This is a genomic window from Arthrobacter sp. 9MFCol3.1 (assembly GCF_000620385.1).
GTDB lineage: Bacteria > Actinomycetota > Actinomycetes > Actinomycetales > Micrococcaceae > Arthrobacter.
The window spans coordinates 228,770-344,112 of record NZ_JIBJ01000003.1 but is presented as its reverse complement, the minus strand read 5'-3'; the positions used below and the strand labels follow the sequence as shown (position 1 = coordinate 344,112).

General features: G+C 64.7%; 91 protein-coding genes and 6 pseudogenes (2 of these 97 running past the window's edge). 42 read left to right on the top strand and 55 right to left on the bottom strand.

What is annotated here, in order from left to right:
• The 3 genes in view from C560_RS0101615 to C560_RS0101605 are tightly spaced (at most 12 nt apart) and all read right to left on the bottom strand, a layout consistent with a single transcriptional unit that may run on beyond the window.
• A protein-coding gene (locus C560_RS0101615) for an amidohydrolase family protein (RefSeq protein ID WP_043422252.1) crosses the window boundary here: on the bottom strand, positions 1 to 676 show its 5' portion. The gene continues 260 nt to the left of window position 1, outside the view; 676 of the gene's 936 nt are visible here — the first part of the coding sequence; the start codon lies at positions 674 to 676; its stop codon lies beyond the left edge, outside the window.
• A gap of 2 nt (positions 677 to 678) precedes the next feature.
• Positions 679 to 1,371: a 4-carboxy-4-hydroxy-2-oxoadipate aldolase/oxaloacetate decarboxylase gene (ligK, locus tag C560_RS0101610; protein ID WP_197026086.1), complete on the bottom strand. Its 693-nt coding sequence runs from the start codon at positions 1,369 to 1,371 to the stop codon at positions 679 to 681.
• A 12-nt stretch (positions 1,372 to 1,383) separates the two neighbouring features.
• Positions 1,384 to 2,412 carry an amidohydrolase family protein gene (locus C560_RS0101605; RefSeq protein ID WP_026536877.1) on the bottom strand — a complete coding sequence of 343 codons (1,029 nt, stop codon included), beginning with the start codon at positions 2,410 to 2,412 and terminating at the stop codon, positions 1,384 to 1,386.
• A 146-nt stretch (positions 2,413 to 2,558) separates the two neighbouring features.
• Here C560_RS0101605 and C560_RS0101600 point away from each other — a divergent pair, with 146 nt between their 5' ends.
• On the top strand, positions 2,559 to 3,470 hold the full coding sequence (locus tag C560_RS0101600) for a LysR family transcriptional regulator (protein WP_026536876.1): 912 nt from the start codon (positions 2,559 to 2,561) through the stop codon (positions 3,468 to 3,470).
• Positions 3,471 to 3,726: 256 nt separating this feature from the next.
• Here C560_RS0101600 and C560_RS0101595 read toward each other — a convergent pair whose 3' ends face one another.
• Together C560_RS0101595 and C560_RS0101590 are read right to left on the bottom strand one after the other, a co-directional pair.
• A complete protein-coding gene (locus C560_RS0101595; RefSeq protein ID WP_026536875.1) occupies positions 3,727 to 4,377 on the bottom strand; it encodes a nucleotidyltransferase domain-containing protein in 651 nt (216 codons plus the stop codon).
• Positions 4,378 to 5,029: 652 nt separating this feature from the next.
• Positions 5,030 to 6,793 (bottom strand): FAD-dependent oxidoreductase, encoded by a 1,764-nt coding sequence (locus C560_RS0101590; protein ID WP_026536874.1) that lies wholly within the window; start codon positions 6,791 to 6,793, stop codon positions 5,030 to 5,032.
• 538 nt (positions 6,794 to 7,331) lie between these two features.
• Here C560_RS0101590 and C560_RS0101585 point away from each other — a divergent pair.
• The 9 genes from C560_RS0101585 to C560_RS0101545 all read left to right on the top strand — a co-directional run bounded on the left by C560_RS0101585 (position 7,332) and on the right by C560_RS0101545 (position 16,330).
• Positions 7,332 to 8,234 carry a LysR substrate-binding domain-containing protein gene (locus tag C560_RS0101585; protein ID WP_026536873.1) on the top strand — a complete coding sequence of 301 codons (903 nt, stop codon included), beginning with the start codon at positions 7,332 to 7,334 and terminating at the stop codon, positions 8,232 to 8,234.
• A gap of 171 nt (positions 8,235 to 8,405) precedes the next feature.
• A complete protein-coding gene (locus C560_RS20990) occupies positions 8,406 to 9,791 on the top strand; it encodes an MFS transporter (RefSeq protein WP_051532942.1) in 1,386 nt (461 codons plus the stop codon).
• On the top strand, positions 9,788 to 10,696 hold the full coding sequence (locus C560_RS0101575) for a shikimate dehydrogenase (protein WP_081801584.1): 909 nt from the start codon (positions 9,788 to 9,790) through the stop codon (positions 10,694 to 10,696). The genes C560_RS20990 and C560_RS0101575 overlap by 4 nt, the downstream gene beginning before the upstream one ends.
• A 2-nt stretch (positions 10,697 to 10,698) precedes the next feature.
• Complete coding sequence (locus tag C560_RS0101570) at positions 10,699 to 11,439, top strand: SDR family NAD(P)-dependent oxidoreductase (protein WP_081801583.1); 741 nt, start codon at positions 10,699 to 10,701, stop codon at positions 11,437 to 11,439.
• A gap of 67 nt (positions 11,440 to 11,506) precedes the next feature.
• On the top strand, positions 11,507 to 12,631 hold the full coding sequence (locus tag C560_RS0101565; protein ID WP_026536870.1) for a Gfo/Idh/MocA family protein: 1,125 nt from the start codon (positions 11,507 to 11,509) through the stop codon (positions 12,629 to 12,631).
• A 9-nt stretch (positions 12,632 to 12,640) separates the two neighbouring features.
• Positions 12,641 to 12,784, top strand: coding sequence for a hypothetical protein (locus tag C560_RS23220; RefSeq protein WP_155855703.1), 144 nt, complete (start codon positions 12,641 to 12,643; stop codon positions 12,782 to 12,784).
• 13 nt (positions 12,785 to 12,797) lie between these two features.
• The gene (locus tag C560_RS0101555) at positions 12,798 to 13,667 is read left to right on the top strand and encodes a sugar phosphate isomerase/epimerase family protein (protein WP_026536869.1); all 870 of its coding nucleotides are present in this window, start codon (positions 12,798 to 12,800) and stop codon (positions 13,665 to 13,667) included.
• Positions 13,664 to 14,506, top strand: coding sequence for an aldo/keto reductase (locus C560_RS0101550; RefSeq protein ID WP_026536868.1), 843 nt, complete (start codon positions 13,664 to 13,666; stop codon positions 14,504 to 14,506). Before C560_RS0101555 ends, C560_RS0101550 begins: the two co-directional genes overlap by 4 nt.
• Before the next feature lie 12 nt (positions 14,507 to 14,518).
• The gene (locus C560_RS0101545; RefSeq protein ID WP_026536867.1) at positions 14,519 to 16,330 is read left to right on the top strand and encodes an FAD-dependent oxidoreductase; all 1,812 of its coding nucleotides are present in this window, start codon (positions 14,519 to 14,521) and stop codon (positions 16,328 to 16,330) included.
• 729 nt (positions 16,331 to 17,059) lie between these two features.
• Here C560_RS0101545 and C560_RS23215 read toward each other — a convergent pair.
• Positions 17,060 to 17,236, bottom strand: coding sequence for a hypothetical protein (locus tag C560_RS23215; RefSeq protein ID WP_155855702.1), 177 nt, complete (start codon positions 17,234 to 17,236; stop codon positions 17,060 to 17,062).
• 246 nt (positions 17,237 to 17,482) lie between these two features.
• On the opposite strand from C560_RS23215, the gene C560_RS0101530 reads away from it, so the two are divergent.
• The gene (locus tag C560_RS0101530; protein WP_026536865.1) at positions 17,483 to 18,349 is read left to right on the top strand and encodes an AraC family transcriptional regulator; all 867 of its coding nucleotides are present in this window, start codon (positions 17,483 to 17,485) and stop codon (positions 18,347 to 18,349) included.
• 173 nt (positions 18,350 to 18,522) lie between these two features.
• On the opposite strand, the gene C560_RS20985 is transcribed toward C560_RS0101530, so the two are convergent.
• From C560_RS20985 to zwf, 6 genes are all read right to left on the bottom strand, one after another.
• Complete coding sequence (locus C560_RS20985; protein ID WP_231494224.1) at positions 18,523 to 18,924, bottom strand: DUF2306 domain-containing protein; 402 nt, start codon at positions 18,922 to 18,924, stop codon at positions 18,523 to 18,525.
• Between the two features lie 386 nt (positions 18,925 to 19,310).
• The gene (locus C560_RS20980) at positions 19,311 to 20,174 is read right to left on the bottom strand and encodes a TIGR02391 family protein (RefSeq protein ID WP_043422251.1); all 864 of its coding nucleotides are present in this window, start codon (positions 20,172 to 20,174) and stop codon (positions 19,311 to 19,313) included.
• 724 nt (positions 20,175 to 20,898) lie between these two features.
• Positions 20,899 to 21,456, bottom strand: a complete 558-nt coding sequence (locus C560_RS23735) for a DUF6036 family nucleotidyltransferase (RefSeq protein ID WP_026536862.1) — start codon at positions 21,454 to 21,456, stop codon at positions 20,899 to 20,901.
• The gene (locus C560_RS23210; protein ID WP_197026085.1) at positions 21,453 to 22,073 is read right to left on the bottom strand and encodes a helix-turn-helix transcriptional regulator; all 621 of its coding nucleotides are present in this window, start codon (positions 22,071 to 22,073) and stop codon (positions 21,453 to 21,455) included. The genes C560_RS23735 and C560_RS23210 overlap by 4 nt, the downstream gene beginning before the upstream one ends.
• A gap of 1,444 nt (positions 22,074 to 23,517) precedes the next feature.
• Positions 23,518 to 25,413: a glycoside hydrolase family 15 protein gene (locus C560_RS0101490; RefSeq protein ID WP_026536860.1), complete on the bottom strand. Its 1,896-nt coding sequence runs from the start codon at positions 25,411 to 25,413 to the stop codon at positions 23,518 to 23,520.
• Complete coding sequence (zwf, locus tag C560_RS0101485; RefSeq protein ID WP_081801581.1) at positions 25,410 to 26,855, bottom strand: glucose-6-phosphate dehydrogenase; 1,446 nt, start codon at positions 26,853 to 26,855, stop codon at positions 25,410 to 25,412. Before zwf ends, C560_RS0101490 begins: the two co-directional genes overlap by 4 nt.
• Positions 26,856 to 27,076: 221 nt before the next feature.
• Between zwf and C560_RS0101480 the strand changes: the two genes are divergently transcribed.
• The 3 genes from C560_RS0101480 to C560_RS0101470 are packed head-to-tail and all read left to right on the top strand — an operon-like array spanning position 27,077 to position 31,168.
• A complete protein-coding gene (locus C560_RS0101480) occupies positions 27,077 to 28,657 on the top strand; it encodes a GMC oxidoreductase (RefSeq protein WP_026536858.1) in 1,581 nt (526 codons plus the stop codon).
• Positions 28,658 to 28,705: 48 nt separating this feature from the next.
• A complete protein-coding gene (locus C560_RS0101475) occupies positions 28,706 to 30,115 on the top strand; it encodes a cytochrome ubiquinol oxidase subunit I (RefSeq protein ID WP_026536857.1) in 1,410 nt (469 codons plus the stop codon).
• Between the two features lie 9 nt (positions 30,116 to 30,124).
• The gene (locus tag C560_RS0101470) at positions 30,125 to 31,168 is read left to right on the top strand and encodes a cytochrome d ubiquinol oxidase subunit II (protein ID WP_026536856.1); all 1,044 of its coding nucleotides are present in this window, start codon (positions 30,125 to 30,127) and stop codon (positions 31,166 to 31,168) included.
• 202 nt (positions 31,169 to 31,370) lie between these two features.
• Here C560_RS0101470 and C560_RS20975 read toward each other — a convergent pair.
• A pseudogene (locus C560_RS20975) lies at positions 31,371 to 31,628 on the bottom strand (IS3 family transposase); the annotation flags it as partial.
• Between the two features lie 246 nt (positions 31,629 to 31,874).
• On the opposite strand from C560_RS20975, the gene C560_RS0101455 reads away from it, so the two are divergent.
• Positions 31,875 to 32,264 (top strand): hypothetical protein, encoded by a 390-nt coding sequence (locus tag C560_RS0101455; protein WP_026536855.1) that lies wholly within the window; start codon positions 31,875 to 31,877, stop codon positions 32,262 to 32,264.
• Positions 32,265 to 32,714: 450 nt separating this feature from the next.
• On the opposite strand, the gene C560_RS0101450 is transcribed toward C560_RS0101455, so the two are convergent.
• From C560_RS0101450 to C560_RS0101440, 3 genes are read right to left on the bottom strand one after another with little or no spacing between them, the layout of a single operon-like run.
• Complete coding sequence (locus C560_RS0101450; protein WP_197026084.1) at positions 32,715 to 33,062, bottom strand: DUF6510 family protein; 348 nt, start codon at positions 33,060 to 33,062, stop codon at positions 32,715 to 32,717.
• Positions 33,059 to 33,796, bottom strand: coding sequence for an FAD-binding oxidoreductase (locus tag C560_RS0101445; protein ID WP_026536853.1), 738 nt, complete (start codon positions 33,794 to 33,796; stop codon positions 33,059 to 33,061). Before C560_RS0101445 ends, C560_RS0101450 begins: the two co-directional genes overlap by 4 nt.
• A gap of 10 nt (positions 33,797 to 33,806) precedes the next feature.
• Complete coding sequence (locus tag C560_RS0101440) at positions 33,807 to 34,400, bottom strand: sulfite oxidase-like oxidoreductase (RefSeq protein ID WP_026536852.1); 594 nt, start codon at positions 34,398 to 34,400, stop codon at positions 33,807 to 33,809.
• 136 nt (positions 34,401 to 34,536) lie between these two features.
• Here C560_RS0101440 and C560_RS20970 point away from each other — a divergent pair, with 136 nt between their 5' ends.
• On the top strand, positions 34,537 to 35,637 hold the full coding sequence (locus C560_RS20970; protein WP_197026083.1) for an ABC transporter permease subunit: 1,101 nt from the start codon (positions 34,537 to 34,539) through the stop codon (positions 35,635 to 35,637).
• Positions 35,638 to 35,655: 18 nt separating this feature from the next.
• Here C560_RS20970 and C560_RS23730 read toward each other — a convergent pair.
• Positions 35,656 to 35,754: pseudogene (locus C560_RS23730) on the bottom strand (MerR family transcriptional regulator); the annotation flags it as partial.
• Between the two features lie 257 nt (positions 35,755 to 36,011).
• On the opposite strand from C560_RS23730, the gene C560_RS0101430 reads away from it, so the two are divergent.
• On the top strand, positions 36,012 to 37,412 hold the full coding sequence (locus C560_RS0101430) for a SulP family inorganic anion transporter (protein WP_231494223.1): 1,401 nt from the start codon (positions 36,012 to 36,014) through the stop codon (positions 37,410 to 37,412).
• 127 nt (positions 37,413 to 37,539) lie between these two features.
• Here C560_RS0101430 and C560_RS20965 read toward each other — a convergent pair whose 3' ends face one another.
• The 7 genes from C560_RS20965 to C560_RS0101395 all read right to left on the bottom strand — a co-directional run bounded on the left by C560_RS20965 (position 37,540) and on the right by C560_RS0101395 (position 45,695).
• Positions 37,540 to 38,625, bottom strand: coding sequence for a PEP/pyruvate-binding domain-containing protein (locus tag C560_RS20965; RefSeq protein WP_043422248.1), 1,086 nt, complete (start codon positions 38,623 to 38,625; stop codon positions 37,540 to 37,542).
• Positions 38,626 to 38,635: 10 nt separating this feature from the next.
• Positions 38,636 to 40,525, bottom strand: a complete 1,890-nt coding sequence (locus C560_RS0101420; RefSeq protein WP_026536850.1) for a PEP-utilizing enzyme — start codon at positions 40,523 to 40,525, stop codon at positions 38,636 to 38,638.
• Positions 40,522 to 41,379, bottom strand: coding sequence for an HAD-IIA family hydrolase (locus tag C560_RS20960; RefSeq protein WP_051532938.1), 858 nt, complete (start codon positions 41,377 to 41,379; stop codon positions 40,522 to 40,524). The genes C560_RS0101420 and C560_RS20960 overlap by 4 nt, the downstream gene beginning before the upstream one ends.
• Positions 41,376 to 42,893 carry an acetyl-CoA carboxylase gene (locus tag C560_RS20955; RefSeq protein ID WP_043422242.1) on the bottom strand — a complete coding sequence of 506 codons (1,518 nt, stop codon included), beginning with the start codon at positions 42,891 to 42,893 and terminating at the stop codon, positions 41,376 to 41,378. Before C560_RS20955 ends, C560_RS20960 begins: the two co-directional genes overlap by 4 nt.
• On the bottom strand, positions 42,890 to 44,242 hold the full coding sequence (locus tag C560_RS0101405; RefSeq protein ID WP_026536849.1) for an acetyl-CoA carboxylase biotin carboxylase subunit: 1,353 nt from the start codon (positions 44,240 to 44,242) through the stop codon (positions 42,890 to 42,892). The genes C560_RS20955 and C560_RS0101405 overlap by 4 nt, the downstream gene beginning before the upstream one ends.
• The gene (accB, locus tag C560_RS0101400) at positions 44,239 to 44,784 is read right to left on the bottom strand and encodes an acetyl-CoA carboxylase biotin carboxyl carrier protein (protein WP_026536848.1); all 546 of its coding nucleotides are present in this window, start codon (positions 44,782 to 44,784) and stop codon (positions 44,239 to 44,241) included. The genes C560_RS0101405 and accB overlap by 4 nt, the downstream gene beginning before the upstream one ends.
• A 131-nt stretch (positions 44,785 to 44,915) precedes the next feature.
• Positions 44,916 to 45,695, bottom strand: coding sequence for an IclR family transcriptional regulator (locus tag C560_RS0101395; RefSeq protein ID WP_026536847.1), 780 nt, complete (start codon positions 45,693 to 45,695; stop codon positions 44,916 to 44,918).
• Positions 45,696 to 45,903: 208 nt separating this feature from the next.
• Here C560_RS0101395 and C560_RS0101390 point away from each other — a divergent pair, with 208 nt between their 5' ends.
• Genes C560_RS0101390 through C560_RS0101375 form a run of 4 tightly spaced genes read left to right on the top strand, consistent with a single transcriptional unit; the run spans position 45,904 to position 50,974 of the window.
• Entirely contained in the window at positions 45,904 to 47,256 is a 1,353-nt protein-coding gene (locus tag C560_RS0101390) for an MFS transporter (RefSeq protein WP_026536846.1), read from the top strand.
• Positions 47,257 to 47,299: 43 nt separating this feature from the next.
• Positions 47,300 to 49,288, top strand: a complete 1,989-nt coding sequence (locus C560_RS0101385; RefSeq protein ID WP_026536845.1) for an acetoacetate--CoA ligase — start codon at positions 47,300 to 47,302, stop codon at positions 49,286 to 49,288.
• Positions 49,285 to 50,181 (top strand): amidohydrolase family protein, encoded by an 897-nt coding sequence (locus C560_RS0101380; RefSeq protein WP_269320004.1) that lies wholly within the window; start codon positions 49,285 to 49,287, stop codon positions 50,179 to 50,181. Before C560_RS0101385 ends, C560_RS0101380 begins: the two co-directional genes overlap by 4 nt.
• A 31-nt stretch (positions 50,182 to 50,212) precedes the next feature.
• A complete protein-coding gene (locus C560_RS0101375) occupies positions 50,213 to 50,974 on the top strand; it encodes an SDR family oxidoreductase (RefSeq protein ID WP_026536844.1) in 762 nt (253 codons plus the stop codon).
• A gap of 995 nt (positions 50,975 to 51,969) precedes the next feature.
• Here the strand turns inward: C560_RS0101375 and C560_RS22545 are convergent.
• The 15 genes from C560_RS22545 to C560_RS0101300 form a co-directional block, all read right to left on the bottom strand.
• Positions 51,970 to 52,689 carry a ZIP family metal transporter gene (locus C560_RS22545; protein WP_026536843.1) on the bottom strand — a complete coding sequence of 240 codons (720 nt, stop codon included), beginning with the start codon at positions 52,687 to 52,689 and terminating at the stop codon, positions 51,970 to 51,972.
• Positions 52,690 to 52,726: 37 nt separating this feature from the next.
• Positions 52,727 to 54,223 (bottom strand): MFS transporter, encoded by a 1,497-nt coding sequence (locus C560_RS20945; protein WP_081801579.1) that lies wholly within the window; start codon positions 54,221 to 54,223, stop codon positions 52,727 to 52,729.
• A gap of 111 nt (positions 54,224 to 54,334) precedes the next feature.
• Positions 54,335 to 55,864, bottom strand: coding sequence for an alpha-amylase family glycosyl hydrolase (locus tag C560_RS20940; RefSeq protein WP_197026082.1), 1,530 nt, complete (start codon positions 55,862 to 55,864; stop codon positions 54,335 to 54,337).
• A 45-nt stretch (positions 55,865 to 55,909) separates the two neighbouring features.
• On the bottom strand, positions 55,910 to 58,681 hold the full coding sequence (locus tag C560_RS20935) for an MGH1-like glycoside hydrolase domain-containing protein (protein WP_081801578.1): 2,772 nt from the start codon (positions 58,679 to 58,681) through the stop codon (positions 55,910 to 55,912).
• A gap of 1,008 nt (positions 58,682 to 59,689) precedes the next feature.
• Complete coding sequence (locus tag C560_RS0101350; protein ID WP_026536842.1) at positions 59,690 to 60,232, bottom strand: heme-degrading domain-containing protein; 543 nt, start codon at positions 60,230 to 60,232, stop codon at positions 59,690 to 59,692.
• Positions 60,233 to 60,300: 68 nt separating this feature from the next.
• Entirely contained in the window at positions 60,301 to 61,323 is a 1,023-nt protein-coding gene (locus C560_RS0101345) for a LacI family DNA-binding transcriptional regulator (protein WP_043422240.1), read from the bottom strand.
• Positions 61,324 to 61,463: 140 nt separating this feature from the next.
• Entirely contained in the window at positions 61,464 to 63,092 is a 1,629-nt protein-coding gene (locus tag C560_RS20930; protein WP_051532965.1) for a GMC oxidoreductase, read from the bottom strand.
• Positions 63,093 to 63,252: 160 nt separating this feature from the next.
• A complete protein-coding gene (aroE, locus tag C560_RS0101335; RefSeq protein WP_026536840.1) occupies positions 63,253 to 64,068 on the bottom strand; it encodes a shikimate dehydrogenase in 816 nt (271 codons plus the stop codon).
• 269 nt (positions 64,069 to 64,337) lie between these two features.
• The gene (locus C560_RS0101330; protein WP_026536839.1) at positions 64,338 to 65,552 is read right to left on the bottom strand and encodes a glycoside hydrolase family 88 protein; all 1,215 of its coding nucleotides are present in this window, start codon (positions 65,550 to 65,552) and stop codon (positions 64,338 to 64,340) included.
• Between the two features lie 69 nt (positions 65,553 to 65,621).
• Entirely contained in the window at positions 65,622 to 67,139 is a 1,518-nt protein-coding gene (locus tag C560_RS0101325) for an aldehyde dehydrogenase family protein (protein WP_026536838.1), read from the bottom strand.
• Positions 67,140 to 67,180: 41 nt separating this feature from the next.
• Positions 67,181 to 67,981: an enoyl-CoA hydratase/isomerase family protein gene (locus C560_RS0101320; protein WP_026536837.1), complete on the bottom strand. Its 801-nt coding sequence runs from the start codon at positions 67,979 to 67,981 to the stop codon at positions 67,181 to 67,183.
• Positions 67,978 to 70,245, bottom strand: coding sequence for a GMC family oxidoreductase (locus C560_RS0101315; protein WP_026536836.1), 2,268 nt, complete (start codon positions 70,243 to 70,245; stop codon positions 67,978 to 67,980). The genes C560_RS0101320 and C560_RS0101315 overlap by 4 nt, the downstream gene beginning before the upstream one ends.
• Before the next feature lie 32 nt (positions 70,246 to 70,277).
• On the bottom strand, positions 70,278 to 71,912 hold the full coding sequence (locus C560_RS0101310) for an acyl CoA:acetate/3-ketoacid CoA transferase (RefSeq protein WP_026536835.1): 1,635 nt from the start codon (positions 71,910 to 71,912) through the stop codon (positions 70,278 to 70,280).
• Positions 71,913 to 71,929: 17 nt separating this feature from the next.
• The gene (locus tag C560_RS0101305; RefSeq protein WP_043422239.1) at positions 71,930 to 72,940 is read right to left on the bottom strand and encodes a Gfo/Idh/MocA family protein; all 1,011 of its coding nucleotides are present in this window, start codon (positions 72,938 to 72,940) and stop codon (positions 71,930 to 71,932) included.
• Positions 72,941 to 72,950: 10 nt separating this feature from the next.
• Positions 72,951 to 73,973, bottom strand: coding sequence for a LacI family DNA-binding transcriptional regulator (locus tag C560_RS0101300; protein ID WP_026536833.1), 1,023 nt, complete (start codon positions 73,971 to 73,973; stop codon positions 72,951 to 72,953).
• 271 nt (positions 73,974 to 74,244) lie between these two features.
• Between C560_RS0101300 and C560_RS0101295 the strand changes: the two genes are divergently transcribed.
• The 9 genes from C560_RS0101295 (at position 74,245) to C560_RS0101250 (ending at position 85,819) form a co-directional block, all read left to right on the top strand.
• Complete coding sequence (locus C560_RS0101295) at positions 74,245 to 75,537, top strand: ABC transporter substrate-binding protein (RefSeq protein ID WP_026536832.1); 1,293 nt, start codon at positions 74,245 to 74,247, stop codon at positions 75,535 to 75,537.
• Positions 75,538 to 75,617: 80 nt separating this feature from the next.
• Positions 75,618 to 76,622 carry a carbohydrate ABC transporter permease gene (locus tag C560_RS0101290; protein ID WP_026536831.1) on the top strand — a complete coding sequence of 335 codons (1,005 nt, stop codon included), beginning with the start codon at positions 75,618 to 75,620 and terminating at the stop codon, positions 76,620 to 76,622.
• A 2-nt stretch (positions 76,623 to 76,624) separates the two neighbouring features.
• The gene (locus C560_RS0101285; protein WP_081801576.1) at positions 76,625 to 77,533 is read left to right on the top strand and encodes a carbohydrate ABC transporter permease; all 909 of its coding nucleotides are present in this window, start codon (positions 76,625 to 76,627) and stop codon (positions 77,531 to 77,533) included.
• Complete coding sequence (locus C560_RS20925) at positions 77,530 to 78,489, top strand: sugar kinase (RefSeq protein ID WP_155855700.1); 960 nt, start codon at positions 77,530 to 77,532, stop codon at positions 78,487 to 78,489. The genes C560_RS0101285 and C560_RS20925 overlap by 4 nt, the downstream gene beginning before the upstream one ends.
• Before the next feature lie 68 nt (positions 78,490 to 78,557).
• A complete protein-coding gene (locus tag C560_RS0101275) occupies positions 78,558 to 79,196 on the top strand; it encodes a bifunctional 4-hydroxy-2-oxoglutarate aldolase/2-dehydro-3-deoxy-phosphogluconate aldolase (protein WP_051532934.1) in 639 nt (212 codons plus the stop codon).
• A 121-nt stretch (positions 79,197 to 79,317) separates the two neighbouring features.
• Positions 79,318 to 80,010 carry an HAD family hydrolase gene (locus C560_RS0101270; protein WP_026536828.1) on the top strand — a complete coding sequence of 231 codons (693 nt, stop codon included), beginning with the start codon at positions 79,318 to 79,320 and terminating at the stop codon, positions 80,008 to 80,010.
• Between the two features lie 343 nt (positions 80,011 to 80,353).
• Positions 80,354 to 81,823, top strand: coding sequence for an MFS transporter (locus tag C560_RS0101265; RefSeq protein ID WP_026536827.1), 1,470 nt, complete (start codon positions 80,354 to 80,356; stop codon positions 81,821 to 81,823).
• A 141-nt stretch (positions 81,824 to 81,964) separates the two neighbouring features.
• Complete coding sequence (locus tag C560_RS0101260) at positions 81,965 to 82,243, top strand: hypothetical protein (RefSeq protein WP_026536826.1); 279 nt, start codon at positions 81,965 to 81,967, stop codon at positions 82,241 to 82,243.
• Positions 82,244 to 83,389: 1,146 nt separating this feature from the next.
• Complete coding sequence (locus C560_RS0101250; RefSeq protein ID WP_043422237.1) at positions 83,390 to 85,819, top strand: HAD-IC family P-type ATPase; 2,430 nt, start codon at positions 83,390 to 83,392, stop codon at positions 85,817 to 85,819.
• A 214-nt stretch (positions 85,820 to 86,033) separates the two neighbouring features.
• On the opposite strand, the gene C560_RS0101240 is transcribed toward C560_RS0101250, so the two are convergent.
• On the bottom strand, positions 86,034 to 86,213 hold the full coding sequence (locus tag C560_RS0101240) for a hypothetical protein (protein ID WP_197026079.1): 180 nt from the start codon (positions 86,211 to 86,213) through the stop codon (positions 86,034 to 86,036).
• 274 nt (positions 86,214 to 86,487) lie between these two features.
• Here C560_RS0101240 and mmuM point away from each other — a divergent pair.
• A pseudogene (mmuM, locus tag C560_RS20920) lies at positions 86,488 to 87,214 on the top strand (homocysteine S-methyltransferase); the annotation flags it as partial.
• A 147-nt stretch (positions 87,215 to 87,361) separates the two neighbouring features.
• On the opposite strand, the gene C560_RS0101230 reads toward mmuM, so the two are convergent.
• The 4 genes and pseudogenes from C560_RS0101230 to C560_RS0101215 form a co-directional block, all read right to left on the bottom strand.
• Positions 87,362 to 87,949: a hypothetical protein gene (locus tag C560_RS0101230; protein WP_026536823.1), complete on the bottom strand. Its 588-nt coding sequence runs from the start codon at positions 87,947 to 87,949 to the stop codon at positions 87,362 to 87,364.
• A gap of 532 nt (positions 87,950 to 88,481) precedes the next feature.
• The gene (locus C560_RS24035; protein WP_442853138.1) at positions 88,482 to 88,715 is read right to left on the bottom strand and encodes an FAD-dependent monooxygenase; all 234 of its coding nucleotides are present in this window, start codon (positions 88,713 to 88,715) and stop codon (positions 88,482 to 88,484) included.
• 193 nt (positions 88,716 to 88,908) lie between these two features.
• Positions 88,909 to 89,184, bottom strand: a pseudogene (locus tag C560_RS24030) (FAD binding domain-containing protein); the annotation flags it as partial.
• A 320-nt stretch (positions 89,185 to 89,504) separates the two neighbouring features.
• A complete protein-coding gene (locus tag C560_RS0101215) occupies positions 89,505 to 90,644 on the bottom strand; it encodes an aminopeptidase P family protein (protein WP_026536820.1) in 1,140 nt (379 codons plus the stop codon).
• Positions 90,645 to 91,100: 456 nt separating this feature from the next.
• Between C560_RS0101215 and C560_RS0101210 the strand changes: the two genes are divergently transcribed.
• Positions 91,101 to 91,487 carry an SHOCT domain-containing protein gene (locus tag C560_RS0101210; protein WP_026536819.1) on the top strand — a complete coding sequence of 129 codons (387 nt, stop codon included), beginning with the start codon at positions 91,101 to 91,103 and terminating at the stop codon, positions 91,485 to 91,487.
• A gap of 383 nt (positions 91,488 to 91,870) precedes the next feature.
• Positions 91,871 to 92,425, top strand: coding sequence for an SRPBCC domain-containing protein (locus C560_RS0101200; protein WP_197026077.1), 555 nt, complete (start codon positions 91,871 to 91,873; stop codon positions 92,423 to 92,425).
• Positions 92,426 to 92,793: 368 nt separating this feature from the next.
• On the opposite strand, the gene C560_RS0101195 is transcribed toward C560_RS0101200, so the two are convergent.
• On the bottom strand, positions 92,794 to 93,969 hold the full coding sequence (locus tag C560_RS0101195) for a glutamate--cysteine ligase (RefSeq protein WP_026536817.1): 1,176 nt from the start codon (positions 93,967 to 93,969) through the stop codon (positions 92,794 to 92,796).
• A 229-nt stretch (positions 93,970 to 94,198) separates the two neighbouring features.
• Between C560_RS0101195 and C560_RS23200 the strand changes: the two genes are divergently transcribed.
• The 5 genes from C560_RS23200 to cls all read left to right on the top strand — a co-directional run bounded on the left by C560_RS23200 (position 94,199) and on the right by cls (position 99,550).
• Positions 94,199 to 94,360, top strand: coding sequence for a hypothetical protein (locus tag C560_RS23200; protein ID WP_155855699.1), 162 nt, complete (start codon positions 94,199 to 94,201; stop codon positions 94,358 to 94,360).
• 174 nt (positions 94,361 to 94,534) lie between these two features.
• On the top strand, positions 94,535 to 95,971 hold the full coding sequence (locus tag C560_RS0101185; RefSeq protein WP_026536816.1) for an APC family permease: 1,437 nt from the start codon (positions 94,535 to 94,537) through the stop codon (positions 95,969 to 95,971).
• Positions 95,968 to 96,414, top strand: coding sequence for a hypothetical protein (locus C560_RS0101180; protein ID WP_026536815.1), 447 nt, complete (start codon positions 95,968 to 95,970; stop codon positions 96,412 to 96,414). Before C560_RS0101185 ends, C560_RS0101180 begins: the two co-directional genes overlap by 4 nt.
• 3 nt (positions 96,415 to 96,417) lie before the next feature.
• Positions 96,418 to 97,764, top strand: a complete 1,347-nt coding sequence (locus C560_RS0101175; RefSeq protein WP_026536814.1) for a dipeptidase — start codon at positions 96,418 to 96,420, stop codon at positions 97,762 to 97,764.
• Positions 97,765 to 98,083: 319 nt separating this feature from the next.
• Entirely contained in the window at positions 98,084 to 99,550 is a 1,467-nt protein-coding gene (gene cls / locus C560_RS0101170; protein WP_026536813.1) for a cardiolipin synthase, read from the top strand.
• A gap of 302 nt (positions 99,551 to 99,852) precedes the next feature.
• Here the strand turns inward: cls and C560_RS20915 are convergent, their stop codons facing one another.
• From C560_RS20915 to C560_RS0101145, 5 genes are read right to left on the bottom strand one after another with little or no spacing between them, the layout of a single operon-like run.
• On the bottom strand, positions 99,853 to 100,749 hold the full coding sequence (locus tag C560_RS20915) for an alpha/beta hydrolase (protein ID WP_081801575.1): 897 nt from the start codon (positions 100,747 to 100,749) through the stop codon (positions 99,853 to 99,855).
• 45 nt (positions 100,750 to 100,794) lie between these two features.
• Entirely contained in the window at positions 100,795 to 102,240 is a 1,446-nt protein-coding gene (locus C560_RS0101160) for an NAD-dependent epimerase/dehydratase family protein (protein ID WP_026536811.1), read from the bottom strand.
• A 5-nt stretch (positions 102,241 to 102,245) separates the two neighbouring features.
• On the bottom strand, positions 102,246 to 104,528 hold the full coding sequence (locus C560_RS0101155) for a glycoside hydrolase family 3 C-terminal domain-containing protein (protein WP_051532933.1): 2,283 nt from the start codon (positions 104,526 to 104,528) through the stop codon (positions 102,246 to 102,248).
• Positions 104,525 to 107,041 carry a glycoside hydrolase family 78 protein gene (locus C560_RS0101150; protein WP_026536809.1) on the bottom strand — a complete coding sequence of 839 codons (2,517 nt, stop codon included), beginning with the start codon at positions 107,039 to 107,041 and terminating at the stop codon, positions 104,525 to 104,527. The genes C560_RS0101155 and C560_RS0101150 overlap by 4 nt, the downstream gene beginning before the upstream one ends.
• 20 nt (positions 107,042 to 107,061) lie before the next feature.
• Positions 107,062 to 108,405, bottom strand: a complete 1,344-nt coding sequence (locus tag C560_RS0101145) for an MFS transporter (RefSeq protein ID WP_026536808.1) — start codon at positions 108,403 to 108,405, stop codon at positions 107,062 to 107,064.
• Positions 108,406 to 108,530: 125 nt separating this feature from the next.
• Here C560_RS0101145 and C560_RS0101140 point away from each other — a divergent pair, with 125 nt between their 5' ends.
• The gene (locus C560_RS0101140; protein ID WP_051532932.1) at positions 108,531 to 109,526 is read left to right on the top strand and encodes a LacI family DNA-binding transcriptional regulator; all 996 of its coding nucleotides are present in this window, start codon (positions 108,531 to 108,533) and stop codon (positions 109,524 to 109,526) included.
• Positions 109,527 to 109,814: 288 nt separating this feature from the next.
• Here C560_RS0101140 and C560_RS23715 read toward each other — a convergent pair whose 3' ends face one another.
• Together C560_RS23715 and C560_RS23710 are read right to left on the bottom strand one after the other, a co-directional pair.
• Complete coding sequence (locus C560_RS23715; protein ID WP_051532931.1) at positions 109,815 to 110,048, bottom strand: helix-turn-helix domain-containing protein; 234 nt, start codon at positions 110,046 to 110,048, stop codon at positions 109,815 to 109,817.
• A 93-nt stretch (positions 110,049 to 110,141) separates the two neighbouring features.
• Positions 110,142 to 110,399 (bottom strand): annotated as a pseudogene (locus C560_RS23710) (hypothetical protein); the annotation flags it as partial.
• Between C560_RS23710 and C560_RS23705 the strand changes: the two are divergent.
• From C560_RS23705 to C560_RS20905, 3 genes are all read left to right on the top strand, one after another.
• Complete coding sequence (locus C560_RS23705) at positions 110,388 to 110,582, top strand: hypothetical protein (RefSeq protein ID WP_231494242.1); 195 nt, start codon at positions 110,388 to 110,390, stop codon at positions 110,580 to 110,582. The pseudogene C560_RS23710 and the gene C560_RS23705 overlap by 12 nt on opposite strands.
• Positions 110,583 to 110,979: 397 nt before the next feature.
• A complete protein-coding gene (locus tag C560_RS0101120; protein ID WP_051532930.1) occupies positions 110,980 to 111,381 on the top strand; it encodes a DUF1003 domain-containing protein in 402 nt (133 codons plus the stop codon).
• A 224-nt stretch (positions 111,382 to 111,605) separates the two neighbouring features.
• Entirely contained in the window at positions 111,606 to 112,613 is a 1,008-nt protein-coding gene (locus C560_RS20905; protein ID WP_051532929.1) for a diacylglycerol/lipid kinase family protein, read from the top strand.
• 657 nt (positions 112,614 to 113,270) lie between these two features.
• Here the strand turns inward: C560_RS20905 and C560_RS20900 are convergent.
• From C560_RS20900 to C560_RS0101095, 3 genes and pseudogenes are all read right to left on the bottom strand, one after another.
• Positions 113,271 to 114,107 (bottom strand): alpha/beta fold hydrolase, encoded by an 837-nt coding sequence (locus C560_RS20900; protein ID WP_081801573.1) that lies wholly within the window; start codon positions 114,105 to 114,107, stop codon positions 113,271 to 113,273.
• A gap of 47 nt (positions 114,108 to 114,154) precedes the next feature.
• Positions 114,155 to 114,529 (bottom strand): annotated as a pseudogene (locus tag C560_RS0101105) (zinc-binding dehydrogenase); the annotation flags it as partial.
• Between the two features lie 151 nt (positions 114,530 to 114,680).
• Positions 114,681 to 115,343, bottom strand: the 3' portion of a protein-coding gene (locus C560_RS0101095) for an SCO1664 family protein (protein WP_026536803.1). It continues 105 nt past the right edge of the window; only the last 663 of its 768 coding nucleotides appear in the window; its start codon lies off the right edge, out of view; the stop codon is at positions 114,681 to 114,683.

Below are 115,343 nucleotides of genomic sequence, written 5' to 3'. Positions count from 1 at the left end.
GGCGCTCTGGGCAGGAGACCTTGGTCCACACATTGGTGTTCTCGCGCATGAAGCGCAGGAACAGTGCGAACTCAGGGCCGTCCGGGTCCTTGGACACGTCGGGTCGGCCCATATGGTCGACGACGACGTCGGTCGGGATCGCAGAGAAGAAGTCGTAGAGCTCCGGCAGGTCCTCGGCCTCGAAGTAGATGACCACGTGCCAGCCGAGCGGCGCGATCTTCGCGACGATCTCCTCGAGCGAGTCGGTGGGCACCCGGTCGACGAGGCGCTTGACGAAGTTGAACCGGACCCCGCGGACGCCGGCCGCGTGCAGCTCGGCCAGCTGCTCCTCGGTCACGTCGCGGCGGACCGTGGCGACGCCGCGGGCGCGGCCGCCGCTGCGCTGCAGCGCATCGACCAGTGCCCGGTTGTCGGCGCCGTGGCAGGTCGCCTGGACGATCACGTTGCGGTCGAAGCCGAGGTGGTCGCGCAGCGCGAAGAGCTGCTCCGCCGAGGCATCGCACGGGGTGTACTTCCGCTCGGGGGCGTAAGGGAACTGCTTCCCGGGCCCGAACACGTGGCAGTGCGCGTCGACCGCGCCGGCCGGCAGGCGGAACGTGGGCTTGGTGGGGCCGTCGTACCAGTCGAGCCAGCCTGCAGACTTCTCGAAGCCACCCGTGGTGTCTCCGTGCGCCATGGTCACTTCTCCACGTACTCGAGGCCGGCGGCGGCGAGCGGCTCTCGCATGCCGTAGATATCCAGGCCCAAGACGCCCTCACGGAACTTCACGCGTTTGGCTTCCTCGTTATCCTCGCGCTTCTGGCTGGCGTCTGCCACCGCTCCGACAAGCTCGCGCGGGACAACCACGACGCCGTCGACGTCGGCCACGACCACGTCGCCAGGGTTCACCACAGCGTTCGCGACCACTACGGGGATGTTCACCGATCCGAGGGTGGCCTTGACCGTGCCTTTGGCGTTGACAGCGCGGGAGAACACCGGGAAATCCATCTTCTCCAGATCGGCGACGTCGCGGACGCCACCGTCGATCACCAAGCCCTTGCAGCCGCGGGCGGTCAGCGAGGTGGCGAGCAGCTCACCGAAGAAGCCGTCCTCGCTTTCGGTGGTGCAGCCAGCGACGATCACATCGCCTTCCTGCACCTGCTCGGCGGCGACGTGGAACATCCAGTTGTCACCAGGCTGTAGCAGCACGGTCACTGCCGGACCACAGAGCTTAGCGCCGGTGTAGGCCGGCCTGATGTAGGGGCGCAGGAGCCCGACTCGCCCCATCGCCTCGTGGATAGTGGCGACGCCGAACTGCGAAAGCCGTTTGACGTCCGTGGGATCCGGACGTTCGATGTTGGTGCGGACGATGCCGAGGTTGTTCAGTCGCAATTGATGGTCCTCTCAGAGTCCGCGCGCAGTAAGGGCGCGGTCAAGCCTTGGGTAGACACGACGGGCGTTGGCTTCGAACACCTGCGCGCGCTGCACGTCGTTCAGGTTCGTGGTGGCGTCGACGTACCGCTTGGTGTCGTCGAAGTAGTGTCCGCTGCGCGGGTCGACGTCGCGCACGGCGCCGATCATCTCGCTCGCGAAGAGAATGTTCTCGGTCGGGACGACCTTGGTAAGAAGGTCGATGCCCGGCTGGTGGTACACGCAGGTGTCGAAGAACACGTTGTTCAGCAGGTGCTCCTCGATTACGGGCTTGCCCAGCGCCATTGCGAGCCCACGGAAGCGCCCCCAGTGGTAGGGAACGGCGCCGCCGCCGTGAGGGATTACGAGCTTCAACTCGGGGAAGTCGCGGAACAGATCGCCCTGGAGTAATTGCATGAACGCGGTGGTGTCGGCGTTGAGGTAGTGCGCTCCGGTCGTGTGGAAGGCCGGGTTGCACGACGTGCTGACGTGCACCATCGCCGGGATCTCGTACTCGACGAGTTTCTCGTATATCGGGTACCACGAGCGATCGGTCAGCGGCGGGGACGTCCAGTTGCCGCCGGACGGGTCGGGGTTGAGGTTCACGGTGACGGCGCCGAGTTCCTCGACGGCACGAGTAAGCTCGGCAACGCTCGTCGCGGGATCCGTGCCGGGGGACTGGGGGAGCATCGCCCCCATTAGGAAGCGTTCGGGGTAGAGCTCGCTGACGCGGGCGCACAGGTCGTTGCAGATCCGTGCCCAGGTCTCGCTCACAGCGAGGTCTCCGATGTGGTGCGCCATGAACGAGGCGCGAGGGCTGAATACGGTGACGTCGCTGCCGCGCTCGTTCATGAGCTTGAGCTGGTTGGCCTCGATGGTCTCACGGATGTCGTCATCGCTGATGCGCAGGGTCGCAGGGTCAGGAGCGTCCGCGCGTCCTTCAGTGAATGCGATCTGCAGATCACGCCAGGCTCCAAGCTGTTTTGGAGCTGTGGTGTAGTGGCCGTGGATGTCGATAATCACGCGTGTCGTCCTTGTCACTGAGTGTATGCGGTGCGAGAGCAGCTGCACTTCGTTGGATCAGTGCTGCCCCAAAACTGACTTTAGGGGTGTTTGCCACTGCGGTCCAATAGATATGCAAAGGCAGAGCCATAGATAGGATCTATGGCATGACGTTCACCGACCTCAACCAGATCCGGACATTCGTCACGCTCTACGAGCTGCGCAGCGTTACGGGCGCCGCCAGGCGACTGCACGTGACACAGCCCACGGTCAGCTATTCCCTGAAGCGGCTCAGGGAGCGGTTCGGCGACGAGCTGTTCCGTCGCGAAGGAAACGACATGGTGCCGACCGCGAAGGCGACGCAACTGTTTGGGCCCCTACACAACGCCTTGGCACAAATAGACGCGACCGTCATGGGATCGGACGTGTTCGAACCGACCGGATTCAGCGGCGAACTCGTCCTCGGACTCACCTCGATCGGCGAGCAGACGTTCCTCCCACCGATCATGACCGCCCTCGGGCGGGCCGGCGCCGATCCGCGAATACAGGTAGAACGGCTCGATTCGGACGAGGTCGAGAGCGGGCTAATCCGCGGCACCATCGATCTGGCATTGACCGTGTCGCGGATCGCCACACCGCGGCTGTGGAGGACGCACGTGCGTTCGGTCGAATACGTGGCTCTGTCGTCCGGGTCGCATCCACTGCCCGCGACCGGACCTGACATGTTCGAGGGGAGGCGCTTTGTGCGGGTCTCCGCCCGTGGCGGGCACGTCTATCCTTTGCAGGCGCTGACCGAACACGACTTGATGTCCCAGGTCGTGCTGACCATGGAGGAATACGGCACCGTGCCCGCCGTGCTCGAGGCGACGGATCTGGTCGTCTTGCTGCCTCGACATGTAGCGGGGGTGTTTTGTGGCTGGTTCCCCCGCCTTCGCATCGCCGAGCTGCCCTGGCCCGGGCAGAGCACACCAGTGGAGTTGTACACGCGGCGCGAGGCCAGCCTCTCGCAGGCGCAGCGATGGTTCCGCTCGCTGGTGCTTGATGCGGTTGCGGCGGATGAATACAAGTCGAAGTCATAGGCGTCTGAGGGCGTCTCAAAATCGGACAGGCCGCTCACGCTGCATCGGCGTGACTGAAGAGGTCGGTGGGGACGGTGAGACCCGGTGTCGCCAGTCGACCTCGAGATTGTCTGGCAGCATGACGAGGTTCTTGGAGAAGGCCCGACCACGTCCTGCAGGGTGCTGCCACTAGCTCTTGAGAATCGGCTGGATCGTAGGCCACCTCACCGACGCGACACAGGCAGGCTGCCCATCGCCGGCAGGCCCAAGCGGAGCGCTAGCGTTTCGTCCTGTTCCAGCTGGCCTTACCCGGAGCGAACGGGCTACGCACATGGATCGACCATGACGAGTGCGGGTGGATCGTCAGAATCGCGTGCTCCCACCAGGCGCGGGCTTCGTTAGAGAGCTCCGGTAGAACCGCATCCTTGTCGGCGTCGTCCTCCGGACGGGGACGCAGCGCCTTCCAGACCAGCTGCACCTCGGGCGCCCCGGTCGGAATGCCGTCGACGTCGATCACTGCACGATCCCACGGCAGTTGCAGCCGGGGATCTCGTCGATAGACCCACACGCTATCCGTACCGTCCTCGACGTTGACCTGCAGTACCCATGCGCCCGTTGCGTCGTCATGGATACGGATCGGCTGCAGATCGGCGTCCATATCAGCCTCTGCCCAGGGGAGAACGCCGTCGCCTGACGGAGCCCACGCGCTAAACGGCGCCGGCAAGTCCTGCACCACTTGGGGCAGGTCGGTGATCGTCGTGCTGACATCGATATTGTCGTGCTCGCGAGTGTTAGTGCCGAGCCAGTGGTCGAGCGCCACCCCTCCGGACAACCACCAACGCGCCGATGACGGCCCGAGCAGCTCCGCCACGACTCGCAGGGGCAGGGGTTCCCAGCGCGTCGCGAGGTTGGGTGTGGATGAGGCCATGGCTCAAGGTTACCCGTGGGCGGCGGTGGTTTGTCGAAATGGCAAGGGGATCGAATAGGAAACCTGCGGGAGCAAACGATCCAACAAGGAATTCAGGCTCCAGCGCCTGAACGCCGTCACCGCCGCAAAGGCCCACCTGTCCTGCCAAAATGCGGAATTGGTTCATGGGACGGGAGTCGTCAGCTACTTACACTCCCGTACTTTCAACGCCGATGATGGACCTTCCGTCAAGCTATCGCGGTTTAAGCAAACAGATAGCGGCGAATCCGGCCGGGAGGGATACGCTCTTTAGCGCCGCCACATCAGGAACGCCCGACGGCGGTAGTGCCCGCCGTCGGGCGTTCCTGGGGCTAATTAGGGAAACCAAGCGCTTGGTATCAGAGCGCGGGGAGGCTGCCGGCGCTCCTGGCTACCCTTAAGTAGATTCCTCCAGCGACCGGGAGCAGGGCATCTCCGGCGGCCGTCAGTTCCTCCGGGCGGGCGCTGCCTGGAATAGCCCGACACCCGTAGCGCGTTCCAGAGCTGGCGGGTTGTTAGGCTGAGCGGCTGCTCTGCCGTGCACAACCGGGTCACGGATTCGGCGGAGGGCACTTCCTGACGCCGCAACAACGGCCTCCAGCAACCGGATTCCCGTTACTCCCGCTCTCGAGCACTAGAGTGCCTTATATTCCTCCAGACTAGCCGCGGCCTGGGCTGTGGCGGCCGCGTGGCGGGCCGCCTGCCAGCCGAAGGTCATGCCGGAGCCGACCTGCACGCCTGCGCCGGGGTATTCCGAGCCCATGACCGACGCGGCGTCGTTTCCAGCGGCATAGAGTCCGGCCACCGGGTTGCCCTGGGTATCAAGTGCCTGCCCGTTTCCGTCGGTGAGCACCCCGTAGGCGGTGGCCAGCGGTGTGGGCACGACGGCCATCGCATAAAAGGGCGCCTTCAGCAGCGGCCCGATGTTCGGGTTCGGCCCATGCTCCGGGTCCCCGGCCACCTGACCGAAGAGCAGCTCGCCCTTGTGGAAGTCCTCATCCACGCCGGTGGCGGCAAATCCGTTGTAGCGCTGCACGGTCGACTCCAAGCCAGCGGCATCCACGCCGATCTGCGCCGCTAAGCCGGTGAGGGTCTCTGCCTCGTAGAGATAACCGTCCTTGATGTAGCGCCGCAGTGCCGCACGCGGCAGGTGGGGCATCGTGATCATGCCCAGCCCGTACTTTGCCAAGGTCCGCGAGTCCACGACCAGCCAGGCCGGCACCGCGGCGGCGTCCGGGGAGGCGAACATGGCCCGCACGAAACGGTGGTAGGAACAGGATTCGTCCACGAATCGCAAGCCGTTAGAGTCCACGGCGATCACGCCGGGACGGGCACGGTCCCAGATGTGCGGGAAGACCACGCGAGAACCGTCCCTTCGTCGTCCGATGGAACTGGGGAACCACAGTGCGTTTTCCCCGTTATCCCTGGCCAGCGTGGCACCGGCCTCCCTGGCCAGGGACAGCGTGTCTCCGGTGGACCCTTCCCCGGCCCGCGAGTAGAGCGGCGTGGGGGAAGGCAGCAACTTCTTGCGCATTTCAGCGTTTTGGGCGAAGCCGCCGGCGGCGAGCACCACGCCTTGGCGGGAACGGATGCGCAGACGCCTGCCGTTCTGCACAGCCACCGCACCGACAACACGGTCCCCGTCCTTAAGTAGTTGGGTGGTTTGCGCACCGTAAAGGAATTCCACCCCGCGCTTGCGCGATTCGTGGAACATGCGGGCCACAAGCCCGTTGCCCATCACCAGACGCGTGCCTCGCGGACGGGTGAGCCGGTCAAGTGCCCACCGCAGGCCGAGTTGTGCAGCCAGAGCCACGGCCTTGCCACGCTCAGCCAGCGAGCCGTTGTAGAGCTTGAGCAAGGCGGACACGTCCGCGCGGCGCAACATGAGGGTCCCGCCCAGAAGAGCGAACTCAGGTACCGGCGGACGGACACGGCCGAAGTCGGCCTTGTCCAGCAGGCGCCCGTCGAAGGGGTCCGGTTCCAATGCGCGTCCGGTCTTACCAGTCTCGGGCAGTTCGGAGTGGTAGTCGACCACGGCAGGGGAGCGACGGAAGGTGACGCCGAGGTCATGCATCGCGTCCAGCATCTTCGGCGCGGCGTCCAGATAGGCGAGCCAGCCTTCACGCGGGGCCTTGCCGCTCACCACGGCATCCAGATAGCGTGCGGCGCGGTCGTGATCGTCCAGGATTCCGTCTTCACGCTGGAATCGGTTGTTGGGCACCCAACAAGTCCCGGCCGAGTACGCGGTGGTTCCCCCGAGGAATTCGGTTTTTTCCAAGACCAGGACTTCCGAGCCCTGGGCCGCGGCGGTCAACGCCGCTGAAAGCCCCGCCGCTCCAGTACCGAGCACCAGAAGGTCCACTTCCCGATCCCAATTGTCCGACAGGGGCGTTTTCATGTTTCTCCTTCGCGCACATCTGTGTGCGTCACGTGCTGTATGTCCTCCTCATTATGGGCGCCATACAATGTAGCGTCTATGACTAATTAGGTTACTGATTATGTGCAAAACAAGAATAGTCTGGGTCTGACGCGCTGGACCGACATGCCGCGGTCGTACCGGAACGAGCAACCTGGCACCAACAGATCGTTTCGGAGCCGCTGGTTTCTGAAGAGGTAAATCCCGAGTGACTCATCGGTGTGGTTGGACCGCCGACGCCCGCGTCCGAGGACGGTGCTATGTGGCCATTTCTAAACCGGGGGCTTTGGACGAGACGACCCGCGGAGGAGATCCGACCCAGTCACTTTTGAGGCGCTCCCGTGCACATTTTCGGACGCCGATAATGGACTTTCGTTAATTTGAGGCGGGGGAGTGCCTAGCATCACCGGATTCGTTCGGCGCTGGAAGCCACGCTGGGCTCAATCCCAATACGACTCGATGCCAGGGAGGGCAGCACGCTGTCAGTTCGATGTTCAGGTAGAGGGTACATTCTGAAGACATGACAGAGATCCGTTGGCTGGAAGCGTTCGTTGCGGTGGCCGAAGAACTGCACTTCGGGCGTGCTGCTCAGCGCCTGCACACTTCACAGTCCCCGCTGAGCCAGACGATCCGGAAGCTTGAGGCTGATTTGGGGACGCGCCTTTTTGAGCGCAACACCCGAAGCGTGGCCTTAACGCCGGCGGGGTATGCCCTCCTGCCGCGCGCGTACCGTGTGTTGCGTGAGATGCGGCTGGCAAGGGAGGCGGCCCAGGCCGAGGTTGAGGGCATCCGGGGCAACATCAGAATCGGATTCTCCGGAGCTGTGAACCACCTGACCCTCCCGCCGCTGACCCGTGCCGTGCGCCGGCGTCACCCCGACATCAAAATGGACCTCACGAGCCGTGTGCGCACGGCCGACGGGTTAGCCAGCGTCGCGAACGGCACCCTGGACGTTGCCTTCGTGGGCCTTCCCGATACTCCGGTTCCCTCGGTGATGACGCGGTTGGTCGCAAGGGAGGAAATCGGGGCGGTGCTCCCGCTGGATCATCCGCTGGCGCAGGAAAAGTCCATACCGTTGCAGGCTCTGGCGGCCGATGACTTCATCTCTCCGCCGCTGGATGGCTCGTCCTCCATGGCCGAAGTGATGCTCGCCTCGTGTATGGCGGCCGGCTTCCGCCCCCGCATAGTCCAGGAACTATCGGACCCCTACATGGTGCTGACCTTCGTGGCCGCCGGCGTGGGGGTCACCCTCATGAGCAGCGGGATAGCCGGGATCATCCCGTCCGGCGCAACCTACGTGGCGTTGGATCCCCCGAAGCACTTCATGAATCACGCCATTGCATGGTCCGAGGAGAATGATTCCGCCGTGCTGGCGGCTGTGCTCGCCGTCGTCGAAGAGATCTTTCCTGAGATCCCCAACTGACCGCCGCCTAATATAGTCGAATTGCAGCATAGTGATAGATCATTTTAGTCGTGGACTAACTAAGTGATGGCAGCCACACTGGATGGAGAAGCCGCATAGTGCGGCAAACCGTTTCGCAGTCGGCCCACTCGAGGAGCCCCCGAGACGGTGCCGTTACCTGAAGGGAACACCATGTCAGTGTCGACATCGGCGCCAGCACGCCCCAAGAATAATGCGAAGATCGCAGCCGTTTCGGGGTTCGTGGGGAGCGCACTTGAGTACTACGACTTCTTTATCTTCGGCTCGGCGGCAGCGCTGATTTTCGGCAAGCTGTTCTTCGCCCCCGGTCCTTCCGCGATGCTCTTGTCCTTTGCAACAGTTGGCGTCGCGTACATCGCCCGTCCGCTGGGGGCAGTGATCTGCGGACACCTCGGCGACAAGTTTGGCCGCAAGAAGGTCCTGCTGCTTACTCTGCTGCTGATGGGCGCGTCCACCTTCCTGATCGGTTGCCTGCCCACGTACAACGACATTGGAATGGCAGCGCCAATCCTCATTGTGGCTCTCCGGCTTCTGCAGGGGCTCTCCGCCGGCGGCGAATCGCCGGGGTCAAGCTCCCTGACCCTTGAGCACGCCCCTGAGAGGAAGCGCGCCTTCTACACGAGCTGGACGATGAGCGGCATCATGTTCGGGATCGTGCTCTCCACGCTGGTGTTCATTCCCGTGGCATCCATGCCCGAGGACCAACTGCTGGCCTGGGGCTGGCGTATCCCCTTCTTGGCCAGTGCAGTGGTGACCGTCATCGCCTTTGTGCTCCGGCGCCTCCTGGAAGAGCCGCCGGTATTCGCCGAGGTCAAAGCGCACGACGAAGTGGTCAAGGTTCCCCTCGTCACCCTGTTCCGGCACCACTGGGTCACCGTTATCCGTGTGACTGCCATGTCGATGTTTACGATCATCAACACCATCATCAACGTCTTCGCATTGTCCTATGCCACGTCCGTCGTCGGCGTCGAAAAGGGCCTGATGCTGACAGTGATCGCCGTGGCCAACCTCGCCGCAGTGGCCATGGGCCCGCTGGCCGGCATCCTCTCCGACCGCATTGGCCGTAAGCCCGTCTTCGTCACCGGCCAGGTGCTGCAGATAGTGATGATCTTCGTGTTCTTCTCGGCCCTGTCAGCGGCAAATGTTCCGCTGATCTTCGTGACCGGCATCCTTCTGATCGGAGTTGCGTACACCGGGTCGAATTCCATCTACCCCGCTTACTTCCCGGAACAGTTCCCGGTCAAGGTCCGGTACTCCGGTATGGCCATCAGCCTCATGTTCGGCCTGCTCCTGGCAGGATTCGCACCGGTCATTTCCGAGCTGCTGATCGGTGGCGACAAAGCCAACTGGGTTCCGGTTGCAACGTTCGCGGCCGTGGCCTGCGCCATCTCCGCCGTCGCAGCACTGCTGGCACCCGAGACGTTCAAGACTCCGACCGCCCTGCTGGGACTGAAAAAATCCGACGTACGGCGCCACGCGGCGTCGTCCATCACCCCGGAAGACGCTTCCGGCGCAGTTGCCCAGAAGGTACGGGCATGAGCCAGCAAACCCTGGCGGGCACCCTGGCGTTCCGCCCGGGGGAAGCCGATATCAGCCATCGCTTCGTGGTGGGTTTGCTCGGTTCCGGCATCCGCGGATCCCTCACCCCGGGCCTGCACGAAGGCGAGGCCGATAGGCTTGGTCTCGCCTACACGTACCGCGTCATCGATCTCGACGCTATCGGACAACCTGCCGAAAGGTCCGCGGCGCTGGTGCGGCATGCGGCCGATCTCGGCTTCGACGGCCTGAACGTCACCCACCCGAGCAAGCAACTGGTCCAGGACGGCGTGGACGAACTTTCGCCAGAAGCCCGAATCCTTGGTGCCGTCAACACCATCACCTTCCACGACGGCAAGGCCGTGGGCCACAACACGGACCACACTGGTTTCACCGAAGGCCTCAAGGCCGGCCTTCCGTCGGCCTCGACGGACTCCGTGGTGCAGATTGGTGCGGGCGGAGCCGGAGCGGCAGTGGCCTTTGGGCTACTCAGCACCGGAACCCGGCACCTGGTCATCGCCGACATCGAACCGGCCCGGGCGGAGGCCCTGGCCGCCCGGCTCGCCCCGCACTTTCCGGGCAGCCAGCTGTCAGTGACCCGGATCGATGCCGTCGCCGGACGCATCCGGGACGCCGACGGGATGGTGAACTCAACGCCGATCGGCATGACGGGTCACCCCGGTATGCCCGTGGATCCCGACCTGCTCCACTCCGGGCTGTGGGTAGCGGACGTGATCTACCGGCCGCTCGAAACCGAACTGATCAAGGCAGCCCGCGGCAAGGGCTGCGCCGTCCTCGACGGCGGACGCATGGTGGTGGGTCAGGCCGCCGCCGCCTTCGAGCTCTTCACCGGAATCCCCGCAGATGCCGAGCGCATGCTGGCCGCGTTTCGACAGGCGGTCAGCTAGCTATGGATTCCCAGGTACCGAGCACCATCGCCGAGTCACGCTGCCTGGTGGTCGGGGCAGCCAGCGGCATCGGGTTTGCGACGGCGGCACGCCTCCGGGCGTCCGGCGCCGCGGTGGTAGGGGCGGACCTGCCCTCGGCCACCTGGCCCGCCGAACCGGGCACCTCATCACTCGCCATGGACGTCACCGATCCCGCATCGGTTGCGGCGGCCGTCTCCGCGGCGGCGTTGGAGTTGGGAGGGCTCGACGCGGTGGTGAACTGCGCCGGCATCCTGGGACCGGTGGCCCCGGCAGCCGCGACCTCAGTCGAAGACTTCGAACGCATCATGAAGATCAACCTGACGGGAGCGTTCATTCTCTCGCAGGCTGTCCTGCCGCGGATGGCCGAAGCAGGCTACGGGCGGCTGCTCCATATCTCCTCGACGGCGGGCAAGGAAGGCGTAGTCAACATGCCCGCCTACTCAGCCAGCAAGGCCGGGATCCTCGGCTTGGTCAAGTCACTCGCCAAGGAGTTCGCGCTTTCCGGCGTCACCGTCAACGCCCTCGCCCCGGGCAACGTGGTGACCCCGCTCTTCGCTGAAGTGCCGAAAGAACAGCAGGCGGCCCAGGCCGCCAAGATCCCCATGGGCAGGTTCGGGACGCCCGCCGAAGCGGCCGCCCTCATCGAATTCATCGTTTCACCGGCGGCCTCCTACACCACCGGCTCCGTCTTCGACCTGTCGGGCGGCCGGGCCACCTACTAGCCCCGCGCCAGCCTCGGCCGGACCGCACCACACTTTCCCACCAGCACCAGAAAGATGGCACCCGTTGATGACCACCCCATCACTTGTCACCGCCCGCCCCCTTCGCATCGGAATCGCAGGCTGCGGGGCGATCTCCCGGAACCACCTCGAGGCTTTCCGCGCCCTTGACGACACCGTCATTGTGGGTGTCTGCGACATCGACCTCCAGCGCGCCAAGGACACCGCCGAAGCCTGGGAAATCCCTGCAGCCCTCGACACCATCCAGGGGCTCCTAGGGCTGGATCTCGACATCATCTCTGTCTGCACCCCGCACCCCGCCCACGAGGACGTGGTGCTCCAGGCCGCCGCCGCAGGAGTCCACGTGCTCTGCGAAAAGCCCATCGCCACTGACCTGGCATCCGCAGAGCGCATGGTAAAAGCCTGCGATCACGCCGGCGTGAAGCTGGGTGTTCTCTTCCAGCGGCGGTTCTGGCCGGCCGCCCAGCGCATCCGCGCAGCGATCGACGACGGCACCCTGGGCCAGCCCATCATGGGCCAGTGCTCGGTGATGCTGCACCGCCAACCGGAGTACTACTCCCGCGACGCCTGGCGCGGGACCTGGGCCAACGACGGTGGCGGGGTGCTGATGACCCAGGCCATCCACTACATCGACCTGCTGCAGTGGTTCATGGGAGACGTGGCCGAGGTCTACGGGAAAATCAACACCTACAAGCACGGCGAGCACATCGAAGTGGAAGACTCAGCGACCGCCGTCATCACGTTCACCTCCGGCGCCATGGCCACCCTCGAAGCGTCGACGGCGGTCTCCCCGAGTCTGGGCGTGCAGATCCGGGTCACGGGGGAAACCGGAGCCTCCGCTTCCCTGACCGAATTCCCGGAAGGCAGCGACGGGCGCGTGGACCTGTGGGCCGTTGACGGAGCCATCAGCACCGAGCCCGTCTACCCTGAAGGAGTTGACCCGAACGTCAGCCTCACCACGATCAACGGCCAGCTCATCCCGTACCACACCGCCCAAGTCCGCGATTTTGTCCGGAGTATGCGCGGCGGCGGTGAACCGGCGGTCACCGGCCAAGACGCGACGAAAGCCCTACGCATATTGCTGGCGGTCTACGAGTCATCCCGTACAGGTCTTCCAGTCCGCTTCGCCCCGCTGCCTGAAAGCACACGACCCCTCGCACAGATTGTCGGCTAAGGAACAGCCATGGAACAGAACACACGCTTCGCCGCCCGCCCCCTGACACTGGGCCGCAACGGCCGCACCCCACGAACCCTCCGCTACGACGCAGCACAGCGGATCGCCTCTCTCCTGACCGCAGGCGCCACCCCACACAACGAACTGTCCTGAACGGAGCACAATCATGACCGGAACCGCACACAGGCCCATCGGTCTGGCCCAGCTGTCCCTGCTGAACACCGCCCCGCCTGAATTGGTGGGAATCGCCGCCCAGGCAGGCTTCGATTTCATCGGCGCTCGGGTGCGCCCAGTGACGCCCACGGAACGGCCTTACAACCTCCAGCCAGGCTCACCGATGCTCCGCGACACATTGTCCAGGATGCAGGACACCGGAGTGACCGTCCGGGATATCGAATTCCTGCTGCTCGACGGCAGCGACCAGCGCGAAGCATGGCTGCGCATGATGGAAGCGGGCCAGGCCCTGGGGGCAAGCTCCCTCACCGTGGCCGGTGCCGACCCCGACAGCGCCCGACTGATCGGCACGCTGGCCCGGATGGCCGAGGACGGCCGCGGATTCGGGATCACCCCCACTCTGGAAGCGATCTCCTACCAGCCCGTCGCCTCGATCGCCCAGGCCGCGGACATCGCCCGCCAGGCCGGCTGCCGAATCGTGGTGGACACCCTGCACTTCAATCGCTACAACGGTCCGGGCGCAGCCGCCCAGTGGGAGGAACTGCGCGCCAACAGAGACCTGGTGCCGCTCCTTCAGCTGTGTGACGGCCCGGCGGAACGACCAGGCAACCGCGAGACGCTTGTCATCGAATCCCGCTCGGAGCGGGGCGTTCCGGGCGAGGGCGAGTTCGGCCTCGTGGCGGCGGTTGCCGCACTTCCGGCCAGCCTTCCGGTCAGTGCGGAGACACCCTCGGACCGGCGCGTGGCGGAACTGGGCGAGCTCGGCTGGGCGCGCCTGCTCAAATCAGGGGTGGACGCCGTGCTGACCCAGGCCGACAGCACCCCGCTCAGCGGAAATCTTGACACGGCAGGTGCGAAATGAGCGGCACCATTGCAGAGACCACGACGACGACGATCCTCGCGCCGGACGTCCGCATGCCGCTCATCGGCCTGGGAACTTGGCCCCTGACGGGTGAAGACGCCGCCGCGACGGTGAACCAAGCCATAAACAACGGCTACCGGCACATCGACACGGCCGAGAACTACGCCAACGAGGCCGCCGTGGGGGAGGGCATCCGCCGCAGCGGCATCGACCGCGGGGACCTGTTCCTCACCACCAAGTTCAACACCCAATGGCACAGCCAGAACGGAGTGCGGGATGCCTTCGGCCAGGCGGTGCGGCGGCTCGGAACCGACTATCTGGATCTGTTCCTGGTTCACTGGCCCAACCCGGTCCAGGGGCGATTCGTTGAAGCCTGCGAAGGGCTGCAGCAGCTGGTGGACGATGGCTCCATCCGGGCCTGGGGTGTATCCAACTTCAAGCCCGAGCATCTGCGGCTTGTGCAGGCCACCGGGCTGCAGGTCCCGCTGAACCAGGTGCAGATCGACCCCGAGTACGGCCAGCCCGGGCAGCTTGCCTACCACCGCCAACATGGCATAATCACCGCGGCATACAGTCCGCTTGGGCGCAACGGCGTTTTCCTCCATCATCCTGCCGTGACCGGCCCCGCCCGGGACCTGGGCAGGACACCGGCTCAGATAGTGCTGCGCTGGCACGTGCAGCACGGCCGTGTGGCCGTCCCCAAGTCCGCGGACTACGAGCGTCAGCGCGAGAACCTGGACGTCTTCAGCTTCGAGCTGACCCCCCCACAACTCGACGCGATTGACGCATTAGAAACCGGTGCGGCGCCGCGCCTGGACTCCGACAACTACTTCCACTGAGAAAGCTTTGACATGACTGCACCAGCAAATACTTCATCTGCCCTCCCGAGCCTGGACTGCGATGTCCTGGTGGTCGGCTCCGGCGCGGGCGGCCTGTCTGCCGCGGTTACGGCCGCCTACCACGGACTGAAGGTAGTGGTTGTTGAAAAGGCCGACGTCTGCGGAGGTGCCACGTCCTGGTCGGGCGGGTGGGCCTGGACCCCTGGCAACCCGCTGGCCAAAGCCGATGGCGTCAACGAGGACCGTGAACTGTTCCGCACCTACCTTCGCCACCGGCTCGGCCCGAACTACCAGGCAGACAGGGTGGAGGCATTCCTTGAGGCGGTCCCGCACATGGTCGGCTTCTTCCAGGACAAGACCAGCCTCCAGTTTGTGCCCGGAGCCAAGATCAAGGACATCTACGGCAGCACTCCCGGCGCGGGCACCGGCCACCGATCCGTGGGGCCCAAGCCGTTCAACGCACGCAAGATCAAGCCTGAGCTCCGTGCCAAGATGCGCCACCAGCTCTACGAAACCTCGTTCCTGGGGATGGGCATCATGGCGGGTCCGGACCTGACCAAGTTCCTGTCCGCCTCCCAGGGAAACATCCGGGGCATTGTCCATGCAGGCTGGCGGGTTGGATTCCATCTCTTGGACCTCATTACCCACAGGCGCAACATGCAGCTGGTCAACGGGACCGCCCTCACCGGCAGGTTGCTGAAGTCCGCCGATGATCTCGGGGTGGAGATCCGCGTCTCCACGCCTGCCAGGCACCTGTTGACAGACGAGTCCGGGAAGGTGACGGGCGCCGTCGTCAATTCCCCGTACGGTGAGCTGCGGATCAACGCCTCCCGGGGCGTCGTCCTGGCCGCCGGAGGGTTCCCCAACGACGTCTCACGCCGTAAGGAGCTGTTTCCCAAAACCCCCACCGGCCGGGAGCACTGGACCCTGGCACCGGCAGAGACCACGGGCGACGGGATCACAATGGCCCAAGCCGTAGGAGCCCGCTTCGAGACGGAGGTGGCCTCCCCGGCCGCTTGGTGCCCGGTCTCCCTGGTCCCGTACCGCAATGGACGCACCGGAATCTTCCCGCACATTATGGACCGGGCGAAGCCCGGCAGCATCGGAGTGCGCCGGGACGGCGGGCGGTTCGTCAACGAGGCCAATGGCTATTACGACTATGTCGAAGGCCTCCTGAACGCCACTCCAGAAGGGGAATCAGTGGAGGCATGGCAGATCGCCGACGCGGAGTTCGTCCGTAGGTTCCCCTTGGGGATGGCCAAGCCGCTGCCGGTGCCGCTCTTCCCGTACCTGCGCTCGGGGTACCTCAAGAAGGGCAAGACCCTTGAGGAATTGGCGGCAGCCTGCGGGATTGATCCGCAGGGACTCGCCGCGACGGTCGCTGACTTCAACCGCAACGCGCGGAAGGGCATCGACCCCGTCTTCGATCGGGGGGCCAGCGAATTCAATCGCTACGGCGGCGACCCTAAGAACACCCCCAACCCCTCGCTGCGGCCCCTGCAAAAGGGACCGTTCTACGCCGTCAGGATTGTCCCGGGATCGTTCGGTACCTTCGCGGGGCTTGCGGCCGATTCACGCTCCCGTGTACTGGACAACGATGGCCAGCCCATCACTGGTCTTTACGTCGCGGGCAACGATCAGGCCTCAGTCATGGGTGGGCACTACCCCGCCGGCGGGATCAACCTCGGCCCGGCCTTGACGTTCGGTTACATCGCCGGCCGCGACATCGCAAACGCGACACACTACGAAGATGACGGCACCCGGGCCCCGGAAGAACGCGCCGCAGACAACGATGCGACGGTCAAGCAGCCGAGTTTGAATTAGCAGAGGTCGGCCCTGATCTGTCAACGATCCCAAGCCTGCACTGGGCTCAGGCGCGAAGAAGAGGCTGAAGATCGCCGCCGCAAGGAAAATGCGGAAATCGCCAATCTTGTCTTTGACAATTTAGTGAAACCGTACGCGCAGCAAGTCGTCATCCCGCGGGCGACGGAGTTGTGGAACGCTAAGGTCCTGCCCGGGGGCAAACGGCTCGCGCAGCGCTGGCTCCGTCCAAAGAGGAGCCAGCTCGAGGTCCCACACGAGAGCGGCGATACGCCTGAATTTGCGGCCCAGACCGCGAAGCCGCTCGCAGCCCAGCACAACACCGACCACACCTTTGAAATAACGGCCGTCCAAAGGGGCGGCGAAGACATACCGCTGGTCGGCGTGATCCAGATAGATGAATATTTGGCCGTCGATCCGCCTAGGGACTCAGCGGCGTTTGACGTTATGGGGAACTGGGCAGACGTACGCCCAACCGAAAATCGTCAATCACACCCGTAGCGCAATTCAGTGTGGAACACGGTTCGGACCGAAGCGTCTCGCAACTTACTGCCTCGTATCCCTAGTGTTTCGAGGCGCTCCGGTTACGAGACACATTGAGCCGGACTACACGCAGCGCCGGGTGCCCGTAAGGGGATCGGCCGAGGAGACACCCTCGACAGGTGCTGCTGAAGGGGAGAGAGCGGCGGCGGGGTTTCGTGCGTCCGGAACCCCTGCCGTCATCCGGCGCGATCACCACAAATAGGATTGGCTCACGTCGTAGCCCAGGCCCTCGAGGTAGGTGTTGAGTTGCTGTTGAGCATCGGCACGGTTCCGGAAGCCGGCGAAACTGAATCCGCTCATGTCGGCATCCTCGGGAACCCGAAAAATCATGACGGTGCCGAAGGCGGGGACGCTGATGTGGGCCATGCGGGGAGTCCTACCTGTTCGGGTTGTAGCTGCTCGACGCCATTGTAATCTGTGCCCTTTACAAAAGGGTTTGCTGTGGACAGCTCCGCTCGATGTCGTCGTTTTCGCGCTGCTTCGCGTCCTGGCTGCGTCCCGCAAGCCGATCGGCGTACGGGCGGTCTGCAGTTAAGCGGCGATCGAATCGGACCGCAATAGTAGGGTGCGGGGGGAAGCAGACGCGCAGGATTGAAGGCGAAAGGGGGAACCATGATCTCAGCGCTCAACCAACTCGTCGATTTCATCGACTGTCACCTCACTGATGAGATCGACATTGATGAGCTGGCGGTCAGTCTTGGCACGACGGAGTATCACCTCCGCCGAATGTTCTCATCGCTGGCCGGTATGCCGCTCTCCGAGTACGTCCGCAGACGCCGTATGACGGTGGCCGCAACGGACGTTCTTGAAAAGGGCGAGTTGCTGGCAATTGCGGTGCGCTATGGATATGGCTCGGCCGAGGCTTTCAGCCGGGCGTTCCGATCAGTGCATGGCGTCGGCCCCGGCGACGTGCGCCGGGACGGAGGCCCCCTTCGCACACAACCGCAGCTCAGGTTCCGCCTGGCCCTAGAAGGGAACACCACAATGGACACTCGCATCAAAGAACGGCCGGCGTTCCGGCTCATCGGCCATTCGGCCCGCGTGCCGCTTATTCACCACGGCCCAAACCCGCACATCCAGGCGCACATCGCCTCGCTACCAGCAGCAGAGCACGCCCGGCTCAAGGAACTTAGCAACACCGAGCCCGTGGGCCTGCTCCAGGTGACCGCCGACGTCGACCCGGACTACACGGAGGGCAGCGAGCTGACCTACCTCCATGGCGTCGCCGTCGCCGAAGCGACACCGGTCCCCGAGGAGCTCGACGTGATCGAGGTCCCGGCAGGCACCTGGGCAGTGTTCCACGCCGAAGGTGAGTACCCGGCGGTTCTGCAGTCCACCTGGGCCGCCACTGCCACCGATTGGTTCCCGTCCAACCCTTGGCGGCTGCGCCCGGGCCCATCGATTGTGGCAGTCCTTGATCGCTCCGCGGATTTCAGCACAGCGAGCTGCGAATTGTGGCTCCCAATAGAACGCGCCTGACGGATCGGCCCGCCGGCAAGACAATGAGCATGCCGGCGGGCACACGGCTTACCTGCCTACGGGTTCGGGCGCCCGGAGAAGAATCGGCTAACGGACGCTCTGGGCCGGCTGGGTCTTGCGTAGCTGAACGATGCCGGTGACGGTTAGTGCGGCCGTGCTCAGGAGGACGAGGATCAACAGCCCCAGAAGCGGGAGCTCGTGGATGGCGAGCTGTGGAATGCGGCGCGAGGGCACAGCCAGAACGCCACGAAGGCGCCGAGTAGGCCGAAGTAGCTGCCGGTCATGAAACTGCGGTGAGCTTTAATGTTTCGCTTCCAGATGGCCCACAGGCCAGCAGTAAGTGTGCAGAAGGTCAGCACTGAGAGTGCGTGGAGCCAATTGAACCCGCCGTCGATGGTTCTGATACCGAACGAGGTCAGCACCACGACGTACATAGAAACAGCCCAGATTCGACCCACGATCCGATGAACGCTGCCGCCTTTGGTCCGTCGCAACAGGTTCACGGCGCCGAAGATCAGCGAGTAGCTGGCGGCGACTGCATGAAGTGAGATTAAGACGGTCCACGAGGAAGGCATAGCCCGGAGCCTAGCGGATTGTTCCGCAGGGGGATCCCTTACCGGACGCCGTGGAGGCCGGCCGGACGACTCTCTAGCTACGGCTAGGCTTTGTCGGAAGCTCGTACTTGGGGGAAGCATGAAAGTTTGGCATCTGGCAGTCGCTTCTTGGATCGTGACTGTCCTCATCGGCGTCTTCGGAATGAACGCCTGGTACACGATCTGGTACTACCAAGAGCCTGTCATTGACTCTGTCGCCGAACCCGATGCCGTCGGGATAGCCGTTGCTTGCGGCCTTGGCGTCCTTGCTCTCAGCGTTCTACTTAGCGGCGCGCTGAGCATCCTAGCCGCCCGAGTCGATACGCCTAAGAATCTGGCCTAGGGCTAGTAGCGCCGTAACCAATCGCCTACCGGGCGGCATCACTCTCGAAGCGCTCAATCTGGCACTGATCGAGCAGTTGGGCAAGAAAGCTGTAGGCGGCAAGGCGCTCCATCGCCTGCTGCTCGGTGAGCTCGTCTCTAGTGTGGGTGGTGACGTTTCGGACAGTCAGATTCAGGCCGGTAGCCAGAGCGTTCAAAGCTTTGGCAAGAGGTTCAAGGCCACCACGCATGCTCCTGGCAGTCTTGTCCTCGCCGGGGCCGGGCCAAACGAGTTTGGGTTTGCCATCAACCGCGTCGCCTGCTGACAAGGTCTGTTGCCAGAACACGGTGTCGTCTACATCGTTTCGTTTAAGCTTCTGTTTCCAATGGACTGTAAGCCCTTCGGCAGCTTCACGTACGGCGACTCGGTACTGGTGAGCCGTCCAGTGTGCAGCTGCACCCGCCCAGATGACGGGGTGAAGCTGGGCGGGAGAAAAACTTGGCAAACTCGAGTCCGAAGTGGCTTGGGCATCGATGAGCATTGCTTCTAGCCGGCCTTTGACGTTTGCCGTCGTCATTCGAATATCACGTGGTGCAAGCGGGGCCTTAGGTGATGACATGAATGACCAGTTGGAAATCGGGTCGATAACACCAATCCCCGCGACAGAGATGTACGCCCCGGTGACAGCGACTGCGCGTGCGGCCAGCCCTGCGGCCTCTGCGACATCGAGTTCGAGGCGGCGCACGAGAGCAGAGTCTTGTCCGTCTTTTGCCCATACGGTCGGAAGAAGGCCTCGAGAAGAAAGATGGTCCGACTCTTGTTGCGTTTCCATCCAGGCGTTAAATGCGGCCTCGAAGCGGCCAACAGCGTCGAGTAGGCGCCGCAGATAGTCCTCACCGTAATCGCTCAAGTCATCCCCCCATATTCAGAGCTCGTGTCAGATGTCTCAGGCTCCAGCTTATGCTGGCCCCCCAGGCAGCACCGTCCCGTACGCCGGTCCCCTACTGCGACAAGCCAGACTTGACGTGCGGCTTTGCAGGAGTGCAGTTTGAGACCGTGCCCGTGCTTTACCGAGGCTAGAAACCGTATGCCTGCTGCTGACGAGGAACTGAGATACATGTCGAACCACCTTGAAAGAAGGTGTTGCTTCGATCAACAGAATCCCGCGTGCCCAACCGTTACGCCCCAGATTGTCTCGTAACCCTTGGGATTCGAGACGTCTCACCGAGGGAATGGACGTCTGACCTGCACAGTCGCGGATTTTTACGAAAACTTGGACGCGCGATGGCAAGGAAGATTTGCGTAACTATGTCTCAAAACCTCGAAGCAAAAATCGAGTACCCATCCGTAGTCATGAGACAGGTGAGCGGTGTCGCGAAGCGTCTTTTAAAATCAACAGCTTTTCAAGACATCGGTGCGACCTCCGACGAGCCGGTGTAGTAGGCGGGAAGGCCGGGCTCGCCGTGCCTCGCAAATGCGTCGTCTCACCAATGATTGTCTCGGCGGGGGTGTGGGTCCTTCCGAGTGAGAAAGGTTGGGCGAGGCAAGTGGGTTTATACGCGCGCGAGTACTTCCAAGCCTTGAAATGGAATTCGGTGCTCGTTGAGCTTCGATTTTGGTTGGACGGTGATTGATTACTCGGTTTCGGGCTTGAGGCTCTCGGCTGCGTCGAGTGCGTCGTCGACGACGATGAGGTAGTTCTGCCGGCCTGCTGCGAGCGGGATGGAGTGCTCGCCGTATTTGTTGTAGGCGAGGTCGACGGCGTCTGTGGCGTTGGAGATGTTGAGCCGGCGCAGGAGCCGGGCGATGTCGAGGGTGTCTTTGTCCCGTTCGGCGGCGATTTTCATGGCCAGGAGTGTTTCGGTGTCTGCTGCCTGGATGGTGAGTCCGGTGAGTTGTTCGAGTTCGACCCAGGTGGCGTTGTCCGGGACGAAGGCTGCGGCATTGGAGTTGAGCCAGTCCGGCGCGAGGTCGTACTCCGCGGCCATTTCAGTGACGATGGCGTCGATGGCTGCTTGGTCCGTGTAGCTTGCATCGATATCGGCGGTGGGGCGGTTTCCGATTCCTTGAAGGACGAGTGCGGCGCCCCCTACGAGTTTCACGTCGCCATGGACGCCTTCGGCGTGCAGACGGCGGCCGAGATCCTGGAGGAGGGCACGTATTTGTGCGCCATTGAGTTCGCCGCCGCTCATGCGGTTGCCAGGCTGCGTTCGCGGATGAAGACGTTCATGGAGGCGAGCTCCTCGGGCGTTTCGGACATGATGAGTTGCTTCATGGGTTCCCGGACGTGCCGGTATGACTCGGCCGGCATCCATGCCTCGTTGAGGGGTTTGATGCGCCTGGTCCAGGGTGGTGCGGGCTGGCCGAGTCGGTGGGCGGTGTAGTTGGTGATACCGGCGAGGGCTGCGGACCAGTGGGGCTCCTTGAGCCGCGGACTGCGCTGGAGCAGGGGCTTGCCGGCCTTGAGGGATGCGGTGGCGTAGTCGGCGAGCATCTTGATGGCGAACTCGAAATCCCGATCAGCGATAAGCCGGGTGAAGGTTTCGGCGTAGTCGCGCCGTGCCGGGTCGTTGTCACCGCCGTGGGGGAGAGGATCGGTGGCTTCCAGTGACAGACCCAGGGCTGCCAGGATGGCCAAGGTTTTGCCGAGTTCGGCGCGTTCGTGGCCAGCTTCGAGATCCATGAGGAATTTCCTTGACACCCCAGCCCTGTCAGCAAGAGTCTGCTGCGACAGTCCGCGGCCCTTGCGACGGGCACGGATGATGGTGCCGACGGCCGCGGGCGTGCCGATGCTGCTCCCAGATGTCATGGGGCCTCCCTTCCAGTTCATTATGTCACCGAACGGTGACAAGCGCTCTGTTTCATTGTTTGGTGGTTCTTCGACCGGGCAAGGTCGCTCATGTCCCTGGCTGTCGCAGACGCGATGAACGGCGAGAGAGACCGCGCCTAGGTGGAAAGGGAAGTCGGCGACGTACATCCAACACGGCTTCGTACCCGAAAGTCATGTTCCGGCCGGGATCAGGACTGGCAACTCATGGCGAGCCAGGGTGTCGCCAGAATGCAAAAAGGAAGTGTGTGCAAAGTACACACTTTGGGCATCGGACCGGGTCGTATATCGGTCGGAACGGGCCGGATCCTGTACGTTGCCGCGAGAGCCCAGTGGTGGCGGGGGAGCGAATGCAGTTCGAGTCCCACCTCGGGCACAGTGTTTCCGCATGTCAGCGGCCTTCGGGCCGCCAAATGTGTACAAACTGACTTTTACGGGCCCCTGCGGGGGCCCATTCTTGTTGGTGGCCGTTTGCGGTCTGGGTGCTCCTTCTCTTGGCTTGGACAGCGGTGTTGCTGCTCACTCCTTCATGAGCGGGAGCGCTTGGAACTGCATGACTTGCTGAGACTTGCGGATCTGGTCTTCATGGCCGCGCCTCTCGGCCCCGGGTACTCCCGGGAAACTGTCGTCATGATCGATGATGTTCTCGAGCATCGGGTCGGGGCCGGGCGAACCGGTCGGATTTGGTGACGACCGGCGTCCCTCCGGCCCCGGACAGCCGTCAGGGCTTCGTTCGGTCCCGGCCGTTCCTGTTCCTTCAGGTCACGCCGTGGTCACCATTGATCAGATCCTTGGGGCGCCCAGACCCGTAAGCGCCTTGCGCGGCGCGGCCAGGGCCTGTTTGTTGGTGCAGACCCGGACGCGCCCAATGATTTCCGCGGACAGGTGCAACTGTCGCGATTGTCCACCTGAGCGGCACAGTTGCGGGCGGGGGATACGCGAAAATCAGGACTTCCAGTATTTGTATCGGTTTTTCTCGCAACGCCGGTGCGGGCGGATGGTGTCGCGGTGGGGGACCGGCTTGCGGAATACCGTGTCGGGATGATCGTCGTTAGTCCCCACTTCGTGGATGGGGCGCACTATTTCCGCAAGCCCACCTCGCCGGGTGAGGAGTTCTGGGCCGAGAGAGATTCGGATTGCGCTCTGGAAGCAGCCCCGCAATGGGCAGACCCTGCCCCTTATCACCCAAATACTCACGGACATTGAGATTGGCGCTGCCTTGTCGGATGCCTCGGTCTCCAAGGTGGATTTACACGCGAGACCTGCCGCGGATGAAGTCGAAGATCAGAACCACGGCAATAACCAATAGCGGGTGAATGAGCCTGCCGTTAGCTGCCATCGCTGTTGTTCATGCTGTGTTGATTCTGGCTGGCGGCAGGCGTTGATCCGTCCGCCACCAGGGGCGGCTCGGGGACGGGTCACCTCATCACGAGAACTCCTGGAGCCGCTCGACAACGATGATCCGCGCTGCTGCCTCGATCAGCGCGAGGTGGGAGAACGCCTGCGGGAAGTTGCCGAGGTGCCTGCCGGTGTCGACATCGAACTCCTCGGCGAAGAGCCCGAGCGGCGAGGCGACCCGCAACAGCTTCTCCATCAGGTCACGCGCCCGCTGCTCCTCGCCGATGATCGCCAGCGCGGACACGAGCCAGAACGAGCAGATCAGGAATGTGCCCTCCTTGCCGGTCATGCCGTCGTCAGTCTCGCCGGTGCGGTAGCGCAGCACGAAGCCGTGCTCTGTCAGCTCGTCGGCGATGGCGAGGATGCTGGCCCGGAGCCGCTTGTCATCTGGGGGCAGGAATCCGAAGATGGCGGCCAGCAAGGTGGAGGCGTCCAGTGCGTCCGTGTCGTAGTGCTGACGGAGCACACCCCGCTTGTCGACGCCGTGCTCGAGGATGTCGGCCTTGATCTCATCCGCGGTGTCCCGCCACGTCGCGATGAGATCTGTGTCGCCGCGGATCTCGGCCAGCTTCGCGGCGCGATCCAACGCGACCCAGCCCATCAGCTTGGAGGACACGTAGTGCTGGGGCTTTCCGCGGGCCTCCCAGATTCCCTGATCGGGTTCGCGCCAGACGGCGGTGGCGCATTCGGCTTGGGACTTGACGATGGGCCATAGCCGCAGTGGCAGCCGGTTACTGCGTCGGGTGTGTAACAGGATGGAGTCGAGCACGGCGCCGAACACGTCGTTTTGGCGTTGGTCGAACGCTCCGTTGCCGATCCGGACCGGCCGGGCACCCGCGTAGCCGGACAGATCGTCGCGGGTGGACTCGGTCAGATCGCGCCGGCCGTCGATGCCGTACATGATCTGCAGCGCGCCGTCGGACTTCGGCTCGAGGTCGGCGACGAACTGGATGAACTCCTCGGCCTCCCAGTCGAGATTCAGGTAATGCAGCGCCTGCAAGGTGAAGGTGGTGTCGCGCATCCAGGTGAAGCGGTAGTCCCAGTTGCGCTCACCGCCAGGCGTCTCCGGCAGCGACGTGGTGAGCGCGGCGACGGTGGCCCCGGTCGGCATGTAGGTGAGGCCCTTGATGGCTAGAGCTGAGCGCTGGATCGGGTCGCGAAAGCGGTGGTCGGGCATTCGCGCCCGTCCCAACCAGGTGCGCCAGAACCGCGTGGTGGCATCGATGCGGCGGGTGGCGTCCAGGACGTCGCCCGGGGCATTTAGCCCCTCGGCCCACGACAGTGCGCAATAGAACTCCTCACCGGCGGACAGGACGTGTCGGGCGCGGACCCGCTCGCCCTCGACGCCGAGGGCGAAATCGGTCTGCAGCCTGATTGTCTGGCCCGCACCGCTGGCATCGGCGATGTGTCGACTGCCGTCGACCAGCGTCCATGCGGCTGGCGTCCGGCCGTAGTCGAACACCGGCTCGCAGACCAGCTCCATCTCGACGGTGCCGTCCAAGCAGCGGACGGTACGCACCAGCAGGTGATCGGCGTCGTCGTCGGCGGGCGGTCGGGTGTGCGGGGTGACCTCGTCCTCGCTCTCTCGCGGGCCCATTGTCAAGGCGTCGCGGACCTCAACCCAACCCGTCTGGGTCTTCCAGGTCGTGCAGAGGACGTTGGTCCCGGGCTCATACACCTGGGCTGTCGGGTGGTTGGTCCCGAACGGGCCGAGCCTGAAGTAGCCGGCTCCGCGGTCGAGCAGGGTGCCGAACACGCTGGGTGAGTCGAAGCGCGGGACGCAGAGCCAGCCGACGCCTCCGTCGGGCGCGACGAGGGCGCCCGTGTGGCAGTTCGATAGGAAGGCATAGTCCGCGATCGGCGGGAACGGGGAGGGCGCGGCAGCGCTCTGCTCGGTGGCCTGCCGCGGAGCGTCGGGACTCATGATGGCACCCAGGGGCGGTGCCAACCGACGTAGTCGGCGGTCAGTTCATCTGCAGCTTTCGGACCCCAAGTCCCGGGCGTGTAGCTGTGCACCGATGGCGACGCATCCAGGAGTGGCTGCATGATCCGCCACGTCTCCTCGACCCCGTCCTGGCGGGTGAACCGCGTACTCTTCCCGACCATCGCCGCCTGGAGCAACACCTCATACGGAGTCGGCCCCTCGCCCCCTTCTTCGGCGAACTCCATGTCGAGATCGATGGCGCCGGGGCCGACCGTGTCCGCACGTAGGGCCTCGACCTTGAGCCTGACGCCGGTCGACGGATCAAGCTTGATGACGAGCTGGTTGGGCTCTGGTCGGCGATCGGATCCGAAGTTGAAGCCGAGCCGGGGCGGGTGCTTGAACACCATCCGAAGCTCGGTCTGGGTGACCGGAAGCTTCTTGCCGGTCCGAATGAAGAACGGCACACCGGACCAACGCCAGTTGTCGATGTCGAGCCGCAACGCGGCGTACGTCTCCGTCGTCGAATCCGCGGCCACGCCGTTGATGCTCCGGTAACCCTCGTACTGGCCGCGGACGTAGTGGACAGGATCGGCCTCGGAGACCGCGCGGAACAAAGCGACCTGCGAGTCTTTGAGCGTTTGCGGATCACGCCCAGACGGTGGCTCCATTGCGGCCGCGGAAACGACCTGCATGAGGTGATTGACCACCACGTCGCGCAGCGCACCGACGGGATCGTAGAAGTGGCCCCGGTCCTCGACGCCGAAGTCCTCGGCCATGGTGATCTGCACGCATTCGATATAGTTCCGGTTCCAGATCGGCTCCAGCATCGTGTTGGCGAACCGCAGGTAAAGGATCTCCTCCAGGCCCATCTTCCCCAGGTAGTGGTCGATCCGGTACAACTGCGACTCGTCGAGGTACTGGTGCAGCTCCTCGGCCAGGGCGCGGGCCGAGGCTCGGTCACTCCCGAACGGCTTCTCCACTACCACCCGCCCCGTTGCGGTCAGGCCGGCTCCGGCCAGGCCCTTGACGACTGTGCCGAACAGGAAGGGTGGGACTTCGAGGTAGAACACCGGGCTGTCGGCGCCCTTGATCGCCTCGGCGACCCGCCCATAGGTCCCTGCATCCCCGAAATCGCCCTGCACATAGGACAGCCGGGCCGCGAAACGGCCGAAGACGGCGGCGTCGATCACCTCCCCAGTGCCCTCGATCGACTCCCGGGCCCGTTCCACCAACTGGTCAACTGTCCAATCATCGACAGCCACTCCGACGATCGGGCACTGCAACAAACCCCGCTGCTCCAGCCGGTACAACGATCTGAACGTCATCACCCTTGCCAGGTCGCCGGTGATCCCGAACACGACGAACACATCAGCGGAACCCTGACCAGCGCCAGCCGGCTGGCCACGCCCAGACGCGGTTTGGCTATTCACTGTTGCTGTCATGGCATCTCCTCGACGTGATCGGCCCTCTACCCGCAATATGAATCTGCTCGTGGCCTGCGTGGGGGAGCTGACGCGGCCGGTTTCTATCAAAGCCAACCACCGCCTCCCGGCCCCCGTCACCACCCATTTTGGGTGATGACGCCGTCCACCCCGGGGGGGCAGGCTCAATGTCTAGAGGCAGCATCCGTTAGATCCGAGAACCCGCTCCAGGAGGATTCGGCATGACAGACGGCCAGCACTATGACGTTGTCATCATCGGGACGGGAGCCGGGGGCGGGACGCTCGGCCACCGGCTTGCTACGAACGGGGCGAAGGTGCTCTGGCTGGAGCGAGGTCCGTTCCTGCCGCGCGAGCGCGACAACTGGCAGACCGAGGCGGTGTTCGTCCGCGGAAAGTACCTTGCGAAAGAGATGTGGTATGACCGGCACGGCCGCGAGTTCCAGCCCGAGGTCAACTACTACGTCGGCGGGAACACCAAGTTCTATGGCGCGGCACTGTTCCGCCTCCGTCCGGAGGACTTTGGCGAGCTACGCCATCATGGCGGAATCTCACCGGCCTGGCCGATCTCCTACGAGGACCTGGAGCCCTATTACACCCAAGCCGAACATCTCTACCTGGTGCACGGTCAGCACGGCGAGGACCCTAGCGAAGGCCATGCCAGCGCGCAGTACGCCCACCCTCCGGTATCCCACGAACCCCGCATCCAGCAGTTGAACGACGACCTGGAGAAGCTCGGGCTGCACCCCTTCCACCTCCCGATCGGCGTCAACCTCCAGGAGATCAAACCTGGACGGGCGGCACGGGCAAGTGCGTGCATCCGCTGCGACCGTGTCGATGGCTTCCCCTGCCTGCTGAACGCAAAATCGGACTCGCAAGTCATCTGCGTGGATCCGGTGCTCTCCCAGGACAACGTCACACTGGTCACCGGCGCCCACGTGCAGCGCCTGGAAACCGACGCCTCAGGACACAGCGTCACCGGGGTCGTCACAACCCTGGACGACGGCACCGAGACCAGATTCACCGGCAACATCGTGGTCGTCGCCTGCGGCGCGGTGAACTCCGCCGCCCTGTTGCTCAGATCCCGCCAAGACCGCCACCCCGACGGGCTGGCCAACAGCTCCGGAGTGGTCGGCCGGCACTACATGCGGCACAACAACATCGCGCTGATGACCGTTTCCCGGGAGCCCAACCCCACGCTGTTCCAGAAGACGCTGGCGATGAACGACTGGTATCTGGGGTCCGACGACTGGGACTATCCGCTCGGCGGTATCCAGATGCTCGGCAAGTCCGACGACGAGGAGCTCCGCGCGCAGTCGCCGCGATGGGCAGGCAAGATCTCTCCCGACATGCCCTTCGAGGTGCTGGCGCACCACGCCGTCGACTTCTGGCTCTGCGGCGAAGACCTTCCGCAGCCCGACAATCGCGTCACGCTCGACGCGGACGACGCCATCCACCTCAGCATCGATGAGAAGAACAACGTCGAAGGAGTAAAGCGGCTGCGACACAAACTAGACGGCATGCTCGGCAAGCTGGGCATGCACGAGCACCATCTGCTTGACCGCAGCCTCTACCTGCACAAGAGCATGCCGATCGGCGCCACCGCGCACCAAGCAGGCACCGTCCGTTTCGGCCGGGATCGCGCAACCAGCGCTCTCGACGTGAACTGCAAAGCCCACGACCTGGACAACCTCTACGTCGTCGACACCAGCTTCTTCCCCAGCATCGGCGCCGTGAACCCGTCCCTGACCGCAATCGCCAACGCCCTGCGGGTCGGCGACCACCTCACCGAACGCCTTGGCTAGTCCCCGGGCCGCCATGGCAGCTGTCAACCTCGCAGAAAGGGGTGCGACATGACGCTGTTCGCGGACGTCCTCATCCCCGTGATGGAGGTGAACCCGGTTCCGTGGGCTCGAGCACAGATGGCGTTCACGTTGGCCTTCCACATCATCTTGGTGCCACTCGGTGTGTCCTGGTCGGTGATGGCGCTGATCGCCAACTATCGAGGCATCAGGCGGTCCGACGCTGACGCCATCCGGCTCGCGCAGCGCTGGTCGAAGTACATGGCGGTCACCTTCGCAGTCGGCGCCGTCACTGGAACGGTTCTCTCCTTCGAGTTCGGCCTGCTGTGGCCTCAGTTCATGGGTCACTGGGGCGAGGCGTTCGGCGTGCCTTTCGCGTTCGAGGGTCTCTTCTTCTTTCTCGAGGCCGTTTTCATCTCGATCTACATCTTCGGCTGGCGGCGGCTCAAGCCTTGGACCCATTTCTGGACCGGTGTCCCGATCGCCGTCGCCGGCATCTTTGGCAGCGTTTCGGTGGTAGCCGCCAACGCGTGGATGAATTCCCCTGAAGGGGTCACCCTGGACACCGCCGGGAACGTCGTGGCGGTGGACCCGCTCGGGGTGATCTTCAACGGGGCGATGCCGCTGATGGCGGCACACATGGTGATTGCGGCCTACCTGGTCGGCGGCTTCCTGGTGGCCATGGTCTACGCGACGGCGATGCTGCGCGGGCGGCGCGATCACTATCACAGGCTCGGCTTTCTCATCGCCTTCACTGTGGCCGCCATCGCCGTCCCGGTGCAGATGGGGGTCGGTGACGGTCTAGCTCGCTGGGTCTATAACAACCAGCCGGTCAAGTTCGCCGCCATCGAGATGGTGCCGACGACCAGCAGTGACGTGCCCGAGACGCTCCTCGGCCATCTCAACTCAGAAGGACAAGTGGTGGGCGGTGTCCCCATCCCCGGGCTCGCCTCGTGGTTGTCGGACCCCAGCACTGGCCGGGCGACCGTCGTGCAGGGGCTCGACGCTGTACCCGCCGACGAGCGGCCGACGAACCGCCAGGTGAACGTCGTCCATCTCGCTTGGGACATCATGGTCGGCGTCGGCACTGCCCTGTTCCTGCTGACGCTGTGGTACTTGGCATCGTGGATCTTCCGACGAGACATGCCTCGCAGCAAGTGGTTCCTGCGCTGCGCCGTCGCCGCCGGACCCCTCGCCGTCCTGGCGATGGAGGCGGGCTGGACCGTGAGCGAGGTCGGCCGTCAGCCGTGGATCGTCTACAACAAGATGCGGGTGGAGGACGCTGCGACCACCAACACCGGAGTCTGGATCACCTTCATCGCGGTCACGATCCTCTATATCGGGCTGGGCGTCACCACAATCCTCGTCTTCCGCGGGATGAGTCGTCGCTACCGTGAGGCACGACGATTCGAGGAGACAGACTCCCCGTACGGACCGCGCGAGCCGGTGAAAAAGACCTAGGGGTCACCCATGGATACCGCCGCAGCCCTGCTCTTGTTCGCTGCCATCACCATCTACGCGATCTTCGGCGGCGCTGACTTCGGTGCCGGCTTCTGGGACCTGACCGCTGGTGGCGCGCAGCGTGGGGGGCGGCCGCGCGAGGTAATCGACCACTCGATCGGGCCCGTGTGGGAAGCGAACCACGTCTGGCTGATCTTCATCTTCGTCGTGCTCTGGACGTGTTTCTCCGAGGCCTACGCGTCGATCACCTTGACCATGTTCGTGCCCCTCGCCATGGCGGCCCTCGGCATCGTCCTGCGCGGTGCCAGCTTTGCCTTCCGGAAGGCGGTGTTTCGGCAGCGAGCACGCCGCAGCTTCGGCGCCATCTTCGCCGTCTCCTCGGTGCTGGTGCCCTACTGCTTCGGCGCCATCGCGGGAGGCATCGCATCCGGCCAGGTTCCGGCCGGCGGTCGGGCGGGTGATCCGCTGCACAGCTGGGTCAATCCGACGTCGGTCGTCATGGGTCTGCTCGCCGTATCCGTGACGGCCTACGTCGCCGCGGTACTCCTCACCTGGGATGCCCATCGCCTCTCCGACGAGGCGATGGTCGGCTACTTCCGCGTCCGCGCCGTGGCGGCTGGGGCCGTGGCTGGAGCCGTCGCGCTGGTGGGACTCATCGTTGTACGCAGCGAAGCCAGCTATGTCTTCGGAGGACTCACCTCACGCGCCCTGCCGCTGGTGATCATCTCGGCGGTAGCCGGGCTCGGCGCGCTTTTCCTGCTCCGAGGCCGACCCCACCGCGGAGCGCGGCTGGCTGCGATCGCCGCGGCCGGCGCCCTCGTGCTGGCCTGGGGCGTGGCACAGTGGGACTACTTGCTGCCCGAAACGCTCACGGTCTCTGCGGCCGCTGCGCCGTCGGGCACGATCACGGCCGTGTTGGTCGCGGCCGGTCTCGCCGTGCTGTTGATCGTGCCGGCCTTCGTCTTGTTGTACGTGCTCGACCAGCGCGGACTGCTTCCCGACGAAGGCGTCGACGACGAGCCCGACCAGGGCTCCGGGGTCGTCCGTGCCTGACTTCGCTGACGAGGTGGCAAGCGAGCGAGCCGTTGACCGGGGTATCGACTGGAGGGTGGACGATGGCAGATCGGATAACAACTGAGCGAGTTCTGGTGCGCGGTGGCGGGCTGGCCGGGGTGGCCTGTGCGCTGGAGTTCGGGGACAACGGGACCGAGGTCACGCTGTAAGGGACTGCCCCGGCTTTTGTTGACTCGGGGTCTTAGGCCGCAATGAGCGCGGTCCGGTTGATTGTTTCATATTCGATTGGCGTGAGTTTCCCCAGCCGTCTTTGCCGTCGCCGGCGGTGGTAGGTCCTTTCGATCCAGGTCGTGATCGCCAGCCTGAGATCCTGGCGTGTGAGCCACCGCTGACGGTCCAGGACGTTCTTCTGCAGCAGCGAGAAGAACGACTCAATCGCGGCGTTGGCCGCACACGCACAGACACGGCCCATCGAGCCGGTGAGCCCGTGGTGCCGGAGCAGGTGCATCGGCCCGGTCCCGCTCCGTCATCTCGGCCGACTCTGACGGTGCCGGCCGTTCCCCCGGTTTCCTTACGCTCGGCGATGGAGGCGCCCGCAGTGCGTCGATGGATCCGCGCCCCTCTTGTTCTTGGGATTGCGTCGTGCACCCGACGTAAGAATGTATTCGACCGCCGGAGATCATCACGGCCGAAAAATTAGCCCACGTAGGCTATGTATTAGGAAAAACAAAATTGGGGGAACAGCATGAATCAGCCGATAGACGCGGACGAGAAGGAACGGATCGCTTCTTGGAACAAACGGTGCGCGAAAGTATGGTTCAAGTACCTTGCTTTCGTCGTTCTAACCTTTGCTCTCCTGCTAGCGCCCTTCATCCAGGTTTTCCACTACTTCCTGGACGTGACCGTCCCCTTGGTTTCAGGTGAACTGATTTATGGGCAGCCCGACTACCAGGAATACCAGGCCGCGAAGGACTGGTATCTAATTATCCTGGCCGTCCTCCTTGTCCTCTTCAGCGTCGTCTATTACCTCGGCCATCGTTGGTACAAGAGAGCAATTCGCGCTCTTGGCACACCACCGAGCGGAATGTTCAACCGATGGAACCGCTGGATAATGGGCTCAGCGCAAGAATCCTAATAAAGCGCAAAGCCGGCGGTACGGAAGTCTTTTCAAGGAATCCTTCGTCAGACGACAGGGCGTCCTATGGGCCACACCCTATCGGACGGCCACACTCTCAGCACGGGTGGGAAGCTTTTGCGCATCGATAGGCTGAGCCCATGGCATTGGGGGATGCGACCAAAGCCTGCTCGGCCTCGCCGTCTTCACCCACTTCAGCAGCGCGTTCATGGAAGATCTATCCGGGAATATGTAGGATGCAGTACCCGGTGAGACCTGGTGGGTATTAAGAACTACAGGATCGAGACGAGGAGAATCCGTGTGCTGGCCACGACCTTTATGGCATGCGTTGTTCTGCTTCTCTCGGCTTTATCACTTAGCGCTTGCACGAGCGGCCCGGCGCCTGATCTCGGTAAACGCGTGGCTGGCACTCCGGATTCACCTTCTTGGGGGGCCTCCAAGAGAAACGCTCTAGCGTTCTCGGTCGATCTGAAGGTAGCTGAGTCCGCTGACATCGAGCCAGAATTTAGTGGGAGTCTCGACGAGACGCAGCAGGACGCCCCCGCAGGAGCTGCAGCGCACGACTATTCCCGGGGCGTCGGCATAGACCGCCGCCTCTCCGAAGACCCTGACTGCGCCACAGTTCTTGCACCGACCGATCGCTGCAATGATGTCGATGCGGAACAATTCCCACAGGGGTCCTGCGGCCGCGTTCCCGTCGAGATGGGGTATTGGGTTGCCTGTGGTTCCGGCGATGTCCTGGTCCTCGAGGCGCGGGTCCTCAGCACCAGGGGAGGCGGAGCCGTTGTTGCCAGTCACCGTATTCCTCCCGTTCCGCCGAAGCGTTCGGTTTTGATTGAGGCGGTCGGATAGCCCGCCTTTACGAGCCACTCTGTGACTGTTTCGACAAACATCGTCTGACCGCAGATGAAAATGTCGGGGGCTGCGTCCGCCGGCAGGATGTTTGCCAACAGTGTTTCGTCGGTGAGCCGCTTTGGGGCGATTGGCCAGCCCTCCGGAACTTCGCGGGTATAGAAGTAGTCGACAGTGAGCTTGGAGGATTCCTGTCCTAAGGTGAGCAGCTCCTGCCGATAGAACCCGGTCTCGGGGGATTTGAGCGAGTACAGCAACCGGAACTGTGAGGGATTCTCGGATGCCTCGTGGGCTCGGATCATGGACATGAGCGGGACGATGCCGGATCCGCCGGCGATCAGCTGAACGGGGTTCGGGTCAGTCGGTCGCCAGACGAACCAGCCGCCGACGGGGCCCCGGATCTCCAGCTGGTCTCCGACCATCAGGTCTCTGACCAGATAAGGGGAGACCTCCCCGTTGGCTAATTCGTCGACCGTGATCTCCAGGATTTCGTCCATCCCGGCGGTGGCCACGGAGTAGGACCGCACTGCCGTGTAGCCGTCGTCGGCTGTGAGCCGGATATCGATGTGCTGGCCGGCAAGGTTGCCGTTCAGACCGTCCACGCGCAGCCCGATGGTCCTGGACGATGCCGTTTCGGGAACGCCGCTGACCACCTCGGCGACGCGCCACAGGGTGCTCATGTGTCCTGCCTCATGAGTAGCGCTCCTCGCGCCACGGGTCCCCGTAGATGTGGTACCCGTTGGTTTCCCAGAAGCCGGGAACATCATGCGGCATCAGCTCGATGCCATTGATCCACTTCGCACTTTTCCAAAAGTACAAGTGGGGTACCAGCAGACGGGCAGGGCCGCCGTGGGCCCGTTCCAGCGGCTCACCGTCAAATTCCCAGGCCACCCATGCGTGGCCGTCGAGAAGGTCCTGTAGCGGGACGTTGGTCGTGTAGCCGCCGTAGGAGTGCGCGGTAGTGAACTCGGATGTTGTTTCCACATCCTCGAATAAGGTGTCCAAGGAAACCCCGCGCCATGAGGTGCCCAGCTTGGACCAGCTCGTCACGCAGTGGATGTCGGTCCGGATCTCAGCCTGGGGCAGCGCCATAAACTCATCCCAGGACCAGGCGCGGTGCTGGCCCGTCTCCGTCGTAATGAAGAATTCCCAGTCAGCGGGGGCGACATAGGGTGCAGGGCCCGCCGTCAGCACGGGAAAGCTTGCCGTCTCGTATTGGCCAGGTGGTAAGGCTGGATTGCCGGTGCGCCGTTTTCCATGAAAACCAGACGAGATGATTCCCATCATGTACCTCCGATGCGGAGCTTCGCCGGTCAACTGTGATCGGTTCCCCCACGATATGGCAACGGCAGGGCAGGGTCCAGACATACGAACATTCCCAATCCCGTCAGCTCCGCGAAGCCAGCCATCAAGAGTCAATGTGGTCATCGCCCAGCTCCTGCCCTCAGGCAGGAGCGCGAACGGTGCCGCTGCGGCCATGGTCGGGGCGGCCTATCTGGTCCGAGGTATCGGGGACGCACTGGGAACCCCGGCGGCGGACCTGCTGCACGTGAGCAGTGCGTGGCCGTCGCTGCTCTCGCCCATCGGCTGGGGCCAGCGCTCACGGCCGTTCACCAGCCCGGACCTGTTCCCGTTGCTGGTACTTCTCGCTGCCGCGATGATCCTGGCAGGAGCGGCCGTACTGATCCGGCAACGGCGGGATGTGGGCGCCAGCCTTCTGCCTCAACGCGACGGCAGGGAGCGGGCCGTAGCCGGAGGAACCTCGTTCGTCGGTCTGGCGTGGCGCCTGCAGCGCTCCACCCTGGCCGGATGGTGTGTCGGGGCCGCGGCACTGGGTGCCGTGGCCGGGGCTCTCGGCCCCCTGGTTACCGAGACTGTGTCCAGCGTGGTGCCGTTGAAGGAACTCATTTCCCGGCTCGTGCCGGGCGGGCAGGCCGGACTCGTTGACGTGTTCATCACCGCCCTGCTTGGTGTGGCCGGGGTGTTCGCGGCGGCCGCAGGCATTCAGGCAGTGCTGCGGATGCGCGCAGAAGAAGCTGAGGGAAGATCCGAACTCCTTCTCGCCGCGCCGGTATCCCGGGCCCGGTGGCTGGGCGCGAACCTGTACATCGCCGCCGCCTCCGCGGCCCTTGTCTGCGGAACGGCCGGCGCCGCGGCCGCCCTTTGCCTTGGAATTTCGGGCACCCCCACCGGAGCTGCCGGATCCTTGGTGCCGGCAGCGCTGGCGCACGTTCCAGCCGCCCTGGTGTTTCTGGCAGCAGCCGGCATGGCTTTCGCCGCCGCACCGCGGCTCAGTGTTCTGCTCGGTTGGGGAATGCTTGCGGCCGGACTCGTCCTGGGCGAATTCGGGGAGCTGTTCGGCCTGCCGGTGTGGCTGCAGGACGCGAGTCCGTTCCGGCACTCCTCGGCCATGCCTGTGGAGCCCTTCGACCCGGCCGGGGCGCTGGGCCTGGCCGTCGTCGCGGCCGCCTTGAGCGGCCTGGCCGCCTATTCCATCCGGAGGCGGGACCTCACGGCCTAGAAGGCCATCGCGCGCGAACGGCTTCATCCTGCGTATCAAACGCAGTCGCGTGAAGTCGCGTTCCGTATACAAACGGAATCCGCCTTCCGAGCGGCCGGAGAGCTTGAGAAGGCTCACGTACGTCACGGTAGTGTTGTATGCGCGGCCGAAAGTCTCCGGCCATACTCTCTCCACCCAATTGTCTTCTATGGCAGGGCTGGGATCGTGCGCATCGTGGCGCGCAGAAAAGTCGCTCACCTGCTCTCCCGAGAGAGCCAAGCCCCTGGAGTCGCTCCTTGGCCACCGCCGAACGCCCTCGCCTGATCCGGCAACCGATCACAGTTCTTAGCGCCCTGCGCTCTCCGCGGCCGCTTTCCCGCGAGATCCTCGCCGGCATGGTCACTACCCTCGCATTGGTCCCGGAAGTCATTTCCTTCTCGATCGTCGCCGGGGTCGATCCGATGGTCAGCCTCGTCGCATCCATCGTCCTGGCCTTGACGATGTCTATTCTCGGCGGACGGCCGGGGGTGATCACTGCCGGGGCCGGGTCCGTCGCCCTCGTTATCGCCCCGCTCGTCCATGACCACGGTGTCCAGTATCTTCTGCCGACGGTGGTCCTTGCCGGTGTCATCCAAATTGTTTTTGGCCTGGCCGGCCTTGCCCGGCTCATGCGGTTCATTCCCCGGTCCGTGATGATCGGCTTCGTCAACGCCCTTGGTGTGCTCATCTTCACGGCGCAGGTGCCCCATGTCCTTAACGTTCCCTGGCTGGCTTACGTCCTGTTCGCTCTGACGTTCGTAATCATCTTCATCCTTCCGCGTTTCACCAAGGCCATCCCGTCACCGCTGGTCGCCATAGTCGTCGTCACCGCGATCGTCATCGTCGCCCAGCTCGTCGTTCCGAACGTCGCCGACGAGGGCCCCCTCACCGGGAAAATGCCCGGGATCACCCCGTTGCTCGTTCCGCTGGACTTGGTGACCTTTCAACTGATTCTGCCGACCGCGCTGAGCGTGGCGTTCGTCGGTCTCATGGAAAGCCTCCTCACCGCAAAACTCGTCGATGACATCACCGAAACCCCCTCACATAAGGGCCGCGAATCCTGGGCTCTGGGCGTCTCGAACATCCTCGCCGGCTTCTACGGCGGCATCGCCGGCTGCGCAATGATCGGCCAGACCGTCCTTAACGTGAAGACTGGCCAGGCCCGCACCCGCATTTCGACGTTCGTGGCCGGGCTGTTTCTTCTGGCCTTGGTGACCGGGCTCAGCTCGATTATGGGTCAGATCCCGATGGTTGCCCTCGCCGCGGTCATGATGGTCGTCGCGGTCACCACCGTCGACTGGCATAGCGTCAAACCGTCCACCCTGAAAAGGATGCCGGTCCCAGAGACGATCGTCATGGCCGTCACGGTCGCCGTTGTCGTCATCACCGAGAACCTCGCCTATGGCGTCCTCGTCGGTGTCATCCTCGCGATGGTGCTCTTCGCACGCCGAGTGGCCCACGTCATCACTGTCGACCGGACCCTCGCAGGCGATGGTGAGAGTGTCCGCTACGAGGTGGTGGGGCCGCTGTTCTTCGGGAGCAGTAATGATCTCGTCGAGCAGTTCTCTTACGCCAACGACCCGACCTCCGTGGCCATCGATCTCAGTCGGGCCCAGATCTGGGACGCCTCAACTGTTGCCGCACTCGACTCCATCGAAACGAAATACGGTGACTATGGCGCAGCGGTGACAATTGAAGGTCTCGATGAGCGCAGCACTGGCTTCCACCGTTCCCTCACCGGTCACTTGGGTGTCTGACGACGCCCCAGCCACGGATTTCCCATGCCTTAGGCGCTGTTCCCATCCGCAGCACCGCATATGGAGCTGGCCGCGCTGCTGCGCGGCCAGCTCCTGGCATTTGATACCGAAGCCCGTACCGTCAGGCTCAGTGCTGGTGTGAGGCGTCGTGCGCGTGGGCAGGGGGAGCGGTCGCTCCGGAGATGCTGCCGGTGATCCAGGACATCATGCCCGCCGTTGCGTCGAACGCCGGTTTGCGGTCGGCATTGGACCAGACGGTCTCCGGACGGCACTGGAGCAGGATCAGGTTGCTGCCCTCGGGGAGCTCTTCGTCCACCGCGAATTCGATGTCCTGAGGTGCCTGATGGATGCGCTCCAGCTTCTTGCCGAGCGTAGCCAGCGCCACCACCTCGTCATCCTGCAGGCACAACACATCGCGGCGTTCGGCAGGAACGTCCACCGGCGCGTCACCGCGGCGGTACTCGATGATCTTGTTGCCCACCACCCGGTCCGCGATGCCGAGGCCCACCTTGTCCACCACAAAGCGGTCCGGTGTCACTTCGCCGCCCACCACTGACAGGCCCAGGCCCCAGCTGGCTTCCATCACGATCTTGGACCGGTCACCGCTGGTGGGGCTAAGTGTGAACATCACGCCCGCGGCGCGGGCGCGCACGGTTTTCTGGATCACCACGGCCATCTCGATGGCGTGCGGATCGATCTCCTTCTCGGCGAGGTAGGAGAGGACCCGGCCGGCAAAGACGCTGACATAGCATTTGTGCACGTATTCGAGGACGGCGTCCGCGCCGACGATGTCCACCCACGTTTCGAACTCGCCGGCGAAGCTGGCGCCCACCGAGTCTTCCGCGGTGGCACTGGACCGTACGGCCACGGCGATGTTGTCCACGCCGGTGTAATCGCAGAGCTTGGCGTACGCTGCACGTATCGCGTTCGCTACCGAGTCGGGTAGGGGCATCCGGGTGAACCGTTCGCTAATGGCGCGGTCGGCGTCGTCGAACGCTGACTGCTCCCTGCTGGTACCCAGGCCGTCGAGCACCCCGCGGGTGAATTCCTGCAGGCCCCCTGTCTGGAGGTAGGCACGGTAGGCGGCCGCGGTCACTGCAAAGCCGGGGGCAACGGGCAGCCCGGCGGCGGTCATTTGGGCCAGGCCCGCGGCTTTGCCGCCCACTTCCCGGACGTCCTGGCAGGCGGGGTCGTTGAATTCTCGGGTAAACACGGTCAAACTCCTAGCGGACCGCTGCGGCGGTGTCAGTTGCGCGGGTGGTGTCGGGGGCCGGTTCGAGGACGACGACGGTGCCCGCCTTGCCGTCGATCCGGACCCTTTGGCCGGTGGTCAGGCGGGCGGTGGCAAAGCCGGTTCCCACCACGGCGGGAATGCCGTATTCGCGGCAGACGATGGCGGCGTGGCACATCATGCCGCCGATGTCGGTAATGACTCCGGTGGCCACTGCGAAGGCCGCCGCCCAGGACGGAGCGGTAATCGGAGCCACCAGGATTTCACCCGGCTGCAGGAGCGGCAGGTCCTTTTCGGAACGCAGCACCCGGACGGGGCCCTCGACGATTCCGAGGGAGCCCGGGATGCCGTTGAGCTTGTCCGTGGCGCCGTCGGAGGCCCCGAGCCAGTCCTGCACGCGTTCGGTGGTCACGCCGTAGTTCATCACGGCGAATGGGTCGGTGACCTGCTGCGGCGGGATGCCGTAGGCGGGCGGGGCACTGGCTGCCTGGAGCGCCGCAACAATCGGGCGGCGGCGGGCGATTTCGGCCTGCCAGCGCTTCTTGCCACGTGCCGGGACGCCGATCGCCCAGGAGTCCACGACATCGAACAGTGCGGTGTCCAGCTCGAAGCGGTTCAGGTAGAACATGTCCTCGGCGGTGTCGAGGAAGCCGGCATCCACCAGGAAACGGGCCAGGTCCCACGCCTTTTCCCAGAAAACCTTGTGGGACCAGTGCTCCACGTAGATGTTGTGCTCTTCGATGTAGGGGAAGACCTTCCGGGCGAGGCCGAGCAGTTCGTCGAACTGCCGTGCCTCATCGCCGGTGAGGAGGGCGCGGTATTCGTCCACGATCTCGTCCCGTTCGTCGCGGAGTCGCTCGATGGGCCGGGAGATGTCTTCGCCCGCGGCGATCTTGACCGCATACCGGGAGATGCCTTGCAGGGGGATGGAGAGGTCGCTGGCCCAGGTTTCCTGGTCGTGGGTGAAACCGTACTCGGCAAAGTAGTTGAACCAGGGGTCCTTGGCCTCTTCGAACGCGGCCAGCCAGGTCCGGCCGTTGGTGGTTTCCGCCAGAGCGGCCAGGATGGCTTCCGGGCCGCTGTCGCCGGTGATGATGCTGTTCAGGTCGAGTTCGTGGGAGAGCGCGGCGAGCTTGCGCAGTTCGTCGTCCGGGCGGAAGGCGAGGACATCGACGCCGGCCACCATGCGGGAGATGGACTGTTCGCTGATGAGCGGGAAGGCCTGCTTGCAGAACTGGAAGAAGGTGATGTAGCCGCCGTAGCCCAGGTTCAGGAATTCGAAGTGGTACTGCCAGATGGAGAAGAATTCATCGATCAGCCGGTGGTAGTTCTCGATGACGGCCATGGCCGAGGACCGGCCGCGCGCTTCGGTGACCACTTCGGCGGGGTCGTATTCGGTCAGGCGGGGGAACTCGATGGTGCGCAGGGAATCGATGGCGCCTTCCATCTTGGTCTTCCACTTGCCGTACAGTTCGTCCCAGTTGGCGTAGTAGTAGCCGGCCCGTTCCTGGAAGATGGCCACGCGCTCCTGGATCCGCGCGGGGTCCTCAACGCCCAGCGGCGAGATGTAGACATATCCGTTGACCACGCGGACGTCCAGGCCCAGCGACACCGGCAGGGCGAAGATGCGGGTGCTGAACGTTCCGACGCCCAGGTACACGGCCTCAGCGCCGATGCTGTCGAAGGGGTGGCAGCCGCGGGACCAGTGCATGGTGTCAGCGAACCAGAACTGGGCGTTCTCGTGCTCGGTGGTTTCCTCCGAGGGGACCAGGTAGTACGGGTACATCGACTCCCAGCCTTCCCCTCCGGCCGGGGCATGGGATTCGTTGAAGAAGGGGAAACGTGCTGTGCTGCCCGGGGTGGTTCCTGCGGTGTCGGTCATGATGTGGCTCCTTGCGACAGTGAAAGGGAGGGTGTGAGGAATGCAAGCAGTTCGGCGACGTCGGCCAGGGCGAGATCCGGCCTGGCGGCGCCTTCGAGCGTGGCGAGCAGTCCGGGAGATGTTGCTCCGGAGAGGACCAGGGCGCTGTTGGCACCCATGGACCTGGCCAGGTCGATTTCGACGGTGGCGTCGCCCACCACGGTGACCTCGGCGGCGGGAAGGCCCAGCCGGCGCAGCAGGGTTTCGCCCAGGGCGGCAGAGGGTTTTCCGATGACCTGCGGAACGGCGCCGGCAGCCCAGCCGACGGCGTTGGCAATGGCTGCCGAGACGCACACGGATTTGCCGAGGCCGCCATGGAACCAAGGCACGTCCACGGTGGTGTAGAGCGGGGCGCCGGCGTCGACGGCCAGGCTGGCCGCGTTGATCTGTTCAGTGCTGTACCCGTTTGCGGCCCCGACCACCACGACGTCGGCCAGTTCGGGTTGCGCGGTATCGGCCAGGTTGACGCCCAGGTGGCGCAATGGGGCGGTCAGACCCTCCGCTCCGAGCGCCAGCACCCGGGCCCCAGGGTGGCGGTGGGCAATATAGTCGGCGGCCGCGCTGCCAGCGGTAGCGAAATCCTCGTCGCGGATATCGATTCCCTGAGAGCGGAGATGGGCGGCGTATTCGGCCGGGGTCTTCTCCGAGGCGTTGGTGCAGACAACGACGGCGTGTCCGGCAGCGTACAGCGCTGCCACCAGCTCCGCGGCCCCCGGCATGGCTTCCCCGCCGGCGCCGCCGGCGCGCTTTGTGCGCATCAGGCAACCGTCGACATCCAGTACCCAGCCGTGGGAATGTTCAATGGCGTTGCTCATGCCGTGGCCTCCTGTGCGGCGCTGCCGCCTGTTGTACCAACTACTGCGGCACCAACGTTGTCGGAAGGGCCGCGTTGAATGGAAAATTTCGTGGTGCCGTCGCTGATGGACACCGAGGTGGAGGGCCGGTCATTCACTGCTGCGAGCAGCCGCTGCAGCGTTGACGTGGCCGAGTTCTTCTTCGCGGCGTACATGGTGTCCACCTGCTCGGCCGGCATCACCGCCCGGAGCAGCAGTTCCTCGTCGCTGATGGTGGCGCCGAAGCGCCGCCGCAAGTCCGCGATGGTCACGTCGCCGCCGTCGTTGATGGGCTGTTGTCCGCGCTTGGTGGCCATGGCACGGTCCATCAGCTCGGGGTTCACCGCCCCGGGCAACGGGCCGAAATCGCCGCGCAGCAGGTCGATGACCTCATCGGAAAGCTGCTTGTACCGTTCACCGGTGATGACGTTCAGGGTGGCCTGGGTGACGATGTATTGGGCAAAAGGTGTCATCACAATCGGCCAGCCAAGGTCCTCGCGGACTTGGACGGATTCCTCGATCACCTGGTCGAACAGGTCAGCGCGCCGGATTTCACCGAGCTGCCGCCGGGTGGTGGACTGCACCCCGCCGGGAATGGTGTGCCGGTAATAGGCCTCGTCGTACTCATTGGGGCTGCCGGCGGGCAGGTTCTTGATCCGGCCCTGGCGCTGCAGGTAGGCCGACGCTTTGGCCATGGCGTCCAGGTCCACGTTGACGTTGTGGCCGCGGGCCCGAAGGTTATGGACCAGGCGCTGGGCTTCCGGGTGCGAACTCCCGTTGGCGAGCGGGGGCAGGGCGCAGTGGATGGTGTCGATGCCCAGGTCTGCCGCGTCCAGGACGGTGATGGGGGACAAGCCAGTGGTGCTGTGCGAGTGGATCTCATTCAACCGGGTGGAAGTCAGGCTGGACTGCAGCAGCGGGACCAGGCTCTTCACCCGGTCCGGCGTCAGCAGCCCGGCCGGGTCCTTCAGGTAGACGCTGTCGATGGCGTCGCAGTCGTCGAGTTCCTTGGCCTTGGTGGCGAAGTATTCGTCCGTGTGGACGGGGCTGGTGGTGTAGCAGATCCCGCCGATGACCTCTTCGAAGCCGACGCGCTTGGCCATCTCGGCAGTACGCTTGGCGCCCTCCATGTCATGCATCGGATCGATCACCCAGAGCCGCTTGACGCCGTTCCGGACCAGCAGCCGGAAGGCAAGTTCGAACACGGCGTCCGGGGTGCGGTGGAACGAGATGAACCGCTTGCCCGTTGTGAGGAAGCCTAGCTGCGTGTTGGGCATCAGGTCGCGGGCGGCCCGTAACCGTTCCCAGGGATCCTCCTGGTGGTACCGCACGGCGGTGGCCATGAGGGTGCTGGAGACCAGTTCGATGGCGTGGTAGCCCACCTGGTCCAGCAGGGAAGCAACGCCCTGGACCATGCGTGTGGTGACTCCGGTGGCACCCCAGATGCTTTGGTTGCCGTCCCGCAGGGAGACGTCGACGAGTTTGACGTCGGTCATGAGTTCACCTTTTCCGTCAGCAGTTCATTGAGCCAGTGGGTGGTGACCGTGTTGTGCTGGAAGACTGGATGGGCCAGAATCCGGGACAGCAGCGGCAAGGAGGTGGTGACGCCTTCGATCTCGAAGGCTGCCAGGGCCTGTTCCATCCGTTCGATGGCGGCGGCGCGGTCCGGTGCCCAGGCGATCTGCTTGGCCATCAGCGCGTCGTAGAACGGCGGGAAGCGGTAGCCCTCATAGATATGCGTGTCGAGCCTGAGTCCGCCGGCGGCAGAAGGGCGCCAGCGCGTGACGGTTCCCGGTGAGGGCCGCAAGTCGTTTTCCGGGTCCTGAGCTGTGATGCGGCATTCGATGGCATTTCCGGTCAGGGTGATGTCTGACTGGGTGAAGGACAGTGGCTCGCCCAGGGCCGCGAGCAGCTGTTCTCGGACCAGGTCGACGCCGGTGACCGCCTCGGTGACAGGGTGCTCCACCTGCACCCGCGGATTTACTTCCAGGAAGGCCAGCGAATCACGCTGTACGTCGTAGAGGAACTCCACGGTTCCCAGGCCAACATAATCCAGGGCCTCGGCGATCCGGAGGGCACTCTGGTAGAGGAGTGCGCGGGTGGCCTCGGGCAGGGCGGTGCAGGGTGCTTCCTCCACGACCTTCTGGTAGCGGTATTGCACCGAACATTCCCGCTCGCCGAGGTGGACGCGGTGGCCGTGGCGGTCTCCGAGGATCTGGACCTCCACGTGCTTGGCGTCCTGGACGAACCGTTCAAGGAACACTGTGCCGTCCCCGAAGGAGGCTTCCGCCTCGGAGGATGCCAGCTGCCAGGCCTCGGCCAGTTCCGTTGTGCTTTCCACGAGTTTCATGCCGCGGCCGCCGCCGCCGTGGGCTGCCTTGATGAGTACCGGGTAGCCGATGCGTTCGGCCAGCTGCTGGACTTCCTCGGCCGTTTGGGCGGTGCCGCCGGCAGAGACGGGGACGTCCACGGATTCGGCCAGCCGCCGGGCCGTCAGCTTGTCTCCCAGCGCTCGCAGGGCCTCGGGTGACGGACCCACGAAGGTCAGCCCGTTCTCGGCACATAGTTCGGCGAAGGCCGGTCGTTCGGAGAGGAAGCCGTAGCCAGGGTGGATCGCGGTGCAGCCGGTTGAGATGGCGGCCTGGACGACGGCGTTCATGTTCAGGTAGCTGTCGGCGGGCCGGGGACCTCCAATGGTGACCACGCGGCCGGCCCGCCGGGCACCCAGGGTGTCCTTGTCCGCGGAGGAGACGCCGAGTACGGTGTCATAGCCGAGCCGGTCGCAGGCCTCAATGATGCGGACAGCTATCTCTCCGCGGTTTGCCACGAAGATGCGGTGCTTCATGGTGTGGCCCTGATGGCGAAAAGCGGCTGCTCGAATTCCACCAGTTCGCCGTCCTTCACGAAGACGGCAGCCACCTCGCCTGCTGCACCTGCGGTCACGGAGTTCATGAGCTTCATGACTTCGACAATGCACAGCACGGCATCGGCGGACACCGCATCGCCCACCTGGACGAACGCGGGCTCGCCCGGTTTGGGTGCCCCATAGTACGTGCCGAGCATCGGCGAGGTGACCAGGATGTGTCCGGCCGGAAGCGCGTCAGGGCTCATGGCGGGGGAGTGTCCGTTTGATGTGACGACGGCGGGAGCTGGCGCCGCAGGCGCAGGTGCGGCTGCCAGCTCTGCTGGCTGCGCGGCCACCGGCGGCGTTGCAGCGGGGGCCGCGACCGCGACGGCGGCAGCAGGGGTCTGGATTGCGCCCTCCGGAATGTGGCCGCCCCTGCGTACGTGCAGCCGCAGTTCACCTTTCTCATACAAAAAATCTGTGAAATCGGTCTTGTCCAGCTGCTCGATAATCGCAGCCAGTTCCTCCAGGTCAATGTCCATGTGCGGAATGTCCTTCTGTAACGCCTGTCCTCGTTGATCAGGCCCGAATGTGGTGTGTGCCACTTATTCACAGCGTAGGAAGGCGTCCCGGTATGCGCAACGGAATCTGAAGAGATTCTGCTGTGCGCAATTTATCCCCGCATGGCGGCCCCTTCCAGCAGGCCCTTCTCTGTCATCGCTGCGGCCTCGTGGAGCGACCGCACGTGGTCGGCAACCATCGACTTCTGGAACCGTGCGGTGGGGATGGCTGTGGTGTAGGCGGCGATGGGCTTTCCGGAGGGGTCCCTGATGCACACGCCAAGGCCGCTGACCCCCTGCTCCGTTTCCTCGAAATTCGTTGCATAGCCTGCCTTGCGGACTGTCGCGAGCTGCCGCTTGAGAGCAGGCATGGCGTGGATCCGGGCTGTGGGCCACGGCGTCAGGCCGCCGCGGTAGATTTTCTCCAGCTCGACGTTGCCGAGTTCGGCGAGGATGGCCTTGCCCCCGGCGGAGCAGTAGGCCGGCATGAGGTCCCCCATCCTGGCTTTGACGTGGAGTGCCTCTTCTGACTCGATGCCATCAATGAAGCGGATGTGGGGCCCGGTCAGAATCATGAGCTGGACGGTGTCGTTGATGTCGCTATAGAGCTTCTGCAAGGCCGGGCGGCCTACCTGGCGCAGCTGGTTCACGGAGAAATTGGCCTCGCCATGGGGAGTCAGCTGTGGGCCTGCCCGGTAGCGCCGCTCCCGGTCCTGGATGGCAAAGTCCCTTGCGACCAGCGAGCCAAGGAGCCGGTGGGCCGTGGACGGTGCCACGCCGAGGCGCTCCCCGGCTGCCTTGACGCTGATGGATTCGCCGCCGCGCAGGATGATCAGCAGCTGGAGCGCCCGGTCAACTGATTCGAGCTTGGAAGGACTTTCTATATTTTGCATAGCAGAATAGTGACACGGTTCTCTGGCACCTGACTAGCCCACGGATTCCGCGTGCCCGGCTGCCAAAGAGCTGCAACTTCGGGTAGCAGCCGGGCTAGCGGATGATTTCGCTAGGAGGAATCTCCAACATTTTTATGGACGCGTCCAGGCCGTGTGACTAGGCTCACTGCATACCACTCCCACATCCTTAGGCAGCAAGAAAGAAGACATGGACTTCTTGACCCAGATCCGCCAGTCACCGATGACACGATTCCAGGTAATGGCCGTAGTGATCGCTCTTACACTGATCCTCATTGACGGATTCGACGTGGCCGTGATGGCCTATGCAGCGCCCAGCCTCTCCAGGGCTTGGGGGCTGGACCCGGTCACCCTCGGCTTCCTGCTCAGTGCCAGCCTGTTCGGGATGGCCGCGGGTTCGATCTTCCTGACTCCGCTCGCGGACAAGATCGGCCGCCGGAAGCTGGCCCTGATCTCGCTGGTCATCATCAGCGTTGGTATGGTGCTCTCCGTTTTCGCCGGTGATGCCATGCAGCTGATGGCTTTCCGGGTCATCACCGGACTTGGTGTGGGCGGCATGATGGCCAACCTGAACGTCCTGGTGTCGGAATACTCCTCGGACAAGCGTCGGGGCACCATCATCGGCATCTACGCCGCCGGTTATCCGATCGGTGCCACCGTAGGCGGACTGGTTGCTGCCCCATTGATTCCGGTCTACGGCTGGCATTCAGTGTTCATCGTGGGGGCGGCACTGACGGTCCTGATGCTGGCGATCTCCTGGCGCTTCCTTCCGGAGTCCCTCGACTACCTGCTGACCCGTCGCCCGTCAGGTGCCCTGCCCAAGGTCAACGGAATCCTCGCGAAGATCGGCCGGCCGGCTTTGGCCAAACTGCCAGCCCTTCCGGCTGCCGTCCGCCATCAGAGCGCGGTGGGCGAGATCCTGAGCCGGCCCACCCGTTTCCGGACGCTGGCTTTGTGGATCGGCTACGCCTGCCTCGTCGCGGCCTACTACTTCGCGAACACCTGGACTCCGAAGATCGTTGCGGTAGCCTCCGGCAATGACTCCCTGGGGGTGACCATCGGTGTGATCGCCAACGCGGGCGGCATCCTCGGCTGCTTCATCTTCAGCGCACTCGCCATCAAGTACCGCAGCCGGCTCCTGCTCGTCTGGGCCCTGGTTCTGGCCGCCGTCGCCTACCTGCTCTTCGGCGTGGTCTTCACCCAGGTCAACGTCGCCCTCGTCGTCGCACTGTTCCTCGGGATCCTCACCACCGCCGCGATTGCCGGCTTCTACGCTGTGGCACCCGATGTTTACACCGCGAGGGCACGGGCCACCGGTATCGGCTGGATGATCGGGCTGGGCCGCTTGGTCTCCATCGTGGCCCCCATCCTGGTGGGTTACCTGATCTCCGGCGGCTGGCAGCCGGAGCGCATCTTCTTCCTGTTCGCCATCCCGCTGGCGACCTCCGCCCTGTGCATCGTTTCGCTCGGCATGTCGCTCAAGCGCACCCAGCCGCCGGCCCTGGCGGACACCGCCCTGGCTCCCACCTCGCCTGCCGCGTAAGCGGAACCCATAATCTCCCTGTCAAGACATCGAAGGAAAATCCATGCGTTCAGTTGAAACCGGCGACCTGCTGCGAGCCGCCCCCAATCGTGAAGAATGGTCCGGCTCCCGGATGGGCCGCTTCCTGGCCGCCGTCGAGCAGAAGACCGGCCGGACCTTCGCCGGTTACGAGGACGCGTGGCAGTGGTCCGTGGACAACCTCGAAGAGTTCTGGGCCGAGGTCTGGGACCACTTCGAGATCATCTCCCACACCCCCTACGAGGCAGTCCTGGGCGACCGCAAGATGCCGGGGGCGGAGTGGTTCCCGGGTTCCACGATCAACTACACAGAACACATAGTGCGTGCAGTCCGCAGCCGCCAGGACGACGTCATGGTTAAGTCCCGGAGCCAGACTGCCGGCCGTTCCGAATGGACCGGCGGCCGGCTGCTGGAGGAGATCGGGCGCATCCAGCAGGGGCTGGTCCGCCAGGGCATCATGGCGGGGGACCGCGTGGCCGGCTATCTGCCGAACATTCCGCAGACCCTCGCGGCCTACCTGGCCACGACGGCCCTGGGCGCCATCTGGTGCTCCGTGCCGCCCGAAATGGGCCCCAAATCCGTGGTCGACAGGATCAGCCAGCTCGAACCCAAACTGATCATCGCCGTCGACGGCTACCGGTGGGGAAAGAAGGATCTGTCCCGGGCGGATGACCTGGTGCGGATCCGGATGGAACTGCCGGACACCCAGGTGGTGCTGCTCCCGTATCTCGACCAGGACTGCCAGGTGCCGGCCAACACCATTGCCTACCGCGACTTCACCGCTGAGAGCGCCGGCATCCGCTTCGAGGCCGTGCCGTTCTCCCACCCGCTGACCGTCCTGTTCTCCTCCGGAACCACGGGCAAACCCAAGGCGATCGTCCACTCGCACGGCGGCCTGCTGCTGGAACACTTCAAGGCCATGGGGCTGCACTTCGACATGGGCCCGAAGGACACCGCGTTCTGGTTCACCACCACCGGCTGGATGGTGTGGACCCTGGGCATCTCCACCCTACTGACCGGCGCCGCCGTCGTCCTCATGGACGGGGACCCCAACTGGCCAACGCTCGACGGCGAATGGTCCCAGTGGGCGGTACTGGCCGAGACCGAAGCCACTTACCTGGGCACGGGATCGGCCTACCTCGCCGCCTGCGCCCACGCCGGACTTACGCCGGGCGCCACCTGGGACCTCAGCCGGCTCCGCGAGATCCAGTGCTCGGGCTCGCCGCTCGCGGCGGACGTCGCGGCCTGGGTGTACGACGACGTCAGCCCGGACCTGGTGCTCGCACCCACCTCCGGGGGCACCGATATCTGTGCCGCATTCCTGGGCGGCAGCCCGCTGACCGGAGTCTATGCAGGCGAAATGTCCTGCCGGCCCTTGGGCGTGTCGGTGGAGTCCTGGGACCGGGACGGCCACCCGCTGCACGGCATAGCCGGCGAGCTCGTAGCCACGAAGCCCATGCCCTCCATGCCTGTCTTCTTCTGGGGCGACACGGACAACGAGCGTTACACCGACAGCTACTTCAGCGCCTACCCGGGCGTCTGGCGGCACGGTGACTGGCTCATCGAGACCGAACGCGGGACCTGGGTGATTTCCGGCCGGTCGGACGCCACCCTGAACCGGGGCGGTGTACGCCTGGGCACGGCCGAGTTCTACGCCGTTCTCGATGGCCTGCCACAGGTCAACGACAGCATGGTGCTGCACTTTGAGGACCCGGCAGGGGGAATGGGCCGCCTGGCGCTGCTCGTTGAAGCCCAGGAAGGTGCCGATACCGCACAGCTGGAGGCGGCGGTCCGCCGGGCGCTCCGAACGGAACTGTCACCCCGCCACGTCCCCGACGACGTCGTCTTCGTTCCCAGCATTCCCCGCAACCCCTCAGGAAAGCGGCTGGAAATCCCGCTCAAGCGGGTCATCCAGGGCGCTGTGCTGGGCGAGGCCATGGACCCGGGCGTGCTCGTCAAACCGGAAGATGTTGGCGAGACAGTGCGGCTCATCCAGAAGGCGTTCGCCGCATGACCACCACCAGAAACGTGAATCCGATGAATATTTCCGACCTCGTTGCCATCGACATGCACGTCCACATTGAAGCCGACGGCCACGGCCACACCGACATGCCGGAAGACTTCCGCGAAGCTGCCCGCAAGCACTTCGGCACCTCGCACGAACCGTTGAACGTCGACAGCGTGGCCGCCCATTACCGCGAACGCAACATGGCCGCCGTCGTCTTCACGGTGGACCACGAATCCCAGACCGGGCATCCGCCGATCTCCAACCGCGAGATTGCCCGCCAGGCTGCGGAGCATTCGGATGTGCTCATTCCCTTTGCCAGCATCAACCCTGCCCGCGGCGAGGAGGGTGTGCGGGAAGCGAAGATCCTGGTGGAGGAATTTGGTGTCAAGGGGTTCAAGTTCCACCCCAACCTGCAGGGATTTTTCCCGAACGATCCCATGGCCTACCCCCTCTACGAGGCAATTCAGGAACTGGGGGTTCCTGCGCTCTTCCACACGGGGCAGAGCGGGATCGGTTCGGGCATGCCGGGCTCAGGCGGGATCAGGCTGAAATACTCCAACCCGCTCGTGCTCGATGACGTGGCCGTGGACTTCCCGGACTTGAAGATCATCATGGCCCACCCGTCGTTTCCCTGGCAGGACGAGGCACTGGCGGTCGCGGCGCGCCACACCAACGTCTACATCGACCTCTCCGGCTGGTCCCCGAAGTACTTCCCGCCGCAGCTGGTGCAGTACGCGAACTCGCTGCTGCGGACCAAGGTCCTTTTCGGCTCCGACTACCCCATGATTCCGCCGGACCGCTGGATCGCCGACTTTGAGAAACTGGCCATCAAACCGGAAGTCCGTCCGCTGATCATGCGCGAGAACGCCATCCGGCTGCTTGGCCTGGGCGTAGCCTGAGCCTGACCCAACCACCGACTAGGAAACATCAATGTCACAACGCGTACTCATCACCGCCGGAGCCAGCGGGATCGGCCTTGCCGCCGCCAAGGCCTTTACAGCTGCCGGCGCCCGGGTTCACATCGCCGACATCAATGCCGAAGCCGTGGCCGCAGCCAGCGCCGGTAGCCCGGACATCACCGGATCAGTGACGGACGTCAGTAACCCCGACGCCGTCGCCGCCCTGTTCCAGGACGTCCAGAAGGAGCTTGGCGGTCTGGATGTGCTGGTCAACAACGCCGGCATCGCCGGCCCCACCGCCCCGGTCGAGGAATACGACGCCGGCGCTTTCGCCGCGGTCATTGGAGTCAACCTGCAGGGCACGTTTAATGTCACGCAGCGGGCTATTCCGTTGCTGAAGGAATCCGACGCCGCGTCCATCGTGACCATGTCTTCCCTGGCCGGCCGGTTCGGCTACCCGAACCGGGTTGCTTACTCCACAACCAAGTGGGGCCTGGTCGGATTCGCAAAGACGCTCGCCATGGAACTGGGCCCGTTTGGCATTACGTCGAACACCATCCACCCGGGCGCCGTGGACGGCCCGCGCATCATGAGCGTCTTCGAGGGCCGTGCGTCCATCTCCGGCCGCACCGTTCAGGAGGAAGTCGACTCCGCGATGGCCAACCAGTCGGTGAAGAAATTCATCAACCCCGACGACATCGCCGCCCTGATCCTCTTCCTCGCCGGCCCGCACGCCCGCACCATCTCCGGCCAGATGTTCCCCATCGACGGCGACTCCAAAGCCGCAGTCTAAGGAGCGCGAGGCATATTGCGCCGCAGGCGCCAGCCGCCGGCCGCCCCGCCGGGACAAACGCACTCCCCGTTATCGCCGTTCCGCCGGCGGGCAGCCTCAGGCGCGGCCGTTTCGTGCTCATCGTGGGTATCGTGCTCCTGGCCAACACCCTGCGGCACGCCGTCACCGGCTTGTCCCCGCTGCTGGCGGCGGTCCGGGGAGAAATGGGCCTGGGCATCGCCGCTGCCAGCTTCCTGGGCAAGGCTTCGGCGCCTACACCAGCCGGTTGGTTTATGGAGGCGGGAAGTTTACTTCAGCATTGTTGGCTGGCCTTTTCGCTGGGTCCTACGCAGCGTTTGGGTTGCCTGGAACGTGGCAAAGGAAGTGTGTACAACGTCCACACTTCGGGCTTCGGATCGCGCCGTGTGTGGGTCGGATCGGGCCGGATTCCTTATGTTTCCGGGGGAGTCGAGTGTTTGCGGGGGAGCGAAAGCAGTTCGAGTCCCACCTCGGGCACGTGTTTTCCCTGTCCAGGGGCTTGTGGGCCCCTGAATGTGTACAAATCTCCCGTGTGGGCCCCTTGGGGCCCATTTTTGTTGGCCGGCCCAGCGTGGTCGATCCGCCGAAACTTGCCTACGCCGGACACGGTCGGACGCAACATCGAGGGCCCCCCGGGTCCCGGCTTTTGCTCGAGGCGTCAAATCCAGGACTGACCACGCTACGTAGAAGACCTGCTCGGAACTCCCGTTTCATAGAACCATCAACCTCCCAGCATCTGGGCAGAGGACGACGGAAAACCGAAGTGGATTGATCACAGCTTCTCAACGTCCCATGCAAGGGTCGTGACACGAAGGTCTGAGGATCGACTTGAAGCCTGGTCCGTGACAATCACAGACCCGAAATTCTGCTGGAATCTGGAAGATGTCACGTTCCAAAGCTCGAGGAAGGCCGTGGCCGTGATGTCTTCTGCGTCATGCCGGTCCCGGGAAAGCCGAGGGAAGAGGCCGGCCGCGGCTTCAGTGGCCGCCGAGGATCTCCACAAGAGCGAACGAGAGACCGAAGCCAACGGCGATCGCGATGCCGGTGGCGGCACCGGCGTCCCGAAGCCCCTCCGGTACCATACGGGTCGTTACATTTGTCAGGATGCCGCCGCCGGCGAAGGCCAGCGCGAAGGCCACCACCTCGGGCGGGGCTCCCCGCAGCAGCACCATGAAGACGGCCACCGACGCGGCGCACAAGAACGTCATGGCCAGCCAGGCGGTCATGACGTGGCGGGTGGTCATGCCTGATTTGCGCAGCGGTCCGGTGTCGGCCATGGCCTCGGGCACGCCGCAGAGGAAGACAGCGGCCAGCACCGCCGCACTGATGCCGTAGCCGCTGAGTAGCGCCCCAGTGATAACTACCGCTTCGGCGACCACGGACAGCCCGATCACAAGGAACCTGGGCTCGTGGACGGGAGGTTCGGACAGCCGCCGGCCGCGCACGGCACCCGTCACCACCCACGCCGTCGCCACGGCCCCGCCGATCAGTCCCACCCCGACATAACCGCTTCCGCCGGCCAGCCGCCCGGCCTCGGCGACGAGCTTGTAGGCGACAGCCGAGAGCAGGGCGCCGGCACCGAGCCCGGTCAGGATGCCGAGCAGGACGCTGTTGCCAACGCGCCACCGCAGGGCTAGCAGTCCACCTAGGAAGTACGAGGACCCGGCAAGCAGACCCCAGCCAAATGCCTGCAGCATTGGCTCCCCTTTCGGCTTAGGCACTAAAGCACCGCGCCTAGGCATCATCCCGAACGGCCGCGGGGATGGCAAGGGCCGCCCGCGAGGCGCCGCGGGCTGGAAGCGGTGCTCGATACGTCAGGTGGTGCCGGTCGGGCCAGTCGGGTGGGTGGCCGGGCTTCGCTGGAACCAGGTTGGTTGGGAGCATGAATGCTGCTACGAGTCCGACGAGTCCCAGGCCGGCGAGGGTGATCATCGCGCTGCCGTATGACCAGGTGAGCAGGATTGTTCCGGCGACGGCGGTGCCGAGGGATGAGCCGAGGTTCGATACGCTGCGCGACAGGCCGGAGATCTCGCCCTGGAGCTCATTGGGGAAGCTCGATTGGACCAGGTTGACGGACGGGGTCAGCATCGCACCGACTCCGAGCCCGATTAGCAGGAGCCCGGGGTTGAAAGCCCATGCGCTCGGATTCCCGTAGACCATGGCGACGAGTAAGGCGATACCGCACAGGGTGACGATGAAGCCGACGATGACCAGGGTGCGTTGCGCGTGCCTCTTCGCGAGCCGCTCTGCCGCGATCGACGAGGCCAGGATGCCGGCGGTGGCCGCCGTGAAGATCACCCCGGTCTCGATCGCGTTGTAACCTCGCACGACTTGGAGGTATGCCGACACGACGAATGAGGTCCCCAGCAGGATGAGCCATTGCACGTTCTGCGTGATGAGGCCGAGATTCGATGTTCGATTCCGGAAGAGCGCGGTGGACAGCAGGGGCTCCTCGCCTTTGCGCTCCTTGGCGCGCACGTGGGTGAAGAACCAGAGCAGCAGCAGTGCGCCAGCAGCCATGAAGATCGCCATTAGCAGCAGGTTGTTGTCGGCGAGCATGATGCCGGTGACGAGGACCACCAGCCCCGTGGCAGAGAGTACGGCGCCCATGGAGTCGAACGGCTTGCTTGGATCCGCAGGCACGGGGTCCTGAACTGCGTGGCGGCTGAGGAAGATGATGATCACGATGATCAGTGCCTGGAAGATGAATGCAGCCCGCCAGCTGATCGCGGTAGTGATGAGCCCGCCGATCAGCGGTCCCGCGGCCGCCCCGATTCCGCCCATGCCGCTGATCACTCCGAATGCCCAGGCACGGGAGGTTATGTCCGTGAACAGCAGGGTCGTCAGGATGTAGACGGGTGGGATCAGCAGCGCCGTGCCGACACCTTCCAGGATCGAATTGCCCAGGATCAGCACGAACAGGTTCGGCGCCAGCGCGCTCGTCACTGCCCCGACCCCGTACAGCGAGAGTCCGATGATGAACAGTCTCTTGCGGCCCCAGAGGTCGGTCAGCTTGCCGCACGGAATCATCAGCGCGGCCATGACCAGCAGGAAGATCGTGATGGCCGTCTGGATTCCCTTGACGGTTGTGTTCAGATCCTGGCTCATGTCGTTGATCATCACGTTCATGTTCGAGCCCGCGAAGCTGCAGATGAACTGGGCTAGGGCGAGCGGCACCAGCACTCTGCCCAGTTCCTGTTTCGTCCGGCCTATGACGGCGTTTCCACCCATTCCGAGCTCCTTTCCAGGTGGCGTTGCCCTCCGACGGCGGATCGCTGGAGTGCGAAGATGGCGAGCGTCGCCCGTCCTTCCGGACGACGACGGCGGGCGCTCCGGGGCCGGTCAGTTGTGGTCAGCGCGTTCTGGCGATGGATCGAGGCGGAGAAGATGCCATTGCCATGCGTCGAGTTTGATGAACAATCCGCCGACGAGGTCCTCGCCCGCGCGGTCGAAACTCATCTCCCGGGTCGGGTCGGTCAGCTGCCACAGGTGTCCGCGCAGGTCCGGCCACGGTGCCTTTATGCGGCCTGTTGCGGGCGCGTCGCTCAGGTTTACGACGATCAGCCACCGTGTGGCGCCGTCCCAGCTCCAGGCGACGAGGTTTTCGAAGCTGTTGTCGCCCGGCCATCCCGACCGTTCGCAGGGTTGCCAGTGCCCGTCCCGGAAGGTCGGGTCGGCAACGGCGGCCAGGAGCCGGCGGTAGAAGCCCGCCAGCTGGTCATTGGTCGGCTCGTTGGGGAAACGGCCGAGGAACACCGGGAGGCGTACCCGCCAGCCCAGCAGCTGGCCGTGGTGAATGAGCCGGGCCCCGGTCTGGGTCAGTGCCGCCACGGCCGCCGCCTCTGCGCGGCCGGCTCCGAACGCCGTCGCTGCCCGTGGCTCGTCGTGGTTTTCCACGAACCGGACAAGGGCGTTCTGGTAGGCGGGCTCTGCCTGCAGGTGCAGCCGCACCTCCTCGGCATTGACGCCGAGAAGGCGGTCATACAGACGCTTGTCGTAGCAGTAGTCGAAGCCCTGCTGGAGCAGGGACCATTCAAGATCCCAGTAGGCTTCCGCGAGGAAGACGAAACCGGGGTGGGTTTCGCGGACGGCGTCGATCACGGTTGGCCAGTAGTCCGTGCCCGGTGCCGGACCGACGCGGGCACCCCAGGTGCGGGCGAACACGTCGTTCATCATCAACATCGCCATGTCGCAACGAACTCCATCGCACTGACTGGCGATCGATCTGAGCGTCTCAGCGGCCGCTGTGCGCAGGGCTGGGGCGAAGGCATTGAGCTGAACGACGTCCGGCCAGGCCGGGAAGTAGGGATCCCGCCCGTTGGCGAGCACCCGGCCGCCGACCTCGACGAAGGACGCCGGATCCAGGTCCCGGTCCGTGGCCGTTCCCTGGACGAAGAGGTCGGGTGTTTCCGTGGTCCACGGGTGGTCCGGGGCGACATGGTTGGGCACGAAGTCCAGGATCAAGCGGAGACCCCGCGCCGCCAGTTCCGCCCTCGCGGCGGAAAGCCCTTCCGGGCCACCCAGGCGGTTATCGGCCGCGTAGTCCATGACGCAGTAGGGTGAGCCGACGACGTCGTCGGCGCGCCAATCGGGAAGAGCGGCCTGGAAATCGGAGCGGAGGGCCGGATTTGCCAGTGCGATCGCGATTCCGGCGGGGCTGCGGCGCCAGACCCCCATCAACCAGACCGCATCGAAGCCCAGACCGGCGATGTCGTCCCAGTGCCGTGTCGGAACGGAGCCCAGATCGACGGGTCTGCCTTCTTCCACGCTGATCGATTCAAGCCATGCCCAGGTGTTGATCTCGTAGATAAACGGGTGGGCCACCGGCCGCGGCAGGCCCGGCGGCCGGACCGCCGCTTCCATCTCGTCCATCACAGCTCCTCGCAGGTCATGACTTTGAGGACGCGGGATGCGCCGTCAGTCTCGCTGGACATCGGTTCCCTGTTCCGCCTCCGGCGGTTCTGTCGCGATCTTTGGGGCAGGGTTTTCCGGGAACACCATCCGTTGGCTGTGGCGGGGCGGGTCGAGGAGAAGGTCCGCGACCAGGGCAGTCCACCCGGTCTGGTGCATGGCGCCGAGGCCGGCGCCGTTGTCGCCGTGGAAGTACTCGTAGAACAGCAGGTTGTCCTTCCACGCGGGATCGTTCTGCAGCAGGTCCACGCCACCATAAACGGGTCTGCGTCCGCCCGGGCCGGGGAGCCAGATGCTCACCAGCCGATCGGTGAGGTCACCCGCGATCTCCCGAAGGGTCAGGTGCTGACCGGACCGGGTGGGGTATTCGACGGTGAAGTCGGGACCGACGAACTGGTCGTATTGCAGCAGGGCCCGGATGATGAGGTAGTTGACCGGCAACCACACCGGTCCCCGCCAGTTGGAATTGCCGCCATACATCGCGGTGTGCGATTCGGCCGGTTCGTACTGGATGACCGCGGTAGGCAGCCCCGGGACCGTGTAGGGGGTGGTGTGCCGCTTGGAGATCGACCGGAGGCCATGGGGAGACAGGAATGCCTCCTCGTCGAACAGATTTTCCAGCAGCCGGGCGAGTTTGTCCCTCGGGACCACCGAGAGCAGCGTACGCCGGGAGTCCCCGGTGCCACGGACCTGCCAATCAAGGATTTCGTGCCGGTCGGTCTGTTCCAACCGGCGGGCGAACCGCTTCCGCAGCCTGTGGACCCGGTCCGTGTTCCGGGTGGGGAGCGCGACCGCGGGCAGCGCCGGGATCAGCCCGACGAGCGACTGTACCTTGATCGAGACGCTGTTCCCGTCGGGGTCGGTGAGCCGGTCGTAGAAGAAGCCGTCCTCGGTGTCATAGCAGCCTGAATCCTCGAGCGCGTCCATGATCAGCACGGCCTGTTCCAGGAATTTCACCACCATGTCGTCATAGACGGCGTCGTGTTCGGCGAGTTTGGTGGCCAGGGTGAGCATGGCCACGGAGTAGTACGCCATCCACGCGGTGCCGTCGGCCTGGTCCAGCCTGAAGCCGGGCGGGAGGTGCGAGCGGTCGATCGGGCTGATGTTGTCCAAACCCAAAAAGCCGCCACCGAACAGGTTGTTCCCGTCAGGATCCTGACGGTTGAGCCACCAGGTGAAATTCAGCAGCAGCTTCTGGAACACCCGTTCCAGGAAGTCCAGGTCGGTGCCGCCGTCGATGACGAACACCCGGATGGCCGCCAGCGCGTGGACCGGCGGGTTGACGTCGTCGAAGCTCCACTCGTACGCCGGCAGCGCCCCGTTAGGATGCTGGAACCACTCCCGCAGGAGAACCAGCAGCTGATATTTGGCGAACGCGGGATCCAGGTGCGCCCAGGTGACGGAGTGAAATGCCAGGTCCCAGGCCGCGAACCACGGGTACTCCCAAGGGTCGGGCATGGCCAGCACGTCGAACGAGTCCAGATGCCGCCACCCCGTGTTCCGGCCGTTACGGTGCCCCGCCGGCGGGACCGGTTGGCCGGGGTCGCCATCCAGCCACCGGTTGACCCGATACGGGTACATTTGCTTGCTCCAGACCAGCCCCGCGCAGGCCTGGCGCATGACCTGCATCGGCTCGGCACCGATCTCAGCGGGGGCGATCGCGGCGTAGAACTCGTCCGCCTCCCGCTCCCGGGCTGCCATGACGTCATCGAAATAGGAGTCGAACCAGCCGGCGGGGTGTGTGGTTTGGTCCGCGACCGGCCGGTGCAGCCGCAGCCGCAGCTCGGTCCGCCCGCCGCCCGGCACGGTGAGCTGATACCACCAGGCCGCCTTGGTACCGGTGTGTTGCGGATTCACGGTGTCCGCGCCGGAAACCACGTGGTCGTTTATGCCGTCCTTTGGGTAGGCGGTGACCGGAGCCGCCCCGAACAGCCGGGCGGTATTCGTCTCGTTGTCGCAGAACAATGCCTGCGGCCGGACTCCCTCTCTTGTGGGCTCGGCATCGAGCCGGTAGCCGGACAACCGCGGGTGCTCGACCGCCACCCCGTCGCCGTCGAGGAACAACGACGGCGCCTCCGCGCCCGAGACCCGCCATGAGTTGCGGAACCACAGGGTTGGCAACACCGACAGCACCTGTTCCTCGGACGAATGGTTCTCGATGGTGATCCGGGCAAGTACCTCGGTCGGCGAGGCCTTGGCGTATGCGACATCCACGGACCAGTACCGGCCGCCGTCGAAAACACCGGTATCGAGCAACTCGAACTCGGGTTCGTCCCGGGAACGACGGGCGTTCTCATCGATCAGCTGCTGATAGGGAAACGCTGCCTGCGGGTAGTGGTACCGCCACCGCAGCCATGCGTGGCTGGGCAACGCATCCGGGTACCACCAGTATTCCTTGACGTCCTCCCCGTGATTGCCCTGCGGACCGGTCAGCCCGAACATCCGCTCCTTCAGGATCGGATCGGCCCCGTTCCACAACGCCAGCCCCAAGCAGAGGTCGTGGTGAATATCGGACAGCCCCGCCATGCCGTCCTCGTTCCATCGGAACGCACGGGACCGGGCATGATCATGCGGAAAATACTCCCACGCGTCGCCGTTGTCGCTGTAGTCCTCCCGGACCGTGCCCCAGGCCCGCTCCGACAGGTAAGGGCCCCACTCGTACCAGGGATTCGCCGCGAACAGGTCATCTTCCGCGGCCCCGGTGGCCTGGGCCAGCCGGGCATGCTCAGCGGTGACACCCCGGGGTTCCGCGGGCGGCGTCGTCGTGTTCTCGGACATGGGGTCCTCCCAAGGAAGCGCTGCCGGCTGAACCTCTCAAGACATGCCCGGATGGCGGCCAGCGACCTGGTCCACCGACCCTCTGAGACGTCATGCGCCGCGCCGGGTGTGCCCTCTGGCATGACGATAGCAGGCGGCGCACGGCCCAAGTTGCCCAGGAGCAACAATTCACCTTTCGTTCACGTCAAGTCGGTCGGACAGCGTGAAGGATCGACGCCTGCGGTCCGCGGCCGGCTTCACAGGTTGGGTCGCGTGCCTTTGCTGCTAAGGCAGAAACGATGAGCCGGCCGGAGGCTGCACTTGGTTCGGGGGCGGCGTGACGGCGTGAATGAAACTGCCCTATTCAGCAGCCTGCGACACGGGGAGCGGCGCGTGATTCGGTCATTTCCGGGACGGCTGTAACTACTGGGCTTTCTGTGGCAGAGGGCGGGCAGCGTGTCTGCGCGTCAGTTCAGTGAGCTCGGCCAGTTCGGCCAGCCGATGGGCGCGGGCGGAATCGGCGGGGGTGAACGGTGTCCGGGCCTAGAGAACCTGAGGGGTTCATGCCACGGTGATGGAATCTTCACCAATGTCCCTTCGGAGACCGGGGCGCCGCTTGTGGATCTGGCGCGGTCGCCGGTAATCCCGGGGTTCGCGACTGGGACCGGGGCAAACCGCGAGGTTGGTGACGACCAGATTGTGCAGGCCGGACGGCCGCCAGGGCTTCGTTCGGTCCCGGCCGTTCCTGTTCCTTCCGGTCTCGCCGTGGCCACCATTGATCGGGTCTTTGGGGGCGCCCAGACCCGCAAGCGCCTTGCATGGCGCTGCCCGGTCCCGTTCGTTGGACCACTGATGCCGCCAATGATCTGCGGGCGGGTGTCGCGGTGGGAACCGGCTTTCGGGCGGCAGATTCAGCTGGAGGAGGCAGGCTGGTCAGGGCGGCCGCATCCAACGCACAGGTCTCCTTCTCGGCCCTTATTGACTGACCGAGTAGCTGCTGCCGGCCGTCTCGGTGTCGTGGATCCACCGTTACCTGGAAAGTCCCCGAAAAGTTGTCAGGGCCTCCACGACCAAGTCGTGGTCGGCTTTTTGTGGCAGTCCGGACACGGTCGCTGTGGCGACATGCCCTGTGTCCTTCACATATATCGGGAAGGCTCCGCCGTGGGAGGCGAAGCGTGTCTGGTCGAACCAACCGTTGTCTTCGAGGCGTCCGCCGCCGAGCCGGCCCTTAAGGCCCACGAGGAGGGACGGTTCGGCGTACCGCTCCGTTGTACTGCTCTTTCTCTGGATCCAGATGTCGTTGTCGGGAGTCGCTCCAGGCAGAGAGACGTGAAAGAGGATGTGACTGTTTCGGCGGATGTCGATGGCGACCGGGAGGTTTCTCTGTGTGGCAAGCTCAATGAGCAGGAGACCCAGTGCGAGAGCGTCCGCTTGGCTGAAGCTGTTCAGATGCAGGGCATCGACTTCGTATTCGAGGCGTTGAATGAGGGACTGCAGAGCGGCTACGGGCTGTTCGTCCGGCGAATCCGGGTCAAAGTCAGCCTCGGGGACGCGGATGGTTTCGTGCATCATGAGTCGTAGTTTCCTGTCTGCTGGACCGGCTGTGCGCCGGGCCGCGAGGGGTGCAGGCCTCGACTGAGTCAGGTCCGGGGGCGCCAGGTGGCGGTTGAGGACCGGATTTTCAGCTGGGGCTCGATGAGGGCCAGTTGGTTTTGTATGTCGGCGTTTCCGTCGGCCAGACGGTTCATCAGCAATTCGGTGCCCTTGGCGCCGATCTGCTGAGGGAATCCTGCCACGGACGTGAGCGGGGGGATCTGGCTGGCTGCAATGCGCGTGTCGTCGAAAGAAGCGACGGCGATGTCGCGGCCGGGTTCGAGTCCGCGGCGGCGCAGTTCGTCGTAGATTCCCTGCGCCACGGCGTCGTTGTAGGCGATGAGCGCGTCCGGCAGGCGGCCTTGGTCGAGGAGCCGGCCCACAGCAGCGGTGCCTCCTTCGGGAGTGATGGCGCTTCGGAGCTCGTCCGTGCTCCACACCTCACATCCGTGGGGCTCGAGCGACGTGCGGAGGCCCTCCTCCCGTTCCGTGAGGGAAGATGCGGCGCGGCCACCGATGAATGCCACGCTCTTGCAGCCCAGGGCGGCAAGATGTTTCCCCAACATCGTGGCACCCTTGACGTTTTCACTGCCCACATAGTCGAAACTAGGGAAATGGCGGGCTAGCAAGACTACCGGGACGTTGGCGGCGTTGACCTGTTTGGCGAGCTTTTCCGGATCGGTGTCGGGGGCCGGGAGCAGGAGGAGCCCGTCGACCTGGCGTTCGATCATGGAGGCGATGATCTCGTGCTGTCGCTCGGCATTGTCCCGGCTGTAGCCGATAAAGATGGTGTAGCCGGCGTCGTGGGTGATCTGGTCGACGGCCATGGCCAGCTCGGCGAAGTATGGGTTGATGATCTCGGTGACGATGAGTCCGATCGTCATTGACCGGCTTTGGCGCAGGTTGGCGGCCTGCCGGTTGTAGACGTACCCCAGCGTGTTCATGGCTTCGCGTACCTTGACGGCTGTGGACTCCGGGATGCGGGAGTCGCCGCGAACGACGAGTGAAGCGGTTGAACGTGAGACGCCGGCAGCCTTGCTCACGTCTTCGAGGGTGATGCGCGGGGCCATGCTGGAATCCTGCCGGTGGGTCGATAGGCGAAGAAGCGGCGCTCCCCGCCCCTCGACTTTACCAATCCCCATCCATAAACCCCTGATCATCAGACTCCGATTTCGGGGGCGGCGGAGGTGCACCGTACTGGTCCCGGAGTTCACAGAATTCTGTCCCGGGGCGTGTTCGTCGCAGACTCGCTTGTCCGGCCGGACTCTTGGTTTGCGGCGAGGAGGCTGTCCGCGACGCGGAGGGCGTTGGCCGCGATGGTCAGGGCGGGGTTCAAGGCCGCGGAAGAGGGGAAGAAGGAGCCGTCAACGACCCAGAGGTTGTCCAGGTCGTGGGCGCGGCAGTCCGGGTTAAGGACGCTGGTCTTGGGGTCGTGGCCTGCCACGGCTGTTCCACACTGATGGGAGTTGGTTTCGATGCCCATCCGTTCCCTGAAGATCACGGGGTACCCGGCTCTCCGTACGGCCTTCTTCACCCGGCGGACCAGCTCCTTGTGGGGGTCGAGGTTGTTCGGCTCCCACCACACCTGGATCTTGCCGTTGACGACGCTGATGCCGTTCGTCGTCCGGGGAAGGTCCTCCGTGGTGAGGTAGATGTCGATGCTGCGGTCCGACATCGCTTTGAGGACTGGGGTCGGTGCCCAGCTGCGGGCCATCTTGAGCATGCTGGCCCGCAGTTTCCCGAGCATCTGCAGATTGCCCAGGGGATACCGGTTGGTGGGGCCGGACTCGTACCAGTCGTTTAGGCCCAGGGTTTTCTGCCAGAGGGTCTTGTTGACTTTGACCGGGTTGATGCCGATGAAGAAGGTGCTGTTATGCACCATGTAGTTTCGGCCGACCATACCTGAAGAGTTGGCCAGGCCGCGGGGGTGGTCCTTCGTTGCCGACCGGAGCAGCAGCGCTGCCGAGTTTACTGCGCCGGCGGCGAGGATGAACTTGTCCGCTTCAATCCGGATGATCTGGTCATTGTGTTCTGCCAGGACGGCGACGATGGTGCGTCCGTCCGGTCCCGGGATGAGCCGGATGACTTTGGTGTCCGTCATCAGGGTGGCGTTGCCGCTGTCGAGCGCCGGGTTGATGGCGATCTTTTCGGCGTCGGACTTCAGCCCGGCCTCGTTGGGGGCGCCGTCACTGGTGGCGCAGAGGGCGCGCTTTTCGGGGGTGTCCGCGTCCAATCCGTTGGCCATCCGGAAGGGGTGCAGCCCTTGGCGCCGCAACGAATCCGCTAGAGCCTGGATTGCAGGTTCATGGTCCAGCGCCGGGTGCGGGTAGGCCTCGGAGTGAACCGGCTCTGTCGGGTCCTCGCCGATCTGTCCGCGGACCTGGAAGAGCTGCTCGGCGCGTGTGTAGTACGGTTCGAGGTCGGCGTAGCTGAAGGGCCAGGCCGGGGATGTTCCGTCGTGGTGCTGTGTTTCGTCGAAGTCGCTGGCGCGGAAGCGGGGCAGGCAGGCACCGTAGACCTTGGTGTTTCCTCCCACCCAGTAATACACCCCTGGTTTGAAGGGCGCCCCGGTGCGCCCGTTGTACCAGGTGTCGGCGTTCTTGTAGCGACCTTTGAGGTAGACCTCGTCCAGGTCGGAGTTCTGCGGTTCCGCGGGCAGCCGGTGGCCGCGTTCGATGATGAGGATCTTGGCGCCGGAGTCTTTCAGGGCGTACGCCATGGTGCCGCCGCCCATGCCGGAGCCGATGATGGCGATGTCGGTCCGGATCACCTCGTCCGGGAGCGCTGGTTCTGCCGTCGCTTCCGGAAGGGGTGCCTCGTCGATGGTTTCCCAGGACATGGTGATCACCGTCTCCGCTGTGCTTCGGCGTTTACGGGAACTGAGGAGGTTGTGGTTGTCATAGCTGCTACTTCCTTCAGGGTGAGGGTCCTAGGGGCGGGGTGCGTCGGGGCGTCGACCCAGCGGTTTTCGCGGATGTCGACCTGGAGCTGGATGATCTTCAGTTCGGTGAGAGGGCCTCGACTACGGCGTTCTGCATGACGTCGACTGGTGCGGGCAGGCCGGTGAACTTCTCGAAGGCGAAGGCGCCTTGGAGAACGAGCATGCGGACGCCGTCGATGATGGTCGCGCCGGAACGTGACGCGCGCGCAAGAAAGGGTGAAACGGTAGGCCGTACGACGATGTCCATGACCACCCTCGTGGCGCTGAAGGCCGCAGCCGGCACGGGGACGTCATCGTCGTTGCCATGGCCGAAGGAGGTCGCGTTGATGATCACGTCGCAGGCTGCAGTGCCTGCGTCTTCAAGGGACCCGCCGTATGTGACGCCGAGATCGGCTGAGAGCGCAGTGCCGGTGGCCGAGGATCGGTTGAAGATTGCCACGTTGGCGCCGCTCTTGACCAGACCGTAGGCGATGGCCCTCGCTGCGCCGCCGGCACCGAGTACGCCGACGCGGGCGTCGCGGAGGTCGCCGTGTTCCTGGACGGCGACGACAGCTCCAATCCAGTCGGAGTTGTAGCCCACGAGGCGGCCGTCTTGGTTGTGCACGACGTTGACGGCACCGATCGCCGCTGCCACGGGGTCGATCTCGTCGAGATAGGGGATGACGGTTTGCTTGTATGGCGTCGATACCGTCGCTCCGGCGAAGTCCAGGGAACGAACCGCGTTCATCGCTGCGCCGATTTCGCTGGGTTCGAACGCGAAGTAGCGGAAGTCGACGCCGAGGGCGTTGAACCCCGCGTTGTGCATGACAGGCACCGGCGTGGAGCGATTGGGAGTCGCAAAGCTACCGCATATACGCGTCGAAGCAGTAATCATCATGGTGCTCCTGTCCGGCAGAAAATTCCCTGCCTGCTTGTCGTTGGCTATGGCTGAGCGTCGGGCAACCAGCCCTCGTTGAATAGACGGCTATCGCGTCCGCATCGCCGTCAGGGCTGATGTGGCGGCTATCGGGCGCGCCGGCGCTCGCAGGCCCGCAATTGGCGGAATCGGTGAGGACGCGTGCCTTCTTCCCTGCCTGGCGGCCGCCTTGTCCGGTGAGAGCCTTCACGGACAAGGCGGCCCAGTGGGCGTGCCAGCAGAGGAAATCAGAGCCCTTGCTGTGCCTCGGTGAACTGCTGGATCTGGTCCACGGTGTCCAGGAACCAGTAATCGCCCCACATGACGGATTCATCGACGCCCAGGTCCTTGCCTTCGTGGTAGCTGCCGTGCTTGAGCACGCCTTCCCAGGCTTCGTCCGGGCTGGCGAGGAAGTCCTCGTCGGTGAGGCGGCGGAGGATGTTCACGGCGTAGTCGGCGTAGACCTGGGCCTTGGAGCGGTCCTGGACGAGGCCGGCGAGCTGCCAGAAGCCCCCTGCTGCGGCTGCGGCGGCTGAGGTTTCGTAGGGCCGGACGGGGGCGCGTTCTTCCCAATCGTTGGGGGGAACGAGGCGGCCGCCGGTCTTTTCGATGTAGAAGTCGGCGGCGGCGATGGCGGTTTCGAGGAAGCGGCGGTCGCCGGTGAAGCGGTACACGGTGCCGAAGCCGTAGAGGGCCCAGGCCTGCCCGCGTGCCCAGGATCCGTCGTCGGAGAAGCCCTGCTGGGTGGTCTGCTTGATGAAGGCGCCCGTTTCCAGGTCGAACATGCCTTCGTGGGATGCCGAGCCGTCCCCGCGCATGAGGAACCGGCGGGTGGTGAGGCAGTGGTCCACGGCCTTGCGGGCCATGTCCTGGTCCCCGGTTTGCTGCGCGGCATACAGGGCCATGTGGATGTTCATCATGATGTCGATGAACAGACTGTCGGGCTGGCGGAAGCTGGGCATGTAGCGGCCGGCTGCGCGGTACCGGCTGGCAGTGGTGCGTCCGGCTTCCACGACGACGTCGCGCTTGGCCGTGTCACCGGTAGCTTCGAACCAGCGCCGGTAGGTGGACCAGAAGAGGAAGCCGAGGTCGTGGACGGTGTCATCGCTCTTACGCTCTTCGATGAGCTCGGAGTAGTGTTCGGCCGCTCCGCGGAAGCGGGCCCGGTCGGCCTGATCGGCCCGGCGGGACAGCATCCAGAGCTGTCCGCCGAGGAACCCCTCGCACCAGTTGGTCCATGCTTCACCGTCGACCACCCACCTGCCTTCCTCGGTGTAGAGGGGGAACCGGTCCGGGTGACTGGTGATGAGCCCGCTGAGTTTTGCGGCGGCGGTCTTCCAGGCTTTGGCAGCGGCGTCGGCGAACTCCGCCGGTACTTCGTAGCCTGTCGGGAGCGTGAGCGGCAGCATCGTGGGCAGCACGGCGGAGGCGTGTGCCGGTGCGGTGGTTGCGGTGGCGGTCATGTTCGTTTCCTTTGGATGGTGCGGTGTTTCAGAAGGTAAGGGTTCACAAGGGTGCAATGGTGCAGACGGTCAGCGGCGGGGTGCATCGGGGGCGTCAACCCAGCGGTTTTCGCGGATGCCGACCTGGAGTTGGATGGTCTTGAGTTCGCTGAATTCGTCCAGGGCCTGGCGGCCGAGTTCGCGGCCGATGCCGCTGTGTCCGTAGCCGCCGAACGGCACTTCGGGGTAGCCGTCCATCCAGCGGTTGACCCACACGGTGCCGGCGCGCAGGTCACGGGCTGCGGTGAGGGCTTCGTTGATGTCGTTGCTCCAGATCCCGGCGGAGAGTCCGAAGGAGGTGGAGTTAGCGATTCCGATGGCCTCCTCGAGAGTCTCGTAGGGCAGCACGGACAGGACGGGCCCGAAGATTTCATCGGTGGCGATGGACATCCTTGCTGTGACGTCAGCAAAGACGGTGGGCTGGTAGAAGCGGCCATTGAGGCCGGTTTCGAGCCGGTCTCCGCCGGTGAGCAGGCGGGCGCCGGCGTCGCGGCCCTCGGCGACGTAGCGTTCGACGACGGCGAGCTGGGCGTCGTTGACGAGGGACCCGACGAGCGTGTCGGCCTTCAGCGGATCGCCGACGCGCATGTGCTTGGCGCGTTCGACGACGGCGGCGGCAAATTCATCGGCGATGGAGCGGTGCACGATGAGCCGGCTGCCGGAGTTGCAGCACTGGCCGACGTTGAAGTAGCCGCCGAAGACGCCGGCGTCGACCGCGGCCGTGAAGTCGGCGTTCGCGGTGATGATCTGTGGGTTTTTTCCGCCGAGTTCAAGTTCGACCTTCTTCAGGTCACGGCCCGCGGCGGAGGCGATGCCCTTGCCGACACCGGTGGAACCGGTGAAGCTGATCATGTCGATTCCCGGGTGCTCCGCGATGGCCGCGCCGACAACCCGGTCGCCGGTGACAATGTTGACCACGCCGGCCGGGAAGCCCGCCTCGCGGATGAGTTGTCCCAACATGACCGTGGTCGCGGAGGTGCTTTCGCTGGGTTTGACCACGGCAGTGTTGCCGGCGGCCAGGGCGAAGGGCAGTTTCTGGCTGATGATCAGCAGCGGGAAGTTCCAAGGGGTGATCATGCCGACGACGCCGATGGGTTCGTGGACGACCATGGCGAGGGTGTCGCGTCCGAGGGCGTTGTGGGCGTCTCCCTGGGTGTTGCGGGCGAGGCTCGCCGCGTATTCCCACAACTCGGCGGTGCCGGCGACTTCGCTGCGTGACTGGGTGATGGGTTTGCCGGTTTCGAGGGTTTCGGCCAGTGCCAGTGCTTCGGCGTCGCGGCGGACGAGGTCGGCGACTTTGAGCAGTAGCTTGGACCGCTCGGACCCGGTGGACTGCCGCCAGCCGCGGTCCAGGGCTTGTCGGGCGGCGGTGACGGCGCGGTCGACGTCTTCCTGGGTGCCCTGGGGGTAGGAGCTGACCTCGATTTCGTGGGCGGGGCTCAGCCGGGTGAACGTCTCTCCGCTTCGGGTCTGGGCGTCTTCGCCGTCGATGATCATCGGCCGGTAGGTGGGCTCGACGTCGTCAAGGGTGTAGTTCTTGGTTTCCATCTCGTGTGTCCTTTGAAAGTGTGTGGGTCCGCGGGGCGGTGTCAGTTGTCTGTGAAGTGCGGGGTGCGCTTTTCCCGGAAGGCTGCGACGCCCTCGGCCAGGTCATCGGTGGCGGCGGCCAGGCCGCCGGCGAGGGCTTCGAGCACGCGGGAGGGGGCGCCGTCGGCTGCGGCGTCGATCAGCTGCTTTCCCAGCTGGACGGCCAGGGGTGCGCCTGCCAGCAGGTCGGCGCTGAGTTTGGCCACGGTCTGCTCCAGTGCGTCCTTGGGTGCGACGGCCGTGGCCAGGCCCCAGGCGAGGGCCTCCTCGCCGGAGAGCTGACGGCGGGTCAGGACCAGTTCTTTGGCCCTGGCCCGGCCGGCGAGCTCGGTGGCGCGTTCGGTGCCGCCCCAGCCTGGGACGGTCCCGAGGCCGGTCTCGGGCAGGGCAACGCGTGCTTCGGCGGCGATGACGCGGAAATCGCAGGCCAGGGCGAGTTCCAGGCCGCCGCCGAACGCGAGGCCGTCGATGACCGCGATGCTGGGTTGCCGCAGTCCGGCGAGGGCATCGAACGCCCGGTGGCCCGTGGCGATCCAGTTCCGCCACATCCCTGCCGCGGACAGGTCGGCGAAGTGGTTGATGTCGGCTCCGACGCAGAAGACTTTGTCACCGGCGGTGCGGACGATGACCAGCCGCGCGGCCGAGGCGGACACTTCGCGGGCCGCCGCCGCCAGGTCCTCGAGGAGTCCAAGGGTCAGGGCGTTCAGCTTGGCGGACCGGTCGATCAGGATGGTGGCGGTGTGGCCGTCTTCTGAGTATTCGACGGTGACTTGCTCGGTGACGGGTGTGGTTGCGGTGCTCATGGCTGGTCCTTTCGCTGGCCGCCGAGTTCGCCGGCGAGGTGTTCTGCCGCGCGCATGACGATGGCCCAGATGCTCAGGGTGGGGTTGATGCCGGGGCAGCTGGGGAAGGCGGCGCCGGAGTACATGTAGAGGTTGCGGGTGTCGTGGACGGCGAGGTGTTCGTCCAGGACGGAACCGGCGGGGTCATGGCCGAACCGGGCGCCGCCGAGGTCGTGGCTGGAGCCGACGCCGGTGAAGTACGGGCCCTGCCAGGTTTTGGTGGCGCCCATGTCTTTGAGCAGGCCTGTTGCCTTGTCCGCCATCCAGGAGGCCAGGCGGCGCTCGTTGTCCCGCAACCGGTAAGTCACGCGGACCAGCGGCATGCCCAGGCCCGAGGAGTCGCGGTGCCGGGGATCGATTTCGAGCCGGTGCGAGGCGTAGGGCAGGGCGTCGGGCTGGATCCTGATCACGCCCTGCTGGGACCACAGTTTCAGGTGGTCGCGGTAGCCGGCGCCCCAGCGGCGGACGTCCCCGGGGAGGGTTTCGCGGGCGATCTGCAGTGGCAGGGCCTGCTGCTCGGCGCCCAGGGTAGCGCCTCCGATGAAGCCGTGGTCCAGGGAGCGGAACTCGGGGGAGAGGAAGTCGTCCAGGACGACGCCCTGCGCGGCCGGGCCGGTGTGCCGGTTGAATTCGGTGCCGGGGAAGAGCGCATCGACGTGGCCGAACATTTTGGTCATGTAGTGCAGGCCCAGCTGCCCGGTGTTGTTGCCGAGTCCGTTCTCGTGCCGGGAATCGGCCGAGAGGTACATCAGGCGGAGGTTTTCGTACGTGTAGGCGGAGAGGATCACGGCGCGGGCGTACTGGCGCCGGACGCGGCCGAGGGGATCGACCCACTCGACGCCGCGGGCGGCGCCGGAGTCGTCCATGATGATCCGGGTGACGCGGGCGTGGGTGCGCAATTCGAAGTTGCCGGTTTCGATGGCCGCGGGCACGGGGCCGAGTCCGGGGTGCCAGCGGTCGCCGCGGAAGGAGCCGAGGCCGTTGTTCCAGGCGCTGTAGCCGGTGGCGGGCCGCCCTCCATAGGATTCGGTGGTGAATCCGACAGGGACGGGGTGCGGGTGGAGGCCTGCAGCCTTGGTCGTCTCCGTGAACTTGTTTCCCAGGATGAATGGGCGCGTTGGCGGCAGGGGGAGCGGTTTGCTGCGCTTGACGAACGGGTTGGATTCGTCGCCGGCGATGCCGATCAGGTGCTCGAGCTTGGTGTAGAACGGCTCGAGCTGTTCGTAGGTCACGGGCCAGTCGGCCAGGGTGCAGTCCTCGGGCAGGGCGCCGGGTCCGTAGAGCCCGTCGTAGTGGCTCTTGGGGGCGAACTGCCAGGGGTGGAAGCGGCGCAGCCAGGATCCGTAGTGCCCGGCGGATCCGCCGACGCCGTTGACCATGCGGCCCAGGGAGAAGGTTGCCTCGCGGCTGTCTTCCTCGTCCGCGGTTTCGCGCCAGCGCGGCGTCTCCTGTTGGAACTTCGGGCCCAGGCCGCCACGGGTGTAGTAGGCGTGTTCGAGTTCGTCGGGGAGGAACTCGTCGAGCGGGCGGAACGGGCCGGCTTCCAGGCCGACGACGCTTAGGCCCGCCTCGGCGAAGACCTGGGCGCTGAGTCCGCCCATGGCGCCGACGCCGACGAGCAGGACGTCCACTTCGTCGGTCATTTGGGGGTTGACGGCGTTTTCGTAGCCGAGCTGCTTGAGCTTGTGGCCCTCGGTGTCGCGGGGGATTTCCTGCATCGCGTCGGCGAGGGTCTTGATGACCCCGCCCTTGGTCGCGTGTTCGGTGCTGAGGTTTTCCGCGGCCGAGTTTTCCAGCCAGACGCCGGGGTGCTTGAGGAACTTCCAGCCGACGGCGTCCTTGTTTCCGCCGTGGGCCGGGTCGGCGAAGAGACCCTCCTGCATGTGGGCGACAACGAGGCCGAAGAGATCCCGCTGTTCCTGCATGGGCAGCGTATCGGTCAGTTCCCCCTGTTCGAGCAGGTCCAGCACGTCGGTGCGTTCGTCCAGCGTGAGTGCGGCGAAGTTCCTTCCGTGCTTGTCCTCCGCGTAGCGGTCCAGGGCGCCGAAGAGCCATTGGTAGCGGGGGAGGTCCTTGCGTCCGTAACCTTCCAGCGTCAGGTCGAGGTAGTCGGTGACCCCCGCGTCGCGGGTCTCGGGGCTGTCCCCGTCGGAGGGGAACATCGCCTCGAACAGGGCATCGGCGAGTTCGGTTTCGTAGGGCGTCAGGATGCGGAGGCTTCTCATGTCAGGGGTCCTTTCAGGCGTTCGGCCGTGCGTCAGTGCGCGGCCAGTGAAGGGGTGCGCTGTTCGACCCGCTCGTGCAGCGGCAGCGTTGGAAGGTGAAGGCCAACGGGGGCGTCGGCGAAGAGGGCGAGGTCCATGGTGCGCAGGTCCTCGGAGACGATAAGCGGGAATTCACAGCGGTCCAGGACGTCCTTTTGCAGGTCGACGCCGGGGGCAATTTCGGTGACCACGAGGCCCTCCGCGGTCAGTTCCAGCACCGCGCGTTCGGTGATGTATTTGACCTTTTGACCGCGGGCCAGGGCACGGGGTCCGGAGAACGTGACGGCGGAGACGTCGTTGACGAGCTTGGTGAAGGGCCCGTCGGCGCGGATGTCCAGGCCGTTCTCTCCGGCGGCGATATCCCGGCGTCCGGCGGTGAAGGCGCCCATGAAGATGATCTCCGGGGCCGAAGAGGTGATGTCGGCGAAGCCTCCGACGCCCGCGGTTACGTGGCGCTTCTTGGGCAGGTGGTGGACGTTGACGTTGCCGTGCCGGTCGATCTCCAGGAATGACAGGAGCGATCGGTGGAAGCCCCCGCCCTGCAGGAGGGTGAACTGGTCGATGCTGGGCATGATCGCGTCCGGGTTCTGGGCGCAACCGAAGGCGAAGTCCAGCAGCGGGATACCGCCGACAGCTCCCTGTTCGATGACCCAGCTGACTTCGCGGCCCTGGTTTTCTTCGACCAGGACGTGGGGGACGAGGGCGGAGACGCCGAAGCCGAGGTTGACGATCTCGCCGGCTTTGAGTTCCTGCGCGGCGCGGCGGGCGGTGATTTTTTCCAGGGAGAACCCGATGTGGGGGAGCGAGCTCAGGGGCCGGCGCAGCTGCCCGGAGATCGCGGGGTCGTTGGGGGTCAGGGTGGTCTGCAGCTGGTCTTCGGCGATCACGACGGCGTCCACGAGGATTCCGGGGACCAAGACGCGCTGCGGGTGCAGGCTCCCGGCTTCGGCCAGGCGCTTGACCTGGGCTACGACGACGCCTCCGTTGTTGTGCGCGGCGTAGGCCAGGTCCAGGGCCCCAAGGGGGGAGCCTTCGTCCTCGAAGGTCAGGTTGCCGTACTCATCGGCGGTGGTGGCGCGGATGATGGCCACGTTGGGGATGACCGAGGGGAAGAAGAGCCATTCCTGCCCGGCCACGGTGGCGGTTTCGACATGGGCGGCCGGGGTGGCATCGTTCATGCGGCCGCCCTGCAGGCGGGGGTCGATGAAGGTGTCGAGCCCCACCTGGGTGAAGACGCCGGGCTGCTTCGCGGCGGCGGTGCGGTGCATCTGGTAGATAACGCCGGAGGGAAAGTTGTAGGCTTCCACCTCGTCGCGTTCAATCATCTGCCAGATCCTGGGCGGTTCGGCGCTGGAGGGGCCGGAGGGGTAGGAGCCGGCGATGACCTTGCGCAGCAGGCCCGGGCGGGCGATGTGGTCGATGCCCTTCACGCCGTACATGTCGCCGGCGGCGATCGGGTGCACTGAGGTCAGGTTGGTGGGGTGGGAGGTTTCCTCGAAGCGCTGACCGATGCCTGAGAGGACGCTGTCCGGGCAGCCCAGGGCGCTGGAGGAGCTGACGGTGATGATGTCGTCGTCGTTGATGAGGTCCGCTGCCTCGCGGGCCGAGAGGATCTGTACTTTCTGCATGGTGTTCTTTCTGGCTGTTAGTTGAGGTGGACGGTGCGTCCGGACATTGCGGATTCCTGGGCTGCCAGGGCGACCTTGAGGGCCATCAGGCCGTCCCGGCCGGTGGCTGTCGGGGCCCCGGTGCCTTCGACGGCGGCGGTGAAGGCCCGCAGGCCGATCACGTAGAGATCTTCCGAGCAGTCGACGTCGACGCTCCTGACGCCGGATCCGGTCGTGAGGACCAGCTGTCCCTTGGTGTCCTGGGTCATGGCGTCGATGATCTGGATGGTGCCGTCCGTGCCGTGGACTTCCAGGCTGGTCCCGGCGTATCCGACGGTGAAGGAGTCATGGGTCTGGGCCAAAACCGGCGCCTGGCCGTCGTTTTCATAGCGGATGACGGTCATGGCGGCGTCTGCCTGGCCTCCGGTGTTCCATCCGGCTTGCCGGACGGCCAGCGCGGTGACGGCAACGGGTGTGCCCAGCAAGGGGTTCAGGACCGACGCGTCGTGGCAGGTGATGTCCAGGATGACGCCGCTCCCGGGGGTCTCTTGCCCCAGCCGCCAGCCGCGCAACCGTTCGGGCAGCAGAACGGCGTGCGCAACTTTGGCCGAGAGGACGGTGCCGATGGTTCCGGCGGCGACGAGTTCACGGGCTTTGGCGTGCAGGGGGCTGCCGGGCAGGTGGTGGTTGGCGGCGAGAACGAGGCCGGTTTCCTCTGCGAGCTTGACCATCGTCTCGGCCTGCCCGGCCTCCAGGGCGAGAGGTTTCTCGCACAGGACGTGCTTCCCGGCTCTCAGTGCCCTGGTTGCCTGGTCGAAGTGCAAGGCATTGGTGGACGAGATGTAGACGGCGTCAATGTCCCAGCCCAGCAGCTCGTCCAGGTCGGCGGTGTTGCGGGCCAGGCCGTGGCTCGCGGCGAAGTCGCTGGCCCGCTCTGCCGATCCGCTGACGACGCCGGCAACGTCGCCGCCGCTGGCACGGATCGCGCCGATGACCCGGGTGGCAGCGATATCACTGGCGCCGATCAGGCCCCATTTCAGTGCTGGCATGGTGTTTCTCCTAAGTTCGGGGTCGCCATTGGGCGGTGGAAGCCCTGACTTTCAGGGCCGGTTCGATGAGGGAGCGCTGCGGATCCAGCGTCGGGTCACGGATTCGGCTCAGCAGCAGCTCTGCTGCCTTGCGTCCGATCAGTTCGGGATACGTGGACACGGACGTCAGCGGCGGCAGCAGCAACTCGGCCATGGCAATGTCGTCAAAGCTGGCCACGGAGATGTCCCGGCAGGGTTCAAGATTCCGCCGGCGCAATTCGGCGTAGATTCCGATCGCGACCGCGTCGCTGTAGGCGATGATGCAGTCCGGCCAGATGCCCTGGTCCAGCACCCGGGCCACGCCCTCGGATCCGCCGGCAGCATTGTTCGTGGTGGTGGCGGCCGAGAGGGATGCATCGAAAACCACGCTGCTTCCGGTGAATCCTGATTCCAGGCCCATAATGCGTTCCGTGCGGGCCGACGAGTGCTCGGGGCCGCCAATCAGGATCGCGGACGCGGCCCCCAGGGAGGACACGTGCCGGGCCAGCTGCTGGCCCGCGGCAATGTTGTCGGGTCCGACGTAGTCCAGTTCTTCGGAGAAATAGCGGGCAAGCTGCAGTACCGGGACGGAGGACCGGTCGATGATGCCGCAGACAGGACCCAGTTCCGATCCCGTGGCCGGCAGCAACAAGATGCCGTCGACCTGCTGCTGCACCATGGTCTCCAGCTGCAGGTGCTGGCGCTCCACGTCATCCCGGCTGTATCCGACAAACAGGGTGTATCCGGCCGCGTGGGCGGCCTCCTCGATGGCCATGGTCAGCCCGGCAAAGTAGGGGTTGCGGATGTCGGTCGCGATCAACCCGAGCGTCATGGACTCGCTGCGCCGCATGTTGGCCGCATGCCGGTTGTAGACGTAGCCCAGTTCTGCCATCGCCAGCCGGACACGGTCCGAGGTCGCCTCCGGAATCCGCGAGCTTCCCCGCAGGACCAGAGACGCAGTAGATCGAGACACCCCTGCAACCCTACTCACGTCATTCAGAGTCACTTTTTTCATTGCTTGTGCACCTCCTTCCGGCTTTATTCAACATTTCTATCACGGTTCGCTGGCCTTTGGTAGACCGATCTAATAAAAATCTACCAGCTCATCCACTTCATTTCTAGGGGAATTTGGGGCTATGCCTCGTGGGGTGGCCTGCTTGGCCGATCGAATACTGGGGATTTCGTAAGAAACTATTGCATCGATCTACTAGCGTCTGTAATCTGGACCACAACGCAGGCTCTAGCCGGGCCATATCCGGCGTCTGACAACCCAAAGGAGAGTAGTCATGCCTACACCAAGCAAGCTCAAGACCTCGCTGGCCGTAACTACGGCGGCAGGCCTCATTGCAGTAACCGGATGTGCCGCCAACCAGCCGGCCGGAAGCTCCACCGGCAGCGGCTCGGACAAGCTGGAAATCACCTCCTGGTGGACCTCCGGCTCGGAGGCCGACGCCCTGAATGTTCTGATTGACGGCGTGAAGGAAGCCAAGCCTGGCCTGTCCGTGGACAACGCCGCAGTATCCGGCGGCGGCGGCGCCAACGCGCGGCAAGCCCTGGCCGCGCGGCTTCAGGCCGGCAGCCCCCCGGATTCCTGGCAGGTGCACCCCGCTGGACAGCTCAAGAGCTACGTGGACGGCGGCCAGGTCGCGGATCTGACGGATCTCTGGACGCAGAACGATTGGGCATCCCAGATGCCCAAGGACGTGGCCGAAGCCCAGCAGGTAGACGGCAAGTACTACACCGTCCCGATCGGCGTGCACCGCGGCAACGTCCTGTGGACCAACCCGGCCGTGCTCTCCAAGGCCAACGTCAAGATCGACGCCGCTGCCGGCGTCGACGGGCTGATCACCAGCCTGAAGCAGGTCCAGGCCAGCGGCGCCACCCCGGTGTGCCTGGGGGATAAGGACATCTTCGCCTCAGCCCAGCTGCTGGAATCCCTCATCATGTCCCGGGCAGGTGCGGATAACTGGAAGAAGCTCTTCACCAACGAGTACTCCTTTGACTCCCCCGAGGTGAAGCAGGCGCTGGAGGACTACAAGGCCATTCTGTCCCTTGCCAACAAGGACCACTCCGCCATCACCTGGGATGAAGCGGCGAAGAAGATGGCCAGTGGTGCCTGCGCCGTCAACCTCATGGGGGACTGGGCCTACGGCGAGCTGGTCAACGCCGGGAAGAAGCCCGGCACCGACTTCGCCTGGGTGACCTTCCCCGGCAAGGAGGATATCTTCGACTACGTCGGTGACGGCTTCTCCATTCCCGCGAACAACATCCCGCACGCGGACGCGGCCAACGCCTGGCTGAAGACCCTGATGGATCCCAAGGTCCAGACTGACTTCGCGGCCAAGAAAGGCTCCATCCCAGCGGTGAAGTCCGCCGACATCTCCGGGCTGTCCGAATACCAGCAGGAGGCCGCCAAGAGCTTCGCCTCCGCCAAGGTTGTTTCCTCCCTGGCCCATGCCCAGGCCGCAGGGGCCGAATTCGCCCAGACCTACGCTGACGCTGTTTCCACATTCAACGGCAGCGGAAACGCCGATGCCTTCATCGCCAGCATGGCGCAGGCGCAGAAGACCCAGCTGTAACAGCCGGTCAGCCAACCAAGCCGCAAAGGGTGTGGCTGCGGCTTACTGCAGCCACACCCCCGGACAGGATCAGTACTCACATGACAACAGCAACAGCACAGCCAACGCCGGTGGACCCCGACCCCCGGTCCAGGAAACAAGTACCCCACAACGTCAAAACAGCCCGCCGGGCGGCGTGGATCTTCGCCCCCAGCCTGCTGGTCAGCTTCCTCTTCGTCTACGTCTTCATCGGCATCACCGCCTACATCTCCCTCTCCAACTGGAAGATCGGCACCAGCCCGAATCTGGGCCTCCGCCAGCCGCTGGGGGCCACCTACGGCGAGCTGGTCCAGGAACAACGCTTCCAGGCCGACATCCGCAACGTGGTGATCTTCACCATCATCTTCCTGGTCCTGGCCATCCTCGGCGGACTCGTCGCAGCCCTCTTTATCCACCACGTCGCAGTCGGCAAAGGTCTGTTCCGCACGGTCTTCCTCCTGCCCTACGCGCTGTCCTTCATCGTCACCGGTGTAGCCTGGCGCTGGATCTTTGCCCCCTCCACCGGTGTCAACGAAATCCTGCGGAACATGGGGATCGAGAATCCGCCAGGTTGGACCACAGACCCCACCATCCTGGGGGCGCTGAACGATCCCTCCGGTACGGACTTCCTGAAGGTCCAGCTCGGCATCCCGGTGGCACTGCTGCCCATCATTTTTGCCGCAGCCTGGCAGCTGGTCGGCTTCGCCATGGCAATGTATCTCGCCGGCCTTGCCTCCATCCCGGAAGAACACCTCGAAGCCGCCAATGTCGACGGCGCCAACCTCTGGCAGCGCCTGCGCTTCATCGTGCTGCCCCAGCTGTGGCCCTCCACCATCACGTGCTTCGTGCTCCTGCTTCACGTGGCCCTGAAAATCTTCGACCTCGTGGTCGCCGTGTCAGGCTCCGGACCCGGATTCGTCACAGACGTTCCCGGCATCTACATCTACAACTACCTCACCAGCCGTTACGACAAAGCCTCCGCAATGGCGATCATCCTCCTCCTGCTGACCCTCATGGTGATCGTCCCCTACCTCGTACGCGGATACCGGAAAGAGCGAAAGGCATAGAAATGGCCGTCGAAACCCTCGAACCGACCACGTCCCACCCAGCCCACAGGCCGCGAGGACGCCAAACGAAACGCGCCGCCAAGGTCAGGTCTTGGAGCATCCCCAAGACTGCAGGCGGATGGATCATCCTGGCAGTCTGCTCCATCGCCACCCTGGGAATGCTCGTGCCCGTCTATGTCATCATCGCCACAGCCTTGTCCGGAAGCAGCGGGGCCCCGAACTTCTTCCTCGCCTTCCCCGACGCACCCAGCCTGGACGCGTTCAAGGGCGCCTGGACGAAACTCCACGGTTCCCTGACGAACTCCCTGCAGATCACCATCCCGGCGGCCCTGATCTCCTGCCTCCTTGGCTCGATCAACGGCTACATCCTCGCCAAGTTCCCGTTCAGAGGGTCCAACGCCCTCTTCACCGTCCTGCTGGTCGGGATGTTCATCCCGTTCCAGGCCGTCATCATCCCGGTCTTCCAATTCCTGAACATGCTGCACCTCCAGGGAAGCATCATCGGGCTGATCCTGGTCCACATCATCTATGGCATCCCGATCACCACCCTGATCTTCCGCAACTACTATGAGGGCATTCCCACCGCCATCATCGAAGCGGCGGCCATCGACGGCGCAGGGATCTGGAAAACCTACTTCCGCGTCATGCTCCCACTCTCCATTCCCGGCTTCGTTGTCGCCGGAATCTTCCAGTGCACCAACATCTGGAACGACTTCCTCTTCGGGTTCATCCTCGCCTCCCCGGCCGCATGGCCGGCCACCGTGACCCTGAACAACCTCATCGGAACCACCACCGTTAACTACTCCGAACTGATGGCCGGCGCGGTCCTCGTCGCCGCACCCACCGTCCTGCTCTACCTCGTCCTGGGCAAGTTCTTCGTCGGCGGCCTCACCGCAGGAGCCGTCAAATGATGTTGGACATGCTCTGCGTCGGAGAAACCATGGCCATGGTCACCCCGGCAAATCCCGAGCCACTGAGCGAAGCCGAAGAATGCCTTCTCGGATACGGTGGAGCAGAATCCAACGTCGCCGCGCACCTGGCCGAATTCGGATACCGGACCGGATGGGCCAGCCGTCTCGGCCGGGACCCCTTCGGTGAACGGATCCTGGCCGGCCTGGCCGCCCGGGGCGTGGACGTCAGCTTCGTCACCCGCGACAGCACAGCCCCCACAGGGGTGTACTTCAAAGACCCCGACCTGGGCCAGGGTGCCAGAACGCTCTACTACCGGGCCGGATCAGCGGCCTCGGCCATGACACCGGAGGATGCCGGGACATGGCCGCTCGAGCAGACCGGCTGGATCCACACCAGCGGCATCAATCCCGCCCTCTCGGACAGTTGCTCGGCATTGACCGAGCACCTCCTCGACCGGGCCGGCGCCAACGGCTACAAGGTCTCCTTCGACGTCAACTACCGCCCCGCCCTGTGGGGCGTCGGCGTGGCCGGGCCGCGTCTGCTGGAACTTGCCGGCAGGGCAGCGGTCGTTCTCGTCGGCCTCGATGAAGCAGAAACCCTCTGGGGCTGCAGCACCGCCGAAGAGGTTTCCGCTCTCCTCCCGGGTCCGCGCCATCTGGTCATCAAGGATTCGGCAATCGAAGCTGTCGAATTTGTCCGGGAACAAGACCAGGCTGAACGCGTTTACCGGGTGCCAGCGCACCGGGTCCAGGTGGTCGAGCCTGTGGGTGCGGGCGACGCGTTCGCAGCCGGATATCTGGCAGGCCTCCTGCGCGGTGACAAACCCGAAGATCGGCTCGCCCTGGGCCATTCCTTTGCCGCCTGGACGCTGGGCACGCGCGCCGACTACCGCCCCGGCCACGGAACCAGACCCCGCAACTACGACCCCGAACAGCACCGCGCCGGCGTGGGCTGACAGCACCGGCAAGCGTGGGGAACACCACCCCACAGCACCATCTGGTACACCATCTGAAAGAGAACACCTTGGCACACACCTTGCTCAACGACTGGTTCGACGACGATTTCTTCCGGATTCCGGTCATTGCCGTACTCCGAGGCCTCACCCCCGGGGAGGCGGTACGCTCCGCTACCCGGGCATGGGACGCAGGCGTCCAGCATGTCGAAGTCACCATCGAAACACCCGAGGCCGTCCCCACGCTCGCAGCAGTGGCCAGCGCCGCCGCCGAGCGCGGCGTGGCGGTAGGCGCCGGCACCATCATCAGAATCGATCAACTGGACGCCGCGGCATCCGCCAACGCCTCGTTCACGGTCTCCCCGGGCCTGGATGAAGGAATCATCCAGGAGAGCATCCGCCGCGGCATCCCGCATCTGCCGGGCGTGGCCACCGCGAGCGAAGTCCTCCGCGCCAAGGCCTTCGGCCTCACCTGGCTCAAAGCTTTCCCCGCCTCGGTCCTCGGCCCCGACTGGGTCAAAGCCATGAAGGGACCCTTCCCTGACATGCAGTTCGTCGCCACCGGAGGGATGAAAGCGGCTACCGCCCCCACGTACCTCTCCGCCGGGGCAAGCGTCGTCGGACTGAGCTCCGACTTCTCTTCCGACGCCGGAGCCGCAGCCGTCCGCGAGCTTCTTGCATCCGTTTCAGGAACGAACGCGGCGACCTGACGCCCGCCCGCCAAATCCCCTCCAGCTCCGGCAGGGTCGAACCTCGCAGTTGGCGAGGAATATCATCACAGCAAACGCAGAAACCGGCTCCAGGGCCGGACCCCACGGAACGGATGGCGCCATGCCCGCAGGAACCGAACTCGAACTTCAAGCGGTCCTGTGGGACATGGACGGAACCCTTGTCGACACGGAGCCGTACTGGCTGGCCGCGCAGGGTGAAATTGCGCGAAAGTACGGCCTCGACTGGACCACGCAGGACGCCCGCGCAACTGTGGGGCAGGCCATGCCGGTCACGGCGACGATCCTGCAGGAACGCGGTGTTTCCCTCTCCGCGGAGGAGATCATCAACGACCTCCTCGAACGCGTCGTGGCAAAGCTGGAAGGGGGCATTCCATGGCTCCCGGGCGCGGAAACGATCCTGGCCGAACTCGCCGCCGCGCGTATTCCATCTGCCCTGGTCACCATGGCCTTCAGCCCCGTCGCTATGCGTGTGGCATCTGCCGCGCCCATCGGGACCTTTCATGCTGTGGTCGCCGGGGATGCCGTTCCGCAGGGCAAGCCTCACCCAGCCCCCTACCTGGCCGCAGCAGAACTCCTCAGCGTCCACCCCTCAAACTGCGTCGCCGTGGAGGACTCGGTAAGCGGCACCACGAGCGCCCAAGCCGCAGGCATGGAAGTCGTCGTAGTCCCCGGAGTTGTCCAGCCTTCCCCCGGGCCCGGCCGCCACTTCGTCAACTCACTTGAAAACGTCACCGTCGCAAGCCTTCGGGACATCCTCCGCAGTTCCCGGACACAAGGCACCAGCGCGCCCTGATGGCAGGCCCGCACATCGTGTGACTCTCATTGGTAGATCGATCTATCAATCATAAGCCGCGGAACAAATAGGGAAATTTCGACAATATCCCGTCGCAAAGATCATTAACTTACGCTTTTTCTAAAAAATCTATTGCATCGATCTACTAGACTCGATAAAGTTGACGCAAGCTGCAGCGAACACTACCTGGCCCCCTGATGGCGGTCCATACGGCGAATGCCTTCCTCGACGGGGCAGCAGCACTTCAGCAAGCAGCCGCTCCAGCGCGTACCTGACAACTCACGGGACCGTCAGCGGTCTCACCGGCAAGAAGATCTTTGCCATTCACGATAGGTAATTTACGATGTCAATTAACGACGACGTTAGGGACGCCCCGGCCACCGGGGTGACCCGCACGGACCTGCTCCGTGCAGCCTGGGCAAGTTCCTTGGGCAGCGCCTTGGAGTACTACGACTTCGCGCTCTACAGCTTGGCTTCGGCCCTGGTTTTCGGCCCCCTGTTCTTCCCCGGGACCAACCCCTCAACGGGTCTGATCCTGAGCTTCGGGACCTACTTCCTGGGCTTCGCAGTGCGGCCGCTGGGCGGAATCATCTTCGGTCGCCTCGGCGACCGGGTGGGACGCAAATTTGTGCTGCTCGCAACTATCACTCTTATGGGCGGGGCCAGCACGCTGATCGGCTTCCTGCCGACGTACAACGGCTCTTCAGGCGACTGGTACGGCGGGGGAATCGGCATCCTCGCGCCGATCCTGCTCATCGTGCTGCGGCTGCTCCAGGGCCTGGGTGCGGGGGCCGAAATGGCCGGCGCGTCCATTCTCATGACCGAGTACGCCCCGCGGAAGGAACGCGGCTTCTACGCCTCCCTCCCGTTCCTGGGAGTCCAGGTCGGAACGGTCACTGCTGCGCTGGTCTACTTCCTCCTCCTCAATGCCAACCAGACGACCAAGATCACCGACACCTGGCTGTGGCGCACCCCCTTCATCGCCAGCGCGGCCATCCTCATCGTCGCCATCTTTATCCGCCTGAAGCTCAAAGAATCCCCAACATTCACCAAGCTCGAGGCCCACGAGATGATCGTTGACAAGCCCCTGGCGACGCTGCTCAAAACCTCCCGCCCAACCCTTCTGCGCGGCATCGGACTCCGCCTCGCGGAGAACGGCTCGTCCTCGATCTACCAGGCACTCGCCATCGCCTACGTCACCAGCGCAGCGGTAGGCGTAAAGGGGCCGATCGGCGCGTTGTCGCTCGTCTTCGCCGCTGCCCTGGGCGCCCTCGTCGTTCCGATCGCCGGCAAGCTCTCCGACCACTTCGGACGCGTCAAGACCTACCGCGCATTCGCCATCTTCCAGCTCCTCGCCGCTTTCCCCATCTGGTACGTGCTGAGCCTCGGAGACACGGTCCAGACCATCGTCGTACTCTCCCTCGGTCTCGGCATCGGCACGTGGGGCATGTTCGGCGCACAGAGTGCATTTATGTCAGAACTCTTCAGCGCCCGTCAGCGGTACCTCGGCGTTTCCGTCGCCCGAGAGATCTCCGCCGTCATCTCCGGCGGCATTGCACCGCTGATTGGTGCCTGGATCATTTCCCTGGTGATAGCGGGGGATGGCGGTCCCGGCGTCCCCGAAGCCGGATCGGGCGCATGGCTGCCAATCGCCGGCTACCTGTGCCTGCTGACTCTCGTCACCATCGTGGCGACGTTCTTCACCCCCGAAACCATCGGCCGCGACCTCGACGACCCTCGAGACGCCATCAACGACCCCGCAACGCTGGAGGAACACCGGGCCTCCGTGTACGCCGACCGCGTTTCAGCCTAGGAAAAATCGAATGCTTCCCCTGCGGCGGCCGCAAGCCGCCGCAGCGGAGGGCACCATCGGCCGGGCCCCACGACCCGAGCCGGCAGTTCATCTCACTGCAGTTCAACGCGTAGCAGGCCATCGAAGGACGGAGACAACAAAATGACTGCAACCCCAAGCGGCGCATTTCCTGACCGCGACACCTTTACCAGCCCGGCGTCAGCCCACCTCGGACAGGGCCGCCGGACCGCGAAGGGGGAGTGGATGGCCGTCGACAACTACGGCAGGCCGGTGGCCACGATTTGGTCGCCCTACCTTGGGTACCCGCACACCTTCCGCTGCGATCCGCTGCCCCACGCGCGCTACGTCGACGCCGTAGAGGCTGACGACTTCTCAGTTGTCCTCGATTACGCGCTAAGCAACTTCAGCCCGGCGCAATAAGGATGCCGAGCGCTGTTAGGCGCCTCTGGAGGGAAAGAAGCCGCAGCGGATCAGCGTCGAACTCGTTAGGCGAGGGTCCGTCACGTGATCACGGCCCCCTGGCGCCGATGCAACTGCAGGAGAATTTTGCGAGCTGTCCGCCTCGGATCCGAACACAACTTTCCTGACCTCCTGCAAAGAGGCAGCGTATCCGTCCACGCGGACCCTTCGTTGAGGTAGCACGGTCCCTTGAACTCCTGATCACTCCAAGGATTTGCGTTGCGGGCACGGGCGTAGCGGACTCACGCTACGTCGGGGTGCCGGCTGTGGACTTGGCCTGTGGCGTGGCTTGGTTGGCCCCGGAAGGGACCCACTGTCCCTGGGCGCGAAGCTCAGAAGGCCGGCGGCCCGGGGCGGTCCGCAACGCTCTGAACTAGCCAATCTTGGGGCCTGTACAAAGTACACACTTCGGGCTTCGGGCTTAGGCGGGGCCCATCTTTTGTTGGTGGCGGCTGTTCTGGGGCTCCTTGTCGTGGCTTGGACAGCGGTGTTGCTGCCTACTCCTTCATGGCCGGGAGCGCTTGGAACTGCATGACTTGCTGAGACTTGGGGATCAAATTCTCCTGATCGTCCCGGTCGGCCGCCGGAACACCTTGGAAGTTTCGTCATGACCTCGATGATGTTCTCGAGCACCGGGTAGGCGGGGCGAGCCGATCGAGTTTTTGGTGAGGACCAGGTTGCCGCCGGCCCCGGACAGCCGGCGACTTCGTATAGTCCCGGCGGTTCCTGTTCCTGCCGGTCACGCCGTGATCACTGTGATCGAGTCCTTGTGGCCGCCCTGACCCCTGCGTGTCTTGCGCGGCGTTGCCAGGTCCTGTTCGGAGGTGCGGACCCGGACGCAGCCGCTGATCTGCGCCGGTCCCGGCCGCCACCGGCCGGCGCGCCATAACCGGCACACCAGCATCCGTTGACAACATCATTGAGATTCCTGCGGGAATTCCACCGCGGAGTTGATGAAAGCAGCAGTGCGTCACATTGTGGCACTACGGCGGATACCATCGGAGGGTGAAGGCATACCGCCGGCGCAGGAGACGAGCCTTTCTGCATCGGCGTGCGTCCCCGGCCACCAAACGCCGGCCGGCCGCCAAGGGGCTGACGCAGGGGGAGGTGGCTACGCGGGTCGAGCGCGGGCTCACCAACCGCGTGCTGGACACCACTAGCCGGAGCCTGTGGCAGATCTTCCGGGCCAACGTCTTCACGCTCTTCAACGCAATCGTCGGCACGAGCTTCCTGCTGCTGTTGCTCCTGGGGCAATGGCGGGATGCCCTGTTCGGCCTCGCTGCTGTCAGCAATGCCGTGATCGGCGTCGTCGAGGAATACAGGGCGAAGAAGTCCTTGGACCGGCTGGCTGTCCTCAACGCCCCGCTCGCGCGGGTGTTGCGCGAGGGTCAGATCCACGACATCGCCACGGCCGACGTCGTAAAAGATGACCTCCTGGCGTTGCGGGCCGGGGATCAGATCACTGCTGACGCTGCCGTACTGGAGTCGTCCGGCCTGGAGGTGGACGAATCGCTCCTCACGGGCGAAGCAGACCCGGTGGGCAAGGATGCGGGGACGGAAGTACTCTCCGGATCGATCGTCGTGGCCGGCCACGGCAACGCCCAGGTTGTCCGGGTCGGATCGGCGTCGTTCGCGAGCCGGCTGACGGCAGATGCGCGACGCTTCTCACTGGTGAACTCCGAGATCCGCAACAGCCTCAACCGTGTAATGCGCTGGATATCCTGGATCCTGCTGCCCGTGGCCCTCCTCGTGCTCAACGGCGAGATCCAGGCGCGCGGCGGCTGGCAGACCGCCATTTCCACCGGGGACTGGACCCCCGCGCTCGTGGGACTCATTGCCAGCATGATCGCGATAGTCCCGCTGGGACTAGTGCTGCTGACGAGCGTGGCCTTCGCCGTGGGCGGACTCCGGCTGGCTAAACACAACGTACTGATCCAGGAACTCGCGGCTGTCGAGGGACTGGCACGCGTGGACGTACTGTGCATGGACAAGACAGGCACTCTCACAGAAGGAGGGCTGGTCTTCGACGCGGTTCACCCGCTGGCGCCGCAACCGGGATGGGAGCAGGCCCTCGCATGGTTTGGCGCCGAACCCGAAGCAAACGCCACGGCACGCTGCCTGAGCACGGCCTTTGAGGATGACGGCGGCCTTCAACCCGTCCGGTCCGTGCCGTTCTCCTCCGCCCGGAAGTGGAGCGGAGTCAGCTTCAACGGGAGCGCCCGCGGTGCGCGCACCTGGATTCTCGGAGCACCGGAAATGATGCTTGTGCAGGGCGACGACGCAGCCGCACATCTGAAGCCGTCGATCCCGGCGCCCGACGGCGCAGTACCGCGCCAGAGCGACGTCTTGCGCCAGGCCGGCGAACTGGCCGCATCAGGGCTGCGGACCCTGCTCCTGGCCGGCGCGGATCAGTTGCCAGCCAATGGGAAGGCGGAGCAGCTGCCGGCGTCGCTCCACCCTGTGGCGCTGCTGACCTTCCGGGAACAGCCGCGCTCCGATGCCCGGCAGACCCTCGAGTTCTTCCGGACCGAGGGGGTCGGGTTGAAGATCATTTCCGGCGACGATCCCCGCACCGTTGCCGCCATTGCCCGCAGGGTTGGCCTGGAGGTCACGGAGGGCTTCGACGCACGCTCACTGCCGGAGGACCCGCTGCATCTGGAGGAGGTGATGGAATCAAACATGGTGTTTGGCCGAGTGACGCCAGCCCAGAAGAGGGCGATGGTCGAGGCGCTCCAGCGCCGGGGACATACTGTGGCCATGACCGGCGACGGCGTCAACGATGCCCTCGCGCTCAAGACGGCCGACCTTGGCATCGCCATGGACTCCGCGGCGCCCGCCACCAAGGCAGTCGCGCGCCTGGTATTGCTCGACGGCCGCTTCGACCGGCTTCCCGGAGTGCTCGCTGAGGGCCGGCAGGTCATCGCCAATATTGAGCGGGTCTCCAGCCTCTTCCTCAGCAAAACGGTCTATGCGACAGCCATCGCGGTGACCTTCGGGCTCCTGCAGTGGACGTTTCCCTTTCTTCCCCGCCAGCTATCCTTCACGGACGGCCTGACGATCGGAATCCCGGCCTTCTTCTTGGCGCTCATGCCGAACCCGCGCCGCTATCAGCCCGGATTCCTGCGCCGGTCCCTATGGTTCTCCGTCCCCGCCGGACTGATCGTCACGGCTTCCCTGCTCACACTGAACGCATTCGCGCCGCTGGCCGGCACGGCTACGTCCGAACAAGTCAGCAGCGCCTCTGTGCTGACGCTGTCCATGGTCGGACTGTGGATCCTCTCGGCTGTGTCGCGCCCCCTCAACGCGGCGCGCCTGGCCGTGGTGTTGGCCATGACCGCCTCCCTGCTGGTCTCGCTCAACGTCCCGCTCGTGCAGGAATTCTTCCTGCTTTCCCGTCCACCCGGCGGGTTGTTGCTCGCGGCCGTGGCGTGCGGGGCCGCTGGGGGCCTCGGAGTCGAGGCCCTGGCCCGGGTCCACGCCCGTGCATTCCCACGACAAGGTCCAGTGGTGAAGAGGGGGAGCAGCGGGACCGGATGACGCAACGCATCGACTGCCTCACCCGCAACCCCGACGCCATTTACAACTACATCGACGTCGTTAGCGACACCATCACGGCGTCAACTGACACCGGAGCTACGTAATCCCCGTCAGGCCTTGCGGAAAATGCCCCGCCTTGGTGCGGCGCGCCCAGGTCAGGCGATGCTGATGATGTCCGTAACGGGCGGGCGCTGACTCGGCTCGGCTTCCCGCGTCAGGTGGTGGGGTGGTCCAGCTTGAGTGAGATCGGGTAGCCGGAGTCACGGCAGGCCTTGGCTACGCCGACGAAGGAGTCCTTGAGCTCCGGGCGCACATCGGAGACGGTGTAGTCGCCGTTGGCGCGACTGGTCCCGGCGTCGGCATACCTGCCCTGTTCGATCACGACTTCCATCATGTAATTCCGGACCTCGCCCAACGCCACATTCTGTGCGTCCGGTTCCGTCTTGTCGGCTAGAAGCTTGAGGGCGGCGCCGTAGGCGCCTCCGCTGGCGCCTGCCTTGGCCTCCAGGTCGACCGAGTTGTAAGCGGTTTCGAAATTCCGGCACGGGGCTTCTTCGCCCTGACGGAGCAGCCGGAAAAGGCAGCGGCGATGGCGACTGCGAGGCAGACAGGGAGTGCTTTCATTTGGGGCATCCTACCTACGAATCGGCCCAGCGGCGGGCGACTGCGGCATCGGCGAGAAAGAGGCCTTGGAACGGGTGGCATTGAGTGTGCGCCTGGCTGACGAGGCACGTCGCGAGTACCTGGCCGAAAACCCGGATGCGGGCTCCCTGCTGGTTGCAGGGTCGGTCGGGCCCTACGGCGCGTACCTTGCCGACGGATCGGAATACCGGGGCGACTATGTCCTCAGCCGAAACGAGTTTTTGGAGTTCCACCGGCCTCGAATCGCAGCGCTGGTGGAGGCCGGAGCGGACTTTCTTGCCTGAGACGCTGCCTTCATTGCCGGAGGCCGAGGCTTTGTTAGCACTCATGAAAGAGTTCGACGTCGAAGCCTGGCTCTCCTTCACGCTACGGGACGGCGGCCACATCAGCGACGGTACGCCGCTGGCTCAGGCGGCAAAGCTCTTCACGGCGGAGCCGCTGGTGGCGGCGATCGGCGTGAACTGCGTGCCGCTGGAGCTGGTCTCCCCATCGCTGGAGGCCCTGGGCAGAGCCACTGATACGCCCCTGATCGCATATCCGAATTCGGGCGAAAGCTATGACGAAGTCACCAAAACGTGGGGGCCGGCCGCGGCGAGCCCTTCAGACCCCGATAGCAAACAGCCCGCAAGCCTTGCGGAGGGAACGCCAATCTGGCGTGAACTTGGTGCCCGGCTCGTTGGCGGGTGCTGTCGAACGACCCCACAGGATATTGCGGCCGTGACGGCGCTGTCAGAAACTCACAAGCCTGAATAACGACCGGTGGTCGTGGCTTGGACAGCGATGTTGCTGCGTACTCCTTCATGGCCGGGAGCGCTGGGAATTGCATCCCACGACCACGGGTCCGTCTGGAGTTCCCTTGGGGAGGCCGGGGGACGGGTGGGCCGCGCACCGGCCGGGCCCCTAAGCCCATGCTCTGGCCACCAGGTCTCCTGCAGGACCGAGGATGAAGTCCACATTGAGGGATGAGCTGGGCCCCTCACCCATGGAGATCTTCTCGTCGAAAGACCCAAAGGTGGCCGGCAAGAAGTACCCCACGTTGTCCCAGTAATACTGGAAGATGTACAGGAGGGGATCTTCGATCGTATCCAGGTCCTCCCCAAGTCTGTGCACAACGATGGCCTTCTGGCGGACCTCTCGTGAATTCGAGCACCAGGGCAGAATCAGCCCGCCCGCATTAGCCATATTTCTAGGCGGAACCTGATCCGTGTCCCTCGGAAGGATCCCCGAGGGATCGCCCGGGCCAAAGAGGGGATTCCACTCAAGGTCCTCGTAGTACAGGTTCATGCCCACATCGGCTGGCTGCCCCGGACGACGGGTCTGGTTGGTGAGCTTTTCCAGGCCTGAATTCCACAGGAGTGGTCCTCTGCGGTCCTGGGCGCCGTACGAAACTTTCTTCCGCGACGCGGAAATAGACGCCCGCGCCGCGTCTTTGGCGGCCCTGGTCGCCGTTACCGTCTTTGGGCCCGCGGGCGGTTGCTCGAGATCCATCCTTACTTCTCCTGTCCAAGAGGTGACCGGAGCGCTCCCGTGGTTGACCGCAAGCGGCTCCGCCTGGGAGGGGCTCAAGGGATGCAATATGCTCCGCCGTGCAGCGGTTGTTGCGGCATGAGGGCTGGGCCCGGACGGATATCGACCATCGAAGGCATGACTCTCGTGTGAACTTTGCGTCCGGTGCCTGCCCTGCGTCAAGGGACTCTGACATGTCCGGAAAGTTCCGCCCCACCGGGCAGCGGCACAGGATGCGTGGCACACATACCCATTGCCACCTCTCGATTCTCACAACCCGATTCGCTGACCTTGATCGGCTGAGCGACTTCGAGAACTACCATCGAGATGCGTCTCCCGAAGGGCTCGCACACTTTCGGCGCTCAATTGAGATCGCTCTCGGAATCCTTCGTTTTCGAGAACAACACAGGTGAGCGAGCGATTTGTTCTTAAGGCACCTTGGCTGCATGGGTCTTTTTCATGCCCGGGAAAAGGACTGGAGTTGGTTTAGGCTGCGCGGCGGGCGAAGGAGCGGCTAAAGGCTTGTCCGGATTGCACCAGCTTCCGGGTGCTGCGAAGCCTTACGCTCTCGTAGTCGAGCAGTGCTGTGGTGGGGGTGCCGGAGTATACGATGGCGTCGGCGAGGGGCTTCGGCGTCGCACAGGGATTCGGGGAAGCCGCTGCCTGCCATGGGGGTTGGCACATGGGCGGCGTCTCCGACGATGGCGACCCTGCCTCTGGCGAGTCGTGCGGGCACGTATTCGGCGATGGGTGTGCCGATGACGGCTCTTCGTTCGATGCTGTCGAGGATCGCACTGTTTCAAGGCGAGGGAAACAGTTCGCGGGCCTATGCGGGCGAGTTCCCGGAAGGTCGTGTTCGGGATCCCGGCGGGCATGAGCGAGTGGCGCACCACGGAACCGGTGATGCTGCCGCTAGAGCGGAGCTGTCCGTTTCTGCTGGAGTCGTACCAGGCCCAGCCGAGGCGGCGTGATCCTGGGGCGAGGGAACCATTGGCGCCCGGGAGCGGGTAGCCGAGCAGCGTGTTGTCATTGTCGCCGAGGAAGGCGACGTCTTGTGGGCAGAGCCGGGCCCCGATGGCTGATTCCTCGGCGATGCCAATCCATATGACGTAGCCGGCGAAGGTGGCGTCCGGGTGTTCTGGTGCAATGTACCGGCGAACGGTGCTGCGGTGCCTACTCTTATCGCAATCAATTCGTAGAAAAGTGCGGCGGTTCACTCCAAGCGGGGAACCGCCGCACCCTCCGCAGCCGGAAACCCAAAATCACTAATTAGGCTGCGGATCAGCCGCACCCCGTGGAACTGGCAAATTTGGCGGGTGTACATCGATGCTCGATCATCCCTGCCGGCAGCCGGAACTCCTGCGAAAGTCCCGTCATAACCTCGATGATGTTCTCGAGCATCGGGTAGGGCCGGGCGAACCTGGGTTTGGTCACGACCGGGGTGCCGCCGTCCCGGCCATCCGCCAAGGCTTCGTAGAGTCCCGGCCGTTTCCGCTCCTTCGGGTCACTCCGTGTTCACCAGTGACCCGTCTGCTAGCTAGTGGACGATTCTCATCTCGTGCGAGGTCTGATTGAGTCGCCGTCCGCCGTCAGGAACGACCGTCACAATGTCTTCGATCCGTACACCGAACCTGCCCGGCAGGTAGATTCCGGGTTCGATCGAGAAGCACATGCCGGGGTGGAGGAGTTGGGTCTCGCCCTCGACCATGTACGGCGGCTCGTGAGTCGTCAGCCCGATTCCGTGTCCGACGCGGTGAATGAAGTAGTCGCCGTAGCCGGCTTCAGTGATCACCGCCCGGGACACGCGATCGATCTCCTGGCACTCGACGCCTGGCCGCACGGCCTCGAACCCGGCCTGCTGTGCGAGCCTGACGACGTCGTGAACCTCGCGCTCCTCGGCGGTGGGTTCGCCAACGTGCACGGTCCGCGTCGTGTCTGATCCGTAGCCGTGTTTGAGGCCGCCGAAGTCGAGCACCACCATGTCTCCGTCCTCAATGATCCGCGGGCCGATCTCGTGGTGAGGGTTGGCTCCGTTCGGGCCCGAACCGACGACGGTGAAGTCCACCTGCGAATGACCGAATTGGCGAAGTAGGTCGGCGAGATCAGAACCGACGTCGGTCTCGCTGCGCCCAGCGAACCGCATGGTGACGATCTCCTCGTACGCCTGGTCTGCGGCCGCGCCGGCCGCCGCCAGCCGCTCGATCTCGTCGTCATCCTTGATCGCCCGAAGCATCGGCAGGGCAGTCGTCATCGAGACGTAGGACGACTTGGGCAGGCGATCCTGCAGGCCGAGGAGGTGCATGGCCCAGGCCGAGTCAGAGACGGCATAACGTCCGGTGCCGGCCATCAGCGTCGCAGATTCCGTGTAGGGGTCGCTCCCGTCGGTCCAGTCGGTGATCCGCAGATTCGAGGCGCCGCCGGCGGCTTCGGCGTCGGGCCGCTCGAGCCTCGGAACGATCATGGCGGGTTCCGCGTCGACGGGGATCACGAGCATGGTGATGCGTTCAGTGATGGCCACGGGTGCATACCCGGTGAGGTACAGCAGGTCCGGTCCGGGAGTGACCAGAATGCCGTCGAGCCCGGCATCTTCGGCGGCGCGGGCTGCTCGCCGCAACCGCCCGGCGAAGTCAGCGGCGGTGAACGGAGCCGGCTCGGAAAGGCTGCGATGATCACTCATGGTTCGCATTCTCGTGCGCGGGGCATCACGGGTCAACCCATCGCCCGGACAGCCGCTCCAGTAACTCTGGCACCCTGGGAGTACGGCTGCTGCCACCACGTATCACCTTCCCCGGATGAGGTCCGGACCCACGGTGCGGGCAGACAATGGTCGGACTTGCGTGTGGCAGGGCTCCCTGCCGCAATCCATGTCGGAAAGGAGCCATCCGTGTCCAGACCACACCCGATCCTTGCGGGATCGCGGCCGTCAGAGGAGTCCCGGATGACGCCACCCTGACCCAGGCGGCCGCGTCCCTGCGGGGACCGACGCCGCCAACGTCCAGGCCGCGGTCAGTGACCTCCAGACGGCGACCAAATGCTGACCTTGAGGGTTCTCCGATAGGCAAGCAGCCAGCCTCAGTCCTGCCCGGCTGCATTCCCGTACAACACCGCTCCAACCGAAAGCAGGGAAGTTGACATGAGTTTCTGGGAAAACTTTTGGGATATTTTCTGGTGGTTCTTCCTCGTATACGCGTTCATCGCCTTCCTCTGGGCGTTGTTCGCCGTCATCGGCGACTTGTTCCGCGACGACCACCTGAGCGGCTGGTGGAAAGCCGTCTGGATCCTCTTCCTGCTCTTCGTGCCCTTGTTGGGTGTGCTGGTGTACGTGATTGCCCGCGGTAAGGGCATGACGGAGCGGTCCATGGAACGGGCGCGGGCGAACCGGGAGGCCTCGGATGCGTACATCCGCAGCGTGGCTGCAACGAGTCCGAGCGACGAGATATCCAAAGCCACGGCTCTCCGCGACTCCGGAACTATCAGCGCTGATGAATTTGAAAGGATCAAGACCAAGGCCCTGGTCTGAGAGCGCCGTCGACCCGGTACCACCTGGCAGCAAATGCAATGACCATGGACGCGGTGGTGTCTTACTCCTCGACTAGGGTGCGGTGTCCTTCTGCGCGACGCCAGGCTGACGCTCCAGCAATGGACTCTCTGGCTGCGCACAGGAAGCCGGGCTAATATCCGGCTATCACTCCGTTTTGGATAGGAGAATCCCTTGTCCGAAGAATCAGTAGGGAACGTCGTGCCCGTGATGCACGAACTGCCGGCCGCGGAGGGCTGCCGTGTCATGGCCGTCCAGAACGCGGCGCTGCCCCTTGCCGGTCCAATCGGCCATGGAGCCTGCCAATGCCTGGACTGTCGCGTCGGTGGTCCGGTCCTGCGGCCGTTGCCTTGGGTTGCGGGCTGATGTCTACAGACCAGGTGCCCACAACCCGGCGCCCTCCCGGCCAGGGACACGGTAAGTCCAGGCACTCCGTCGGTGCCGAGACACTGATCAACGCCCGAAGCTCCACCGTCTGGGACGTCATCACCGATGCACAGAACTACACCGTGTGGGAATCCGGCATCACCCGCATCAGGGGTGAGCTGCGCAGCGGTGGCACCATAAGAATCCGCACGCACACCGGAGGGAACCGCAGCTTCCGGCTCCGCGTCCGGCAGATGCCCGGCGAGGAGATGACCTGGACGCATGGCCTGCCACTGGGACTGCTCACCGGCGTGCGCACCTTCACGCTTGAACCCCTGGGCGGCATGACTCGCCTGCGCGTATATGAGGAGTTCACAGGGCCGCTTTGCGGGATCCTGCTCTGGGAGTTCGTGTCAGACACCCAGCAGACTTTCAACGATTACGTTGACGCCGTCAGGAAACGCGCCGAAATCCTCGGCCGACACCCTCACATCACGGGTCATGGGCACCAGCCAAGCGGCGCGCAGCGTCCAAGAGAGCCCGACGCCGCTTGAACGACCTCCGGGTCATGCTTCGCGACGGCCTGACGTTGCGTACCGGTTCTCTGCCGCGACACCGTCAGGGCCGGTCGGGGAGGGTATCTGCTGGATGACCAGGAGATCGTGAGGCGGGGCCTGTGCCAACGGCGGGGGTCTGATGGTCTGGGCATCGCCGGGGAATCGGGTTCCGCGCGTGAGGCGGTCTGGCGGTGCAACCGCCAGATAGGAATCCGGGATCCACACAATGGCATTCCCGGCTCCGGCAAGCTGGTGATGTGCCATCTCCCCGGGGAGAACCTAAGGCGGGGCACGCTCGCACGGACCGCACCCGTTGGAGCGTCGGCTGGTGCGGCCGGCTGTGCCTTCCTGTCTTGTGGGGTCAGTCAGCTAGTTTGCAAGCGCCGGGACCGACGATGAGGGGCCGGGGCGGTCCCGTGGGTGTGTCCGATGGCCTCGAGCACCACGGCGGGCAGGCTCTGGGTGCTCATCATGATCTCGCGCTGCCGGCGTGCACCTGTGCCGGAGGCCAGGATCCGGGCCGCTTCCGAGGTCACTTGCTCCTCGTCCCCGCTGTCGGCCAGCGCTGGCCGGATATGGGAGAGGAGGATCTGGACAGCTTCGGCGGCCGGGCATGGAATGTTCAGCAGGGGGTGCAGGAGGGTGTCGTCGACTCCTGATTGACTTGCCCGCCACGCCGCCAGGCGCAGTTGCCCGGCCGACAGCCGGGGCGCAGAAATCCCGGCGCGCCATTCCCGGGCGGCCTGTTCAACGAGTGCCCGCACTATCGCGGCAATCGCGGCCGCGTGCGAGGCCTCCATGCAGACGTCGGCTATGCGTACCTCCACCGTCGGATGGTTCCGGGAGAGGCGCGCGTCGAAGTACATCATGCCTTCGTCGAGGAGTACGCCCGTTGTCAGCAGGGATTGCACGTACTTGTGGTATGCCCGTTCTGATCCGAACCTTTCGCTGGGCCCGGCGGTCGGCCAGCGGTTCCAAGCCTGGTAGCGGAAGCTTGCGTATCCGGTGTCGGCGCCCTGCCAGAAAGGGGAGTTCGCGCTCAGCGCCAGCAGCACGGGCAACCAGACCCGGATTCGGTCCAGGACTGCCACCCCTTCCTCACTGTCGATGATTCCGACATGAATATGGAAACCGCAGGTGAGTTGCTCCCGGAGCGTCAACCCGAACCGGTTTGCCATGTTCAGGAATCGGGGCTGCGGTACGAGGGTAGGAGTGGTCGGGACGGGACTGGTGGCCACGGCGACTGCTCGTGCACCCACCGAACGGGCCGCCTCGTCGGCAAGCCGCCGGCCCTCTTGGACGCCGGCAATCACTTCCTGAAGCGTGGAACAGACAGGGCCAACGGCCTCAAGCTGCTCTTGCTGGACCTCCAAAGCCAAGAATGGGCCGCCACTGGTTTCAGGGCGCTGTGGGGCCTTGGCCAGGCACGCTTCCGCGGCGGGAACGGGCTGCCCCGTCGTGGCATCGACGAGCAGAAATTCCTCCTCGACGCCGAACGTCCTTTGAACTCCGCCGCCAGAACGGTTGGGTGGTCTCGTCATTGAAGAATTCAAGGCAGCTCCTAACAGGAAGGCTTCCAGCCCTGCTACTGCAGGGCGGTTGCCGATGAAGCTATACAGCCTCCACCACGAGCCATGATCCCCGGCCCGCTCGCGCTGCTGATTTCCCCAGAATATCCCCGATAAAAGCACGCCGGAAGGAAAAGCTAATAAGACCGTCATTCAGACGCTCGCGGGTACCGACGTGAGGTGAGGACGGTGTCATGGACCTTTGTCCAGCCCCCTGACCGTCAACACCCTGGTGCCAGCGCCTGCACGCTTCAATGAACTGGCCACCGTCGCCGCGCTGGTGGTCATTCTTGCCTTGGCCTTGTGCATCGATCTGCTCTGGAAGCGCACCCGAAGCCGCCGATCTAGCACCACAGACATCTGACGTAAAGAGGAGATGGGGCCTATTCCCGGCGAATTTGGAGGTTCATGCTGTAGGCACCGAGCACATTTTGTGATAAGGGGGCAGTGGCATGTTCCAAGAGTCAACTAGCCCCAGGCGGATTAGTTCCGCCTGGCCCGTGGTCTCCACCACGGAGCATCACGGGATGTGGCTCCCGTGAGCGAACAGGCCTTGTCCCGGCCGAAGGCGCCACCGGCCGTGTGGATCTCATGGGTGGCACTGGCGCTGATGACCACGAGTTCGGTGGCCAGTCTGCGCGCGGCCCCGACCATGGCCGTCTACGGCCTCGCTTCAGTCTTCCTCTACGTGGTTCCGGCGATCGTCTTCCTGCTGCCCACGTCCCTCGTGTCCGCTGAACTGGCGTCCGGATGGAAGGGCGGCATCTATAACTGGGTATCGTCCGGAATCTCCAAACCGATGGGCTTTCTGGCCGTGTGGTGCCAGTTCGCGATGACGATCTTCTACTATCCGACCCTGTTGGGGTTCGTCGCAAGTACGCTCGCCTACGTCATCAACCCGGCGTTGGCCAGCAGCGGAGTGTGGACGGCCTTGGTGATTGTGGTCGCCTACTGGTCCGGCGTGTACGTTTCATCCCGCGGCACCAAGGGCGTAGCCGGCTTGGCCAGCGGTGGCCTGATCATCGGCACCCTGATCCCCGGCGCCCTCCTCGTGATCCTGGGCGCCGTCTACCTCGGCCAGGGCAATCCGTCCGCCGCGCCGATGACCGCGGCGAACTTCTTCCCCGAGTGGGCGGGCCTGGCCAGCCTGGTGCTGATTGTCAACAACTTCCTGTCCTACAGCGGCATGGAGATGAACGCGGTGCACGTGTCCTCCCTCAAGGACCCGGGCAAGGAGTACCCCAAGTCGATGTTCCTGGCGATGGGACTAGTACTGCTCATCTTCATCCTGCCGGCGCTGGCGATCAGCTGGATCGTCCCGGCAGATGAGCTCTCGCTCACTGCCGGTGTCATGCAGGCCTTCGACGCCGTGCTGGCTTCCTTCAACCTGCAGGCGCTGACGCCGATCCTTGGAATCATGCTGGTCGCAGCTGCCCTCGGCGGCATGCTGACCTGGCTGGCCGGTCCGTCCAAGGGCCTGCTGCTCATCTCACGGGAGGAGGGCTACCTCCCGCCCTTCCTGCAGAAGCTGAACAAGAACGGAGTTCAGCAGAACCTCCTGGTCGTCCAGGGACTCATCACCACCGTGATCGCGCTCGGCTACGCGCTGATCCCGGATGTCTCCAGCGCGTACTGGATCTTCTCGGTGATCACCACGCAGGTCTACCTGATCATGTACCTGCTGATGTTCGTGGCCGCGGTCCGGCTCCGCCGCAACGACCCGGAACATGCGCGTGGCTTCCGGGCGCCAATGTTGGTCGGGCTGTGCGGCGTCGGATTTACCGCCTCCCTGGCCGCCCTGCTCGTCGGGTTCGTCCCGCCGTCGCAGTTTGGCAACGGCAATCCGGCCGTCTATTTCCTGATCGTCGCCGGCGGCGCACTGGGACTGGGCCTGCTCGTGCCATTTCTCTTTTACAAGTTCCGCAAGCCCTCGTGGAAGCTGCCCGCCCAAGAAACGGAGGAGCCCAAGTCATGAGCACGCATCAGGAGTCCTCGACCAAGCGCAGCCGCTCCGTCGTCTACATCGTTGCCATGGTCTTGCTCGTGGTGTTCGCCGTCGTCGCACTGCTGAATTTCAGGTCGGCGAGGGAAACCCAACAATCCCTGGCGAAGGCCGACCAGCTGATCGCCGAGATCAATGCGGCAGGGGGGACTGCACCCTCGCGCGAACAGATAGCCCGGGTGCTCGGTGACGACGGCGGCGCCGTCTGCGCGAACCCGAACAACGCCCTGAGCCGGGCCACCTTCCACAGCCAGCTGACAAACGGCGCAACCGGGCCCGGCAGCAGGCCGGTGATCGCGAACGACCGCGTCGCCAAAGGCGAGCTCGCAATTATCAAGATCTACTGCCCGGATCAGCTGGCTGAATTCCAGCAGTTCATCGACAACCTGAAAACGTACAATCCGGGTGGTGGGTGAGCCGTGGATCTGCGCTCCCGCATTGCCGATCTGATGCGTCCGGCACAGAGCGAGCTCGCCGAATTCGTGGCTATCCGGTCGGTCGCGGACCCCCGGCAGTTCCCTGTCGAGGAGTGCGCCAAGGCTGCCCGATGGGTGCTCGACAAATTCGCTGAGCTCGGATTTTCAGATGCCCACCTCGAGCGAACCCCGGACGGCTCCGACGCTGTGATCGGCTCCAGACCAGGCCCCGACCCGGATGCGCCCACCGTGCTCCTCTACGCCCACTACGACGTCCAGCCGCCCCTCAATGACGCCGCCTGGCGAACGCCGCCCTTCGAACTCACTGAAGCCGGCGGGCGCTGGTACGGCCGCGGCGCCGCCGACTGCAAGGGCAACATCCTCGCCCACCTCCTCGCCCTCAGATCGCTCGGCAACGACATACCGGTAAACCTGAAGCTGGTCGTCGAGGGGTCGGAGGAACAGGGCACCGGCGGGCTGGAAGCGTTCGTCGCGAGCCACCCTGACCTGCTCCGTGCCGACACCATCCTGGTCTGCGACACCGGCAACGCCGCAGTGGGCCACCCCGCCGCGACCGTGACCCTCCGGGGGATGGTCAATGTGGTGGTGACCGTGGAGGCGTTGACATCAGAACTGCACTCCGGCATGTTCGGCGGTCCGGCCCCCGATGCCCTCGCCGCCCTGATCGCCATGCTGGCGTCACTGCGGGACGGGCAAGGCAACACGACGATCACGGGCTTGGGTAACACCCAGACCTGGACCGGCGCGCCCTATCCGCCCGAGCAGTTCCGCACCGACGCCGGCGTCCTTGAGGGAGTCTCCTTGCTGGGGGCCGGCAGCGTGTCCGACATGCTCTGGGCTCGGCCAGCCGTCACCGTGCTCGGCATCGACTGCCCACCAGTGACGGGTTCAACGGCGGCGATCGTGCCGCGCGCGGCCGCCCGTCTGAACCTGCGTGTCCCGCCAGGCATGGCCGCCGCCGACGCCCACACGGCGCTGGTGAGCCACCTCAAAGCCAACGCACCCTGGGGAGTCCACGTCGAGATCGAACTCGAGGCCATCGGGTCACCTTTCCAGGCGGCAGTCGGCGGCCCGGCCTTTGAAGCCATGAGTGCCGCGATGTCGCAGGCCTACGGGCGGCCGATGACAACCCTGGGGCAAGGGGGATCGATCCCGCTGTGCAACGTGTTCGCTGACACCTATCCGGACGCGGAGATCATCCTGCTCGGTGTCGAGGAACCCCTCGCCCTCATCCATGCACCGAACGAGAGCGTCGATCCAAACGAGATCAGCGCCATGGCCGAATCCCTGGCACTGTTCCTCCGACGCTACGCCGCCCTGCAGGGCTAGTTTGCCACAGGAACCCGCCGCGCAATCAGTTAGTTCCCGCGCTGCAACGGAGGTGGAGGTTCGCAACGGAGGTCGAGGTTTCAGGCATATCAGGGATTTCACCCGCAGCGGGTGAGGCCCCTGCCGGGCCTGATGCCAACAATGGTCATACCCGCCACAGGCAGGGCTGAGGGACAGGGCGGTCCCGGAAACGAGAACGCATCTTTGAGAGCAGGAAAAACAAATGAGTTTCCGGGAGAACTATTCGGATATTTTGACGGAACCAAGAGACGGGTGCCGGTCCGACGGCGTTCGCGCCTTGAAGTACGTTTAGGCAGCCGTGCGCGGATTCTTCCAGGACGCTGAAACGTTTGCCTTGCTCCTGCTGGCGGCCCACATACTACTCGTGACCGTCGCAGCTGTCCTGGTGTCGATGAATCGCCGCCCATCCTCTGCCATTGCCTGGGTGCTCGCCATAATTTTCATACCGATCCTTGGTGCCGTCGCGTATTTCTTTGTTGGTTACTCGAAACTGCCCAAGGCACGCAGGGAAAAGCAACGCGAAGTCAACGCTCTTGTCTTGGCGCGGACCGAAGGCAGCCCGCTCGTTAGCCTCGGGCTTGATTGGCCGGATTGGCTGCATTCGGCCGTGGTGCTGAACAGCAACCTGGGGGCGCTCCCTATGGTCGCGAATAACAGTGCGACCCTGTTGGGCGACTACAACGGAGCTTTCGATGCCATGATTGCTGACATTGATTCGGCCACGAGTTATGTCCATGTGGAGTTTTACATCCTGGTTTTGGACGCAACGACAGAACCGTATTTTCAGGCGCTGGCACGGGCGCGACGACGCGGCGTTGACGTGCGGGTTCTGTCCGATCATCTGGCTGGCCTGAAGTTCCCCGGCCGGAAAGAAACCTTGGAGTTCCTCCAGGAGATAGGGGCGGAGTATCGCCCCATGCTGCCGGTGCGGCCGTGGCGTGGCGAATGGCAGAGGCCGGACCTGCGCAATCACCGGAAGATCTGCGTCGTCGATGGCCGCGTGGGATTCACGGGGTCCCAGAACGTCATCGACGCGAGCTACGACACGAAGAGCAACCTGAAGCGCGGGCTCCAGTGGCACGAGTTGATGATGCGCGTTGAAGGACCTGTGGTCCGGGAGCTGGATGCGGTGTTCGCGACCGACTGGTACAGCGAAACGGGTGTGATGCTGTCCCTGAATTCCAGCGCCATAGGCGTCAGCCATCATTCTGCGCTCGTCGACGCACAGGTCCTGCCCAGTGGCCCCAGCTTCGACAACGACAACAATTTGAAGCTCTACGCAACGCTTATCCACAAAGCTGAGCGTCGCGTCAGCATCACCAGTCCATACTTTGTCCCGGACGAATCCATCCTGATGGCTATTGTCACGGCAGCCGGGCGGGGGCTAAGCGTCGAGCTCTTTGTTTCCGAGGTGGGGGACCAGAGCATGGTTTATCACGCTCAGCGTTCGTACTACGAAGCACTGCTCCGCGCTGGCGTCAGGATTTATCTTTACCGGGCGCCCAAGGTGCTGCACTCCAAGCACTTCACTATCGATGAGGAGGTTGCGGTGATTGGGTCCAGCAATATGGATGTGCGTTCCTTCAGCCTCAACATGGAGGTATCGGTACTTGTGCACGGGCGCGATTTTGTGGACGCAATACGCGGGATCGAAGACGGGTACCGCGTGGAAAGCCGCGAACTGCAGCTCGAGGACTGGATCCGGCGGCCCATAGCCCAAAAAGTATTCGACAACCTTGCGCGCCTGACCGCGGCCCTTCAATAGGGAACAGGTTCAAGCCCGACAGCGCTGCAAACACCGAAGCCCCTGCACGGAAACCCTGGACGTGATCAGGCTCAGTCGACGACAGCCGGTGCGGACAGGGAGTCCCGTTCCATTGGGTGAGTTGAGCGCCTGGTTGATGACGAGAGTCAGGTCTGGTTCCTTCCCTTGTCGTCCCCTGTCATCCCAGGGTGCGAAGCGGTTGCTCTTAGGCGGCCGCTTGCCGCGAGATCCGGGCATGAATGTCGGCATAGCTGTATTTGAGTGGCCGCCGGGTGGGATTCGCTAGCGTTCCTTTCGCCGGCTCATCGGGACGGGGCCGGTGCCTGGAGCCACGATGCGATGCGGTCGAGCCCGGCGTCCATTGCATCTGTTCCTGGCTTGTTCAGAAATCCGTGCCGGGTTCCTGGTAGATATTCGTTCTCGACGGGCACGTGGTGGATTCCCAGTTCGGAAGCGAACGCGTCGCCAGATGCGCGAAGTGTGTCGAATTCGGCATTGAGGATCAGGGTATGCGGGAACTTTGACACGTCTGCCCCGCCCGGGAAGGCGCGGGGGTCGTTCATGCTTTGAAGTGATCCGGCGTAGTTTCGGTTCATTCGCTCCACCGTTGCCGGCGTGAACTGCCATAGACCGCGGGGCCCCCGGAGCTTCTTTCGAAGCTCCGGGGGCAGCGGCGGCAGTTGTGCGTGGACGCTGGGATAGGCGAGCACCAAGGCCGAGGGCGCTGGTGTCGAGTGTCGGAGATCGTAGGTGGCGGCGGCGGCCAGGCACGCGCCTGCGCTTGCACCGCCAAGTGCAATCCGGGTGGTTTGCGCACCGCCATCGGACGCGGCGCGTGCCACCGCTTTGAAGGCGGCTGTGACGTCTTCGAGGGGTATGGGGAACCGGACTCCGGGTAGCTTCCCGGGGCGGGGTTTGCGAAATGGGCTCCATGGAGGCACGCGACGGTAATCCACCGAGATGACGTGGATCCCTCTGGCAGCCAAGCCGAGGCCGACGTCGTGACTCTCCGCTGCGTTCAGGTCCCCGTGAGAGAACGCGCCGCCGTGGAGCCAAACGAGTGTCGGGGTGGTGGCGCCTGCTGCACCGTACAGACGGGCCGGCACGGGCCCGTTGGGACCTGGGAACGCGGTGTCGGTGACGGTTTCGAGGATCCGCCCCGATCGGGCTGCGTCTTCGGATCCGGCGCGTAGTGGCATGGGTGAGCTCCTTATTATGTTTGAGGTCTGTTGGCCCGGCGTGTCTCAGGCGTTGACGGCCGGGGCGGGGTCAAGCTGGGCGAGGAACCGGTTGGCCGCGGCCTGGCTGACATAGTCAGTCGGGTCTTTGACGCACTCAGGGCACCAGTGTCCGGCTGCAAGGATAAGCCGGGGGCTGCCATTGAAGGTATGGCCTGAGGCGCATTGCCAGGTCAGTGGCGTGGAGGTGTCACCGGCGGTCATGGTTTGGGAGAGTAGTTGTCCGCCGCGGAATTCTGCCGCGTCTGTCATGTCCGCAGTTGTCCATTGGGAGCGGTCCTTGGATTCGTCGTAGCCGTGGTCCAGGAGCCGGGGTTCCTTGTCGGGCCGGGGAGGGGTGAAGGTGGACCAGTCGCCGAGGCTCTCCCATGCCTCCCGTGAGCCGAAGTATGCGTTGATCCTTGCGTGATCGTTATTTTCAATCCATGCCATTGTTCCGCGGGGCTTCTTGGTCAGGGGCTTCATCACGAGGTGTTTGATGACCGCAGCTGGGATTTTTCCGGCGAGCCGGACGCTGGCCGGTCCGGCCGCTATGGCTCGGGCAAGGGCATCCTCGAACGAGTCTCGACGGAAGGGGACGAGCTTCTCGAGCAGGTCCGAATCTGTGTACCACATGCCGTGAAAGTTGGTGGTTGCGAACCAGTTTCGGTCGTACCACTTGCGGACATCTTTCACGCCCATGGCGGCGGTCATTCGGGTCTGCAGTTCCCAGTTGGTGAGCCGCCAGCCGTCCCCGCCGCCGATGTTATAGATGCCGCCCCAGAATTCGTCGGGGACATCGTCTTCGCAGATGTTGGCCAGCAGGCGCGAGGCGTCTTCTACCGAGACCCATTCCATGACTCCGCTGAAGGTGGAGTGGGTCATGATCGGGTCGCGGGTTTCGAGGATTCCGGGGTGGAAGATGCCGGTCTGGCGCAGCGAGACCCAGTGCTTGAGTCCGGAGTCGATCAGTTCTCGTTCGGCGATGACCTTGCTCTGGCCGTATTCGTCGTAGTGCGAGACACGGAGGGGATCCCCGACCCGGCCCCAGTGGTGGGGCGGGTTGCGGTCCCCGCTTTGGGCGACGGTGCCGATTGTCACCAGGCGGACGGCGTCCGGGTCGGGCTGGGCTTTCACAGCCTTGATGACGTTCCGGGCGCCGCCGACGTTGACAGCGTGGGTGAGTTTGGGGTGGTCGTCGGCAAAGGGTGACACGACGGCGCCGGTGTGCAGGACGTAGTCGGCCCCGGTGACGCAGGACAGGACGGTGTCGTAGTCCGTGATGTCCCCATAGACAACGTTGAGGTTGTCCATGCCGGTGAACTGCCCGATGACGCCGGTGTCCTTCTTCGTGGGGAGGACCAGGGCCACGATGTCGAAGCGGTCGGCGCGTTGGGCAAATTCCCGGAGGATGTATTGCCCCCAGTTTCCGGTGGCGCCGGTGAGAAAGATCCGTTTTTTCTGTTTCTGCATCGGTTTCACTGAAATGAGGGTTCCTTGCTTGCTTCGATCAACTGATGAAGGGATTCGAGGGGGATGGTGACGCCGGGGAACTTGGCGAACTGGTTCATCGGCATGGAGTAGGCCATCTTGAGCCCGTCCTGCATTCCCTCAGCGGCCTGCCGCTGCTCCTCCGTCAGGGATGCGGTGATGCCCTCGATGAGCAGGGGGCCGACGACGGGGTGGGTGAACCATTCCTCGACGGTGGAGGTCAGGCTCAGAGGTGAGGGGCGCCCAGCGTCGCCGTCGAGCATGATCGTGGATCGGTTAGTGATGGCGTGGGAGGACCGGCCGACTTCAATGGAGTACAGGCCAGGCGTGACGGCCCATCGGTGGTCGGTGATGTCGTAGTAGGCGAAGGCCCGGCGGTCCAGATCGAAGGTTACTGTCCTGGAATCACCGGGGTCGAGGGTGACTTTTCGGAAGGCCCGCAGTTCACGCGCGGGGGTCCGGACCGGTCCTGCGGGAGCACCCACGTATATCTGCACAACATCAGCGCCGACGCGATCCCCGGTGTTCGTGACGGTGACCTCCACCGTGGCTTCGTCGAGGCCCACGCTCCTGGCACTGAGGTTCGAGTAGCTGAAGGTGGTGTAGCTCAGGCCGTGCCCGAAGGGGTACCGTGCGGGCACGTCCACAGTTTCGTGGAACCGGTAGCCGACGAGGACGCCTTCTCCATAGCGGACGTGGCCGGCCTCTCCGGGGAAGTTGATGAAGGAAGCGGTGTCGTTCAGACGGTAGGGGATGGTTTCGGCGAGCCGGCCGGAGGGGTTGGTGCGGCCGGTGAGAATGTCGGCGATGGCCCCGCCGCCTGCCTGCCCGAGGGCCCATCCTTCGATGATGGCGTCGACGCGATCGTGCCAGGGTTCCAGGGTCACCACGCCGCCGTTGGACAGGACGACGACGGTGCGGGCGCTGACCGCGGCGACGGCTTGGATGAGGGCGACGTGGTCGGCGGGAAGGTCAAGGTGGGTGCGGTCAAAGCCCTCGGATTCTTCCTTCTCCTCCAGCCCGACGAACACGATGCTGAGGTCCGCGCTGCGCGCCAGATCGGCAGCCTCGGTCCGGAGCAGCGCGGCGTTGGCGGTGACACGGTCGGAGCCGTATCCCGGCGCGTAGTGCACGCGGTCCGCGCCAAGGGCGCGCCGGAGTTCGTCGAGCGGGACGTCGACGCGGGTGGCGTTGACGTGCGAGCTGCCGCCCCCTTGGTAGCGGGGTTTCGCGGCGAACTCGCCCAGGACTGCCACAGCGGTTCCCGGCTGAAGCGGCAGCGTGTTGTTTTCGTTGCGCAGCAGCACGATCGACGCAGCTGCGGCGCGGCGGGCGAGGGCATGGTGCTCGTCGGCGTCAAAGGCGGTCTCGTCGTCCACCAGGGCTGTCCGCCGCTGCAGGGTGGCGATCCTCGCGGCGCTGGAATCGACGTATTCTGACGCAAGGCTGCCGCCCTCGACGGCGGAGATGACTTCTGCGACGGTGGTGCCGTCGGTGCCGGGCATTTCCAGGTCAAGGCCCGCCTTCAGGGCGGCAAGGCGGTTGCTGACTGCTCCCCAGTCCGAGATGACGGCTCCGCGGAAGCCCCATTCCGTGCGGAGGACGTCGGTGAGAAGCCACCGGTTTTCGGAGGCGTAGGTGCCGTTGATGCGGTTGTAGGAACACATGATGGTGGCCGGGTCGCTTTCGCGGACGACCCGTTCGAAGGCGGGAAAGTAGATTTCCCGCAGCGTCCGCTCGTCCACGTCGGAGCTGACCCGCATCCGGTCCGTTTCCTGGTTGTTGGCCGCGAAGTGCTTCACGGAGGCGCCCACGCCCTGGCTCTGGACACCGCGCACATAGGCAGCGCCGAGGACGCCGGTGACGAGGGGGTCTTCGGAGAGGTATTCAAAGTTCCGCCCGCACAGTGGAGAGCGCTTGATGTTGATTGCCGGGCCCAGGAGGACGTTGACGGACAATGCCCGGGCTTCCCGTCCCAGGGCGCGGCCGACCTCCTCCACGAGGTCCGGATCCCAGCTCGACCCCAGCGCGGTCCCGGGCGGGAAGCAGGTGGAGGGCAGGCTGCCATGGAGTCCGAGGTTGTCGGCCGTTCCTTCCTGGCGGCGGACGCCGTGGGGTCCGTCCACCATCACGATCGACGGGACGCCGGGTGCAGGTGGCGTGGACCAGAAGTCCCGGCCGGAGAGCAGCGAGGCCTTCTCCGCCAGACTCAGGTGTTGAATAGATGCCTTAGTAGTTGCGGCGTCGGCGGCAGTGATCTCGGGGCTCATGCGGTTACCTCGTTTGCGGATTTCAGGACGTTTTCGATGGCTTCGGAGAAGCCGGCGGGGCTCATCGGGATCATGCCGAGCATGTCCTTGATAGTGAGGCTTTTGGCGTCCGGGCTGTTGCCGTCCAGCGGGACGCCGGGGAAGAACGTGGCGAAGGTTGCTGCGAAGCTTTCCCAGACATTGGGGTCCTGGGCCAGGACTCCGAAGGTGGTGTCCAGACTGTAGACGGGCCGTTCGTTGTAATCCTGGGGCACCTGATAGCTCCAGGAGTGGGTTCCAGGTCCGACTTCAAGGACGACGCTGTCCGGGTGCAGCGGAAGGACGACTTCAGCGCTGGTGCCCTCAGGGACGGTGATATCCAGGGTCACGGTGTCCTCCTCGATCTGCCAGGACGTAGAGGCTTCGCCGTAGGGGGTGAGGTGGCGTGCGGAGGCGCTGGTGAGGTCTCCTCCCGGTTTGGGTGCGATGCGGATTCGTTTGTAGCCGGGTTCCGCGGGAGCAAGGCCGGCGACGGTGCGGTGCATCCAGTCAGCCACCGCGCCAAGCGCGTAGTGGTTGAAGGAGGTCATGCCGCCGGGGTTTATGCTGCCGTCGGGGCGCATGGAATCCCACCGTTCCCAGATCGTGGTGGCGTCCATGGTGACCGGGTAGAGGAACGACGGGCACTCTGTCTGCAGCAGAAGTTTGTAGGCATCATCCAGGTGCCCGGTCTGGGTGAGGGCGTCACAGAGTACGGGGGTGCCCACGAATCCGGTGGAGATGGTGTACTTCGCCTTCGCGACCAGGGTGGCCAGCTCCTCGCCAGCCCGTTCCTTCTGCGCGTCGTTGAGGATGTCGAAGGTGATGGCGAGGGCGTAGGCCGTGGCGGAGCCGTTGACCAGACGCCCCGACGGTGCGACGTACTCGTCCCGGAAGGCCTGCTTCACCGTCTCGGCCAGCAGGGCAAACCTCGTCTGATCGTCCAAGTGCCCGAGGATCCCGGCTGCTTGGGCCATGACCTGGGTGACGCGGCAGAAGTAGGCGGCGGCGACCAGATGGGGTTCCGTCTTGCCGTTGGCGGGGTTTTCCGGCGGGGCGTCCGGGTCGAGCCAGTCGCCGAACTGGAATCCGGAGTCCCAGAGGCCGTTGGGGTTCAGCAGCCCTTCAACCTGGGTGGTGAAGTCCCGCATGGAGGTGTAGGCGTTGGTGAGGATCTGCCCGTCGCCGTAGGCCTGGTAAAGGGTCCAGGGCAGCAGGACGGCGGCATCTGACCAGACGGCGGTGGTCATTGGTGCCGCGTGAGTCTGGAAGTCGGGAATCACCATGGGCACGTAGCCCTTGTGCGCTTGTTCCAAGGCGAGGTCCCGCAGCCAGGATCCAAGGACACCGCGGACATCGTACAGATATGCCGCGGTGGGCCCGAAGACGTTGATGTCTCCGGTCCATCCCAGCCGTTCGTCGCGCTGCGGGCAGTCGGTGGGGAGGCTGACGAAGTTTCCCTTCATCGACCAGACGGTGTTGCTGTGCAGCTGGTTCAGGAGCGGGTTGGAGGATTCGAACCAGCCAGTCCGTGTCATGTCGGTGTGGATGACGACGGCGGTGAGCTTGTCCGCGGTCAGCTGTCCGGGGTATCCCTCGATTTCGACGTAGCGGAACCCATGGAACGTGAAGCGTGGTTCCCAGGTCTCCACACCGCCGCCGCGCAGGGTGTACGTGTCGGTTGCTTTCGCGGTGCGCAGAGGCCGGGTTCCCAGCTCGCCGTCTTCCATGACTTCGGCGTGGCGGAGCGTAATCGTGGTGCCGGTGTTCCCCTCGGCGCTGAGCCGGATCCAGCCGACCAGGTTCTGGCCGAAATCGGCGACGGTCTTGCCTGACGGCGTCGTGATGAGCCGCTGGACTGCGACTTCCTGGATGCGCCGGACCGGTTCCTTCGTCGGGGCCTCAAGGGTCTCCAGGTCCCAGTCGATGACCTCGACGCCCGCCCAGCTGGAGTCGTCGAATCCCGGGGCGGACCAGCCGGTCTGTTCCTGACGGGCGTCGTAGTGTTCGCCGTCGTAGATGCTGTCGGTAACAACCGGACCCGGTGCCGTCAGAAATTCCTTGTCGGTGGCTACAGTTTCGCTGTGGTCGCCGTAGTCGAGTTCGAGCTGCATGAACAGACCCGGCCGGTCCGCGAAGATGTTCTTTGTGGGACCGGCCCCCTCCCAGCCGAGCCGTCCCCGGGCCCATCCTTCGCCGACCATTGCACCGAGCGTGTTGGCGCCGTCGTGGAGCAGATCGGTGACGTCGTAGGTGCTGTAGTTGAGCCGGTGCCGGTAGGTCGTCCAGCCCGGTGCCAGGACCTCATCGCCGACGCGCTGGCCGTTGAGGTAGGCCTCGACGAACCCGAGGGCGGTTACGTGAAGTACGGCGCGTTGTACCTTCGACGCCTTGAAGTCGCGGCGGAAGAGGGGTGCAGGGCGTGGCCCGTCGGTGGTTTTGGAGGAGGTGAGTGGTGCGATGAACCTGGCGGTCCAGGGGAGGGAGGCAGTCATGGGATTCTTTCGAGGTTCTCTTAGCGGACGGACTTGATGCGGAGGACGACGAGTCCACCGAGCAGGGTGATGCCCGCTGCCACGAGGTAGAGCAGCGTGTAGTTCTTCTCGGCCGCCGTGGCGCCAATGGTGAGGAACAGCGGCGCGATCAGCGGGGCCGCGGCCTGGGGGATTGAGGTGGCGAACCCGGTGATGCCCAGGAAGCGGCCGGCATTGGTCTTCTTCTCGGGGAGGACATCCAGGAGCAGGGCCTGGTCCACGGCGGAGAATCCGCCGATGCCGATTGAGGTCAGCACGGAGCCGACGACGATGATGGGCAGGTCGTGAGCGAAGGCCATGGCAACGATGCCTGAGGCGAAGATGATGGCTGCGGCCAGCACAATGGGCTTCCGACGGCGGATCCTGTCGGAGAGGAAGCCGCCGCCGATCGCGCCGACCGTGGTGGCGAGGATGCCGATGCCGCCGATGGTGGCGATGACCCCGGCGATCTCCTGCAGGGAGACGCCGAGCCGGGAAGCCATGAAGAACGCGGTGAATGTCGTGTTCAGCGTCAGTCCGAAGTAGAACAGGAAGCGGGCGAGCCAGTTCCAGCTGAAGTCCGGGTACTGCTTCGGGTTGTAGACGTACTTCGAAGCGATCAGCCGGAGACTCAAACGGTCTTCGAAAACCAGGCTCTTGCTTGATTCTTCGCGGACGAAGAGGACGAACAGGAGGCAGGTCACGACGCCGACGATGCCCGGGACGAGGAACAGCAGCATGTTGTTGGTCATGAGTGACCCGGCGGACACGACCCCGACGACGGGGCCGATCTGGTTGGCGAAGCCGACCAGGCCCGAGACCTTGCCTCGCTGGGACTCCGGCAGCCGGTCCGCCTGGGAGGAGTTCAGGCCTGCCAGTGCCTGGCCCCAGCCCAACTGGGCCAGCACCCAGCCGAGTGCCAGCACCACAATGCTGTCCGCCGTGGCCATGACTATGAGGGAAACGAGTCCGAGGGCGGTGCCGGCGATGATAAAGGGCCGGCGTCGGCCGAGACCGGTCCGTGTGCGGTCGCTGAGGGTGCCCAGCATTGGTCCAGTCAGCATGACCACCAGCGATCCGGCGCCGAGGATGTATCCGAGGTTCTGCTCCTGGCCAGGCGTGATCTGGCTGACCTTGACAGCCAGGGAGATCGCGATAGGAGTGATGAATGCAATGAAGACACCCAGTTGGGCCAGAACCATCAGCCAGATGTATTTGGCGGAGACCTTGGGGAGGTCAGACTCTTCTGACGGCGCTGTAAGGAAGAGTGCTTCTTCGGTTGCCAGCAACCCCGCTGCAGGGGATTCGGTAGCAGTGGACACCGGCGGCGTCTCAGGAGAATTCATTCGGGACTCCATTGTCGAAAATTCGGAGGGGGGAATTTCACTAGTACGTACTAGTGATGGGTAGGATGCTAGCAAGGCATACTGAGGCTGGCAAGAACTTTTTGTAACGATTCAAGGAGATGGGTGTGACGACAACCGTGGGACGGCGCACTACTGCGGCGGATGTTGCGCGCAAGGCGGGCGTTTCACCCGCCACGGTGGGTTTCGTGCTGAACCGGACCAAGGGCCAGACGATCTCCGAGGAGACCCGGGCACGCGTTTTGGCCGCCGCCCAACAGCTCAACTACAAGCCGCACCAGGCCGCACGGGCACTCCGAAGCGGACGCAATAAGATCGTCCTTCTCGTTCTGCCCGACTGGCCGCTGGAGCACAGCCTGCGGACAAATCTGGAGGTGCTGACCCACGCCCTGGCAGCACACGGCTATGTCCTGGTCACGTTCACGCCGCTCCCCGAGAGCACTGCCACACCACTCTGGGCGATCCTGGAGCCGGCCGTCGTCATCGGGTACGCCCCCTTCTCCAAAGAAGACATCGCAGACATGAAATCCCTGGGCATCAACAACGTCATCCCTTCACCGGACGCAACTGCGGCCCCGGCATCGACTGACTTCGCCTCCGGGCCTCGACTCCAGGCCGAGCACCTCCTGAGCCTTGGCCACCAGCGGCTGGGGTATGCCTGCCCACCGGATCCGCGGCTCCGGGACTTCATCCAGGAGCGGCTCCAATTGGTGAATAGGGTCTGCGCCGAAGCGGGTATTTCCCAGCCCATTGTCCGCCAGGTCAACTACCAGGATGACTCGGGAGCAGCTGCTGCGGCTGAGTGGCGGGAAGCAGGAGTCACCGCCGTGATTGCCTACAACGACGAGACGGCAGCCGACGTCATCGCCGGTGCCGTCCGAAGCGGCATCAGGGTCCCCGAGGATCTCTCCGTCGTAGGCCACGACAACTCACCCCTCGCGGAACGATTCATGCCGTCCATCTCCAGCATTGCGGTCGACATGGAGCGGCTGGGCACATACACGGCGGCCATCGCCCTGCACCTCGCAGAGGGTCATCCGCTGCCCGATCCGCCCAGTGGAACAACATCGCTTGTCCGGCGGGAGTCAGCCATTCCGCTATAGGCGCCTTGTTCGTGCGGCGGCTCATGAAGGTGAAGAACATGGTGGCGCCCGGCAGGGGCGTCACTAGTGCTCACACATCCGGCTCAGCTAGTTGAGGTGACATCTGGCGTCACCTGTCTTCACTGGTGAGTGGGGGTGATGCTGCAGGGTGATCATGCCGGCTGGTCGGCAGGGCGAATCTTGTCAGTACAAAAAGGAACCGCGTCCCGATGATGTGGGGTGCGGTCGGTGGCTGCAGTGTTTGGAGTTGGCCAATCTGGGGTGTGGATATTGATGCTCCTATACACGTCAAGGTTCTCTGAGCCAGGTTTCGTAGCGCTGGTGGAAGACATCATCCCGGCTGAGTCCGCGTTCCACGCGGGACAGGGCGGTGCGCCAGACGTGGAGGGCGTCGGCGGCTTGCGGAAGGGTCAGGTGCTTGGCTGTGCGTGTTGTCCGGAGGGTTCCGGCGTCGGGTGCGGGGCGCGGGTGGCGGAGTTGGTCGTAGATTTCCCGGCCGACGTAGCGTTTGAGGCAGCGCATGATTTCTTTGGTGCTTTTGCCCTCCTGACGCCGTCTGGCTACGTAGGCCCTGGTTCTGTTGTCGTAGCGCATCCGCACGAGGGCCACGTGGTGGATGGCTTTGTTGGCTTGCCGGTCGCCGGCGCAGCTGAGCCGGTGGCGGGAGGTCTTTCGCGCAGCATCGGTGCGTGGAAGGCGAGGATGGCATCGAGTTCGGCATCGATCTGTGCCAGCTCGTGGTGCAGGTGCCGGTAGCGGACGGCGAGCCGTTTCAGCACGGTCGCGGTGCTGGCCAGCGGCTCGGAGGCTGGTCCGGCGGGCCGTGTCCTCTCCAGTGCGGCCATCAGGGCCGGGCTCGTCATGGCCCGGTATTTGGCGCGGATGCTCTTCGGCGCGGTCACCAAGATCGCCCTGACCTGGACCATCACGGCGACCCGGGCGCGCATGGCGGTGGCACGTTCCGCGCGCAGCACCCACAACGATTCCACCGCCCCGTCGCGGGATTTCGGGGTGGTGGCGGCGCGGCCGGCGAGCCCCGATTCGGCGGCCTGGTAGGCATCGAGCGGGTCGGATTTGCACCGCGGTATCGTTCCAGCTGTCAGACTACGCCGCGGCGATCCAGGATCCGCCGTCGGTGATCACCACCCGGGGTGCGCGGAACCGCTGCAGCAGCGCAGCCCAGGCGGCCTTCTTCTCGGTGTCGCACCACTGCCAGCCGATCACGAAATCGCCGGCGATGGGACCTAAGCCCCTACCGTTCCTGTTCGGACGGCCAAAACTGGAGGTGAAAGACCGCGTCCTTCCACGGTGCTCGAGCAGCTGTTGGAGGCGGCTGAGCGTCCTTGGCCGCCTCGAGGCGGCGGAGCATCCCGGGACCCGCCGTCGACGCCATAGTGCAGTGACTGCCACCGATCGTAGCGTGGCTCGTCCGCCGCAACTTCCAAGGAGAGCAATGGCCCGACTCCATCCGCCGCCGCCACTGCGCGAACACCCGGTCGTGACCAGGTTCCGGGAGCGGCGTGCCGAGCACCCGCAACTGAGGATCGCCGATGCAATCACCAGCTTTGCCGGATCGATGCCTTTCGTTTACGTCCGCGTGGTCGTCTTCGCCGGGTGGAGGCTGTTCGTCGAGAAGAGCCCGTGGCCGACGCTGACCCTCGTCGTTTCGCTGGAGTCGATCTTCCTGTCGACCTTCATCATGATCGGGCAGAACCGCGCATCCGCCTTCCAGCAGGAAAAGGCTGATCACGACTTCCTCGAGCAGGAATCCGAACTGAAGAACAACACCGAACTCACCCGCGAGATCCATAAACTCACGACTGAGCTGCATCGACGTGTGATCGGTCAGGGATGACCGCCGCCTACGGCCCGAAGAGCGCCGCCCCGTTTACCCAGAGGCCCCTGGCAGTTCGTGGCGTGCGCTGGCCGCGGTTCCGGCGACACGGCGGCATACCTCGCGCGGCTTCGCCTTCGTCAGCGCCGTCGCGCAGACCCTGCCCACCACGCCGACTGAACGCCGCGGTGACTCGTTCGAGCAGATCCGACACCGGTTGGGTCGGGGCGTTCATAACAGGGACGGTGCTCGTCTTGGCGGGCATCGTGGCCATCCGCGGGATCCGCGTCCTGCGACGGTCGGAACCTCCGGGCCGCGCCGTTCCGCCGGCGGGCCATCCCGCCTTGATCGTGAACCCCCGCAGCGGCGGCGGCAAGGCCGATCGCCTCGGCTTGGTCAACGAATGCCGGGCACGCGGCATTGAGGTGCTCATCCTGGAACCGGGGCAGGACCTTACCGGGCTGGCCGAGGCCGCAGTGGCCAGCGGTGCCGATGTGCTCGGCATGGCTGGCGGGGACGGCTCGCTTGGGCTGGTCGCGGACGTGGCCGCCCGGCACGGTGTGCCCATGGTCGTGGTGCCTGCCGGCACTTTCAACCACCTGGCCATGGATCTCGGCCTCGACCGCGGCAACGTTCTCGGGGCACTCGACGCGTTCGGAGTGGCCGTGGAACGCCGCATCGACCTCGGCCAAGTCAACGGCCGGGTGTTCGTCAACAACGTCTCGCTCGGGTTGTACGCGCAAATCGTCCGTTCCCCCGAGTACCGAAATGCCAAGGTGGACACCACCCTGAGCATGCTGCCGAGCATGCTGGGGCCCGGGAGCCAACCCTTCGATCTGCGCTTCACCGGTCCGGCGGGGGAGGAGTACACCCGCGCGCACGTGCTCCAGATCTCGAACAACCCGTATGGCCGCACGCCCTCCACCCTCGCCAACCGGCCGCGGCTCGACGGCGGCCACCTCGGGGTGATGGCCCTCAAGCTCCCGGACGATCCAGCAGAAGCACGGCGCCAGCTGGCCGCGGCCAGCGGGCACCCGGACACGTTTCCCGGCTCCGTCGCCTGGGAGCCCTCGACTTTTGAGGTGGACTCGGGTGGGCCGATCGACGTCGGCATGGACGGGGAAGCGATCCGCATGGCGGCCCCACTGCGGTTCACCATTCGGCCAGGCGCGCTGCGGATCCGCCTTCCCCGGGAGACCTGGCTCTCACCCGCGGCCCGTCTGCTCCGGGCCCGCTCGGCTCTGCGGGACTAGCTGCGCAGCGGGCTCGCCCGTTGAGTGGAGCACCGGCCACCGCGGCTGCGCGACCAAGTCGGTGATGGGCGCACTGCGCGAACCCTCGCAGTTAGTCCCGGAACGTAGCCGTGTTGGCTCGAAAGGACGCCGACAATATGTGAGGGGACGGCGGGCGATGCCGGCGTCCACTTAGTGAAAATTCGCGCTGGACCGGCGGCGGGAATGGTCGAAGAAATCGGAGCCGTTTCTTGAAAGGCCCTCTGCGTTCGGGTTGTGCTTTGCGTCGGGTTGAGGAGAGTGTTAGTCCGAGTAATTTCTCCCACCACGGAGCGCCAGCCGCACTGGACCGCTAGCCCGCAGACACTTCTTGAACCTATTTGCCACCAGCGTTCATGGCCGCCGTCTCGCCCATTTCTCTGATGCTCGTGCCAAGTACCAACGGAGTCGATATGAAGTCCGACCGCATGTCAGCAGTCTGAGATGGCTTGACTGGAAGAAGTCACCGGCGCCCAGCAGAACGCTTCGTGCACTCGCGGAACTGGACTTCGCCGGATACGTCGGCTGACTTGCTGGTCTTGCGTTCTTTAGCTGTTTCACGTGCACGAATGGCGCCTGCCGATCCACGACCGCAGGCGCCTGGTGGACACCGGGCGTTAGTGCGAGCACTTGATTGCGTCAGCGGGACAGCAGCACGCCGACCTGGGTCCGGCCGTGGTCCGAGTCGGGGTAGATGATCAGCACGGATCCCTTGATGCGCCGGTGCAGGTCCTCGGACAGGATCGACGGCACCATGCGGTCTTTGTCGCCGTTGGCGATGAGGGTGGGGTGAGTGAGCTTTGACAGGTCCGACGGCGCGGAGCGGCCGAACTTCCGGTTGCCTTCAGCTGCGTCTGGAAGGCTTTGGTGCTGATCGGCTTGTCGCGGTCGACCGTGCGCTCCTGCAGGCGCTTGATGAACGCCTTCGCGGCCGGCTTGCCGGTGGCGTTGGTTAAAGAACAGGAACTCCTTCGGGTCCGCGCACGTCAGGCTCGCGCGGAGGACGTCCCAGTAGGTCGTGCTGGCGACCTTGTCGATGTCCTGGCCGCCCCGCGGCCCGGTGCCGGTCAGAACGAGCTTGCGGACGAGGTGGGGATGTTTGAGGAGCAGGTCCTGGGCGATCATGCCGCCCATTGAGAAGGAGAGGACGTCGATCGTGTCGAACCCGAGGGCCCTGATGAACGTATAGGCGTCGTCGGCCATCGCCTCGATGCTGTCTGGAACCTGCCCGGTGGAGGCGCCGACTCCGCGCTGGTCGAAGGTGATGACGTGGCGGTTCTTCGCGATGGCCTCGATGATGCGGGGGTCCCAGTTGTCCAGGGTCGCGGCAAGGTGCACGAAGAACACGACGGGGATGCCGGCCTTGGGCCCCAGCTCGCGGTAGGCGTAGGTGACGCCACCGGCGGTGATGGTGCGTGTGGCGGCCTTCGCGTACGACGTGACGACGGAGCCGTTTGGGGTGTCGAAGCTGCTCATGCTGGCAGTCCTCCTGGGTGGTCTGTGCGGTGAATGGTGCTGTCGGCTCAGGAGGGAAGGGTGACGACGGCTTTGCCGCGGAAGCCGCCCTTGGCCAGCGACTCGAGCGCCTGTGGGGTCTGGGTGAAGTTGAAGACCTTTCCCACGACCGGGCGCAGCACGCCGTCGTCGACCAAAGAGCCAATTTGGCGCAACTGGTCGCCGCTGGCACGCATGAAGAGGAACTCGTCGCTAACGCCGAGCTTCTTTGCCTGCCGCCGGATCCTGCTGCTGAGCCCCGCTATGGCCAGGGGCAGCACAGGGTTCAGACTGGCGTTGCGCGCGAACGCCGGGTCCGGCGGACCGGCGATTCCGATCGCCTTCCCGCCGGGCTTCAGGATGCGCAGTGACTTCACGAGGTTCTCCCCGCCGAGGCTGTCGAGAGGATTGAATCGCCAATTCGGTTGACCCGCGGCGCGCGGCGGCGGGTCACTTCGGCCCGCGGGATCGAATACCGTGGACGGCTCTTCTGGATCATTGCTAGTCTCTTCGTTGCCGTCGCCCTTGGAAACTTCTACGCCGAATAGGTCGTCCCTAGAACAGCGGCCAGGGCACCGCCGGCATCTCACCGCTCGGAGCCGGAAACCGCCCTGCCAGGCGCAACCGGGCGCAGCGCGCGGCGAGCGATGCGATTTCTTCGGCGCTGAGCAAGTCCGCCAGGTTTCGGCCCAGCCCACCGTGCAGTCCTTCGCTGACACGATCGATGCCGTCGCGTTCCTCGGCGGTCAGAGCTTCTCCCAGCCATCCCCACAGCACCGTGCGCAGCTTGTGGTCTCGGTGAAAGGTGAGCCCATGGTCCACGCCGTGCCGGTGTCCGTCCGTCATGGCAAGAATGTGGTCGCCTTTGCGGTCGGCGTTGTTGACGACCATGTCGAACACCGCCATGCGTCTGAGCGCTGGCGAGTCTTCGTGAACGAGGGCGACCATCCGTCCGTTCTCATCCCGTCCCTCGAGAACTTGTTTCCAGCCCGTCTCCGGGACGTGGTCCGTCGCGACCAGGTTCACGGCGCTTTGGGCTGGGTCTGGCTCCTGCCAGAGCTGCACCATGCCTTCGCCCATCGGACCACCGCGCAGCCAGGTGTGGGGCACGACGTCCCAGCCGAAGGCCTGCGAGACCAGGTAGGCGGCCACCTCCCGCTGAGCCAGTGTGCCGTGGGGAAAATCCCACAGCGGACTTTCGCCTGCTATCGGTTTATA

Bases quoted from the DNA above. Each gene is read 5' to 3' on its own strand.
- C560_RS23210 (WP_197026085.1), bottom strand. From the start codon at position 22,073: ATGACATCTGGGAGCAGCATCGGCACGCCCGCGGCCGTCGGCACCATC.
- C560_RS0101270 (WP_026536828.1), top strand. From the start codon at position 79,318: ATGCCCGCAGGAACCGAACTCGAACTTCAAGCGGTCCTGTGGGACATG.
- C560_RS20945 (WP_081801579.1), bottom strand. From the start codon at position 54,223: ATGGGTGGAAACGCCGTCATAGGCCGGACGAAACAGGAACTGGGCAGA.
- C560_RS0101550 (WP_026536868.1), top strand. From the start codon at position 13,664: ATGAGCGGCACCATTGCAGAGACCACGACGACGACGATCCTCGCGCCG.
- C560_RS0101120 (WP_051532930.1), top strand. From the start codon at position 110,980: ATGGCCCGACTCCATCCGCCGCCGCCACTGCGCGAACACCCGGTCGTG.
- C560_RS23715 (WP_051532931.1), bottom strand. From the start codon at position 110,048: ATGCGCTGCCTCAAACGCTACGTCGGCCGGGAAATCTACGACCAACTC.
- C560_RS0101595 (WP_026536875.1), bottom strand. From the start codon at position 4,377: ATGGCCTCATCCACACCCAACCTCGCGACGCGCTGGGAACCCCTGCCC.
- C560_RS0101405 (WP_026536849.1), bottom strand. From the start codon at position 44,242: ATGAAGCACCGCATCTTCGTGGCAAACCGCGGAGAGATAGCTGTCCGC.
- C560_RS0101345 (WP_043422240.1), bottom strand. From the start codon at position 61,323: ATGGCCCCGCGCATCACCCTCGAAGACGTGAGCAAGGCTGCCGGCGTC.
- C560_RS0101440 (WP_026536852.1), bottom strand. From the start codon at position 34,400: ATGGGAATCATCTCGTCTGGTTTTCATGGAAAACGGCGCACCGGCAAT.
- C560_RS0101490 (WP_026536860.1), bottom strand. From the start codon at position 25,413: ATGAGTCCCGACGCTCCGCGGCAGGCCACCGAGCAGAGCGCTGCCGCG.
- C560_RS0101290 (WP_026536831.1), top strand. From the start codon at position 75,618: ATGACAACAGCAACAGCACAGCCAACGCCGGTGGACCCCGACCCCCGG.
- C560_RS0101455 (WP_026536855.1), top strand. From the start codon at position 31,875: ATGAATCAGCCGATAGACGCGGACGAGAAGGAACGGATCGCTTCTTGG.
- C560_RS0101320 (WP_026536837.1), bottom strand. From the start codon at position 67,981: ATGAGCACCGCAACCACACCCGTCACCGAGCAAGTCACCGTCGAATAC.
- C560_RS0101285 (WP_081801576.1), top strand. From the start codon at position 76,625: ATGGCCGTCGAAACCCTCGAACCGACCACGTCCCACCCAGCCCACAGG.
- C560_RS0101155 (WP_051532933.1), bottom strand. From the start codon at position 104,528: ATGAGCCCCGAGATCACTGCCGCCGACGCCGCAACTACTAAGGCATCT.
- C560_RS0101420 (WP_026536850.1), bottom strand. From the start codon at position 40,525: ATGACCGACACCGCAGGAACCACCCCGGGCAGCACAGCACGTTTCCCC.
- C560_RS20925 (WP_155855700.1), top strand. From the start codon at position 77,530: ATGATGTTGGACATGCTCTGCGTCGGAGAAACCATGGCCATGGTCACC.
- C560_RS20940 (WP_197026082.1), bottom strand. From the start codon at position 55,864: ATGGACGAGATGGAAGCGGCGGTCCGGCCGCCGGGCCTGCCGCGGCCG.
- C560_RS20930 (WP_051532965.1), bottom strand. From the start codon at position 63,092: ATGTCCTGGGAAACCATCGACGAGGCACCCCTTCCGGAAGCGACGGCA.
- C560_RS0101150 (WP_026536809.1), bottom strand. From the start codon at position 107,041: ATGACTGCCTCCCTCCCCTGGACCGCCAGGTTCATCGCACCACTCACC.
- C560_RS23735 (WP_026536862.1), bottom strand. From the start codon at position 21,456: ATGAGCGGCGGCGAACTCAATGGCGCACAAATACGTGCCCTCCTCCAG.
- C560_RS0101570 (WP_081801583.1), top strand. From the start codon at position 10,699: ATGGATTCCCAGGTACCGAGCACCATCGCCGAGTCACGCTGCCTGGTG.
- C560_RS0101330 (WP_026536839.1), bottom strand. From the start codon at position 65,552: ATGACCGCCACCGCAACCACCGCACCGGCACACGCCTCCGCCGTGCTG.
- C560_RS0101295 (WP_026536832.1), top strand. From the start codon at position 74,245: ATGCCTACACCAAGCAAGCTCAAGACCTCGCTGGCCGTAACTACGGCG.
- C560_RS0101480 (WP_026536858.1), top strand. From the start codon at position 27,077: ATGACAGACGGCCAGCACTATGACGTTGTCATCATCGGGACGGGAGCC.
- C560_RS0101315 (WP_026536836.1), bottom strand. From the start codon at position 70,245: ATGAGAAGCCTCCGCATCCTGACGCCCTACGAAACCGAACTCGCCGAT.
- C560_RS23220 (WP_155855703.1), top strand. From the start codon at position 12,641: ATGGAACAGAACACACGCTTCGCCGCCCGCCCCCTGACACTGGGCCGC.
- C560_RS0101305 (WP_043422239.1), bottom strand. From the start codon at position 72,940: ATGCCAGCACTGAAATGGGGCCTGATCGGCGCCAGTGATATCGCTGCC.
- C560_RS0101475 (WP_026536857.1), top strand. From the start codon at position 28,706: ATGACGCTGTTCGCGGACGTCCTCATCCCCGTGATGGAGGTGAACCCG.
- C560_RS20900 (WP_081801573.1), bottom strand. From the start codon at position 114,107: ATGAGCAGCTTCGACACCCCAAACGGCTCCGTCGTCACGTCGTACGCG.
- C560_RS0101145 (WP_026536808.1), bottom strand. From the start codon at position 108,405: ATGAATTCTCCTGAGACGCCGCCGGTGTCCACTGCTACCGAATCCCCT.
- C560_RS0101230 (WP_026536823.1), bottom strand. From the start codon at position 87,949: ATGGATCTCGAGCAACCGCCCGCGGGCCCAAAGACGGTAACGGCGACC.
- C560_RS23215 (WP_155855702.1), bottom strand. From the start codon at position 17,236: ATGGCCCACATCAGCGTCCCCGCCTTCGGCACCGTCATGATTTTTCGG.
- aroE (WP_026536840.1), bottom strand. From the start codon at position 64,068: ATGATTACTGCTTCGACGCGTATATGCGGTAGCTTTGCGACTCCCAAT.
- C560_RS0101265 (WP_026536827.1), top strand. From the start codon at position 80,354: ATGTCAATTAACGACGACGTTAGGGACGCCCCGGCCACCGGGGTGACC.
- C560_RS0101180 (WP_026536815.1), top strand. From the start codon at position 95,968: ATGAGCACGCATCAGGAGTCCTCGACCAAGCGCAGCCGCTCCGTCGTC.
- C560_RS20990 (WP_051532942.1), top strand. From the start codon at position 8,406: ATGTCAGTGTCGACATCGGCGCCAGCACGCCCCAAGAATAATGCGAAG.
- C560_RS0101200 (WP_197026077.1), top strand. From the start codon at position 91,871: ATGTCTACAGACCAGGTGCCCACAACCCGGCGCCCTCCCGGCCAGGGA.
- C560_RS0101565 (WP_026536870.1), top strand. From the start codon at position 11,507: ATGACCACCCCATCACTTGTCACCGCCCGCCCCCTTCGCATCGGAATC.
- zwf (WP_081801581.1), bottom strand. From the start codon at position 26,855: ATGACAGCAACAGTGAATAGCCAAACCGCGTCTGGGCGTGGCCAGCCG.
- C560_RS0101545 (WP_026536867.1), top strand. From the start codon at position 14,519: ATGACTGCACCAGCAAATACTTCATCTGCCCTCCCGAGCCTGGACTGC.
- C560_RS0101430 (WP_231494223.1), top strand. From the start codon at position 36,012: ATGGTCACTACCCTCGCATTGGTCCCGGAAGTCATTTCCTTCTCGATC.
- C560_RS0101195 (WP_026536817.1), bottom strand. From the start codon at position 93,969: ATGACGAGACCACCCAACCGTTCTGGCGGCGGAGTTCAAAGGACGTTC.
- C560_RS0101210 (WP_026536819.1), top strand. From the start codon at position 91,101: ATGAGTTTCTGGGAAAACTTTTGGGATATTTTCTGGTGGTTCTTCCTC.
- C560_RS0101380 (WP_269320004.1), top strand. From the start codon at position 49,285: ATGACCACCACCAGAAACGTGAATCCGATGAATATTTCCGACCTCGTT.
- C560_RS0101215 (WP_026536820.1), bottom strand. From the start codon at position 90,644: ATGAGTGATCATCGCAGCCTTTCCGAGCCGGCTCCGTTCACCGCCGCT.
- C560_RS0101260 (WP_026536826.1), top strand. From the start codon at position 81,965: ATGACTGCAACCCCAAGCGGCGCATTTCCTGACCGCGACACCTTTACC.
- C560_RS0101530 (WP_026536865.1), top strand. From the start codon at position 17,483: ATGATCTCAGCGCTCAACCAACTCGTCGATTTCATCGACTGTCACCTC.
- C560_RS0101325 (WP_026536838.1), bottom strand. From the start codon at position 67,139: ATGGAAACCAAGAACTACACCCTTGACGACGTCGAGCCCACCTACCGG.
- C560_RS0101300 (WP_026536833.1), bottom strand. From the start codon at position 73,973: ATGAAAAAAGTGACTCTGAATGACGTGAGTAGGGTTGCAGGGGTGTCT.
- C560_RS0101445 (WP_026536853.1), bottom strand. From the start codon at position 33,796: ATGAGCACCCTGTGGCGCGTCGCCGAGGTGGTCAGCGGCGTTCCCGAA.
- C560_RS0101555 (WP_026536869.1), top strand. From the start codon at position 12,798: ATGACCGGAACCGCACACAGGCCCATCGGTCTGGCCCAGCTGTCCCTG.
- C560_RS0101575 (WP_081801584.1), top strand. From the start codon at position 9,788: ATGAGCCAGCAAACCCTGGCGGGCACCCTGGCGTTCCGCCCGGGGGAA.
- C560_RS0101590 (WP_026536874.1), bottom strand. From the start codon at position 6,793: ATGAAAACGCCCCTGTCGGACAATTGGGATCGGGAAGTGGACCTTCTG.
- C560_RS20935 (WP_081801578.1), bottom strand. From the start codon at position 58,681: ATGTCCGAGAACACGACGACGCCGCCCGCGGAACCCCGGGGTGTCACC.
- C560_RS0101240 (WP_197026079.1), bottom strand. From the start codon at position 86,213: ATGATGGAAGTCGTGATCGAACAGGGCAGGTATGCCGACGCCGGGACC.
- C560_RS0101395 (WP_026536847.1), bottom strand. From the start codon at position 45,695: ATGCAAAATATAGAAAGTCCTTCCAAGCTCGAATCAGTTGACCGGGCG.
- accB (WP_026536848.1), bottom strand. From the start codon at position 44,784: ATGGACATTGACCTGGAGGAACTGGCTGCGATTATCGAGCAGCTGGAC.
- C560_RS20915 (WP_081801575.1), bottom strand. From the start codon at position 100,749: ATGCCACTACGCGCCGGATCCGAAGACGCAGCCCGATCGGGGCGGATC.
- C560_RS20985 (WP_231494224.1), bottom strand. From the start codon at position 18,924: ATGCCTTCCTCGTGGACCGTCTTAATCTCACTTCATGCAGTCGCCGCC.
- C560_RS0101470 (WP_026536856.1), top strand. From the start codon at position 30,125: ATGGATACCGCCGCAGCCCTGCTCTTGTTCGCTGCCATCACCATCTAC.
- C560_RS23705 (WP_231494242.1), top strand. From the start codon at position 110,388: ATGGCCCGGTATTTGGCGCGGATGCTCTTCGGCGCGGTCACCAAGATC.
- C560_RS0101385 (WP_026536845.1), top strand. From the start codon at position 47,300: ATGCGTTCAGTTGAAACCGGCGACCTGCTGCGAGCCGCCCCCAATCGT.
- C560_RS0101310 (WP_026536835.1), bottom strand. From the start codon at position 71,912: ATGCAGAAAGTACAGATCCTCTCGGCCCGCGAGGCAGCGGACCTCATC.
- C560_RS20955 (WP_043422242.1), bottom strand. From the start codon at position 42,893: ATGACCGACGTCAAACTCGTCGACGTCTCCCTGCGGGACGGCAACCAA.
- C560_RS20960 (WP_051532938.1), bottom strand. From the start codon at position 41,379: ATGAGCAACGCCATTGAACATTCCCACGGCTGGGTACTGGATGTCGAC.
- C560_RS0101600 (WP_026536876.1), top strand. From the start codon at position 2,559: ATGACGTTCACCGACCTCAACCAGATCCGGACATTCGTCACGCTCTAC.
- C560_RS0101375 (WP_026536844.1), top strand. From the start codon at position 50,213: ATGTCACAACGCGTACTCATCACCGCCGGAGCCAGCGGGATCGGCCTT.
- C560_RS0101585 (WP_026536873.1), top strand. From the start codon at position 7,332: ATGACAGAGATCCGTTGGCTGGAAGCGTTCGTTGCGGTGGCCGAAGAA.
- C560_RS0101160 (WP_026536811.1), bottom strand. From the start codon at position 102,240: ATGCAGAAACAGAAAAAACGGATCTTTCTCACCGGCGCCACCGGAAAC.
- C560_RS0101390 (WP_026536846.1), top strand. From the start codon at position 45,904: ATGGACTTCTTGACCCAGATCCGCCAGTCACCGATGACACGATTCCAG.
- C560_RS0101350 (WP_026536842.1), bottom strand. From the start codon at position 60,232: ATGATGCACGAAACCATCCGCGTCCCCGAGGCTGACTTTGACCCGGAT.
- C560_RS22545 (WP_026536843.1), bottom strand. From the start codon at position 52,689: ATGCTGCAGGCATTTGGCTGGGGTCTGCTTGCCGGGTCCTCGTACTTC.